Raw genomic sequence first — 115343 nt, 5'->3', positions numbered from 1 at the left:
TCGGTGGCGATGAGGTAGAAAAGACCAACTGGAAGAAATGTCCGGATTGCCAGCGGCGTATGCGTGCCAACCATCTGAATACCGAAGAAGAACTCCAGGCCTGGTTCACCCATACGATGGAGAAATTCTTCAACGAAAACGGCAAGGAGATGATCGGATGGGATGAAATCATCGAAGGCGGACTTTCCGAAACTTCTACCGTGATGTGGTGGAGAAGCTGGTCGAAAGATGCGTCGAAAGAGGCTACAGCCCACGGCAATAAGGTCATCTATACACCGAACGCGCCTTTCTATCTGGATTACCAGCAGGATAAGAAGAGCGTCATCAATATCTATGACTACAATCCGGAACTGGAAGGTATGACCGACGCCCAGAAAGACTTGATTATGGGGGTACAGGGAAATATCTGGTGCGAATGGATTCCGTCGCAGGACAGAATGCTCTACATGGCGGCTCCGCGCATGCTGGCTATCGCAGAACTGGGATGGAGCAACCCGGCCCAGAAGGACTGGAACGGCTTCACAGAACGGATGGCTGCCCATTTCGACCGCTTGAATACGATGGGCATCAACTACCGGATTCCCGACCTGGAAGGCTTCTATGAGACCAATACGTTTATCGGTGAGGGTAAAGTGACCGTGGAATGTCTGGACAAGAGCGCTTCCATCTATTATACCACCGATGGCAGCATCCCGACTCAGGCATCTGCCAAATACGAAGGCCCGATACCTGTTACGGAAACCACAGACTTCACGTTCCGTACTTTCCGTCCGAACGGTAAGAAGGGTGACATCGTCAAGACACGTTTCATCAAGAGTGAGTATGCTCCTGCTACGGATGTGAAGCCGGAAAAGAAAGGCCTGAAGGTTGCCTGGTACGATTATAAGGGCGATAAGTGCAGCGAAATTACCCAGGCACCGTTGAAAGGGGAGTACGAGAGTGCTTCTGTCACGATTCCGGAAGGTGTGAGCGGTAACATCGGTCTGGAGATAACCGGATATATCCAGGCTCCGAAAGACGGTATCTATACCTTTGCCTTGCTTTCGGATGATGGTAGTTATCTGATGATTGACGAGGAGATGGTGGTTGATAACGACGGTCCTCATTCTCCACGCGAGCTGGTGGGGCAGAAGGCTTTGAAAGCCGGATACCATCCTGTAGTTGTCCGTTATTTTGACCATAACGGTGGAACTTTGAGCTTGAAGGTATTGGGCGCAGACGGGAAGGAACTTCCTGTAGAAGGACTTTTTGCCCATTGATTCGGACGGTAAATCCGGATTGAAAAATGAAAGCCCTGGCATCGTCAACCGTACGGTGCCAGGGCTTTGTCATGGCAGGTCTGCCTCATTCCCTGGCATCAGGCACGGAAGCCGATGCGTGGGAAAGAAGGTGTGAGTTTGGCCTCCCGGAGGCTCAGGAAACGCCGTTCGGCATCCTCTACATCGCTGAGCTCGATTGTACTGAAGAGTTCCCGGTCGGGAGCGGAAGAAGAGGGGAGGGACATCACCCGTCTGGCCATGCTTTTGATCAGGCCCTGTTCGATGAGGTTGTGTACCCATCGGCCGTTTCCGAAATGTCCGTCGCGTTGGACAGAAGCCTTTTCAATCACGGCCTTCAGATGCTCGTCGGCTTCCTCTGTCAGCGCGAAGTTTCGGGCTTTCAGGGTCCGGTGCGCTATCTCCAGCAATTCGTCGGAAGAATAATCGTCGAAATGGAATTGCAGGGGGAACCGGTCCTTCAGTCCGGGGTTCGTCTGGAGCAGGGCCTTCATCTTGTCTTCATATCCGGCCAGGATGATAATCATATCCGGATTCGGCTCAGAAAGTACCGTAAGCAGGGCATGGATGACTTCTTTGCCGTAATCGTTCGATTCCTTTTCATGCGATACCAAGGTATAGGCTTCGTCGATGAACAGGACCCCTCCTCGGGCTTCCTCCAGCACGCCTTTCATGCACTTCTCCGTCTGGCCGATGTATTCGCCTATCAGGTCGGTCCGGCAGGTAATTACGGTATGGCCTTTGGAGAGCAGTCCCATGTGGTGATACATCTGTCCCACCAGTCGGGCTACCGTGGTCTTTCCGGTACCTGGATTTCCCAGGAACAGCATGTGGTGACGACTTTCGCCCTGTCGTTCGAGGCATAACTCTTTCCTCTCCTTGAGGAAGAGAGCCATCATCCGGGCTTCCTCCATGTCCTCTTTCAGACGTCGGAGTCCCACCATCTGCTGGAGTTGCTGTTCGGCGCTTTGTTCAGACGGATCGTTCCATTCGGAGTGGCAGGCTTCGTCGGACTGTCCTTCGAGGCGGGCAATCAGTTCCTGAATCCCGTCTGTCTGTACGTGGAACGTCTGCTCGTCGGTAAACAGGGCGTCCATCAGTGTACATTGCAGGCGCAGCTCTTTCACCGCCTTTTCCGTTCCCTGGAAAAGGAAGGTGACGCCCCGGAAGTGTCCGCACGAAAGCACAGAGGCAAACAGGGACAGCAGGTTTACGGTCCGGTCATTGTAAGGCAATTCCGCTATCCTTACCACGACCACCTTGCTCTGGCCGATTTCCGCGCTCAGGTGTTCCCATTGGATAGCGCCCGATACCAGGTGTTCTAAAGGGAGGACATAGCGTGCTTCGGGCTGGTTGTCGCAGAAGTGTTTGGGGAGCAGGACGGAGGCGAAAGCCTTGCCTTTCGTGTCCTCGCAGACGACGAGCCAGTGAGGGCAGGGAGCCTTCTTTCCGTCATGCGACCGGAGTTTCCGGATGACGTCCTCGATAAAGTCTGTCTGGAAGGGGAGCTGACCGATTTTCGGCCACCATTCGCTCAGGCATAGCTTCTCTGCGAAGTAGCGTTTGTCCGGGTCTTTTTCAAGACGCTGCAACGGCATTTTCTTCCATTCCTCGAACTCGAAGACCAGAAATCCGGAGGCAAACCAGAGCGGACTTCCGTTGCGGTAGACAAATACATGATAGTCGCCCATTTTCCATTCCCTTTCGGAGCAGACATTCAGACGGATTTTCGGATTTTTTTTCTGGGATGAGGGCTGACACACATCCGAGCCCATCAGCCGGTAATCGGCCGAGTAAATGCGGACAGACACTTCGGTGGTATCTGCCGGAAGTTCAGGAAACAAGATTTCCACGGCCAACAGGTTGTCGGCATATTCAGGTGCGTTGAGGCTGTCGCCTTCGGTACGCATAACACGTAAAATGGGAGTATTCATAAAAACAACAAATGATTAAAATGAGATGGAAAACGATAAAAAATAATTCCGGAGCAGAAGTGCCCGGAATAAACAGAGTACCTCCGCTTCCCCGTTGAAGTGGAGGTCAGTGTACTGGCATGTCAAAGAGCACAACAAACACTGCTATCTCCCGATAGCAATAAAAAACGCATGTCCTTACAAGGAAGGAAGCCTCCGCAAGACCGGAGGGGTTACATGATTCTTTGTTTGTTTCGCTTCTTTGACCATCATTTGTTGTCTAACTTTTCTAGATAGAATTCGATTTTTGAGTCGTGGCAAATGTAAGTATAATTTTTGGTTATTCCTCGGTTTCCCGGAAAAATATTTTTGCAGGGGGATGTAGGCGACATTTCGGAATGGGCCTTGAAGCGTGACTGGTAGGGGAAAAAACTTCTTTTTATTAACAGATTTCCACACCTTAGCCCTACCTGTTTTGGGGTAATACTTGGACGGGGGGATCTTTGCAGTATAAAATTTCTACGATGAGATTTAAAATTTCCCTAGCCAGGTTAAAAAATCTAATTTTGACGTAGAACTATAAACACACAACAGCTAACCTTAAAACTAACTGTAAAGTTCAAAAGTGTATTCGCGGTGTATGCAGGTATTGTTTATTTGGCTCATTTTTTGCGGTCAAATGTACGAACCGTCTAAGCGCAAATCAGGCTGTAACTACCGTAAAACGGTGAATTACAGCCTGATATAAAAATAATATTTTTAAGAGATTATTCCTCTATTGCAGCCTGCGCCACTTTCAGATAGAATTGAAAATCAGAATCTTATGAAACTTTAGCAAGTGATTTGTAAGTTTGTGATTATCATTCCTGGCAATAGTACATAAAAAGTAGTCTTATTCCTCTATCGCAGCTTGAGCCTCTTTAATTCATATCTGAATATCAGTAGCTTCCCTTTGCTTTGTAAGTAGTTTGTAAGTTTCAGGACTCTTCCTTTTTATGGATTACTTGAAAAAGGTAAGCTGCAAAATGGTTTTAATCATTGAATTATCTGCATGGGTACTACAGATGAAATAATTAATGTCTTATTCCTTTCTCCTTTCTTTTAATAGTTCAATTATTATATCCTTATCCTTCAGGTTTGAATCAAGACGTAAAATCTGTGAGTTCAGACTCTCTATCTGTTCCTTCAGAAGTTTGATTGTTTCCCTCAGGTTCTCTGTTTCTTTCTTTTCGCTGGATAACTGTACGGCCAGTTCTGCATCACCTATCAGATTATTTGCATTTCCATCCAATGAAACGGCTGCAAGGTGTGCCGATATATGATGTTGTTTCGGACAGAAAAGGGAAAAGAAATTGAAGTTCAATGCTTCGCTGACTTTAATAAGCCTGCTCGTTTCCATTGTTTCCCTTTCCAGTATGCGGTTTATGTGCTGCTGCGGTACACCTATTTTACGTCCAAGCTCAGATTTGCTCAATCCAAGCTCGTTGCGTCTTTTGTCGATAGCCTGACCTACATGCACGTGTTTTATGTCATTATCCATGCGATTCCTTCAATAAATACATCTTAAACAATAAATCATCAAACAAATATTTGGTTATATAAACCATTTTATGTTACTTTGTGGTGTAACCTATTCATTTGGTGAATACAAAGTTAAACATTAAATATTAAACATCCAACAATTATGTCTGAAAACTTAGAAAAAATCCGTCCGGCACTTGTTGCCCTTGAAGTAGGTGAATCCGTCTCATTCCCCATTTCACGTTTGAAAAGCGTCCGTACACAGGCCTCAGAGCTTGGTGCTATCTACAACCGTCAGTTCAAGACCAGGACTGACAGGGAAAACCATACCATTACGGTCAAACGAACAGTATAGAAACCAAATCAGGTTTATATGAAGATATTACAGTTTCTGGACCATCTTATACCATACGAAACATTCCTGAATGACCTCTCCTCCAGAATTGTCAGGCAATTGAAAGCCGACAAGGATGATCCTGAATTCATCAGCCAGAGGAAGGCATACGAGCTGTTTGGCCGCAGGAATGTAGAAAGATGGAAACGTCAGGGAAAGGTGGTTTCCTATAAAAGACCCGGTAAGGTGGAATACCGCACGGCAGACCTCAGGCTCCTGCAGCGTACCACCCAGGACTATTTTGATGAAAGTCAGTCGAAACAGACTGAAAGACCAGTCAAAAAAGACAAATGATAAACATATTATGGCTAATATTTTAATAGTGGTAAACTATATATGTTTAATTTAGCCGTGATACTCTATGAAATATAAAGAAAACAATTATAGTAGGTACAGAAATGTGCGTCAGTAACCTTTGTTCGCCAGCTTATAGTTTAAAATAAAGTCGGACAGGTATTTGTATCGCACATTCATAATGATTTTATAATAATGAAAGAAATCAGACCAGCGTGCGATCCAAACGGTGTCTATTCAGTCAAGCGCACCTGTGCTGAACTCGGTATCAGCAACAAGACACTCAAAAAATACAGAGATAACGGATATATCCAACCGCTTAATCCTAATAATGTCAGCCGTCCGAAATACTCCGGCCAGTCAATAATCGATTGTTGGAACCTGCTCAGTACGTTATGATAAGCGAAACAACCATACGGAAAGTAAGGGAACTTGCCATAGAAGACGTACTCAGTCCTTATGTCAGACTGTCCAGAAAAGGTTCAACACTGATGGGACTTTGTCCTTTTCATACAGAGAAGACCGGTTCCTTTGCCGTTACCCCAGGCAAGAATCTCTTCCACTGTTTCAGCTGTAACCGTGGTGGTGATTCCATTACGTTTATAATGGAAAAGGAAAACCTTTCCTTCAGTGCCGCCGTGGAATTTATTGCCAGGAACCATAATATTCCGGTAGAATACGTCAGTGAAGAGCGCAGTGAGGAACAGATGGCTGAAGCCAGGCACCGGGAGTCACTTCTGACAGTTCTCGATACAGTACAGTCTTTCTTCCTGCAGAATTTAAGAGCAACAGACAAGGAAGAGAGCCTTGATGCCAGGGCCTACGCATACAGTCGGTGGCATGAGGAGTTCTGTGCCTTTGCCGGAATAGGCTATGCACCGAAGGATGGCCAGGCCTTTATGGATTTCTGCAGAAGCAAGGCTCTGAACGAAGAACTGCTGTACGAACTCGGTATGTTCAAGCGTGGCGAGGACGGAAACACATACGCCATGTTCCGACAGCGTATCATGATTCCCGTGAGAAACAGATGGGGACGCATCATTGCCTATACAGCCAGATACATCGGAGACAACAGGAAAGCTCCCAAGTATATCAACTCGGCAACAAGCATGATTTACTCCAAGGGAGAAACAGTATTCGGTATTGACCGTGCCGCCAGACTGCGTGATGCCGACTATTATATCATTGTAGAAGGTGCTCCTGATGTCCTGAGAATGCAGTCGATTGGATACGACAATACAGTAGCGTCACTTGGAACAGCCTGGAGTGACAACCAATTCGAGCAGCTGAAGAAGTATGTATCCTCACTCTGTTTCATTCCAGATTCAGATATTGCGGAAGGCAAGCCATACGGGCCTGGATTTGAGGCGGTGATGACCAACGGGGCTGCAGCCATAAGAAAAGGATTCCATGTAACAGTCAGGGAACTTCCTTTTGCAGAAATACCATCCGAGGCAGAAGGAGAAGTACAATATGCCAAGAATGATGCCGACAGCTATATCCGCAGCAGGGAGGATTATACTTCACTTCCGGAAAAGCATTTTATCATCTGGCTGGCACAGAAACGTTTTCTGGTGGCCGGTTCTATGGTAGAGGAAAGAAAATGTGTTGCGGAAATAGCAGACCTGCTGCGCTATATAAAAGACCAGCTGGTGTACGACCAGTGCATAGAACAGCTTTCCAGACTGCACGGGAAGGTAAAACTATGGCGTGATGCCGTTACCCAGGCACGTGGTGAAGCCAGGAGAAGGAACGACAAACCTGCGGCCATGAACGAGATGCAGCGTGAAGCTGAACTGCTGCGCCAGTTCGGTCTGTTCGTCAGGGAAAACTGTTACTACTCCATCGGTGAAGATGATGATGAACCGTCAAGAATCTCCAACTTCATCATGGAACCGCTATTCCATATCGAGGATGAGATAAACGGAACCAGAATCTTCCGTATGAGAAATATGTACAATGTATGCAGGGTCATAGAACTGAAGGAGTCAGAACTCTGCTCACTGAGCAACTTTCAGCAGAAGGTCGGCTCACTGGGCAATTATGTATGGCTGGCCAAGATAGACAAGCTCAACCGTGTAAAGGAATACCTGTACTCAAAGACCGATACGGCAGAACGTATCAGAAAGTTCGGTTGGAATGCGGCTGAAGGATTCTTCGCTTTCGGTAACGGAATATTTTTTGCAGGCACATTCAATGCCGTTGATGATTTGGGTATTGTCCGTGGAATCAACGGCAAGGCCTTCTATATACCGGCCACTTCAAAAATCTATCTCAACAATCCGGAGATATTCCAGTTTGAAAGACTCATGGTACATGAGAACCGTAACGGGATAAAACTGTACGATTACGTAAAAAGACTGATGGAAGTATTCGGTGAGAATGCAAGCGTAGCCTTCTGTTACCTGCTTGCCACCCTCTTCCGTGACATCATATTCAGACGTACCCGCCACTTTCCCATCCTGAACCTTTTCGGTGAGAAAGGAACCGGTAAGACAACCCTGGCTACTTCCCTCCAGTCCTTTTTTCTGCACGGAGTAGATCCGCCAAACCTTGGAGTAACCTCTGTACCGGCCATGAACGACCGTGTGTCACAGGCCGTCAATACTCTTGCCGTGCTTGATGAATACAAGAACGACCTCGACATACGCAAGATAGCCTATCTGAAAGGGCTCTGGGGCGGTGGCGGCCAGACCAAGAAGAATACGAATACAGACGGGATGGCAGCACAGACCATTGTCACAACAGGTGTAGCCCTTTGCGGCCAGGACAAGCCGACACAGGATATGGCACTCTATACCCGTGTCATCTTCCTTGCCTTTTCAAAGACATCATTCAACCAGAATGAGAAAAGAGCCTATGAAGACCTTGTATCAGTCTGCAACATGGGACTTACCCACCTCACCCTGGAGATACTGGGATACCGGGAACTGTTTGAGAAGAACTTTCCGGAAATATATTCCATTACCAAGCGTGAGCTAGCTGCGAAACTGGAGAATGAAACCATCCATGACCGTATATTCGGAAACTGGGTTATTCCATTGGCCACCTTCAGAACGCTGGAGACAGTAATTGACGTGCCTTTCAGCTATGCAGAATTGTTTGATACGGCAGTCAGGGGAATACGCAATCAGAATGAGCTGGCTCAGGAAAGTTCGGAAATAGCGGACTTCTGGAGTATGCTTCAGGGATTCCAGACTTCAGGGAAATGTATTGAGAAGGCACATTACCGTATAAGGTATATGAAATCCTTCCGCCCATTGTCTGTAAAAGAAGATATAGAATTTAAGGAGGCACGTCCGATTCTCTATCTGAACACAGCAGCCGTAGCATCACTGTTCAACAGCCGGAATGCAGGTTCCACCTCCAACCGCTCGAACTGGTCCACCATCATGTCGTACCTGAAATCCCATGCTTCATATCTGGGACTGAAACAGGACAGATTCACCATACTTCTGCCAAGCGGACTTCCTGACTATATCATCGACATTGTGAATGGAGAGCAGGTTAAGAAGGTAAAGGTAAACCGACCAAAGGCATTGTGCTTTGATTATCTCCAGCTGAAAGAGACTTTCGGACTGGATCTTGAAACTGAGGTTGTAGCAGAAAACCAGGAGGAAATACCTGTTGAGCAACAACATCCAGTCAAACAGGAGGAATTACATTTTGGCTGATTATTATGTTGTATCAAGAGAGCTATTATATTAATATACTGATTAACAAGTTATGTTATGTGTCTAAAAATATGCTTTTTAATTCATTATTATAGTGAAATTTCCGTATCTTTGTATTTATATGTACGACCTGATATGGAATTAGGTGTTTTTTGTAAAACAGATAATATGATAGAAACTATAACTGTAAAAAATTTCAAGTCAATAACAGATATGACATTATCTTTAGGTAATGTCAACGTTTTTATTGGTGCTAACGGTTCCGGTAAATCAAATATTCTTGAAGCTATAGCAATGGTTGCAGCTGAGCGTTCTGCCCAAATAGAGGTAAATTCCATGATACAGAAAGGTATCAGAATAGCAAAACCGGACTTAATGATAAGTTCATTTTATGGCCAGCCATCCAACAACACCATTAATGTAAATATATCTGGAACTGAAGGAGAACGTATAAAATATGCAGTTACCAATTTAACTCCAGAGGATATTTATTCTACTTGGAATGCTCCTTGGTCAACTGGAGCCAGGCGTGGAAATATTAAGGAAGCTGTAAAAAAAACAGATAAGTTAAAGGAATATTTGTCCAAGTATCTTATTTATTCACTGTCTATCAACGCACTTCGTGGATTGACTTCAGACAGCTTGCAATATCCTCTTGGTTTGAATGGAGAAGGCCTTGATGTGCTTCTTAACAACATACCCAAAGAAGAAATCATGCAGATAAAAGAATCTGCTAAAGACTATATATCCTGGATTGAAGATATATTCTTTGACAATGAAGAAATATACAAGATGCAGGGATATAAATTGGGAAGAAGTAAATCCAATCTCTATTTCAGGGATAAGTTTATGCAGAAAAAGAACAATCTGTTTTCTGCGGAGAATGCCAATGAAGGTGCGTTGGAATTATTGTTTTATCTTACACTCTTTATCAGCAGGAAGACCCCGGACTTCTTTGCCATTGACAACATTGAAAATGGGTTGAATCCCCGTTTGTGCAGGTTTCTCATGAAGAAAATCTGTGAATTGGCTGTCAAGAATGGTAAGCAGGTACTTATAACAACGCATAATCCGGCCATATTGGATGGCTTGAATCTTAATGACGGCAGTCAGCGATTATACGTTGTGACCCGTAACGATGAGGGAAAAACGCAGGCTAAACGTATCCAGACAAAAGAACAGACAGGTGAACAGCGCATGATGCTTTCAGAAATGTGGATGAAAGGACTTATTGGCGGTGTACCTTATAATTTCTGATGATATGAGATTGGGTATTATAGCAGAAGGAAAAGCTGACATAGCTGTAATAAAGGCAGTTCTGAAAGCTTTGAAGGGTATTGATGGTAGTGATGTCGTTCAATTGCGTCCCAGTGAACAGTTTGACGAGACTGATTTGAATGAAATGAATTTCAGTAACTGGAATCTGGTTTTGAAATCATGTGAGGACATTAGCTTGCTCCAGTCTTTTTTTGATATATTGGCAGATGATGCTTTGCTTGTTGTTCAGATAGATACTGCAGAACGAGGTGAAGCTGGGTATGATATAAATGAACCATTACGTACAAAAGATACAGATTGGAAAGAATATTGTGATTATCTGTATAAAGCAGTAGAATATAAAATCTCGAATATTGTTCCGGAGGCTTATCGAGACAAGGTTGCATATGCAATAGCCATTGAAGAGACAGATGCATGGCTTATACCTCTATTTGACAATTCCTGCAAGGAAACAGCACAATACGCAAATCCAAAGGAACGTCTACATTATCTGATCAGCAGGATTGACGGTAAAAAAAGAACCAGATACATCAACACTGACAAAAAGAATCTGGACTATGATAATATATCAAAAGATATGAGAAAAGGACTTAAGACATGCCGTCAAAAAAGCCGGAGTCTTGATTTGTTCTGTTTGGACTTGGAGAACAAATGCAATATATAATATTATGCCAATAAAAGATAGATTTTCTCTCTTTTGTTGGCATATAAATTTTATAAGATTCTCATGGCGGTGAATGGGAAGATGTAAGTTTTGGAAAGCATGTTAAATCTCAACTATAGCAGGAATTTCGGATAAACAGTAATATTGTAAAGCTGAAATTTATAATTAATTTCTTGCGATTTTTGTTGTTAAATTTCTGATTATCAGAATATTTTCGTATATTAGTATAGCAAAAAAGATTATAAACAAAGGTATAACAAATAAATCCTATGATTATGGCAAGAACATTTACTATTACCTGTTATGGTAAGACTAAGGAATATCCAGAGAGCCAGCGTAAGAAAATGATTAAGGAGTTTGAGACGGCTATGCTTTGCTGTGATGGCAGTGAGGCTGAACGTTACAGGAATATATATGGTGACCTGGTTGCCGGTGAGAAGGAGTGTATGGACACAGAACGTCCATTGAGTCCTGAGCTTGAAGCAATGATTGAGCGAATGTTTACTACTCAAAAGTAATATTTCACCATTGCAGATTTCTATGTTGCATACCTATTCCTGATACGCCCAATCTTCTGAAGCAGTTTAATTCTCAACTTTTCCGGAAAAGTAATCTCCACCTTATCACCAAGAGCCAGGATTTCATCTACCAGTTCGTCAGTCACAAGAAGTGTGTAATCAAATGAAGTGAAAGTCCCCATATCATTCCTTTCCACCTGAGAATGGTGGAAAGGATGCTTTCTCAGATAATCGGCAAATGGACCATAAGCCCGTAGTGTAACCTCTTCCGGCTGCTGTCCGGTCGGAGCCACAACGCCAATGGAGTCCGAAAGACGATTGGCAAGCGAAAATCTGCAGTCAGTCTGAAACCTGTTTCCGCTGAGATAAATTCTTGTCAGTGTATCAAGAGGAACAGCACAGAACTCTGATCCGTTCCTATACCCAAGCAGATACCAGCGATTATTAAACAGCTTCAAACCTTCCGGTTGGAAACGGCCTTCCACTTCATTGCCCTTGTCATTGGTGTAGAATATGTACAGCTCATGTCCATCGCTGATACACTCAGATATATCAGGAAGGTATTCAATACCGCCAGACATGTCAGGCAGTACGACACGATGGAACAGACACGGACTGCTTTTCAGGGCCACATCGATGATACGGATGTTGAAGAGCCAGTTGCGGCAACTGTCACCGAGTATTTCATCCAGATTCTGGATGTAGTATGTATAGTCCTTTCTGTTACATGCAATGACTATATCAAAATTTTCCTCAATCATTTTCCGGTGATGATGGAATGTGCGCAGACTCAACGGCTTTCCATTGTACAGGAAATGGTGCTTCCAAATATCACAAAGCCTTTCAAAAGTGACCTTTCTTTCCTGATAGACTGTATGCAACAGCCAAATGTATCGGTTGTAGATATTGTTCATAAAATTACCTCTTGCAACTTGTTTAACTATCTAAATATAAGCATTATAAATGAGATATGCAAGAAATTTGCATATCTGTTTTGTACAATATTTTCACTATAATCCGGGCAGGTTTCAGTACAGATTGATTATATCAATACATCTTTTCCTTGCTTCCTTGCAGGTATAGAATGTTCCTCCATAAGTCTTGCCTTCATAATAGGCAATCACGCCACATGAATGCTCCAGCATGAAGTCATTGCGTCTTAAAAGACATCCTTTGAAATAGTGTTCACTCAATATGATAACTTGGTCAGCCTGGGAAATTATTTTCTGATAATGTTCCTTTTCCATGGATGGCCACCTGCAGCTCTGTTTTCTGAAGGGAACAACTGCAATGAGCCGTATATCCGGATACCTTCCCTTCAGTGACAATACAGTTTCAGCTGCCATCAGGTCGAATCCCATGGCCATGCCTGAGTAGAAGCAGGTAATGCCTGACCTGCATGCAAGCGACACGGCTTCAACGAGGCGTGCCCTTATTTCATCCTGCCTTTCTACGGGAACAGTTCTGTGTCCCGTGAAAGCCAGTGATTTTGATTTTTCTGATAATATTCTGTCCATAGTTCTATACTTTATAATGAGTCCTTGCAAGGAAGATACCTTCAATGACATTCGCTCCGAAACTCTCCAACTGATTCGCATACATACCGAAACTTATTCCACGTGTTATCACATCATCGAAGACTATGACCGTCTTGTCCTTAAACCACTCTTCATCAAACTCGATGATGCTTATCTTTCTGATTTCCTTTTCAGCCTTGCGGTTCTCATGAACTGCGAGCCTTTCTCCGCATACCCTTACATGGTCATATCCGTTTATAGCTCCTGTGAGTTCACATACCCTTCTGCAGAAGTCCATGTACCGGATTTCATTCTTTCTTACCGATGATGCCGGAACCGGAATGAATACCAATTGTGAGCATCCGCTGCCGTGTTCCTCAATCATCCTTGCTGCCGTCATCTGTGCCACCGCTTCATGAGACCTTCCATCCTTGAAGTCATAAACCAACTGTCTGTCGGCGATTTCCTTCTCGCCCACATTCTGAATACGTTTGGGAAAATACTTGCAGAACCATGTCTGTGGCTTTTCCAACTGCTTTCTGATGCTTTCGTCCATCTGTACCATACGCTCTGATTTTTCCCTTCTGTCTGCAAGTTTTTCAGCTTGCCCGAAGGATATTTTTTGCAGTTCTCAGAAGCGCAGGCATTCAATAAGGCAAACTTCAAGGAAAGCTGAAAATACGCTCAACCCCGTTTGAGGAAGATTTTCAGCCCTGTGTTTGACGTTTGCAATGCCGGAGATACCTTTGCAAAAAAATATCTGAAGAGGCATGTTGAACAAACCTGTGGCTGTAATGGTACATTAGGATAACTATGTATCCCTTTCACATCAGATGTTTTCAGATAATAAAATGCACACGTTTCAATGGTGACAGTGTTGACAGAGAGTATCTGTCAGTGTATCAGATACTTCACATAGAAATCATGCGTTGACAAACGTTGACAAGTGTAGCCACAATTTTCAGTCCGCTAAAAATCCATAGCCAAACGTTGACACACTATAATACTCTATTCTTTATAAGAAAAATCAGAAAGAATATAATATACTGTATTACAGGAACTTCCCAGATAGACTTTATAACGGATTTTCATTGGATTTGCTGTCAACGCTGTCAACCATCAAATATATGCCTTCCTGATTTCCGTAAAACAGATTCGTTATCAACCGCCTTAATCCAGCCATATTGAATTTACAAGTAACACATAATCCATACAAATCTCACAATCTCCAGAATAATCCCATATTTGATGTATTGACAGCTAATAATCAGTTGTTTACATTTGCGGTATCCCATAAACGAAAAGATTAACCAGCATGAGAAATAATGAAAGTTGTTCCGGAAAAGACATATTCAGTAAAGGAGGCAGCACGCTATTTGGGTGTCCACCGCTGTACCATCTATTCCTATATCCGCTACCAGAAAAAGCCGCTGGCTTTCCTGAAGATACCTGATAAGGCAAAAAGAGTATTCAGAGGAGCTGACCTGATAGCCTACAAGGAATCCGGTCTGCCAAAACGTGGCCGCAAGCGTAAGAATACACTTTAAAATAAGTTCATTTCTATTTTTATAAGAACCAAAACATTAGTAGTAATTTTAATTTTTTCTTAGTAATAGTTTGGTTGTTGAAGAATCATTTTCTATGTTTACAATAGTATAAATAAACGTAAGAACGAAAATAAATTAATTATGGAAATGAAATTAAAACATTTGGAATTTATTCAAGGTATTATTACAAGAATGGCTAATAATTCTTTTATGTTAAAAGGATGGGCAGTAACACTTGTTGCTGGTATTTTTGCTTTATCAAGTAAAGATTCTGATCAGTTGTATTCAATCATTTCAATAATTCCAGTTATTGCTTTTTGGGGATTAGATTCTTATTATTTACTGCAAGAAAGACTATATCGATCCCTATATAATAAAGTTAAAGATATAGAGGAGAACTCGATAGATTTCTCTTTGAAAACAAGTTATGATAAATTCCCTTTCAAGGAAAACAGATATTCACGTTGCTTGTTTTCAAAAACAGAGTTATGGTTTTATTTACCATTATTTCTTGTTTGTCTAACAGTAATAATATTTGTTAATATTGATAATATTCAAATTTGTTCCTAAAATATAATAAATTCATAAGATATGCCTGGTGTTACTAAACGTATATTTGAGCATGATGTAAGAGATATTATTTCTATGTGGAATGATGAGATAAAGACGTTAATGCCATTACTACCACAAGAATATACAAAGAAAGATATAATTAATTTATTAAGGAAATATTATCCATATGAATGGATTTCTGTTGAGTCTAAGTATACTTACTACCATACTAAGGATAAATATATAATGAAATTTTGTGGAAAAGCTCGTTTTAAAATGCTCAAACCTGAACTTTTGATTTGTAAAGTACCAATGTATAAAAAAATATCATCTGAATATTATCTGGAATATCATAAAAATAATTTTTCAGAAGATAAATGTGAAGAATCAAAAACAAAGCTATGGAACCAAAGGCAACCTAAAATAGAACATATTAATAAGAAAATTGAAAAAGCTTTATATAAAACTCAGCAAGTAACACCTACATTTATTGATCAATTGATTGGACTATATGAACGTAAAAATACAAGCCAAAAAGATAGAGTCTATATCCTTTTAGAATTAAAAAAATATTATTGCAAAAAGGTGATACAATTTTTCTTTAAACTTAATGATACGGAACTTAATAAACAGTTAAGATTTGAAGCTTTTTATTATTTGCAGGAGTTTAATTTTAACCCTCGTCTAAGAAAGCAGAAATATATGTTAGTACATACAAATAATAAAGTAAGAAAAAATTATCTGAAAAATGTATATTCTAATGAGAAATATATAATAAAGCTGAATCCGAATGAATTAGAATATAGAATTGAGAATTCAAAGGAGCAGAAGATAAAGTCTTATGATTATTTTATTTCCCATAGCAGTAAAGATAGTAAAGAAGTTCAAGAGCTTATCAGGAAAGAAAACAATCTGAAAAAAAATATTTTTTGTGATTGGATAAATGATATTGATTATTTAAAACGACATTTATTATGTAATGCTACACTTAGAGTTTTGGAAGAAAGGATGAAACAATCAAAAGCCTTAATTTTTGTACAATCAGAAAACTCACTTAGTTCTGTTTGGTGTAAATACGAATTGAATTTCTTTTTTGAACTCCATAAACCAATTTTTATTATAGAGAAAGACTCCATAATAAATAAAGATTTTGAACTTAAAGCTATGAATGATTATTGGTTTATAGACTCTGATTATAAAGAATCGACATTAATTTTTGCATCAAAGATTTACAATTGATATTTAAAGTATTTGATATGGTAAATAACCTATCAACAGCTTTTCATTAACTATTAATAGCCTATAAGGAATTCAGTCTTACCAAACGTGGCCGCAAGCATAAAAAACACCGTTAGTTCAGTCTGTCCCATGGAATTGTATCCAAAAGATTACATTTGACATTCATAGCTGCAAGTTCAAGAGCCAGCAGCCTTGCCTTTAGACTGACATCCTCCATGTCAGCCACGGCCTGAAGGAACTCCGATGGCTCCATTGCTCCTGACTGAATCATCCATTCCCTTGCACATTGTTCAGGAACAGCGGCACTGACAAAAGAGAATATTTCTTTTGCTATGCAGCCAGCTGTACCATCACCGGCTTCAATGGTAAAGCAGAACGTTACACCGCTCGAAGTCTTCCTCTTGAAATTGAGAAACCGGATTCCATCCATGTCTTCCATAGAAACGCTCCACCCATGCCGGGCAGAGATATTAAAAATATTACGACAATTTTCCATTTACAATCGTACCACGGAACGGATTGATGATATTGATCCATCCTTTGTGCATCTTCTTTTTCCAGTAGTATATCATCGGAATGTTCACCGAGTAATCATTGCTGACCAGTGTTTCCGACTGCTGGAACGATTCGTTCTCAAAGTTGAAACGGTCCTCACCAACCTTGTAGTTGTAATACTTGGCAATACCGTCCAGTCCCTGATGCACCAGCATGGTACCCACCACCGAACATACCGCATACAGAAGACGGTTGGCCGGAAATCCCAGCCAGCTGAATCCGAAACTCATGCCATGGAATACAAAACAAAGCCCTACAAGTGTCAGACCGGCCAGTACCGGATAGATGACCATTGTCCTTACATTGAACTTCAGGGACTTTTCTGCTTTTGTACCGATACAGACAATACAGATGCATATCAGTTCGGCCACCTTGCATCCCGATACGGAATTGAATACCCTGAACCGTGCCAGCAGGTCGAGTACGAACTGAGTAACCCTGTTGTCAGCCGTAACAGGCAGGTTCATGATGATTTCAATAATCAGAAATATATAGATGCAGCTCCTGAAGTAGTTGTACATCTGCTGCTGTTCCCTTGTCTCCTCAAATGCCATACGCCGTAAGATTTATATTGTCAGAAAGGAATCTTTATACCCAACAGCAGACCGTTGCGGAAGGTATCCCCATGCAGGAAGTTCACATTGTTCTTCTGTATGACAGAGAACTCCAGTCCGCTGCGGAACACATAGCTGTATTCAAATCCGGCCTCCAGTCCGAAGAAGAACTTCTTCTGTACCGCACCGAACTGAGGCCCCAGACGAAGGCGCATCATGCCGTTCTTGTACCGTGCCAGACGGTGCTTGTAAACCATACCGCCATCCCAGAAATATCCTTTCCAGAAATTGTGACATACCGGCTTCTGCCAGTGATTCCCGACCTCACCATATACTTCGACCGCATTTCCGTATGAAAGCGGATACTCATAACCCAAAGTGGCATTCACTGTACTTGCAAAAAGGAATCCGGCATTTACTGAAACCTTTCCGGTTTGTGCCGATACACCGATGGATGCAACCGAGCAAAACAGAATGAACAGAATCTTCTTCATGGCCTATCTTTTTATGGAATGATCAATATAATAGTAGGGGTAGTAGTCGGCACCGTCCAAAATATCCGAGTCGAAGCCGTCCGCATTGAGAATGTCCTCATACTCGATGGTGAGTACCACCACACGTCCGCTTATCTGGTTCTCGGAAATCTCCAGACGGAGCACCTTCTCTTCAGGGAAAGTCAGCTTCGGAAGTACAAGCACGTTCCTGTAATCCTTCCTGAACTTACGGGTGTTGTTCATGGAGAATACCGGAGTAAGCTCTATGGTCTGTGAATTGGTTGCCTTTGTCTCCTTTTTGTCAGTAAGTTTTACCCTTATCTCCTCAATGTCGTATGCAATCCTAGTCTTGTTCTTCAGCGTATAGTCCAGAAAGAAATAGTCACCGATGGAATAGATGTTGTTGATGCATGCCCTGATTCCGTTTTTGTCGGATACAATCTGGTTGAACTTTCTTCTGCTTCCATAGACAGCCCAGGCATATCGTGCAATCTCGGCCATCGGCATGGAAACCTCCGGATTGATATAGGACTGCGTCTCATTGTAGGATACATTGTAGATGGTAGAAGCACAATCCGGTGATTCGGTATAGAGAATGTCATACTGGGCAATATGACGCTCACCGATAATGGTGAGTGTACCCAGCAGTTCATTTTCGCTGTAACCTTCAGACGATATGGAATCATTCTCCAGATAAGGCTTGATGCGGACGATATTGTCTGTACACTGGTTGCCTATAATTTTAGTAGTGGAAATATCCACCATTTTGATGTTCTCCGGCATTACAATGTGCGTGGTCACTTCCCGGTTGATGTATATCTTCTCGTTGGCCGACAGATGTACGGCTATGCCTGTGATAAGGCATATTATCAGAATAATTCTGGTTTTCATATTGAAATATTAAAATATTACTATAATTTTCTTTGCTGTATTCAGATATATTATCTCGCATCCTCCGAGTTTATCAGGTAAACAATGGTATTGTACTTGATTTTCGCCTTGTTCTTTCTGATATTGGAAGATATTGCAGAGGTAGCAGAGTTGTACATGTTCTGCAGCGACTGGAGTGCAATGGCCTCCGTAGAAATACCTGTACCGTAACCGTCACTGGATTCAAAACTGATATTCTGCTGTACCGTATTGGAACCAGCATCCTTCATGAAATCCCTGAAAGCCGATTCAGGAACATAGAAGCCTTCCATACCGTCATTGTCAAAAACAGAAAGCTTAACCTTGATGAACCTGTCGCCGATAAGGATACTGGTTATGGAAGCCCTGACACGCTGCTGTCCGAAACCTGTTACCGTACCATAGAGGTAAGTACCCTTTTTCAGCTTTGTGCCGCTTACCGTCACATCGTCCAGAAGCTTGAACCGCAGACGTGTGCCTTCATGCGCCTTTGTAGTCTGGTCAATCATGGCACGTATCAGCTTGTTCTTGGCAAATTCATCCGGAGCAGTAACCGTATTGAATCTGTCGGCATTGGTGTCATCAGACTTGATTACCAGACTCGGACGGTTGCGTTCCCTTTCCTCCTGACGTACTCTGGCTATGGAATCAGCCCTGTGCTTTCTTTCCGCTTCCTCTGCTTCCGGGTCTTTAATACCCAGTCCGCTTTCAATGGCCTTCTGCCGTTCATAGCTCCTTCGCTGAATCTCTTCAAGGTCACGTGCAAACTCATCCTGTGAAGAATATCCCATACCTCCGTAACCCGTTTCACTGTTTCCCGAAGGACCGTTCCCGTAAGCATATGCATTGATATGCTTTCTTGATTCGGCAAGGGAACGCTCCAGTTCTTCAAGTTCCCTCTGCTGTCGCTGTCTTTCAGCTTCGGCTGCATCCAGACGGTTCAGCTCTTCCTCGCTGTAGCCGTGTTCCAGTTCCTCCTTCTTCTGCTCTTCCTCCCCGATACCGCTTACGGCTGTGAAGGCATCCTCGTCACCGAAACGTCTGGACATCTCATACATCTTGTCTCCGGCTTCCTCGGCATTGGCCTGGGGAAGCTCCATGTTGATACGGTCTGTAGCTACCGTTCCGGCAGTCTCCTCACCACCGGAGAAGGTCTGCATCACAAAGTATACCAGTGCGCACAGCGGAACGAATATGACCAGCGGAAAGATATACTTGGGCTGTTTGAAATTAATCTTAATCATGGGTTATCATTGTTTTTAATGGATTTGACTATATTTTCCAGCTGCCGGTATTTGAGGATGATCCGCAAGGAATCCTCACGGCTCTTTACAGGTATGGCAATCATGGAGTCCAGTTCATGACGCAGTAACTGTCCCTTCACCGTCATGTCCGTCAATACACTGCGGTGAATGTCCTTGTTTGCCTGGATGGTACGGAATCCCTGAAACACCGGTTCCATTGCGGCTATCGAACTGACATCCGGCTCACTCTGTTTCCCGTTGCCGGAATCTATGGCTACGGTACTTACAAGTAGCAGAAGCAGCGTTCCCGCTACACCTGCGAATGTCGTTTTCGGATGTTTAGCCGCACATCTGTTGGCCAGTCTGATTCTTGCGGCCAGACGGTATCTTGTTCCGATGACACCCAGTTTGGGCTGCAACCACGACCTGACAAGCAGATGCGTTTTCAGACGGCTTTCCTGTATCTTTTTTCTGAATGATTTCATAATATCTGTATATCAATAGTCCAAATCCTTGTTTTCAAGAGTCCTCCAGCCGGTAATGAGCAGACCGTGGGGATTGTTCCTTGTCCTCGGTACGGACTCGATGTAACCTGTTGTCACCATCGAGCGTCTGATGTCCCTGGTCCTGCGCTTGATAAGTTGCGTACCGTAATAGGTAAACTTCCGTTCATGTTCGTCAAACTGAATGGAGTCGCACATGATGGTGCAGACAGCCGAAGAGGAAATGATGTCCGAGTAGAAACCGTTCTCGTCCATGGCCTGTTTCTGTTTCAGTGCAGTTCCGTCAGCCATATACATTGCTTTCCCTACCGTCCATTTGATATAGTCGTTGTCGGGCGGCAGGTTGAAGAAATACTGGTGGAACAGCTGTATGTGCGCCTTGGCCTCCATGGTGAAGTTGGCTTCTAGCCGTGCACGCTCGGCAAGAAACGGAATGTCTCCGTCAAGTACATAAATCTGCTGCCTTTCCTTATTGACTAGGGAAATGCAGCACCAGACTGTAAAGGCACAGATGAAGGTGCAGCCTCCGATTACCGCAAATACCGTCATCATGGCCAGTCGGGTTTTCTGTGCAAGTGATTCGATAAGCATATAATGAAAGATTTTAAGTTATTTGACCAATGACCTGACAGTTGAACCTGTTCCTTTCATGGCAGAACCTGCCATACTTCCGGCCATACCACCTGCAGCCGAAGTGATGCCCATTGCAGCCGAACCTGCCACGGAACCCGTACCAGAACTTACACCTCCCGGAATCAGCCATGAAGCCACTTCAGGAACGAAGCGTATGATATAGGCACCCACGAGCATACCCATGGCATACATACAGTTGGAACCTATTCCCTGCAGTCCCAGTGCGCCAATCTGTTCCCATGAGTTGACCGAGCCGTGCAGCAGATGGTCGTATGCCACCAGATCCTGCTGGAGGTTATAAAGAAGGATGAAGTCTATATAATAGATGCACATATAGGTAACGAATCCCCATAACGAGAGGGAAAGGAACTTGGACATCCACTGGCTCCAGGCCGAGTTCCATGGCGGTGCCAGCGAGAGAGCAAACATGATCGGACAGAATATCATCATGATGGCCATGAAAATCCTCTGTGCCACGAGCATCCCGTAATACGACATCTGGAAAATCAGTTCCCCGACAAAGCGTATTACATCGTTTATCCATTCACTGACCTTCGTCTCAGCCGCCACGGCAGCCCTCTGGGCGTAGTTGTTGATGGTCGAGCCCAGATTTTCCACATTATATATCAGCTTGTCCCACCATGCAGCATCCTGACCGATTTCGGCCACCTGCTTTGCTGTAGCAATGGAGTCCTGCACGGTTCTCAGCCTGTCGAGATATTCACTCTGTTTTTGTGCCACCTTCAGCTCGAAGGCCGCCACTTCCTTGTTCTTTGCCTTGGCCATAGCCCATGTAGCTGACTCCAGACTCTTTCCCGGAACCTGCAGAGCCGAGCATATCCATGAAGAGGATGAAATACACAGGGAAATGCCGATGATGCGCAACAGCTTCATGACATCCATACCACGCCTTCCGAGCATCATCATCCAGCATTCGTATGAACCGACACACAGGGCCAGGCACAGACCGAGAGCCTTTGCCATTGAAACGGCATCACCGAGAACGGCCACATTGGGAAATGTCTCCATGGCCGTCAGCAGCTTTTCCAGACTTTCGTCAATGGCCGGAAGTCCTATTGTCAGCGGAATAAACAGTAAATTCATGATTGACTATATTATTTGTTTAATATTATTACCTGAATTGTTATCAATTATAGAGAATGTCTAATAGTGTGTAGCGGCAACGGCACAAAGGTGTGCAGTCCTGTTGACCAGTTCTGCCATCCTGGATTTGGCTTCCTCGTATGCCTTCTGCCGCTTGGCGTTCTCCAGTCCATAGCCGACACCGGTTTTGTGTATATAGGCTATATCCGCACAGAGTATTTCATTCTGGCGGCTCAGCTCGTCCACCTGATAGCGGAGCTTGCCGTCACTCTTCTGCATACAGTAGAGCAGTCCGTCCGTGATACAGTCCTGCATACGGTTGAACTCGTCCTTGTAAGTGGCATACATCAGGTCAACATTTCTGTCAGCCTCCCTTGCCAGTTCTTCCTTATACAGTTCCTCGATATATTTGCGCTCACTCTCCACTTTCTTGATTTTCTGCCTCTGCGTCTCTTCGGCAGTTACACGTACCGGCATGATACGCTTCACATCAGACTTTGGTTCCTTGAAACGGACACGGAATCCGGAGTTGAACCAGTCCCATTTCCAGTACATTTCCGCACCTGAGTATTTCTTGTGCAGGAAAAAGTAATACCAGTCCGGAGCAAAATCCCACGGACCGTTTTCCATAGACTTCCACTGCTTCTGCTTTTCACTGTCACTTACTATGCTTTGGGCATTGGCAACAGTGACTGTACCTGAAACTGCCATACAGAACAGGCACAATAACATAATTCTAACCTGCATATCCCTGATTCCATTTATTGATTACACGCTCAGCTATCTCATTTTTCACATTGGAGTTCAGTATCTCCCAGATATAGTCCGGCTTCCATCCGCAGTCCGTGACAAGGAAACAATACAGATTAGCATTGTCTATTATGTACCTTGCCCTGTCGATGGAAGCCTTCAGTGTCATTACCAGATTCAGTTTTTCATCCATGGAGGCCTTCATCAGGTTTATACCCGAAGCGGCTACGGATGCATACAGTCTGTAGCAGTGCTGTATCTCCCTTGATATTGCCACGTTGGCATCTGCATAATACCAGGCCACGAAAGGCTTCTTTGATACATGACTGAAAGTATTACCAGTAAAGTCCTTGTATTCCGTTACCAGCTGATACAGTGAGTTGGCCGTTGAAGAAATGGCACCGGCCAGTACCAGGTACGAATAGGCATTGTTCAGCCTTGTATCCAGAGTGGTACGGACATCATTGAACTTTTCCGCACCCTTTTCAATGAGCGACTGCTCGCCATAGCTTGTGGCCACTCTTGTCAGAGCCTTGTCCTCGTCCTTCTTTATGGCCTTGTGCAGGGCTATGAGTGCTTCGATAGTCGGCAGGTCTTTGGGTATTATGAAAGCGGAAGCCTTTACAGGCAGCAACAGCATTATAATACCGGCTGATATGATACTTATATTCCTGATTCTCATGACAGACACATACATATTAAGGGTTAATAATTTGAAGCAATCAGGCCGTTCCAGTCCTGTACAAGATTCCCCACATGATTCTTCATGGTCACCACATTTGCCCATCCTTCCGGGTCTATGGCAAAGAAGAGGTCGTTTGCAGTGGCATACTGTGCCATCAGAACCATCCCTTCCACCTTGTAGCGTATCCTGTTCAGGTCAGTATAGATACTGTTGGCCAGTGTCAGCCTTTCATACCTGTCCAGCAGGTTATAGCCGTCATCCTTTTTTTCTGCAGTTGCCTGTCCCTGCAACGGATTGGGAATTCTGGCATTGTTAACGATATTGACGAAGTTGCCGACCAGCTGCTGGGTTTCCGCTACAAGGTTGCCGAGTTCGTTCAGACAGAGCAGCCTGTTTGAAAATTTGGCCCTGTTTACCGTACTGACAAGTACCGGAACATTTCGCAGAATATCCAAAGCGCACAGACCTATTTCCTTATAATAAAGACTTTCAGTCCCGAAACCGGATATGTTCTCCATACTCAGCTTATATAATTCCTTCATGGTAGCCATGCTTACCGTATAGAGTTCCACCTTCTGTTTCTTGGCAGCGATGGTATCCACACGCTGGTTGTGCTGTTCCTCGATAAGCTTCTGTGAAGCGGTATTGGCCAGGACAATCTTCAAGCAGTTGCGGTCGAATACGATTCTCCAGGCAGCATGTGCATTAATACAGACAAATGCAGAAACCATTATAACCGATATGATTCTTAATACTGTTCTTACCATAGTGACATAACTTTTTGATGTTGGTTGACTTTTCTTGCAAACTCCAGATACAGAAGTCCTCCATCCGCCTTTCGGTCTTCCTCGATACGGGTGATGGCCTCCTGCAGCGTACCGTACCGGGCAAGATAAATCTTCAGTGCCTCCTTCTCGGTACGTTCTGTAGTGTATGCCCAGTAACATTCAGGTGCTTCCTCCACACCGTACACATCCGAGTGCTGTCCCCGGCAAATCCACACCTCCTTGAAGTAGCTTCTTCCCTCATGGTTGTTCAGTGCATTGATGGTGAATATCTGCTGACGCTGTATGTCTGTGAGTCCCAGAATGGCTGCAATATCCTCATACCTGTCCTTGAACTTGGTCTGGTCAAGCAGAATCTTCACGTCCGAGTTGTTGATGATGGCCTCCTTCACAATAGGGGAATCAATCACGTCATTAAGCTCCTGTGTGACTACACCGGCAATGCCGTGGAACTTCCGGACGGTCTTATACAAATACTTTATATATTCCGCCATGGTAGGTGATGCTATTGCCTTCCATGCCTCTTCGATGATAAGAGCCTTCCGTCCCTTCTTGATACGCATCTTCTGCAGGAACACGTCCATGATAATCAGTACCACAATCGGGAAAAGCACCGGATCATCCTTTATCTTGTCAATCTCGAACACAATGAAACGCTCGTCAAACAGGTTAATGTCCAGGTCGGAGTTCAGCGTCATCTCCAGCTCGCCGCCACGGTAGAACTGTTTCAGAATGGCCGCAAAGTCATGTATATTGAAACTGATTTTCTCCAGCTGTGTAATCTGCGGAATGCGCTCCAGGGCAAACTCATAATAGGAATTGAACGATAGTTCCTGAACCTTCAGCCTGCGCTTCTGTTCCTCCATGTGGTCAATCTGCCTGTCTATTTTAATCAGCATGGAATTGTTATAAAGTTCCCTTTTATATTTTTCGATAATGGCAAGTGCACGTTCCTTTTCCGATTCTGTGGCCGCTTCATCATTGATCAGGGCGGTCAGTGAACGGCACTGTCGTATCAGCTTCAGACGGCGTACTTCTGAAGGCAGCAGCAGTGCACGATTTTCCGGCTTTTCCTGCGCCTCTTCCGCATTTATCTGCCTGTCGATGTCCTCCATGCTGTGCGTGTACTGTTCGTAGTCATCCTCCATCTTGGCGGCAACCAAGAGTTTCTGTCTCAAAGCCTCACGCTCACTGTCACTGAACCTTTCAAACGGATTGAAATATGCCTCATAGTATTCTACGATGGTCTGATTTATCAGCATGTCTTCAATCTTGGAAGGAAATGCGTTACCCTTGAATATCAGGAATATCAGCGATTTAAGGAAGTTCTTCTTCTCACCGAAATTGAGTTCATATTCTTCCTTAGTAACCTTGAACGGATTCATGGAGATGGGCTTCTCCTTCGAGTAGGCTATGTATGTACCCTTGTAATATCCGCATATACCTTCGTAGGAATCACCCGTATCCACCATGACCACATCCGTATTCTGTTCCAAGAGCTGACGTACCACACTGTTCATGTGGAAGGACTTGCCGGAACCTGAAGGACCGATACAGAAGAAGTTGGCATTGTCTGTCATTTTCTTCTTGCCTTCCTTGCCGGTAATGTCAATACAGACAGGCAGTCCCTGACGGTCGGTGTAGTATGTAGTCAGCGGTGTATCTTCGGATTCCTTCAGATGCTCCTTGAAGAAAAAGCAAAGTGCAGCATCCGAAAGTGTCAGGAACAGGTCATAGTCCGGGTTGAAAGCATAGCCATTACCGGGAAAACTGTCCATGAAAAGCTCCAGCTGGTTGTAGGCCGTCCTTGACGGCATGATGCCGCACTCGTACAGCTTTGTCTCCAGAAAGGAGGTTACCGGAGTAACCTTGTCAGGCGGACAGCTCACCAGAATGTTGAAGTTGCAGTACACAAGCATGGTACTGTCAACGGCCAGCCTGTCCAGCACTTCCTCAATGTCAGCCCTGGCAATACGGTTGCTCGGGTCCGGCATGGAACCGTGACGCTTCGCTTTGGCCTGAAGCTTACGCAGCAGCTTCCTCTGTCCCGGTATCTGAATGACCTGGTTGAACACCACACAGTCCGAGTAGGGGACGCCGGTAAGGAAAGAAAGCAGGTCTGTAGCAATTCCGTATCCGTTGATGTTCATCTGCGTGTACGGCTTTACCATGGAAGGCAGGTTTATCTCGTCAATATCGACCAGCGGATAGGAACGGATGATACGGTCACCAGTCCTGAGATATTCGTCCGAAGCCTTGAAGTTGGTCATTGAGAACGGTCCATGCCGGAACTGGAATGCCATGAAACGGTGACAGTACTCGCTGACTTCCTCCTTGCCGAGCTTCCTGTGCCGGATATGCTTTTCGGTCAGAATATCATCCGTCTTTGATACCTTGGAATGGAAATCGAGCCATCTCTTCGGGTCATACTGGATGAACTGGCTTCTCTGAGCCTCCTGAGTGAGGATAAGAAAAGTCCTTATCTCTGTGAACTCCCTTCCCTCGAAGTATCTGAAATAGCTTCTTGTCAGGAACTCCGCATCTCCCGGCACGTCATGGTGGTATGCCTGTCTGCACAGAATATCCTGCTTCTGCAGTGCATATCCCTCACCGATGGTCTGAAGGATATTGGATAGCACGTCATGAAACAGCATGTACTGCTGCGCATCCGTACAAAGCTGCTGGACCGGATTGGTTATCTCAAAGATAACGGACGGCTCGCCTCTGGCCGAGAACAGCACGACATTGCCGTCCGTCTCCTCCAGCTGCGCATAGAGTCCGTCAAAAATTCTTTTCCTTTTGTGTGCCATACTGTATAAAGTGATTTACTGTTCTTTTCTCAGGCTTCTGTAGATATAGATACCTCTTGCCCTTTTTTTGTTGTGGAGTCCACCACGCTGCTTGATGTAGATGGTTATCAGTCCCACCAGTGCCATGACCATCATGGCTATGAATCCTGCAATCTTTCCCAAGGCGATTGAGAAACCGATGAAGCCTACGAATGATACGCCTATGGCTGCCGCTGCCAGAGTGAGGAAACGGCCGCGTATGCCCATAAACTCCAGCGGCTTCTGCAATCCCTTGAACACAGGGTAACCTTCCTGATTCATTGTCATGTCGGGAAAGGATTACTGGAAGAACAGCGGAAGAGCTTCCGAAAGTGCGATGAATGCGATACAGCCTCCGATGGTAAGCATGATGGTCTTCTTCACGTCCTGGTCTCCGTTTTGCATCTTGAAATAGACGTTGAAGGCACCGACCAGAACGATAACGGCAGCAATAGCCTTCATCAGGTTCGATACCGGAGTCTGATAGGAACTGACTTCCTGAGTGGCCTTGGTAAAACCTGCTGCTCCCTTGCTTCCTGCCATTACATTTGATGTGGAAATAACGAGTGCAATGGCCGCCATCACACACTTCTGTCCAAAACTTGAACCGATGAAACGCTCCGTAAGATTCCGGGCACTTTTCTTTATTATCTGCATTTCTGAATAATATTAAATGATTTCATCGCCAAAGAAACAGATGTCACTAAAGGAACGGTATATATATCAGGCATTCTCACAGCTGAAGATAACGGCACCGAGGTCACTGGTACCGGTCTCTGCCAGCCGGTTTATTTCCTGAATGATATTCTCAACCAGAATGCCGTCAGTCATGATGGCCTCCCGGTAAACGTGTCTGGAAGATTCTGATTTGGATGCAGATTTCTCTGTACCGTCAGAATCAGTATTTTCATTCTCAGGTTCGGGATTCCCTGTATTATTCTCTTCCTGATTCTCTTCTTTGGATTCAGGTTCATCCCGGTTTATCCTTATCGGCCTGAAGCTTCGTGCCTCTTCCGATATGTCAATGTCCTCTTCTTTTTGGATGTCCTGCTCGGCATTCTGTGCGGCCTTTGCCCTCTGGAAATCCATGAAAATCATTGCCGCATAGTAGAATACCATTGCAACGAAGAGAAGGAATACTATCTGTCCGTACTGCATGGTTGTTGTAATATGATGTTGGAAGAAAGAGCGGAACTGTCCTGCGGAAGCGGAAGGATATGCAGTCCCAGTCTGATACCCCGGCTTTCCAGGCGTTCCCTGCGTTCCGTAGTGCCGGTATAATAAATCACGTTGTGTTCCTCACTGATGATGTATCCGTTTGACTTCATGTTTGAGCGCACCCTTACCTTCGCCCTGTTTGAAATGACACGGATACCGGTTATGGGTTCCAGTCCGAAGACGATACGCCGTCTTTCCCTCTTTACCATCTGGGTACGGATACGTGAGGAAATCCGGTGTTTCTCTTCACTGCTGCGTTTCAGTCCGAGTGCAGCGGCTATGCGTCCGACACTCATCCGTGTAATGCCGAGAGCTTTCCCTATTTCAGAGAAGGAACACTCCTGAAAGTGATTCCTGATATAGTCGGCACGTTCCATCCATTTGGATTTGGCCATTTTTACAAGTCCAAGCTCACGGGCTTTCAGCTTGACGGTTGATTCGCTAAGGTTGAGAACGGCAGCGGTATAGGCTGTGGTCTCTACCGGATACAGTTCGACAAGAGCGGCCAGCATCCTGTCAGTCCAATCAGTCTTTTTCATATTCTACAGATTATAACTGTTAAACAAAGATTTCTTTTCCCTTCTGTATTCTGCCAGACGTGGCAGGTAGGACTTGAAGAATGCCCTTACAATGGCATTCACCAGGTCAGAGCGGCACCTGCCATGTATATCGCAGTCGTCAAGTGAATCCGCAAGGTCACGGTCAAGCTTGCAGACAAGCCTTTCAGTTTTGTCCGTTCCGGAACCGTCCGATTGCAGGTATTCCATGAAGTCATCCCAGCATCCTGTATCTGGGAGGGAAACAACAGTATCCTTTTCCTGTGCTTCGTTATTATTTCCCTTTTGCTCAACCTGTGTTCCTGCGGAATCTTCCGTCAATATAAGTTCTGAATCATTGATGCCTCTTGTCAGGTCATCTATTCCCGGTATATCCTTACTCATAGTGCTATGGTTATTGAAGTTTACTGATTATTCTGGTTCTTTGTTCTGATTACCTGTACCATTTTCTGAAGGACTGGTTTCAGATTGGCCGGTATTGTCATTTGATACTTCATCAGACGGCCTAGCCTTCTTTTTCTTCTTAGGTTTGGGATTCAGATTTTCCGTCAGCTGTATGCCTTTGAGTTCTTTTTCCCTTATCGGTTCAAGTGTATCGAAGATACTCTGATAGATTTTGTCAAATACTGGTGTAACAATAGCAGCCTGCATATCCAGTGCCGCCATGGTACTGAAACGTTCCATATCCGCACGTTTGGGAATCTTCGCAGTGACATACCCGTAGTTTGAGAAAGTATCCCTTGCATTGTCCCATATAAGCAGCTCAGAACGCTTGCCGATTCTTCCGTCATTCAGATTGGGAATTATGAAGAGTCTTGCCTTCATCCTTTTACCTACAGCCTTTTTCAGACGGTCAACAAACATGAGGAAGCTGGCTGTGGACGGAACTGTTACCAGGTCATAATGGAATGGGACAACGATAATGTCAGAGTTTACAAATATTGGTACCAGTCCTTCCGCTTTCAGACTGCTCGGTGTGTCCATCAGAACAACGTCGATTTCAGGATCGTTGTGAAGCTTCTCCATAAGGGAAGTCATCATCGCCTTGTCGTTGGCTTCGTATGCCCATACCTCGTAAGGCATTTCCTGTTCGCCGTATTTTCTGATGTCAGCCTTTCGGCACTTCATAATGGAGTGCTGGAAGTCGCAGTCTATGACCACAACTCTCACACCCTTTGTCACCAGATAGTTGGCAAAGGTGACGCAAAGGGTAGTCTTTCCAACGCCTCCCTTCTGATTGGCAAATGTCACTATAACCGGAGTCTGTATCATTTCAGATATTGATTGATTTTGTGACAAATGTATTAACCAAGATTTTCAGGTAAGAAATGCACAACAGTTTTATAATATTGGTTGGATTAACCGGAATATTCAGAGAAATTTTATTAGGTTAATTGGGGTGTTTAGACTAAAAAAGTTACAGATAAATCTACTTCTATTCTACGGAGTAGTAACTTAATTAGAATAGATATGTAGATTATTATATGAGTTTGCTTTCAAAGAAATATCCTATTCAACAAATCTTTTTAAAGTTGTAATGCATTTATAACCAAAGAAAGAACTAATACATAAAAAAGAATACCTATATTTGTAGAAACAATAAATAAGATAATTATGGAAAATAAACCTTCATTCAACGGAATTGGTTCTTCTAAGAAAATCACATTACGTACAACACCAAATAAGCCAGAAATAAAAAAACAAGAAACTACCGTTTCAACACAACGTCCAACAACAACAATTCCTTCACCAAGAGGACATGCTTAATTTCTTCTAATATTATGTTTGACTATAAAGATGCTTTGTTTTTTACCTCATACTTTCAAAATCATCCTGACTTTAATTTAGTTGAGGAATTTAAGGAGTCTGATGATGAGGACGAAAAAAATATATATGTTGGTTTAGTAGAAGTTAAGAATACGATTCATCCTCTTATCATTAGAGTAGAAATACCCTTTACTTTTCCACATAGTAAATTAACATTTAGAACTAAGTCTTTAAGTGGTTATCCTCATTTAATTCATAATGGAAAAATAAAATATGGTGATTGGTTTTGTTTAAATACTCCTTTCGCTGAGAGTGTTGTTGAACAGCTTAATCAAGAAATATCGCGTCTTAAAGAATGGATAACTAGACAGATGCGTGCTGATCTTCCTGCTGTAATAGAAGATACTTCTGTTCGTAGTGCGTTAGCATTAGCTAATGCATATGAATGGGAGAATCCTGATGAAGTAAAAGAATTCAGTTCGAATGCAACTTTTACGTTTGTTGGAGATTTTGAAAAGGATGCTGATAATTTTCCCGATAAACTAGGTTTTCTGCACTGCATTAAGACTCATGATAATCGGTACTATGCGTTCAAATGTAAACAGACATTTACAAACTATAAGTTACCGTATATTATTGTCGATGAATTACCTAATCAAATTGATAAATTAGATGACTTTATCAAATTAAGAGAAAATTATGGTTGGTCGGACGATATTTGTTCTCATCTTCTTAAGTCAATTGATACAAGTAATACATGGCAAATTTCTGATCATTCAAGTTTCTTTGGCATAAATATTAGTGAAGAAGAAGCTTTACAACAAATTAATTATATACGTCAAGAACTTGCCAAACAAACATCATATGTTACAGGAACACGTAGTGAACATGGTGGGTTCATTCTTAATAGGAATAAACCTCAAAAAATAAATGTACTTCCTGTACACAAAAATTTAATTCTATCTTTTTTAGATGAAATTGAACCTTCAATTCATACTAATCATGGTGTGAAAATTGACCCAAAACGTATTATAGTTGATAATCCCACTGAAGAAGAGTATGAGCAACAGGCAATGATTGACGATTGGATTGAGTTTGGGCAATTTGAATTTAAGCCGTTTGTTTTTGGTGTAAAAGTAGATCAAAGAATATATTGGCTATTATTATATACAAATCACACTACTACAAAGTCTGAGAGTGTCAGTTATGATTTGGGAGTCAGACAGATTTCTATAAAGCGTAATAAATCTATAACACTTTGGCGTGTAAGCACACAATCAATTGACTCATCCATGTTTTTTGGCCGTGGTTGCTTGTGCGATAATTTAAAGAAAAAACGCATAGCTATTGTAGGTCTTGGGGCTATAGGCTCAATGGTTGCTGAAAGTCTTGCTCATAGCGGAGTGTCTAAAATTGGACTATGGGATAGTGATATTATTGAGCCTGGTAATATATGCCGTAGCACATACACTTTGGCGGATATAGGTGAAAGTAAAGTACAGGCAATAGAAAACAAAATTAAATCTATTAATCCTTTTATTGAGGCCAAAGAAATAAAAGCACATGGTCATTGGTTTATGCATAATGCGAATTATAGTGAGTATGTAGAAGGTTCATTTTATGATAATGTAAACTATAAGAGTCAAGAAGATTCCTTAAAGGAAATTCAAGACTTTGATATGATTATAGATTGTACAGGAAGTAATGAGATGCTACATTTCCTAAGTTATGCAGTTCCTAAAAATGAGCTTGTAAGTTTATGTATCACAAATCATGCAAATGAGCTGGTATGCACCACAAATGCTGATGGAAATGCTTTTGAATTGAGAAAAGCTTATCTGTCACGTATTGAACAGGATACAAAAAACTTTTATGTTGAAGGTAGTGGATGTTATTCCCCTACATTCTTAGCTAAATATTTTGATATTGCATCCCTTGTCAACTGTTGTATCAGGAATTTGGATAATACCATTAATGAGGGAAAAATTATGCATAGTTGTGTTCTTAGTCATTGTAAGAGTGGAATACTCATTGATTATATCCATACATACAAACTGAAAGATTACAAAATATATTTGAATATTCCGGAAGAAACTATTTTGGATGCCAAAGAAATGACTATGACAGACGGTAGTTGTTTGGGTTATGTTTTAGGGTGCTATAGCGCTGACGGTAAACAAATTATGATTACCCACATAGTAGAATATTTATCTGCTAAGGAAAAATTGAATGATGCTTACAGTACCTCTAAAGGCATTATCGACTACATAGGAGATTATGCATATTCTGATTATGAAAATGATTCATATTCATCGGATTTGTTTGACTCAATAGCTGCAAAATCAGCTGATGATGAAATCAACACAAATAATCCGTTATTGATAATAAAGAAAAAAGATGGCTCTCTATCTTTTTTACTATTTATCAATAACGAATTAGTTCCGTTTGAAGAGATGAATTAAATTCTACGTCTTCTGATATTGCGAATGTTGCCTCCGTGACATTCGCAATATTTTTTCCCACTTCCACATGGGCATGGAGAGTCTTTGGTGATAGCCATATTTCTTATCTGCTCAGTATTTACCTGATTGGAATTAATAATAGCTGAAGGAATTGGAGTTTCCTCAATAAAATTAAAGACTATTGAAGAAGATTGTAATCTGCTGATAATATTTTGATGTACATTTTTTATCATATGGACATAATCTCCGTCAAGTTCGTCTATTTCTTTTTGGTCAAGGTCTTGCATCATATGTAATACCAGTTCTTTCCAAGACTCGTCATATATTTGTAGTATACTCTGTCGTTTAAACTCACTCATAAAATATTGCAAACTTGTTTGTATTAAGTTTACATCATATTTAATCGTAAACGGATGCTGGTTATCTGAAAATGGTATTAATATTTGCTGTCGGTTAGAATTGTTTCTTCTAGCTCTTAGTGTCAGTTCCTTTGCCTTATCATATAGTGACAAAAGATGTTTCTCAATTTCATTAATCTTGATATTGTATTCAGTAATAATATCATTAATAAGTTCATCTGCATAGATTGCATCAAACAAGACCTTATTACGTTGTTTGTAAAATTTTGACCTATGAGGAGCAATAATATCATCTTTTCTTGCTTGTTTTGCTCTTTTAATCTTAAATATATTTTCTCTGTTGGTTTGTGCCAGATTAAAATAATATCTTACATTATCGTATGATAAATCATCGCTATTAATATTTGAAATAATACCATCCAATTCTTTTCTTTCTTCTGTAGAAAGATATTTTAATATATGATCTTCAAGCGAAGCAAAAAATATTGAAGAACCCGGATTCCCTTGTCTACCTGTCCTACCTTTTAATTGGAGGTCAGTTCGTATGGATGTAAAAAGATCTGTACCAATAACACAGAGACCACCATTAATAAGAGCGTCATGCGACGGTTTTATATCCGTACCTCTTCCTGCTACACTTGTTGAAAGAGTGATGGTATTTCCTATTCCAGCTTTTGAAACAGTTAATGATTCATCTTTAGTTGTCTTTGCATCAAGTCTATTAAAGTTCAACTTTCTTTGCGACAACAACTTTTCAATAGCATCAGCTCTTTTTATAGATAGACTTCCAATAAGTGTTGGCCTTCCTTTATGAACATTCTCTACCACCTTATTTAAAATGGCTTCGTCTTTTTGAATAGAAGTACGGAATATACATAGAGGATTGTCTATTCTTATTATAGGATTGTGCGTAGGGATTTGTGAACAGTCCAAATTATACATTTCCCTTAATTCATCTTTTGCAGTCATTATCGTTCCTGACATTCCTGCAATCTTATTATATAGTTTGAAGAAATTCTTTAAAGAAATAACAGCAATGCCATCAGAATCATCCTGAACTTTTACTTTTTCTTTAATTTCAATAGCCGTATGTAATCCGTGTTCCCATCTGTGAGTTTCTTTGATTCTACCAGTATATGGATCTACAATCTTTACAGCTTCATTTTGAATAACGTAGTCAACATCTTTTTCAAATACAGTATATGCCCTTAAAAGTTGGTGCAATACATTCTGAAGATAGATATTATGCATGATTTGCTTTCTCTGTTCTTCAGGAAGCAAATTATAATTCTTTAATTCATACTTTTTCCTTATCTTAAATAAATCCTTATTATTTAATCTATTGGAAATGTAAGATTCTCCTTCCGATGTAAAGGCTGCATCTTTGTTAAGAAGATCAATAGTATAATATTTTTTCGAACTGTCTTTAATAATATCCTCTATTAGAGATAAATGCTTTTTATAAATATCTTCATTATTGTAATACATTCCACCAGACACTATATGAGGAGTGTCAGCTTCATCAATAAGAATGGAATCAAGCTCATCTATAATTGCAAAATTATGACGCTCTTGTACACATTCCTTTGGATCTGTCGCCAAATGATCGAATAGATAATCGAAAACAAAGCCTGAATTAGTACCAAATGTAATATCGCATTTATAGGCATATTTTCGTCTTTCATCATAACGTCTATATTGTTCAATGCATTCAACAGTTAATCCATGAAAGGCATAAATAGGATGAGTCAGGTGATAATCCCGTTTTGATAAATAATCATTAACTGTCATCAGATGAACCCCCTGATGTGTCAAGGCATTTAAAAAAACAGGCAGTGTTGCTACAAGTGTTTTTCCCTCACCAGTAGCCATCTCAATGGCATAGCCATAATGTAATAAAATACCACCTAATAATTGTTCGTCATAATGAACCATGTTCCATTCAAAAGGAACACCACCTGCATCCCACTTATTATGGTATATAGCCTTATTCCCTTTTATTTCTACAAAATCATAATTAGAAGCAAGCCAAATGTCATATTCATTGGCCATAACAACAACTTGTCCTAATGAAAACCTTCGTGCAGTTTCTTTTACCAGAGCATAAACTTCTGGTAAGGCTTTGTTTAGAGTTTCGTTCTTATCAGAAGAATTACTAACTGTTATTTTTATTTGAATTCCTTTTTCTCTCAGTTCATCATTTGTCAAGTTCTCATATGAATGAAATATCTCATTAATATGGGAAATTTGATGTTTGAAAATTTCTATAGAATCATTCATATCGTACTAAATTTTTGTCCAAAGTACTAATGGTCATATATTGTCCTGAAATTTCACATGAAACATCAACTCTTAAGCTTCCATTGTCATCCAACCTCATTGAAAATCTTATTGGAAGATTAGGATTGTTTGTACCTTTAGCAATTCTCAATATATCTTCCTCTTTTACAAGGCTGGCATTATTTCCGTCATATTTAATGATTTTACAGGGACATTCGTGTTCCGAATGGCTGTCGAAATACATTGTTACAGTATTTGTAACAGGCAACTTACTGCCAGCTTTAATAAAAACTTCGGCATCAAGATTAACTTCATCATCAGAGTTTAATATCCCAATATTATATTTAGAGACAGGAGAACTTTTTATCTCATTCATTATCACCTGTGTATGAGTCTCGAAGATACGTTTTACCGGTCTGTTTTGTACTCGACAGATATTCTCAATTTCATTATTAAGTTCATGGAAATCAATATTGTCAAGAGCTTCGATATCGGTCATAGCAAGACGTGGTGAAGATTTTGCCATGCTAATTAGTCCAGCTAAATGATTAAATTCCTCTTGATAAGCAGATATTACAGAAGAATCATCTGTAAAAAAAACATTCTCCAAGTTACGGCTTTCAGCGTAATATGTCCAATTATATGATCCACTAACTATTATTTTATTATCAACTATGCAGAACTTATGATGCATAAACCCAATATTAGCAGATGCTATATATAAATTTCCACCACATTCTATCAGTCTGTTAAAATCAGGAGCATATTCCATGAAATTTATAGGATCATCAAGTAATATCAGACGAACTTTTACACCTCTTCTAATGCACTCTTCTAAAGTATAAAATAAATCAGCATTTGTAAACCATGCCATTGCTATATCTACGGTATTATTCGCCTTGATTAATAGTGCCTTCAGTTTGTTACATATATTTTTAAAATGTGCTTCTTGCATATCTGTATGATTTTTGTTTTATAATAGTTCTTGAAAAGCTTATTACAGAGCATCTTTATAGTAATATGCTAACAAAAGTAAAGAATTTAAATTAGTTTTTGAAGTCTTTAAGTATAAAAAGCAAAATATATTAAGCAACCATATATTTGATATTGTTTCATTGCATGATCATGATGATGTCCTTAGAAAACTTTATAACTTGATTTATATTTTAATTGAACGTTCATCATCAACATTATCATAGTTTCCTTTCTGACCTACTTCCCACTCACGTTTCTCCCCATGACTGCCACCGCCAAAATCACTCAATTTACCTTTGCTGGAGAAAAGTGCAGTAGATTTTTTACTTTGCAGGCGTTTTAGTTGATCCAATTGCTTGACAGGCTGCTTTATTGGTTTTCTTAACCGTTCAAGATTGAAGTCCTCTTCTGAAAGATTTATAATGATATGCTGCTTGAAATTTATGGCATAAGTTGCATCTTCCTCTTGACGGATGGTGAAGCCCTCTTCATGCAATCTGCTTCTGACAGAGGAAACAGTTTCATCATTGAATATTTCACGCAGACGGTTTACAGCATCAGTGTAGTAGTGTGTTCTTTCCGGAGATATATCTACCAGATCAGTCCGGGAAACCTTAAAAATCTTACAAAGCAAATCCCGTTCAGCTTCAGTAGCCGAACCGAACATCTCAACCATAGCTATACGGTTGTTACGGTCAATAGCCTCTGCCATAAAAGATTTCAACGGTCGGCTTTGGCCATCAAAATAGATGATGCCTTTCTTAATATAGGCACGCTGCTTCCTGATTTTACTGTATATTTCGCCTTGGGTAATCTTCGGATTAAGTGTCAGTAACCGGTCAATAAAGTCCTCAATCCGGTTGAACCGCTCTTCAGGTGTAGCAAAGTCCAGAAGTTCCTCTACAGCCAAAACTCTTGCACCATGAATGACGGTTTTGTTTACATGATCAACGAGCATATATCCGTAGGGTGCATCTTTCTTGCCGAAGAATACAATGTCAATGCCGAACTTCGTTTTCAGTTCCTTCTGTAGCTCCTCCCTGTTGGAACTTACGTCACGGTATTTCTTTAATATGCTTCTAAGCTGACGGCAATGAGCCCTTTCCCGATAACCGCTCTTGAAAAGACTTTCTATTTCAGAAAAAGGGATTTCTTTCTGAACCTTTCCACCATGCTTGATGAATACATTCTCATCTTTCTTATAAACCTCATAGCCCATGGAAACCATGATTGCCTTGAACTGGGCAAAGGAAGAAAATGTATATTGTTGGGCAGCATCAATATCATTTTCTGTTTTCTTTTTCCTGTCATTTCCAAGAATACGATCTATGACCTCCTGGGAACGTCTGCGCTCATGGCTGTGCTGAATCTTTCTTCCATCAGGTGCCACTCTCGAAGTGATGATATGAAGATGGGTATTCTCCGTGTCATAATGGGAGTAAACAAGCAACGGCTGACCGGATTCTCCGTATCCCATTTCCTTGAGATACTGGTGAGCAAAATCCAACAACTCATCTTCCGACATTTCGTGTCCCTTACATGATATGGCTACATGAAACTGCGGTTTACTGATTCTGCTGTTCTGTGAACTATACTTCTGGAGATAACCGACCAGCTCACTCTGGGTTGGTTTGTGAAATGTTCCGAGTGAACCGAAATTCTGAATCTCGATAAGCCGTGCAACACCTTTCGAGACTTTATGTTCATTGTAACCGACAGCATGGAAGTTCGTACTTCCCGGTAATATGGTTGCTATCATATTGAATCTTTATTTATCAAGGTTTAAGTGACTGAGTAACCGAAATACTTCAAGCTCATGAAGCTACGGTCACACAATAATAATATCTGAAATGATTGAATACCGTGTAACTAATAATTCAGATTCTGACAGCTTTCTGTGTCAGAGAATCAAGGTCTTTCTTTATTTGGTTCAATGTTTCCTGAGTTTCGAGGATAATAGGTAACAGAACTTCCTGAATATAGCCGGGTGCGAGTAATCCGGCTACAGCAAGCTCATTGGCACGTTTAACCGACTGATTAAGGTTTCCTCCCGCCCAGGAAAGTTCATTCTGATATTTCCGGTAAAACAAACCCAAATCATTCATCAGTTCGAGCTGCCTTTTGGTACCGATATTAGAATACTCTGCCAATGCAGAACGTATATAATGGCTCACAGATGAATAGGAGGCAGATTTCTCCTTAAACTGTTGTACTTCCTCCGGTGTCATTCTGACCTTGATGTATTTGGTTCTCTGATTCTTCATACTTGGATACATTGGTGGTTAAGTTTCCCAGACCATCTTTCGCCATGCGAAACAGCGGCCATCCGCTCCGATGCGCCAGCATTCGGCAAGTTACTTTTGTGAGTAAGAAACGGAGTTTTGTGGCCACAAAAGTACAACTTGCTTGGAAAACTCTGCACAGCAGAACGATGCCTTCCGGGAATGATTATTACACCCAAATTTACCGGAGAAAGCCGTTGCAAACCGAAATCAACAACACAATTCTTTGGAGGCATATTCCAGCTTACCATGAGCTGTAGCACCAGTTATATAAGAAACTCCATATAGCGTATTATTGTTATATAGAGCTTTTAAGACGTTTGAAACTAATTTACATGTATTCAGAAACAGAAGTTTCAGGTATTATTTAATCTTTGGATTATACTAATTTTGGTAATCAGAAAATAATATTTCGTATTCTTCGGTTGAATAAACCAAAGTTTCAAAAACACACAAGATGTAGTTATATGGGATAGATGGTTATTGTTCTCATAAAACCTATATCCAATATAATATGTAGTCCCGATACCATGATAGCATGGTAAAAGTAACCTGATTATCTAAGTTATTGGAATCCCAATAAAAGGGAAAATATAATCTTGTAGCTGATTCAGCTGATGAAATGGCTATCGGGAAATCTTATTTTATCTGAATTTGTATTGTAGAAACATTCAGACAGGATAACCTTGTTTTCAGAGCCTGGAGATACCTCGTTATCGTGGTGATATAACACTGATAATCAGTAAAAAATCTACTCGAATAACAAGAAAATAGTGTTGTGCAAATTTCTGTATCTCATTGATTTTTAGTATATTTATATACTTAAATAGGTTTTATATTCACTAAATATTACACGCTATGTTTGAACTGCTGTTGATTATATATCTACTGCCGGTACTTATTATAGGTATGCTGCTCCTGAAGCTGGTATTCTGGCTTTTGAGGATTGCCATACGTCTGGCTGTATGGCTGGTTAAGAAAACTTTCATCATTATATGGAAGCTTATCGTACTTGTCTTTGCTATAATTATAGGTCGTGAAATCATGACTTGGAATCAACCGGACAAATAGAAAAGAACCGCACCAATATAAGAAATGGTGCGGTTCTGATAAAGATAAGTAGAATCCTCCTTTTGTGTTAATGGCTTGTTCAGTTTTGCCGATTACATGAAACCTTTTCCCTTGCTTCTTTCATATACAACTTCCTTCTTGGAATCACAGTTCATAAGACGGAACTGAACCATACATCCGGTAGGGATATCCTTGGGTAACTGTTCAACCAGTCTGTCGATAACCTGGTCCACATTACTGAAACCAATGTCTGTTATTTCACCGATTACGTCACCTTTGAAATATGCACGGCCATAGATCATCATCTTTTTGGTTATACGGAACATCTTGTCTGCCGGTGTCTCGAAGTCACGTGCCTTACCTTGCTTGCTCTTCTTGCTACTGAAGAAAATGAAGTCAATTACTTTGGCATTTAGCTCCCAGGCAGGAGTGAAGTCTATCTTGACATAACCTCTTGTTATATTCAGTCCATGGCTGTGGTTCATACCGAAGGCAACCTCATACAGGTTGGCATCACAGTCATTTTGGGCAATTGTAGCCCATGTATGACGGAAAGTATAATAACAGTAGTAATTTTCCTTCTTCATTCCCATATCGGCACATATCTTTCTGATTCCAATATTTACATTGGCATTGAAACTGTCCGGATTGCTGTAACGTTTATGGAACTTGAAAAGATACTCGTCATTCTCGTCTGAAAGATACTTGTCAAATGTGGCTTGAATGAACGGTTCCACACGCATTTCAATATAAGCTTCGTCTTTCCGGCTGTGCTTTGTCTTAGCTCTTTTATATCCGATAATACCATCCTTGTAGTTTTCTTTTTTAAGCTCAAAAATATCTACGGTGTTTATTCCACCCAGACACAAGGATAGGAGTGCCACGTCTCTGCCCAGTTCCGGAAGAGAAGAAATCATTTTGGTTTCAGGTAGGGGACGATTGAAAAACTCCCTACATGCCTCTGCACTGATGGCTCTTTGAACTGTACTGTCAGATTTTGGAATGGATACCTTTAACCAAGGATTGTATTTGATTCGCACGATACCACGTTCTTCATCGTTCAACTCTATAAGTGCCCTTTTGAATATCTGTCTTAAACAAGTAGGGTACATTTCTTTCGCTCTGTTCGTTAACGAAAGGCTATTAATCCATCTTGTCAAAACAGAAGATGACAAGTGAGTAAACATCACTCTGGTTGTTCCCAAATATCTTTCAAGGTGGTTTACAGCCAGACGATAGTTCTTAGCATTACGTTCATGTCCTTCAGAGGCCATACGGTTAATGAATTTTGTAGCATAGTCACTAAAACATATTTCTTCATCTGAATGGATAAGAAATTCAATTAGTTCAGCAACAGAATAATTTGAGACATCCTTACGATTTATCATATCGCTATAGCGTAGGATTTCTCGTGAACAATACTCATTGACCACAATATCCTTGATTTCGCCATTCTTGGTGATTTGCTTGTCCGTAATGAGTTTATCGGTTTTAATATAGCCCATTCTTGAACGGTGGACAACACGAATGTACACTGGATAAAATCCGTCAGCTCTCTTTTTTCTTACGACTACTTTAAATGTTGCCATATCAGATTGATTTATAAGTTATTAAATGGTGTATGCGTTGGTGTATGCGCCACTGTTCAAAAGTGTATGCGTGGTGTATGCAAGTACCGTTTATTTGGCTCATTTTTTGCGGACAAATGTACGAACCGCCTAAAAACAACTTAGGCTGTAACGCCTGATAAACAGTTCGTTACAGCCTAAATCAAATATTATCCTATATAGCTTATGCTTCTTCAATTGCAGCCTGCGCCGCAGCCAGACGAGCGATAGGCACGCGGAACGGTGAGCAAGATACATAGTTCAATCCTACGCGGTGACAGAACTTCACAGATGAAGGTTCACCACCGTGTTCGCCACAGATACCGCATTTCAAATCCGGACGTACAGAGCGACCTTTTTCTACGGCCATCTGAATGAGCTGACCAACACCGTTCTGGTCGAGTACCTGGAACGGGTCTACCTTCAGAATCTTGTTTTCCAGGTAAACCGGAAGGAAGGTAGCGATATCGTCACGTGAATAACCGAAAGTCATCTGAGTCAAGTCGTTGGTACCGAATGAGAAGTATTCAGCACGTGAAGCGATGCGGTTGGCGGTCAGGGCGGCACGCGGGATTTCGATCATGGTACCTACCTTGAACGGAACTTCGATGCCTGCTTCTTCGAACACTTCCTTGGCAGTAGCGCGGATTACCTTTTCCTGAGCTTCGAATTCATACAGGATACCGATCAACGGAATCATGATTTCCGGATGCGGGTCGTAGCCTTCCTTCTTCAGTTCTACAGCTGCTCCCAGGATGGCGCGGGTCTGCATTTCGGTGATTTCCGGATAAGTGTTACCAAGACGGCAACCTCTGTGACCCAACATCGGGTTGTGTTCGCACAGGCTTTCTACACGCTGGCGGATGTATTCGATGGTTACACCCATAGCTTCTGCCATTTCCTGCTGACCTTTTGCATCGTGCGGTACGAATTCATGCAAAGGCGGGTCGAGCAGACGGATATTTACCGGACAACCGTCCATTGCCTTGAAGATACCCTTGAAGTCTGCCTTCTGGAACGGCAAGAGTTTTTGCAATGCTTTTCTACGTCCTTCTACATCCGGAGCCAGGATCATCTCGCGCATGGCTACAATCTTCTGGTTGTCGAAGAACATGTGTTCTGTACGGCAGAGACCGATACCGGTAGCACCGAACTTGCGGGCTACTTCTGCATCGTGCGGAGTATCGGCGTTGGTACGTACGGTCAGGCGGGTGTATTTGTCACACAATGCCATCAGTTTGGCGAAGTCGCCGGATACTTCGGCGGCACGTGTCGGAACTTGTCCGGCATATACTTCACCGGTACTACCGTTCAAGGAAATGTAATCGCCTTCTTTCAGGACGAGACCGTCGATTTCTACGGTACGTGCCTTGTAGTCAACGTTGATGGCACCTGCACCTGATACACAGCACTTACCCATACCACGGGCTACAACGGCTGCGTGTGAGGTCATACCGCCACGAGCTGTCAGGATACCTTCTGCACTGGTCATACCGGCCAAGTCTTCCGGAGAAGTTTCGATACGAACCAGGATGACACGACGGCCGTCGGCACGCCAGCGTCCGGCATCTTCGGCGAAGAATACAATCTGGCCACAAGCGGCACCCGGAGAAGCCGGCAGACCGCGGGTCAGCACTTTGGCTTTGCGGAGAGCTTCCTTATCGAATACGGGGTGAAGCAGTTCATCCAGCTTGTTCGGTTCGCAACGGTTGATGGCTGTCTTTTCGTCGATCAAGCCTTGTTCCAGCATTTCCATGGCAATGCGTACCATGGCGGCACCGGTACGTTTACCGTTACGGGTCTGCAGGAACCAGAGTTTACCTTCCTGAACGGTAAATTCCATATCCTGCATATCGTGGTAGTGGTTTTCCAGTTTGGTCTGCAAGGCATCGAGTTCCTTGTAGATTTCCGGCATGGCTTCTTCCATGGACGGATATTTGCTGGCACGTTCTTCTTCAGAGATACCCTGAAGAGCAGCCCAGCGCTGAGAGCCGATCTTGGTGATCTGTTGCGGGGTACGGATACCTGCCACTACGTCTTCACCTTGAGCATTGATCAGGTATTCACCGTTGAACAGGTCTTCACCGGTAGCGGCGTCGCGTGAGAAGCAGACACCGGTAGCCGAAGTCTCGCCCATGTTACCGAATACCATGGCCTGTACGTTGACGGCTGTTCCCCATTCGGCCGGTATGCCTTCCATTTTGCGGTAGAGGATGGCACGTTCGTTCATCCATGAATCGAATACGGCGCAGATGGCTCCCCACAGCTGTTCGTATACATCGTTCGGGAAGTCCTTGCCTGTCTGTGATTTGACGGCAGCCTTAAAGCGGGTTACCAGTTCTTTCAGGTCTTCTACATCCAGTTCGTTATCCAGTCTGACTCCTTTTTTCTTCTTAACGTCTTCGATGATGGCTTCGAACGGGTCGATGTCATCTTTGTTGGTCGGTTTCATGCCCAACACTACATCGCCGTACATCTGTACGAAACGGCGGTAAGAATCCCATGCGAAACGTTCGTTTCCGGTTTTCTTTGCCAGACCGGCAACCACTTCGTCGTTCAGACCCAGGTTCAGGATGGTATCCATCATACCCGGCATGGAGGCACGTGCTCCTGAGCGGACGGAAACAAGCAGCGGATTGGTCGGGTCACCGAAAGTAGATTTCATCAGGCTTTCGATGCCCTTTACGGCTTGTTCCACATCGCTTTTCAGCAGATTGACAACATTGTCTTTTCCTTTTTCGAAATATTCGTTGCAAACTTCAGTCGTAATAGTAAAACCCGGAGGAACAGGTACACCGATAAGGTTCATTTCAGCTAGATTTGCTCCTTTGCCGCCAAGAAGATTTCTCATGTCAGCTTTTCCTTCGGCATGTCCGTTGCCGAAAGTGTAGACTCTTTTTCTTTCCATTAGTTTATGAAATTAAGGTTTGATATGTGTTATGTATGTCTTTCACTTTCTTTTTGAAAGGCTATTTAAGTTTAACTGATTGCAAATCTATTTATATTTTATAGACTTTCAAAGGAATAAAACCTATTTTACAACATGTTTTTGCAATGTAGAGTTGGCAAAATGAAGTATTTTTAAAAACATGGTAGATTGTCGGAAAAAATGATTAACTTTGTCCCAAATTGGATTTATACAAAAGAGACGTGGCAAGAAAGAAAAAAGAACTTCCTTTACTGGAAAAGGTGACAATCACCGATGTGGCCGCAGAGGGTAAGGCCCTGGCCAAAGTAAACGATCTGGTAGTCTTTGTTCCTTATGTGGTTCCCGGCGATGTGGTCGACCTACAGGTGAAGCGAAAGAAAAATCATTATGCCGAAGCGGTGGCAGTGAAGATATATGAACAATCGCCGATGCGTGTTGAACCGTTCTGTCAGCATTACGGTGTGTGTGGCGGTTGCAAGTGGCAGTGTCTTTCATACGAAGACCAGATCCGGTACAAGCAGAAGCAGGTATTCGATAACCTGACGCGTATCGGAAAAGTGGAACTGCCGGAATTCAGACCGATCCTGGGGTCTGAAAAGACACGCTTCTATCGGAACAAGTTGGAATTTACATTCTCGAACAAGCGATGGCTGACGGAAGAAGAGGTGAAGGCCGATGTGCAGTACGACCAGATGAATGCGGTGGGTTTCCATATACCGGGAGCCTTCGATAAGGTACTGGCCATCGAGAAATGCTGGTTGCAGGATGATATATCGAATCAGATACGGAACGCCATCCGCGATTATGCCTATGAACATAACTATTCATTCTTCAACCTGCGTACCCAGGAAGGTCTGTTACGGAACATGATGGTCCGTACCTCGTCTACCGGCGAGCTGATGGTACTCCTCCAATGCAAGGTAACTTCCGATGCGGAGAAGCAGCAGATGCTGGAGCTGTTGCAGTTCGTAGGTGACCGTTTCCCGCAGATCACGTCGTTGCTGTATGTCATCAACAATAAATGTAACGATACGATCGGCGACTTGGAAGTGGAAGTGTTCAAGGGTAACGACCATATCTTTGAAGAAATGGAAGGGCTTCGTTTCAAGGTGGGACCGAAATCATTCTATCAGACCAATTCTGAACAGGCTTATCAATTATATAAGGTGGCCCGTGAGTTTGCCGGACTGACCGGTAACGAGCTGGTGTACGACCTGTATACCGGTACGGGAACCATCGCCAATTTCGTCTCCCGTCAGGCGAAGAAGGTGATCGGTATCGAATATGTCCCTGAAGCCATCGAGGATGCAAAAGTCAATTCCGCAATCAACGGTATCGACAATACCTTGTTTTATGCCGGCGATATGAAGGATATCCTGACTCAGGATTTCATTACAGAACATGGTCGTCCGGATGTCATCATCACGGATCCTCCACGGGCAGGTATGCACAACGATGTGATTGATGTGATTCTTTTCGCAGCTCCGAAACGTATCGTTTATGTCAGCTGTAATCCGGCTACGCAGGCACGAGACCTCCAGTTGTTGGATGGCCGTTACAAGGTGACCGCCGTACAGCCCGTAGACATGTTCCCTCATACGCATCATGTGGAAAATGTGGTGTTGCTGGAACGTCGGGACTGATGGGGAAAATGCCTGCCGCAAGATGTAGAACATTAATTTAACAAGAAAGCGTGTCAAGAAAAAACCAACAGGGTAGCGGACGTCCAAGAGCACGGGCTGCTGCCAAATATACCATATATAATGTAACAGAACCGGCGGAACTGATGGAATTCCTGATGAAGAAAATGGCCGGTATCAGCCGTACCCGCGTAAAGGCGTTGCTGACCAACCGGGTGGTTCTGGTAGACAACAATATCCAGACGCAATATAATTATCCGTTACAGGCGGGAATGAAAGTGCAGATCAGCCACGAAAAGCACAAGCATGAGTTCCGCCATCCGTTGCTGAAGATTCTGTACGAGGATGCTTATCTCATCGTGGTGGAGAAGAAGGAGGGGCTGCTTTCCGTCGCTACCGATCATCAGAAGGAACGTACCGCCCAGCACATCCTGAATGAGTACGTAAAGCGTCAACATCGGAATAACCGTATCTTTGTCGTGCATCGGTTGGACCGTGAAACATCGGGTATCATGATGTATGCAAAGGACGAACGGACACAGCATACCTTGCGCGATAACTGGCACGATATCGTATGCGACCGTCGCTATGTTTCCGTAGTCATGGGAGACATGGAGAAGGATAGTGGAACCGTAGAGTCATGGCTGACTGACCGCAAGCTGTATGTCAGCTCTTCCGATCACGATGACGGCGGTAAGTTTTCGGTGACACATTATCAGACTATCAAGCGCGCCAACGGTTATTCTTTGGTGGAATTGCAACTGGAGACGGGTCGTAAGAACCAGATCCGTGTCCACATGTCATCGTTGGGGCATCCGGTAGTAGGGGATGAGCGCTACGGATGTGAGGTGGACCCGTTGGGACGGTTGGCCTTGCATGCCTTCAAGCTCTGTTTCTATCATCCGGTCACCGGAGAACTGATGCAGTTCGAGACACTTTATCCGGCATCGTTCAAGAACCTGATGTTACGTAAATAGATTCTCCGATAAATTGCCAGCAGGTATCTCCTGACTGGCAATAATTTTATCCATACCGATGCTTTTCTCCGTGCCGAAGGAGTATTCGGGTAGATCGCTTTCTGCCCGTCTTTTAGAATGACTTTCATTTCCTTCCACTTCAGACGGATTCAGGGAAAATCAATATGGTGAAGTTGGTCTGTTCCAGTCCTTTGCCTGGAACAATCTGTTTATCTCCGGGTGTACGTAATATAAACCCTTTTTGATGTTTATTCTCTTACATGTTTTAGGAATAACATTGTTTGTCAATCTAGCAAAAATGCGCAGAACCCGTGACATTGAAGGGCGTGGCGCGAAATACTTTACAGAAAAATACAGGATTCCAGGGGCTAGTCAGTAATATTCAGTAAATTTGTAGACAGAACTTTCGTCCCATCATCTTCGGGAGGAAGAATAATTGTTGTTTAACCTTATTCTCTGATTATGAAAAACGTATTTCTGGCTACTGCGGCTATACTTTCCCTGCTTTCATGTACGGAAAAGCAGAAACAGCCTAACATCATCTTTATTCTAGCCGATGACATGGGGTATGGCGATGTGTCTTATTTCGACAACAATTCTAAGCTGAAGACGGAAAACCTTGACCGGATGGCACAGGAAGGAGTCGTGTTTACTGATGCGCATTCCAGTTCTTCGGTCAGTACCCCGACCCGTTACGGTATCCTGACAGGACGTTACAACTGGCGTTCTACCCTTAAAAACAACGTATTATATGGTTATGACAAGGCTTTGATTCCCGCAGACAGGGAAACGATGGCTTCTATGTTGCGTAAAAATGGATATACTACCGCAGGTATCGGTAAATGGCATTTGGGGTGGGATTGGGACAATATCGATGCCGGAAAGGACAAAGTGGACTTCAGTAAGCCGGTGCAAAACGGACCGACTACCCGTGGCTTCGATTATTTCTACGGCTTTTGCGGTTCCCTGGACATGGCTCCATACGTCTACATTGAGAATGATATGCCTACATCGCTTCCGGATAGGGAAACGGTGAACGAGGGGAAATACAGCTGGTGGCGCAAAGGACCTACAGGAGCCGATTTTGTACATGAAGAGGTCCTTCCGAATCTGGTTGACCGGGCTTGTAACTATATCAAGGAGAAGGCCAAGGCTGACCAGCCTTATTTCCTGTATTTGCCATTACCGGCTCCTCATACTCCGATTCTGCCGACGGAAGAATTCCGGGGTAAATCAGGTATCGGTGAATACGGTGACTTTGTACTCATGGTGGATGCCATGGTGGGCAAGGTGCTACAGGCGGTGAAGGAGTCTGGAGAAGATGGAAATACCATCGTTGTATTTACAACGGATAATGGATGTAGTCCGGCAGCGGGTATCAAGGAAATGGAAGCTCAAGGACATCGGCCGAATTCGATTTACCGTGGACATAAGGCGGATCTGTTCGATGGCGGGCACCGTATTCCGTGCATCCTGCGTTGGCCGGAAGGTACGAAACCTCACGAAGTCAGACAGACGGTATGCCTGACCGACTTCTATGCTACATTTGCGGCCATCAACGGATATAAGTTGATGGACTCTGAGGGGGAAGACAGTTATAACCTGTTACCTGCCATCGTATCTGAAACGGAGATTGACCCGATACGTGAAGCTACCGTACATCATTCCATCGACGGGCAGTTCACCATCCGTCAAGGCGATTGGAAACTATTGCTTTCTGCCAGTTCCGGTGGATGGAGCGCTCCTACACCTACCGATACGCTGGCTTTGGATTCGTTGCCTCCGATACAACTTTATAACATGAAGGACGATCCTTCTGAAACGACCAATGTAGAGGCTGAACATCCAGAGATTGTTTCTCGCCTGCGTGCCTTGATGGCCAAGTATGTCAGGGAAGGAAGAAGTACACCTGGTGCTCCCCAGAAGAACGACGGTGAATATCCGTGGAAAGAGCTGGACTGGATGAAAGAATAGAATTGACATTGATTTTCTTCATAAAAAATCCCTCAAGGCTATCAGTAAACCTTGAGGGATTTTCTTTGATTCTATGGGAATCAGTTCCTTTTTATCCGTTGTATTCGTCCATGTAGTACAGATAAGGAAGTGCATTCTGTTCGTAATCAAAGATTTCTTCCGGCTTGAAGAAGCGGTTGATTTCTACCAGTGCGTTCTCCGGAGAATCGGAAGTATGGACGATGTTTTCTTGCGGACTCATGGCGAAATCACCACGGATGGTACCGGGAGCGGCGGCACGTCCGTTTGTTACACCTGTCATGGCACGTACTACCTGTACGGCATCTACACCTTCGTAGCAGCAGGCGATGACCGGAGCTGCCATCATGGAATTCTTGATACGTTGAAAGGCAGGTATAGTGCTTAGGTGGGCATAATGTTCGTTCAGGATTTCATCGGTCAACTGTATCATCTTGATACCGGCCAAGCGAAGGCCTTTACGTTCGAAACGAGTGAGGATTTGTCCAATCAGCCCACGTTGTACGGTGCTGGGCTTTAAAAGTACGAGGGTTTTTTCACGGCTCATAGTTGTGTCTTTTTTAGTGTTTAACAAAGTTTATTTTTCTGCTTTCAAAATTACATTTTTATTTGAAGAATCCCATAAAAAACTGTCTTTTTTCGTCACTCCTTAAATTTTTCCTGGTTATCTAAACTGATTCTATATAAAGTATTCTTACCGAAAAAATGAATCGGGATGTTGATTCTTTTCTTTTCTACTCTTATATATTTGCTAGACAAAAGTAGAAATAAACCGAAAAGAGATATAAATATGTTGCGTAAAATTAGAGTGACGTTGGCCATTGTCTTTTATGTATTGGTCACGCTTCTGTTCCTGGATTTTACAGGGACGATTCATACTTGGTTTGGCTGGATGGCTAAAATCCAGTTCTTGCCGGCTGTGTTGGCTCTGAATGTGGGGGTCATAGTGGCATTGGTGGTGCTGACATTGTTGTTGGGACGAGTATATTGCTCTGTCATTTGTCCGTTAGGAGTTTTTCAGGATATCATTTCGTGGATAAGTTCTAAGCGGAAAAAGAAAAAATACCGTTTCTCTTATTCCCGTCCGCTTACCGTTTTGCGGTGGGTGGTATTACTCCTTTTTGTAATAGCTTTATTGGCAGGCTTGGTTCCACTGGCCGCTCTTATAGCTCCTTACAGTTCATACGGGCGTATCGCTTCTACCTTGTTGGCACCGGTTTATCAGTGGGGAAACAACCTGTTGGCTTTTTGGGCTGAGAGGGCGGACAGCTATGCATTCTATGAAACAGAGGTATGGATGAAGGGACTGCCTACGCTGATTGTGGCGGTGGTAACGGTGGTGGTTCTTTTTGTACTGGCTTGGAAACACGGGCGTACATATTGCAATACCATTTGTCCGGTAGGAACCGTTCTTGGATTCCTGTCCAAATATTCCCTGTTCCGTCCGGTCATTGATACCTCGAAATGTAAGAACTGCCAGTTGTGCGCCAAGAAGTGCAAGGCTGCCTGCATCAACCTGGAAAAGCATGAGATAGACTATAGCCGTTGTGTGGCTTGTATGGATTGTATCAGTACCTGTAAGCATGGGGCCTTGCATTACGAAAGCCGCTTCAAGCAGAAGGATGGAAAAAGAAACGAGGCTCCGGTACAACCGGACAATTCCCGCCGTAGCTTCCTGACTGTTGCCGCTACGGTAACGGTAGGCGCCACATTGAAGGCCCAGGAAAAGAAGGTTGACGGCGGTCTGGCTACCATTATCGATAAGCAGGTTCCGAACCGTCAGACCAAGATTCTTCCGCCGGGAGCCCAGAGTGCCAAGCATTTTGCCCAGCATTGTACCGCCTGCCAGTTGTGCGTATCGGCTTGTCCGAATCAGGTGCTTCGTCCCTCGACGGACCTGATGAAATTCATGCAGCCGGAGATGTCGTACGAACGGGGATATTGCCGTCCGGAATGTACCAAGTGTGCGGAAGTCTGTCCTACAGATGCTATCCACTTGACTTCCCTGGCCGATAAATCTTCTACTCAGATCGGACATGCCGTTTTCCTGTATGACAATTGTATAGCGGTCAAGGATAAGGTATCTTGCGGAAATTGTGAACGGCATTGCCCTACAGGAGCCATCCAGATGGTGCCCAGTGTGGAAGGAGATCCGGATTCTCCGAAGATACCGGCGGTGAACGTGGAACGCTGTATCGGTTGCGGGGCTTGCGAGAATCTGTGTCCGGCCCGTCCGTTCAGTGCCATTTATGTAGAGGGACACGAAAGACAACGTTTAATCTGATGCCGTGAACGGCTTAAAAATACTTTGATATGGAGGATAATAAAAGAATGAACCGACGGGATTTCCTGAAGATTGTAGGAATCAGTACGGCTACCGTTGGAGGTCTGTTCTACGGTTGTGACGATAAGAAGCAGACGACCGGTGCGGCGGTTGATCCCAATGCTCCGGTTCCTACCGATAAGATGACATACCGTACATCGGATAAAGGAGAAAAGATTTCATTGCTGGGATATGGCTGTATGCGTTGGCCCACATTGCCTTCGCCGGCCGGAGATGGAAATGTCATCGACCAGGATGCGGTCAATGAATTGGTGGATTATGCCATTGCACACGGGGTGACTTATTTCGATACATCTCCGGTGTATGTACAGGGATGGTCGGAAAAGACGACCGGTATCGCGCTGAAGCGTCATCCGCGCGAGAAGTTCCAGCTGGCTACCAAGTTGTCTAATTTCAGTAATTTCACCCGGGAGAATTCCATCAAGATGTACAAGCAGTCGTTCGAGGATCTGCAGGTGGATTACATCGACTATTACCTGCTGCATTCCATCGGTAATGGAGGTATCGAGACGTTCCGCAAGCGATATATCGAAAACGGGATGTTGGATTACCTGATCGAGGAGCGCAAGGCCGGACGTATCCGGAATCTGGGCTTCTCTTTCCACGGGACGAAGGAAGTGTTTGATGAAGTCTTGGGGATGCACGAGCAGGTACACTGGGACTTTGTGCAGATCCAGTTGAATTACGTGGACTGGCATCATGCTTCGGGCAATAACGTGAACGCGGATTATCTGTACGGCGAACTGGTGAAACGCAACATCAAGGCCATCATCATGGAGCCGTTGCTGGGAGGAAGACTTTCGAATGTGCCCGATCACATTGTAGCCCGTTTGAAGGAACGTCGGCCGAAAGATAGTGTGGCTTCGTGGGCATTTCGCTTTGCCGGCTCTCCGGACCATGTATTGACTGTTCTGAGCGGAATGACGTACATGGAGCATTTGCAGGATAACCTGCGTACTTATTCTCCGTTGGTCCCGTTGACGGAGGAGGATAAGGATTTCTTGGAAGAAACCGCTCAGCTGATGATGAAGTATCCTACCGTGCCTTGCAACGATTGTAAGTATTGCATGCCGTGTCCGTACGGAATCGATATACCGGCTATCCTGATTCACTATAACAAGTGTGTGAACGAAGGGAATGTGCCGAAAAGCCAGCAGGACCCGAATTACCGGGAAGCCCGCAGAGCTTTTCTGATAGGGTATGACCGGAGTGTGCCGAAATTGCGTCAGGCCAGTCATTGCATCGGTTGTGAAACATGTAACCCGCATTGTCCGCAAAGCATTGACATTCCGAAAGAGCTGCACCGTATCGACGCGTTTGTAGAACAACTGAAACAAGGTACTTTGTGATGGTTCCCGAGGAGATGATTGAACGGTTGCATACCGGGAATTATGCTTGTGTTATCCGGAACGGAAACGAAGAACGGGTGTTTTACCAAAGGGGAGTGGCCGATCTGTATGACCTGCTGAAAAACCAGCCGGACTTTCTGAACCATGCGCAGGTGGCAGACAAGGTAATCGGGAAAGGTGCCGCGGCATTGATGGCGCTGGGTAAGGTGGCCGAGGTCTATACCGACGTAATCAGCCGTCCGGCAAGAGCTCTTCTGGAGCGAGAAAGCATTCCGGTGACCTATGTTACCGAGGCACCTTATATCCTGAACCGGGCTCAGACCGGGCAATGTCCTGTAGAGACTTTGTGTAGCGAGACGGATGATTTGCAGGAAATGCTGGAGAAGATTTCCTGTTTCCTGGCTTCCCTCAAGGAACAAGGATAAGAATCGTTATCATAGAGACATGAAAACAGTCCTGTCAGACTCCCTCCTGAGAAGTACGGACAGGACTGTTTTTTTTATCTGCGTGAATGCTCAGAATTCGTAGATGTCGGAGGGCAGGGTGCGTTTCAAAGGGATAACCTGAACATCCTTACCGGCGGCAATGTTCCGTTGCTGCAAGGCGATTTCTACGGTCTTGTAGGCCAGTTCCGGATGGTTGTTGTCTTTGCTGAGGTGGCACAGGAACAGGTATTCCAGCTTCTCGGGGAAATGTTCGGAGATGAATTCCGCCATTTCCCGGTTGCTGAGGTGTCCGTTCGGGCTGGCAATCCGGGCTTTCAGGTGTTGCGGATAAGGGCCCATCATCAGCATGGTTTCATCATAATTGGCTTCCAGAATCAGGTAGTTCGCCCGGGCGATATAGTCTGCGGCTGTCGAGGTGATATGTCCGATATCGGTCAGGAACGCAAAGTTCTTTCCGTCGATGGTGATGCTATAGCCGACGTTGTCGGAACCGTCGTGCGGAACCTCGAAGCAGGTAATCCGGAAGTCCTCGAAGGTGAGGGGAGTCTCTTTCTCGATGTAGCGGATATGTGCTTCCGATAATTTCTCGGTCACGCAATAGCTGCGCCGGATACCCTCGTGGATGATACGGGTGGCATAAATGGGAATGCCGTGCTTTTCCCCCAAATGACCGACGGCCTTGATGTGGTCGGCATGGTCGTGGGTGATGAACACTGCCTTTATCCGTTCCAGCGGGAGGTCCTTCTCTTTCAGAATTTTCTTGATGGAGCGGATGCCGATGCCCGCGTCTATCAGGATGCTATATTTCTCTGTGCCTAAGTAATAGCAGTTTCCGCTGCTTCCGCTGCCTAAGCTCATAAATTGTATTTTCATGACAATTGGTTCTTTTTTGTTGGTTCCCTATTTCAAAAAGGAATGCAAATATACGGAAAAGTGCGTGTAGAGGCAAATGAGGAACCCGGTTTTTCAGATCCGGGTATTCCGGTAGTTCCATTTATCGGGCTGGAAGCTGCTAGGGAACAGGGGACTGTAAACGAAAAAAGAGCCACGAAAGGCAGGAGCCTGCATGGCCCCTGTTTCCGTGACTCTAAAATGTTATGATGGATACACAAAAAATCAATGACAGAGCATCTTGCCGTCTATCTTCGTGAATTTCTCGGCATCACTCTTGCGGATGTTGATACTTCCGTCGTTCCAGTTGGAAGGCCAGCCGCCGATGATGTGTCCCAGGAAGACAGCCTTGATTTCGTGCAGACCTTTTGCCAGGGCTACCGAGTTGTCGTTGCGGGAGAAGCGTTTCACCTCGTTGGCGTTATTGATGAGCAGTTTGCCGTCAATCCAGACTTCTTCCAAATCGGAAGAGAAGTAGTAGACACCGTCTTCCGGAATATTCACGTAACCGGTCGCTACCGCCGCATACTGGTTGACACCACGCATGGATTCGTCGGTCTTCACGTAGGAAGTCAGTTCACGGGTTTCGCTGATGACCTTGGTTTCCTTCACCGGAGCCATGGCATCCTTCAGAAGGCGGGTATTCAGGTAATATCCGTCAGTAACCTGCATGTTTAATCCCGGAGTGGTTTGTGCCACCTGCTTGGCCGGAGCCAGTTCCTGTTTGTCTACCAGGATGGTGCGTGTACGGCTCAACTTACCGGAAGGAAGCAGGGTAGCAATCTTCAGGGTAGTCGTCTTGTCGAACTGAATCGGACCGGTATACACGGTTGATTGTGCGGTCGGTTCAGTTCCGTCGAGGGTATAGACCATCGTTTCCGGACGGCTGGTCGTAAAGGTCAGCGATACATTGTCAGTAAAGGCTACCGTGTTGCAGGAACCGTTCGGCTGTTCCGGTTGCGGAATGTGATAGTTGACGTTATGGCCGTCCAGACGAACGTATGCGTTGTTGATACGGCGTTCGAAATCCTTGTAGTTCTTGTTCTTCACCTGAGTCCAGGCAATTTCAGACAAGGCCAGGGCACGTGGGAAGGTACGGTATTCGCGCAGGGCAGTATTATAAAGGTATTCGCTCCATACATTGGCCTGTACACCCTTGATGTAGTGGTCTTTCTTCATGGCTACCAGCGTATCCGGAGTCGGGTTGTAGCTGTAGGTTTTCTCCAACGTAGTATATCCGCCGATAGAAACCGGTTCCACTTTGCTGTCACCCTGGAAGTGGTCGAGGTACATACCGTTTCCACCCGGAGTCATGATTACGTCGTGATCCATGGATGCAGCGGCGATACCGCCTTCTTCACCCCGCCAGGACATGACCGTTGCACTCGGTGCCAGTCCGCCTTCCAGAATCTCGTCCCAACCGATCATCTTCTTGCCGAATTTCTCCACTACCTTTTCCATACGTTGTACGAAATAGCTCTGGAGTCTTTCTTCGGCGCTATGACCGTCTTCTGCCTGCAGGCCTTCGTCCTGAATACGTTTCTGACAAAGCGGACAATTCTTCCAGCTGGTCTTCGGACATTCGTCACCACCGATGTGGAAGTATTCGCCCGGGAACAGAGGAACCACTTCGCTGATGACGTCTTCCAGGAACTTGAACGGTTCTTCCTTACCGGCACACATTACGATGTCTTCCACTCCCCAGATGATACGCGGAGTGATGGGTTGTCCCTGGCAGGAAAGTTCCGGATAAGCCGAGATGGCAGCCAGTTCGTGACCCGGAAGTTCGATTTCAGGAACGATGGTAATGAAGCGGTCGGCAGCATATTTTACGATGTCCTTCACTTCCTCCTGGGTATAATATCCTTTGTGTTCGGTTCCTTCACCGTCGATACGGGTGGAACCTACTTCGGTCAGTTTCGGGTATTTCTTGATTTCGATGCGCCATCCCTGGTCGTCTGTCAGGTGCCAGTGCATGCGGTTCAGCTTGAAGAGTGCCATTACGTCCAGCTGTTTCTTGACATCTTCTACCGGCATGAAGTGACGGCAAGCGTCAATCATCAGTCCGCGGTAACCGAAACGCGGTTCGTCCTTGATATTGACGGCCTGTGCCTGCCAGTTGATGCCTTTTACCTTGACCGGACTTTCGATTTCGGCCGGAAGCAGCTGCATCAGACTCTGCATACCATAGAACAAGCCCTGGGCGGTCTTACCTTTGATGGTGACGCCTTTGGGGGTTACGCTCAAGGTATATCCTTCGTCGTTTGTCTTCAGTTTGGAATCAATCACCAGTTTGATGTCCCCTTTGTCGGCAACCTGGATGTTGTAGCCGGTAGCTGTCCGCATCTTGGCGGCAAAGAATTCGGCGATGGTCTTTGCTTCCGGTGCGGTTGCTCCGAAAGTAGTCTGGTCTGTCAGTTGGAAGAAACCTTTGTTTTGTGTCAAACTCTGTGGCATGGGGATGATGTTGATGCCTTCGTTGTAGGACTTGACATCTCCCGCCTGTGCATATCCGGCAGTAGCCATGAATGAAAAGGCGATTCCGGCGCACAGTGTCGTAAAGATATTTCTCATGATGTGATAAATTTAAAGTGTTTTCATTATTTTGCCCAAAAGTATGAAAAATTTTTCAAAATAGCCGAATGATTCTGAAAAAAGCAGGGGAAATGTTGTAAAAAAACAGTATATTCTGTATCTATTTTCTCCTTAATAAAAAACGAACTCACGTTTTGTTGGTTACGTGAGTTCGTTTTATGAAAATTGTCCGTTTGTTTGAGGTGAAACGAACGTTTGTTTTTTGGGGGGAATTCATACTGTCTTTAAGTCGAACTTTTCCCGATTAGACATGATTCTTTTCATATTTTTCTGTGCCCATTCGGTGAGCTGGATGATGTGTGGAATGAGTGAAAGCCCTATGTCCGTAAGCCGGTATTCTACTTTGGGCGGAACTACAGGATATGCTTTTCTGGAGATCAGTCCGTCGGCTTCCAGTGTACGGAGCGTTCCGGACAATACACGGGATGAAACATCCGGTATCTCCCTGCATAGTTCGTTGAACCGGATTACTTCGTGTTCATGGATGATGAGCAGGACGAGAAAGGCCCATTTATTTCCGAACCGGGCAATGACATTACGTATGGGGCAAAACTCTATGATGGAATTCTTTTCTTCTTTTTTCTGCATATTCGGATGTTGATTTTCTAGTGAGGATTATCTGTCAGAACTTTGTTTGCAAAGCTACCATTTTTCTTCCATTCGGACGCTATTCTGTTGTAATAATTTTTTTCTTATTTTTTATGTGATTAATGGCCTGATTTCCTGCAAAAGAGAGAAAAAGGTTAGTAGGTGATATAAATGTAACTTCTTGACAGATAGCGTTCTGATGGTTAATTTTGCAGAAACATTAAATCTTTAAAAGAATGAAACAAATAGAGAAAATCGTAGAGGCAAAGAACTGTAGTGCCGTCAACGTAGGAAAATTGAGTGAACTGGGTGAATATGTATTGGCGCTGGGACCGGATGTCAGGATTCCGGGAAAAGTATTCGGCGGTGCGGCTGTAAAGGCTACCGGGGCAGAGTTTTCTTTCCAGTCTTTTGCGCCTGGAACCGAAACGGGTTTTCTGCATACACATAAAAGCCACGAGGAACTTTATTTCTTTTTGTCCGGAAAAGGTGAGTTTCAGGTCGATGGACAGGTATTCCCGGTTTCTGAGGGCAGTGTGGTACGTGTGGCTCCCGAAGGTCTGCGTTCGGTACGCAATCATGGAATAGAACCGTTGGTGATGCTTTGTGTGCAATATGCGGGAGGAACTTTTACCGCAGACGATGCGACAGACGGCGTAATATCCGATGCGGCGGTGAAATGGTAGTATATTGGGGGCACAGGATTAGCATATGTCTGTGCTTGTTTAACAGTGATTCTACATAAGACACAAAGGTTTCCGGTAATTGTATATTTATGCCGGAAACCTTTGCCTGTATGTATAGGTTATTCATAATGCCCGTATCACCCGTATTTCACTCCGCGAATTGTCGATGCGGTTCACCTGAATCTGGGTCTTGATGCGTTCACGCAACCCTTCCACATGGCTGATGATACCTACTTTCTTTCCGCCCAGCTGATGCAACCGCTCCAAGGTATCCATGACGGTATTGAGGTAGTCCTCACTCAACGTTCCGAAGCCTTCATCGATGAAAAGCATATCGGTAGAAAGGCGGTGCTGGTTGAGGGAGGAGAGACCCAGTGCCAGCGACAGGGATACCAGGAAACTTTCGCCACCGGACAAGGTAGAGGTAGGCCGGGCACTGCCACCCTGGTAATAGTCACGCAACAGGATGGTGAGTGAACCTGCCTGACAGGCCAACTCGTAACGGTCGGTCAGTCTGCGCAGGTAGGTGTTGGCGCCGTTCAGCAGTTCTTTCAGTACAAAGCTTTGGGCGATGTTCCGGAACTTGGTGCCTTTGGCGTCGCCGAAGTGGAAACTCAGCCGTTCCCATTGGCGGTAGATTCTCTGGAGACGGTCGGCCAGTGCCTGTTCGTCCTTCAGGCGGATGCGGTTCTGGGCATCGGTAGCCAGGCGGTTTTCCAGTTGGCCGATTTCCTGATAGATGGCCGTAGACTGACTATCCAGTGCCTGTTGCTTATCGGTCAGTGTCCCGATACTTTCTTCGGCTTCTAAAGCCGGCTTATTCGCCTGATGCCGTTCCAGTTGTCCGGTAGTCTGTCGGAATGCGGCTTCGAGAGACACAGCCTTTTCACGTGCTTGTTGCTGACCGTTACGAAGCTGTTCCACTTGATAGGTGGTATAGGTCGCCAGTTCCTGGATGTATTCGCGGGTAAAATCCGGGTGTTTCTCCAGAAACTGAAGTAAGATTGTTTCTTGTTGACGGACTGATTCACGGAGCCCATCCTGTACCGTTCTCAGGCTCTGGCAATCAGAAGCAAACCGGAACCAGGCTTCATGAAGGTCGGATAGCTGCTGGGGAACAACCGGAGGGATATCTTTCCAGTTTGGGAAGGCTTTTTGTATCGATTCTCGGAACGGTTCCAGGCTCCGTTCCAACTGCGCTCCGTTGTCTACCTCTTTCTGTAGCCGGACGATGTTCTCCTGTATTTGCCGGTAGTCATCGCTTGCCTGCTGAAGGCGTTTCATCAGGGCTTCAGCATTCATTTCCCATTGTTTCTCCCAGTCGTTCCATAACATGCCGGAGCGTAGCTTCTCCAGGGCATCGCCGATGATTTGTTCCTGGCTTTTCAGGAAAGAACGTACAGCCTCTTCTTTTATCCTGCACTCGTTCAACCGGGTTTCTATCGTCTTCAGCTTTCGGTTGGCGTTGTCCAGTTGTTTCTGTATCTTGTCTTTTTCCTGCTGCTGGTTTTTCAGCTCCTGTTCCGCTCGATGGATGTCCTGCAATTTTTGTTGGATGCTGTCTCGCTCCTGGTCGAGTGCCTCGGAATGTTTTTTCAAGAAGTCAAGTTCCTGAACGGTCAGTTGGGTAAAGGAATATGCCGTACACAACTGGAGAGTCAGCCGAAGCTGTTCCTGATACCTGCTTCGGGTTTGCTCTACAACGGCCGATTTCTGGTCGTATAGTTTCTGGTATGAACGGAGGTTGGCATCGTTCTCGTGCACAGCTTTTTCGGCCAGTTCGCAAGCCTGCTTTTTCTGTTGCCAATTGTCGTATACCGGTTTGAGGGATGATTGGAAGGTTTGGTCGGAAGGTAGTACCTTAATCTCTTGTCCACAAACCGGGCAATGGTCACCGGGATGAAGTCGGCTTCGTGCTTCGCGTGCCCAATCTTCTACGGCTTCCTTTTGGCGGTTGTATAGTGTTTCGGCTTCTTCCTTCTGTTCCAAAGAACGCTGATAAGTCTGTAGCAGTTCCGGTTGGCGGTTGGCGTACGCATCCCGTTGTTTGCGGATGTCGGAAAGAGCCTCTTGTTCTTCGGTTTCCTTTTTCTTCTGTTCCAACAGGAGACTTAAAGCGTTGAAGGCCTTGGTACAGGTATCCCGTTGCTGCTCGTTCTGTTGTTGGGCGGTTTGTGTTTCGGAGGGGTGCAGGGCATCCAAGGTTGCTTGTCGGATTGTTACCTCTTGCTCTTTCAGGGATAGCAGTTCCTGCTGTTCCTTGACAAATTTGTTCCCCTTCTCGAACGTTTCCGCCTGTTGCCGTTTCTCTTGCTCGATGAATGCCAGTTCGGATGTCTTTTCCTGCCGGTTTCGGCGGGCATTCGTTGCCGCCTGCAATTGTGCCAACAATCCTTGACTGGCTTCATACATCGGTACAAACGGAGCTTCCAGTCGCAATTTTTCCTCCAATTGATGCAACTGGTTCTGAAGGTCCTGGCAGTGCATTGCCAGCCATGCGTCGCCGGAAGCCAATATTTGTCTTTGTTTCAGCAGAAGAACTTCCTGCTTTTCGGAATTCTGTTGCTGATTACGCAATGTCTCCAGCTGACGGATGCATTCCCTGGCTTCGGTACCGGTATTCCAGGCCGCGATGAAACGGTCGGTGGCCAAAAAGGTATCGGAAGAAAGAATCTCCTGCTGCTGTTTCCAGTCTGCTTCCTGATGTACGAGCGTTTGCCGTAATTCGGCTTCTTTCTTCAGCCAGTCTATCTTCCGGCGGATGCTTTCCTGTTGTTGCTTATAGGCAGCGGCGGTTGCCTGTTGCTGGCTGATACGGCTTTTCAGTGTCTCTTCCTCTTCGGGAGTCAATAGCTGGATGCCCGCCAGTTTTTGCATCTGTAGCTCGTATTGTTGCTTCTTTTCTTGTGTCAGGGTGTAAATTTTCTCTCCCAGTGTGGAATAGATTTCTGTACCTGTGAGCTTTTCCAGAATTTCGGATTTTTCTTTGGCCTGACTTTGCAGGAATTTGGTGAAATCTCCTTGGGCCAGTAAGGTTGTTCGGCAGAACTGTTCGAAAGATAGGCCGATAGCAGCGGCTTGTTCGGCCGTGATTTCTCCTTTCTGTGTGTAGGTCGTCTGTGTCTGGTGGTTGTCCCAAGTCCATTTGACGCTTTGGATGGTCGTGTTAGCTTTTTTACGGGCGCAGCTTACGTACCAACGGGCGGTGTAAGGAATTTCGTTGGTGCCGATAAAATCAAGCTCCACCCAGGCCTCGCCCGTATTGCGGCGCATCAGCTGGCGCTTGTCATTGATGGCTACACTGTCTTTGCTTTTGGAGAAAATATGGTTGGTGTCCCGGTAATTTTCGTTGGCCGACTGATACATGCGGGGGGTATCGTTATAGAGTGCCAGGCAGATGGCATCAAGGATGGTGGTCTTTCCTGCACCGGTTTCTCCGCAGATGAGAAAGATGGATTCTCCGGACAATGGCTCCTGTTCGAAGTCAATGGTAGCTTCTTCGATGGAGGTCAGGTTATGGATGGTAAGTTTCTGTAGTTTCATGGAATAAGGGATAGGTTCATGGTTACTGTTGTTCCTCGCGTACGGTATCGATGACCGTTTTCAGCAGGTGGCGGAGTTCCTCGTCCAGCGGTTCTCCGGTAGCCTCTTCGAAATAACGGTCGGCTATCTCCAGCGGCGATTGTTCTTTCAGCTCCTGAATGTTGAGAGAGGTCGCCGTTGCAGAAGAAGCGGAGGTTTCCCGTTGGGTACGGATGTAGCAGAAGCGGCAGGCTTTGTCCCTGACTGCCTGCGAGGCCTGTTCGTTACAATCCGGACTCAGGTAATCTTTCAATAACACGTTCAGTCGGATATATGCCGGATTGTCTGCCGGAAATGTCTGTAGCTCTTTCAGGGCCGTTTCGAAAGGAGCCGGTTCTTTGGGGAGCGTCACTAAGGGGAAAGGGTTATCTATCGGGATAATCTCCAGCTTGGGGGTGTCGCCGTGGCGGGATAGTTCTACACAGGTCATCGAATGAGGATAGGTCTCATCGAAATTGACCGGCAGGGGAGAACCACTGTAGCGGGCGTACTGTTTAGTGTTCCGGAGTGTCTGTGGGCAATGGATATGCCCCAAGGCCAAGTAATCATATCCTTCGCCCAAGGTCTCGATTGGCAGATAGTCCATACCTCCTATGCCGTCGTCGTGTCCGGTTATATCGGAACCTGCTACCGCCAGATGAGCCATCAATATCACCGGGACACCGGTCGTATTCCGCTTTGCGGTTTCTTCCAGTAAAGTATGGAAGAAATCCGCTTGCCTTTCATCCCGAGGAATGTCAGGATGTAAAGCCGGGAAGTTCTGCGGATAACAATGAGGCACGGCAATCACATAGCCGGTCAGCTTTCCGGATTCATCGGCCAAAGGGATGATGTGTTTTTCCCATAACACCTGGTTGTCTTTCCGATCGATGCTTCCGATGACATGCACCCGGAAATGTTTCCATAGATTGCTGTCTATTTCCAGTCGGGAACTGCTGTCGTGATTGCCGGCTGTCACTATGATCTGCATGGTGGGGCAGGCATCATGAATGGCCAGTATGGCATCGGTATACATGCGCTGGGTGCTGGCAGAAGGAGAAGAATAATGATAGACATCGCCGCTGATGAGCAATGCGTCCGGTCGGTGAGTACGTACAGCTTCGGTAAGTTGTTTCAGGAAAGCCTGTTGCTCGGCTGTACGGTCAAAATTATAGAGACTATGGCCTAAGTGCCAGTCGCTGGTATGTAGAAGTTTCATAAGAGAAAACTGGTTTAACGGGGATTTGATTCTTGCAAAGATAAAATTTTTATCCCTATCTTTGCATCCGTTCATGAAAAATTGACTTGAATGAAACCACAGATACTGGTAGGTGCTGCCACCTCAGGCAGCGGAAAGACGACATTTACCATGGGACTTCTCCGGGCTCTGAAGAAACGTGGGCTGAAGGTTCAGCCTTTCAAATGCGGACCGGATTATATTGACACGCAGTTCCATGCCGTTGCAGCCGACCGGGACTCCATCAACCTGGATTCCTGGATGGCCAGCCGTACACATATCCAGCATATCTATAACCTGTATGCCGAAAAAGCGGATGTCTGTGTAACGGAAGGTGTGATGGGGCTGTTCGACGGTTACAATCGGATGCAGGGAAGTACGGCGGAAATCGCTCAGATATTGCAGGTCCCTGTTATCCTGGTGGTGAATGCACGTTCGTCCGCCTATTCAGTAGCTCCTTTGCTCTACGGTTACAAACATTTTCGTCCGTCGGTCAAGATTGCCGGGGTCGTTTTCAATCAGGTGTCGTCTGCCGCGCATTTCGGTTACCTGAAAGACGCCTGTAAGGATGCCGGACTGGAATGTCTGGGGTATCTGCCCCAAACCGAAGGATTGCGTATGCCTTCCCGGCATTTGGGACTGACCTTAACCGCCAAACGTCAGATGGATGAGGTCATCGAACGGACTTCGCTATTGGTAGAGCAATATGTAGACATCGATAAGCTGTTAAGCTTGTGTACCCGTATCTTCCCTTGTCAATATACCCTCCCATATACCTCGGAAGTCGGTGTGGAAAGCATGCACCGACCTTCTGCCAAACTACGTATAGCCGTCGCCCGCGACGCAGCTTTCAATTTTACATACCGGGAGAATCTGGACCGTTTGTCCGAATTGGGTAAGATTACTTATTTCAGTCCCGTATATGGCAGTGACTTGCCGGAAGCTGATTTGGTGTATCTGCCCGGTGGCTATCCGGAACTTTTTGCCCGCCAGTTGCATCGGCGGAAACGGATGATGGAACAGTTGCGGGAATATGCCGAAGCCGGCGGTAAGCTGTTGGCTGAATGTGGAGGGATGATGTTCCTCTCCCGTTCATTGACGGTACGCCAGGGAGGTACTGCCTACGAAATGGCCGGGATATTCCCCATTGATTGTACCATGGTGGATGCCAAGCTACATTTGGGTTACCGCCAGACGGTTTATCAGGGACTTTCGTTGAAAGGTCATGAATTCCATTATTCTTCAGTGGTGTGCCCCGACGTAATTCCTTCTGTAGCCCGGCTACGGAATGCGAAAGGTAATGAAGTGAATACACCCTTGTACCGTTATCGGAACGTGATAGCCGGATATACCCATTGGTACTGGGGAGAAACCGATATTCTGAAACTTTGGGAATAAACAATAGTATGAAACAAGACATTCATTCAGCAGACAGTGACCGGAAGCAGCCTTTGCATCCGCTGATGCTTGCCGGCACGGGTAGTGACGTAGGGAAAAGTGTCCTGGCTACCGCTTTGTGCCGTATATTCTTACAGGACGGTTATCATCCGGCTCCTTTCAAGGCACAGAATATGGCCTTGAATTCGTATGCTACTCCCGAAGGACTGGAAATCGGTCGGGCACAGGCCGTACAGGCCGAAGCGGCAGGAATTCCTTGTCATACGGACATGAATCCGCTGCTACTGAAACCGAATTCGGACCATACTTCTCAGGTCGTTCTGAACGGAAAACCTATTGGCGACCGGGATGCGTATGATTATTTCCGGAAGGAAGGACGTGAAGTGTTGCGGCAGGAGGTACATGCGGCTTTCGACCGCTTGGAGGCGCGTTATAATCCGATTGTGATGGAAGGGGCGGGCAGTATCTCGGAAATCAATCTGAGGGAAACAGACTTGGTAAATATGCCGATGGCCCGTTATGCCGATGCTGACGTCATTCTGGTGGCTGACATTGACCGTGGAGGTGTGTTTGCCAGTGCTTACGGTTCCATCGCTTTGCAGCTTCCCGAAGATCGGAAACGAATCAAGGGAATTATCGTCAATAAATTCCGGGGAGATTTGCGGTTGTTCCAATCCGGTGTCCGGATGTTGGAATCTGTCTGTCAGGTACCGGTCTTGGGAGTTATTCCGTATTTCAAGGATATCCATATTGAAGAGGAAGATTCCGTTGCCTTGTCTCAGAAACGTCGGGAGGCAATGGAAGGAAAGATCAATGTGGCGGTAGTACTGTTGCGGCACTTGTCGAATTTTACAGACTTCAATATGTTGGAACGGGACGAACGGGTGAATCTGTTCTATACGAACAACAAGGCTGAGCTGCAGAAGGCCCATATCATTCTGTTGCCGGGTAGCAAGAGTACATTGGCCGACTTGTATGAGCTCCGACGGAATGAGGTAGCCGAGGCTATCTTACAGGCTCGTCGTAACGGAGCTACCGTCATGGGCATCTGTGGCGGATATCAGATGATGGGGCAGGAGGTACTCGACCCGGAAGGTGTGGAAGGAGGAATCCGTAAGCTGCCAGGATTGGGATTGTTGCCTGTATCTACAATGATGGAAAGAAATAAGGTCACCCGTCAGGTACGGTTTACTTTCGAAGGAGATGAAACCTGTCAAGGGTATGAGATTCACATGGGAAGGTCTGTGCGAGTAGGTGAGTCTCCGGCTCATCCGGTAGCCTTTCTTGAGGACGGAACCCGGGAAGGGTGTCTGGTAGACCGGAAATGTCTGGGAACTTATCTGCATGGAATTCTGGACAATCCGACGGTTATAGACTGGTTGCTGGAACCTTATACCAAGATGCCGTCCGGACAACTGATGGATTATGCCGCCTATAAGGAGGAACAGTATAACAAACTGGCAGAACACGTGCGTGCTCATGTGAATCTGCCGTTACTTTATCAGATATTGCAAGGAAATGATTAAAGGACACGGAGACGATATTTATGCTTATCCGCACATTTCGGCTAATTTCAGTTCGAATGTGTTCGGAGGCCTCAGCCATGAAGGGCTGAAGGAATACTTGATGGAAAAAATGGACTGCATCCGGAATTATCCGGAACCGGAGGCCTTTTCTCTGGAACAGGAATTGGCGGACAGGTATCAGACGGATGTGGAAGGGATTTGTGTAACTTCCGGAGCAACGGAAGCCATCTATCTGATTGCTCAGGCTTATCGGGAGAGCTGTTCGGCCATTCTGATGCCTACATTCAGTGAATATGCAGATGCCTGCAGGTTACATGCGCACGAAATTGTTCCTTTCTATACACTGGATAATCTTCCTTCCGGGGTACGGATGGTCTGGTTATGCAATCCGAACAATCCTACGGGAGAAATCCGTGAGGTGATGCATTTGCGTAAGTTAGTAAAGGACCATCCTCAGTGTCTGTTCATCATCGACCAGTCGTACGAGGCCTTTACGGAACAGGAGGTACTGGAAGTGACAGAAAGTCTGGAATCCTCCAACCTGTTGCTGATACATTCTTTGACCAAACGTTTTGCTGTTCCAGGACTCCGTATCGGGTATATCACCGGAAATCCTTTGCTTATACGTCACCTTCGTACGTTCCGGATGCCATGGTCCGTCAATGCGCTGGCGGTGGAAGCCGGACGTTATCTGTTACGGAATGCCCATCGCTTCCCGTTGCACTTGCATCAGTTGTTGGAAGAAAGGGAGCGTGTAGCTACGTCGTTGGTCGAAATGGGAGGACTGGAGGTATGGCCATCGGATACCCATTTCATGCTTGTCCGTATCCGAAACGGACGGGCGGCGGCTTTAAAGGCATTCTTGGTGGAACAATACGGGTTGCTGATTCGGGATGCTTCGAACTTTGAGGGGTTGGATGACAGCTATTTCCGGGTGGCTGTGCAGACACCGGAGGAAAACGATCGGTTGATAGAAGGAATTCGTACATGGATATACAGTTACTGATCGTTGTGTGGGTCCTTCCACTGCTGATAGGGAGCTTGCTGGACAAATGGCTGGGTGATCCGGTGTGGCTGCCGCATCCGGTAGTCGGTTTCGGAAAGCTGATTTCTTTTTTCGAACATCGCTGGAACAAGGGGAGACACCGTCGGTTGAAAGGGGCTATAGCATCCGTTTCCTTAGTGATCGGAACTTTTGCAATTGTCCTAGGTGTGGTTGTCGCAGCTTATCGGATATCTCCCTGGTTGTACTTGATTCTAGCCTCTGTCGGAGTCTTCTATTGCCTGGCCGGAAAGACACTTATCTGCGAGGTCCGAGACGTGTTTCGGGCGGCCGACCGTTCTTTGGAGGAGGGACGGAAGCAGGTTAGCCGCATTGTCGGTCGGGATACTGCCCAACTGACGGATCAGGAGGTACGTACTGCCGCACTGGAGACCTTGGCCGAGAATCTGAGCGATGGAGTTATAGCTCCGTTATGCTGGTATCTGATAGGTGGCCTTCCGGGTATGATGGCTTACAAGATGATCAATACCCTCGATTCAATGATTGGTTACCGGAACGAACGGTATCGCTTGTTTGGAACTTGGGCTGCCCGCATGGATGACGTGGCCAATTACCTGCCAGCCCGGCTGACGGCTCTCCTGATGGTATTGGCTTCCGGTCGGCTTGCACTCATCGGTTTTGTCTGCCGGTATGGAAAAGAATATGCCAGTCCCAACTCGGGTTATCCGGAGGCAGCTTTAGCCGGTATTCTCGATTGCCGTTTCGGTGGACCACATAATTATTTCGGTGAACTGGTCTACAAACCTTTCATCGGTATCACTCATCGGGAACTGACAAGCGCTGATATGATACGGGCTATCCGGATAAACCGAATCGCTGAATGGGAGATGATTGTGTTTATGCTGCTAGTGTTTGTCCTGTTGGCATTCTGCCGTTAATCTCTTCTGCCATCAGAATTTGAAGCTGATACTTCCATACGGCAGGCATCCGTTCCCCCAGCTGACCGAGTAGAAGTTCAGCAAGTCCTCTTCGGTCGGATTTCCAATCACATTGTACAGTCCACATCGGAAGAGTAGCAGACTTTTCTGGAATTCTCGTCTATAGCTGTAGCCGATGTCTACTCGGTAGTTTAGTGGCCTGCGTAGCTTCCGGAAATTGGAGGCATCTACCGGCTCCCAATCATCCATGTCTATGATTTTACCGGAATGGACAAGTCCACCTACTGAAAAAGTGGAGCGTGTACCTAGCTTGTAAGAAACGGCTCCATTCCATTGGTGGGGAATATCGAATACGGAGGGCAGGTTCCCCCGCTCGCTGAACTCATCGAAACGTTCCAGACTCCGGGCATACGTATATGACATTTGAAGCATCCAATGCTTCCAATGGTGCTGAAAATAAAACTTAACCCCGTAACTGTTTCCGTTGCCTACCATGATGTATTGTTGCCATCCGGTTTCGGAGTAGAAGATGTCCGGGTGTAATGCAATCAGATTCTTTCGGGTTTTATAATAAGCCGATAGTTCCAATTGCCCGTTTTTCTGGTAATGCTTCCATCCTGCTTCGTAGTGGTCCGAAGAACGGGGCTTATAGCCATTGATACTGGGCATCCTGAAATCTGTCGGTAGGGCTACGCTACCGAAACGGAGATAATGATAGAACTGTTCCATCCTGGAAAAACTCAGATAGAGCAGGTCTGATTCTGTTGGCGCATACCGCAACGAGAACCGGGGTTGTATGCTATAATATGATTTTGATTTTTTAGGCAGATAACCGACAAAGTTTACCCCGACCTGTGCGGTCAAATCATTCGTCAGGCGCAAGTGGTTGTCATAAAATAAGGCAAACTGGTTGACCGGCTCATGACGTACCGATAATTGGTCCTCACCATCGGTTAGCTCATAATCATCGTATGTATATTTCCCTCCCCATCGGGCGCTATAAAGCGCATCTGCACTGTAACTGAACTCCGCAGAAACATTGGTGGAACTGATTCCGCTCTCTATGTAGCGGTCCTCGTCATAACCTAAAGCGGCAGCATGTACCCGGTTGCTGTGTGAGGTATGGTACGCAGCAGCTGTATAGCTTAATTTCCCTTTGAAGCCGGAGTACCGTAACTGATAGCTTTCGTTCCTCCATCGGAGGAGGGAGAAGCGGTTGTCGTTGTCATCCGGTATATGGTATTCGTCCCATGCTCCGTAGGCAAATGCCTCCAAGCTTTGAGTAGGAGTAATGGTATACGTCAGTTTGGCATTGTAATCGAAAGAGGAGTGGTTCATCCGGTTTTCCTCCGAAAGTAGTTCATCGAACAGGTCGAGCCAACTTCTCCGGACAGCTACCAGGTAGGATAGCTTTTGCTTGACAATCGGCCCTTCCAATACAACCGATGCCGAAGGCATATCCAGACTGATTGTGTGTACATGCTCTTGTTTGTTTCCTTCTTTAAGCCTTACTTCTGTAATGGATGAGAGTCTGCCTTCAAATCTGGCAGGAAAATATCCTTTATGGAGAATGATGCTTTTCACTGCGTCGCCATTGAAAATAGGGAAAAGATTGTTCAAGTGTCCGGGATGATAGATGGGAACTCCATCCAGCAACAGAAGGTTTTCATCATTACTCCCACCGTTTACCTGAAAATTATCGCCTGATGGCGTTCCGGTGACTCCCGGTAAAATCCATATCTGGGAGAACAGGTCATTCCCACTGAAAGACAGGAGGCTGGCCGGAGTCAGTTCGTCCAGTTCATCGCCCTGTTTATGCGATTTAACCGTTACTTCATCCAATTCAAAAAGTAATGGCTTGAGTTTTGGAAACAATCGACAGTCCCGACTTATATAGATGGATCGCTCATAAGGTTGGTAGCCCATGTAGCTGATACTCATTTTATAGTGCCCTTCGGGAATAAGAAAGCGGAAGATACCGTTTTCATCGGAAAGTGTATATTTTTTCCCGTCAGAATTGTTTTCTAACAGGATTGCAGCTCCGTATAACCGTTCGTCGCTTCCGGATTCGGACACTGTACCACTGAGGCAGAAAGTCTCGGGACGGACTACCTGTATCAGTAACTTGTCACTGGCAAGCGAGGTTGTCCGGATACGGTAACCTTTCAGTATTTCCTCTATCAGTTCTTCTATTGTCATTTCTTGGGAATGTTCTATCCGACAGACTTTATTCAGGTCTATCTGAGAGGGATTGTAGGAGAGTGTAAGACCTTTTTCTTTTTCAATCCATCGGAACCATTGAAGCACTGTAGCTGAAGAGGCATTCACATGAATGCGCTCTTCAGCTATTGAACTCTGTTGAGGCTTGATTTGTCCATATCCTCCTGATAACAGCATACAGAGTATCAAGAATATGTTTGTCCGTTTATTCATAATACAGCCTGTAGTATTTTCCTTTTTCTACAGTGTCGCATTTGCATCCGCAGATAAATGTCAGTTCTTTTAGAATGTTGTTGATATTGTCCAGTTTCAGACGGGTTGTTATGGCATCCTGTTCGAATCCTTTGTCCAGTTCGATACGGATACCGGTATGCTTTGTAATCTCTTGTACAGCTTTTGAAAGTGGAGTCCGTGTAAAGGTCAGTACCGTCGTATTTTCACCGAACAGTTCTTCTGCATTATCAATCTGTCCGGTTTTCATAATACCGTTGGTTACTTCTACCAGCTCATTGGCTGTTAATGTTGTCTCTTGTTGCTCGGTTGTTACACGTACCACTCCATGCTTGACAAAGACTCCCGCTTTATTCTGTTCCTGTGCATCAACCAGAAAAGAGGTACCCAGCACTTCGATTGAAAGGACAGGGACAGTTATTCTAAACGGTTTCTTGTCTTTCTTTACATGGAAAAAAGCTTTACCTTCCATTGTAACTTCTCGGGCATTCCCTGATTCGTAAGTAAGTCGGGTATTGGGGTAAAGAGTTACCTCAGTACTGTCAGGAAGCAGGAGATGCGTGATACCGTTTGTTGCATTGGCATAGTGTTGTAACGCATCCTTCGTATCAGTCTTCAAACTATATAAGATTCCGATTACCGCAATAAGTGCTATTGAAGCGGCAAAAGCCAGTCTCGTATAGTTCTTTTTCCAATTGATGGATAGAACTTTCCGTGGCTTTTCTTCAAGTTTCCCTTCAATTTTATTCCAAGCCTTTTCTGCGTTGAAATCGGGTAGGGAATCAGTTCCTAAAGGAGTATCCATCCACTTTTTCAACTGCTGATATTCATCTGCGTTTGAACGAATCCATGCTTCCAGTTCCGCCTGTTCATTTGCTGACAGGTTTTCATGGGAGAAATGTTTTGCCAACAGTCCGTTTATTTCTTCATTGTCTTTCATTTATGTATATAATTTTGGATGGTTGATATGAATAGGAAAAGGTAGGTTATCAGCATTGGATGGCAAGTCGCAGCATAAGCGCGTAGAAGTCTGATGGCTTTGCTCATCTGATTTTCTACTGTCTTTTCAGAAACAGCCAGTTGCTCGGCGATTTCCTTGTATTTCATGCCTTTCAGTTTAGCCAGCAGAAAGATATTCCGGCATTTGGGAGGCAGTGTAGCAAGGGCTGCCTGGAGTTTCTTTTCGGTAGAGGATTCGTCTTCGGGCTCATCATCCGAAAGGCTGCTTGCGACTCCTGGATTCTCCTCGATTGAGACAGTATCCTCCTGTCTTTTCCTCAGGAAATTGATGCAACGGTGTTTGACCGCAACAGTCATATATGCTGCAAATTCAGAATCAGTCAGTGAATCTTTGTCTTTGTCCCAAACGTGGATGAAAAGTTCCTGTACGATGTCTTCCGCATCATCAGAGTCCGATACATATCCGTAGGCTATGCGGCATAGCCTCGGATAATGTGTCAGAAACCGTGTCTTGAATCTCTCTTTTCTTTCTTTTTCCATAGCAATCCTTGCTGTCTGTCGTTGTCTAGTTAGAATTTCAGGCTTAAGCCGGCAGTAAGGAATCCTTTGCTCCCTAAACCAACTTCTACAAAACCACCGATTCGATCATTTCCCACACTGAAACCAATCGGATTCACCTGGTAAATGAAAGATGTTGTCAAATCGGATTTGCTGAGGTTTTTACGACCTGCCTCAGTCAGTGCATCTTCTGTGTGGCGTGACAGATTGATACCTGCACTGGCAGAGCCATACATTTCAAATAATTCTTTTCGGAGATACACGAACTCAGCAGTCGGCAATACCAGGAAGTTCAGATTCTTCTCTTTGATGGAAGGTGAACTTTCACCTGTCAAAGTCAGTTTGCTGCTACTGCGGGCAAATCCTAAATCGGCTCCGACTTTAAACCGGTTGAGTGAGTAACGGTATCCTAGTCCGTATAAGAGAGTACCTTTCTGGTCAGAACGTTTTCCACCGGTTATCGCATCGGATATTCCTGTTCCCAAGATATCTACTGTGCTTAAGGTTAAACCGTCGCTGACAGAAAATCGTATCTGGTTTCGGTTGTCTGTTTGTCCTTTAGCTAAATTGATACTTGCCAATACACACAAAGATAAAACGATTAATTTTAAATTCATAATTTTTCTGATTTAAAACATTAATAATTCAATTGTTTAGGTTGCCCATTTGGGCTGTTTCATCTCTATAACGTATTGGGTATGGAAACCCCCTATGCATTGTCTAAAAGAAAAAACAAAAGAAAAGATTGTGTTTCTGAAAAAAATAAATGGAAATGTTTGTCGGTTGACTAAAAATATCCTACATTTGTGCCACTTTCAGATGCGGTAATAGCTCAGTTGGTAGAGCATTGGCTTCCCAAGCCGAAGGTCACGGGTTCGAGCCCCGCTTACCGCTCAGGTATTTCAAGCGTTTCCTTCCTGAGGAGACGCTTTCTGTTTTTATAAGTTACCAGATTTTTTCTTTGCGTCCATTTCCCGTTTTTATCCTGAATCCTAGATTCAGTTCCATGTGTTCGGCTCTCAACAGGTGGGCCTTTACATGGTATCCTATGTAAATATTGCCATTTCGGGTCAGTGCATATTTGATTCCTAAGTTCTCATAATAAGGCTTTTCGAATTCTGATGCTACGCCTCCTCGTTCCCTGAGTAAATAATATGCCAGCCCCATGTACATGGTAAGACGTCTGTAATATACTTCGTGACGAGCTACAAGTGCTACGGAATGTTTGTTATAGGTTTGGTTCTGGTAGCCTAATTTCTCGTCTTCTTCCTGTAAGGCATCTGTATATGGATAATAAGTGTAATCCAATCCGATTCCGGAAGCGTAACGGCGGCTATACCTGTACATGGCAGTGGCATGGGCTGTAACTCCTGAATATATGCGATAATCCTTGGTATGATAATTGGGCGAGTCGGGGGAAGTATGATAGCTGTTTATCAGCCATTCACCCATGGAGCTGTTTACATCCCATCCTGCAGACAAATCCATAAAAAAATAAGAGTCGAAAGGTACCTTAAATACCATTTTCTTTGTTGGTTCAGTGGGCTGAAGATAATATTTGGCACCAAGAGAAATGCCTGTAGTATTGATACCTTTGTTCGGACGGTCTACGGCACCGTTTGAGAAATGCTTCAGTTCACCTCCTAGAACCAGTTCCCATTGTGGCGTGATTCGATACCGGGCATATAATCCGAAACCGAAATAGATGGATAACGGGCTGCCAATTAACTCGTTATCTTCGTTGGTGAAACCATCATAAGGTTTGGAGCACCAACCCAAACCATTTTCGAAGGTATAGTTGAAAGAGAATCTATCAGTGCGCAACAGGTCTCTACTGAATGAAGCATATGCTCCCATCATATATCCCGTGCCAGAAATATATGGAGTATTTTCTTTTTGAAGTTTGATGCGATGGTAGTCAGCAAAGAGTAGTCCCACAGAGAGGGAAGGAAAACCGAATAACTGGTCGTATTGACAGCTGTCGGTTGCTAAGGCCCGATGACTCATCTGTAAAGAGTAGACAGAAGAATGATGTGTTCGAATCAATTCCTGGGCATATTCATCGCATGGAATCATATATCCCCAACCTCCTTTAGCCTCTATTGACCACCGCTTTGTCCAATCCTGTTTTGCTGTTTGAGCATAGGCAAAAAAAGGTTGGACAAATAAAGTGGTTAGTAGGAGTATTTTCTCAATCGTCAGTTTTTCATCCCTGTTAATCATCCTGTGTCTTCATATTATTGGAAAAGGTTATTCTTAATCGCAAAGAAAAGAATTCAGTTTACTATTTCCAAGAGAAGCATAGGAAAATTAATGAAAACAGTATAGTAAGTTGTTTATTCGTAAATAGTAATCTTATCCAGGATTCCAGCCAGATAGGCAATGGTTACTCCATAATTGGTCATGGGAATGTGCTGCTCTTTAGCGCTGTTTACTCGATTCAGTACATATTTTCTGTTGAACATACAGGCACCGCAATGAATAATCAGGTCATATCCGCTTAAATCCTGTGGAAAATCAGTGCCGGATACAATATCGATTTGTAATCCGGAACCGATCCTGGTCCGTAGCAAGCGTGGAATCTTCACTCGCCCGATGTCTTCCTTAAGTGGAGCATGTGTGCATGCTTCTGCTATCAGCACTTTCGATGACTCTGTCAACTGTTCAATGGTATTTGCTCCTTGAATGAAATAGTCGATGTCTCCTTTGTAACGGGCGAAAAGAACTGAAAAGGAGGTCAGCTTGGTAGCTTCCGGTTTCTTCTCGTATACAGTCTTGAAGACCTGTGAATCTGTGATTATCAGTTGGGGAGGATTAGCCAATGCCCGTAAAGTTTCATCCAGCTTATCGGTAGTACAACTCATGACGATACACTTTCGGTCCAGCAGTTCACGGATGGTTTGCACTTGTGGAAGAATCAGACGTCCTTTGGGGGCCTGAATGTCTTGGGGCATAACCAGCATGATTATGTCACCGCTTTTTACCAATTTCCCTAAAATGCTGGTCTGTTGACTTTCATCCGGCATCTTGTCCTGAATGCTCTGACGGATTGGCTCGATACCTTGTTTCAATCTGGCACTGACCAGCAAAGGAACTTGGCCGGTCTTCTGCTCGATTGCAAGCATTTCCGCTTCGGCGTTTTCCAGAATGTCGGATTTGTTCAGAATCCAGATGATTGGAATCTTCTTGTCCTTCAGCCGGTTGCTCCATTGGATTTCTTGCTCGATATTGCTATCCGTACATACAATCAGGGCGATGTCCGTTCGTTCTACTGCCCGTAGTGTTTGCTCGATACGCAGATTGCCCAGTTTCCCTTCATCGTCGAAACCGGCCGTGTCAATGAACACGCAGGGGCCTATTCCATGGAGTTCCATGGATTTATATACCGGATCGGTAGTTGTACCTGCTACAGAGGATACTACCGCGACTTCCTGGTTGGTCAATGCATTCAGCAGGGCGGATTTACCGCTGTTGCGTTTGCCGAAAAGCCCGATATGGAGCCTTTCGGAACGGGGGGTATCTTGTAAGCTACTCATATCTTTGGAGTTTAGAAACGGAAATCACGTTTTCCTTGCGCAATGGCAGTTAGATTTTCGAGGGCACGTCGACGGATGGCCGGATTGGGGATTTTTTCCATCTGTTCACGTATCATGCGGACACCCAGTTCACGGGTTTCGGGAGAAGCATAATCTTCCAGATATTCCTGCAATGTCATTAAGGCATTCGGAGCACAGCAGTTGGCTATCTGGCCCGTTTTTACAAGTGACATGAAGCGGTCTCCGGTGCGTCCCTCACGGTAACAAGCCGTACAGAAACTCGGGATATAGCCTAACTTCAACAACCAGGCTACTATTTCGTCCAGAGTACGAGTATCGCTTACATCGAATTGAGCGGAATTTTCTTCCGGTATCTCTGGAGTAGCATATCCGCCTACGCTGGTCTTTGAACCTCCGCTTATCTGTGAAACACCCAGCTCCAATACTTTCTCACGGGAAGCCTGGGATTCACGGGTAGAAATGATCATGCCCGTATAAGGGACTGCAATGCGGATTACAGCTACAATCTTTTGGAAGATTTCATCAGAGATGGCGTTCTGGAAATCGTGAGCGTCAATATCGTCAGCTGAACAGATACGGGGGACGCTGATGGTATGCGGACCCACTCCATAAGTTGCTTCCAAGTGTTCGGCATGCATCAGTAATCCGACGAAATCGTACCGGTAAGTGTTCAGACCGAACAATACACCGATGCCTACATCGTCAATTCCTCCCTGCATGGCACGGTCCATAGCTTCTGTATGATAGGCATAGTTGCTTTTCGGGCCTCTGGGATGGAGCTTTTCGTAATTCTCCTTGTGATAAGTTTCCTGGAACAAGATATAAGTACCGATACCCGCTTCATGCAGACGTCTGTAATTCTCTACGGTTGTAGCCGCAATATTGACGTTTACACGGCGGATGGCACCGTTTTTATGCTTGATGCTATAGATGGTCTGAATAGACTTTAAAATGTATTCGATAGGATTTCGTATCGGGTCTTCACCCGCTTCCAGCGCTAACCGTTTGTGTCCCATGTCCTGCAGGGCAATCACTTCCTGACGGATTTCTTCCTGCGACAGCTTCTTACGTGCAATGGTCTTGTTCTTTGCATGATACGGACAATAGACACAGCCGTTGACGCAATAATTGGACAGATAGAGAGGGGCAAACATGACAATGCGGTTTCCGTAGAATTTCTGTTTGATTTCCCGGGCAAGGGTGAAAATCTCTTCCAGAAGTTCCGGATCATCGCATTCCAGCAATACAGCGGCGTCACGATGGTTCAGTCCTTTGCATGCACGTGCCTTTTCTATCAGCGAACGGATGAGTTCACGATTGTTCTTGTTTGATGCTGCATATTCCAGCGTTTCTGTAATTTCTTCGTGGCTGATGAATTCTTCAGCTTGGGTGGAATCTATCTTGTACATAATACGATATACTGAATGTAAGTTTGTTTTTATAGGGGGTCGGATGTTCCCGGATAATCACCTCTACTTTTATCTATGATATATCCGATGGCTTTCATCCGTTCTTCCAGTAGTTTAAGTCCTTCGGCTGCTTCGGCACCCATGGAGGCCTTGTTGTCATACAAAGCATATTTATGCCGTTGCTGGGAAGGCGACAGGTTGGGCATGACAACATTTGCTCCCGACAGGATTCCGAGTTCACGGCCGTCTGGAACCAATGTGGCGAGTGCCGTAGTTGAAGGAATCAAGGCTTTGGGGTGCATCAACCGAAAAATAGCCAACAAAAGCAAGGTCTGTTTCAGGCTGCCTGTCGGTCGGTCTGCAAACGGAGTGTCGTGGTGGGGGAGGAAGGGACCTATCCCAATCATTTGAGGACGGAAATCACCGATAAACAGAATATCTTCTATCAGATGGTCTATGGTTTGTCCGGGAGACCCTACCATGATGCCCGTTCCCGTCTGGAAACCGATATCTTTCAAGTCATTCAGGCAACGGAGCCTGTTGGACAGGGACATTTTCTCCGGATGCAACATCCGATAATGCTGTTCGTTATGAGTTTCGTGACGAAGCAGATACCGGTTGGCTCCGGCTTCGTAAAAACGACGGTAGGTAGCTGTATCTTTCTCTCCGAGAGAAAGCGTAATCGCTACGTCCGGATAATGTTGCCGGATGGTGGTGATGATATCAATCATCTGTTCGTCGTGCGAACGGCTGTCTTCTCCTCCTTGCATGACGAAGGTGCGGAAACCTAACGCATATCCCTCCCTGCAGCAAGCCAGTATATCTTCTTTGTCGAGCCGATAACGTTCAATGGCCCGGTTACTGCAACGGATACCACAATAGTAGCAGTCATTCCGGCAACAGTTGCCGATTTCTATCAGCCCCCGGATATAGATGCTGTTACCGAAGTGCGTCTGTGCTACTTCGCAAGCTTTCTGTCGGATAAGTGACAGATGTTCATCATCACAGCAGGTTAGGAGTGTACGCAATTTATCGGGAGGCAGTGTCTGCTCCCGATAAAGGCGTTCTATCAAATCTCTCATGAGAGAATTATTTATTCTTCTTTGTACATTTCGTCACTGTTTTCGTACTTCAAGGTACGTTTCAACAGGTCTTGGTTCAACTGACGTTTTCCATTCAACGGATCATTGTAGGCGCTCGGTCCGGTTACGCAACCTCCTTCACAAGCCATCATTTCGATGAATTGTGCGTCTACCTTTCCGGTCTTGGCATAAGCGCGCAGCACACCGATGTTCTTCTTGTTGAAATCAGAGAACTGGAGCATCTTGATGCCGTCGGCTTTCGGGCCCAAGTATGCCTTGACCGCACCTGCTACACCACCGGCTTGTGCAAACCCATGTGCCTCGCACACAGATTCATAGCTTACCTTGTACGGATTTGTCTGCTCGAGTTCGATACCTAATCCCTGGAAGATCGGGTGAAGTTCTTCGAAGGTCATAACGTAGTCTACACATTCATCACGGTCGGCTTCCTTACGTTTGGCAATACACGGGCCGATGAAAACTACTTTCGCATTCGGATATTTCTCCTTGGCGATGCGGGCTGCGTAGTACATGGGCGATCCGGTAGATGAAACGTATTTCTTCATGTCAGGAATATGTTTGTTCACCAGTTCGATGTACGACGGACAGCAGGACGTTGTCATGAATTTCTGTCCTTCTGCCAGCTTCTCCAACAATTCTTTTCCTTCGTTGCTAGTGGTATGCATAGCTCCTTCGGCTACTTCAATCACATCCTTGAAACCGATCTGTTTCAGGGCACCGTAAACCTGGTCGATAGTGGCCTTGAACTGACCGAGGATAGAGGGAGCCGGAATGGCCACCACTTCTTCTCCGCGGCGGATAGCCTCCAGCACGTCGAATACCTGCGAGATTTCGAAAATGGCTCCAAACGGACATGCGTTCAGACATTTACCACAGTAAATACATTTGCTTTCATCGATGTGTTCGACGTTGTGTTCGGTCTTGCTGATAGCTTTCACCGGACAGGCTTCTTCACATGGAACCGGAATGTATACGATGGCGTGATACGGACAACTTTTATGGCAGAGACCACAGCTGATACAAGTATCATGGTCTATGTGTGCCTGGCCGGTTTTCTTATCGAAATGTACGGCGCCTTTCGGGCAATTCATGTAGCAGCTTCTGGCTACACAACCCCGGCACAAGTTACTTACTTCGTAATTTACCTGTACACAAGAAGAACATGCCTCATCAATTACGCACAGGATGTTCTGTTTGATTTTTCCTCGACGCTCCACTGCCTTACGGGCATATTCAGATAGGGGAGTCAGTTCGTCTGTCTCGTCATCCATGTCCCATCCCAACAGAGGAAGCAGTTTGTATTTGGTTACTGCACGTTCCTTGTGGATACAGCAACGTCCTACCGGTTGCGAACGGCGGGGGCTGAATTCCAATGGAATGCGGTCAATTTTTTCAATTAGTTGGTTTTCTTTCCAGAGAGCTACGAGATTTGCTAGCAGCTTGTGCCGGACAATCATTACGTTGTTAGTAAAAGCCATACTTGATCTGGTTTAATGTTAGTTATCCTTGTTGTTAGTCTGCATGTCCTTTCTGCACATGATGCAGAACACACTTAAATTCGTTACAAAATTAAAATAAAATATGGAAAATTCCAAATGGAGAGCCTGTTGCCATCCGGACAATTCATCCTTTCCGAGGAAGATTCTTTGTATAACCGGAACAGGCAGGGAAAAAAGAAGGAGTACTTCCATCGGTACTCCTTGGCTTTTTGGTATCATTTGATTTTGACAGGAATACCCGAAACCATCCAATAGACTTCCTTTGCTTTGGAGGCAATATACTGGTTCGCCCATCCCAATAAATCCGTAAATTTCCGTTGGATTCCGTTTTCGGATACTCCGCCGGCACCGATTTCATTGGTGACAAAGATAAAGGTTGCTTCTTGGGCCGTGAATGCATCGAATTCATGTTTAAGCGCTTGTAGGCTCCGTTCCACATCCGACTGGAAATCAAAAAAGAAATTGGTGGCCCATAAGGTTACACAGTCTATCAGGATGACCCGTCCCGGCAACTGGAGCTGGCTTAATTGCCGTTCTTTTTCCAGGTTGGTCCACTCCGGACCTCGTCTTTTCTGATGGATGCGAACCCGTTCGCGGAATTCGTCGTCCCAGATATGGGCGGTAGCTACATAGACCGGTTGAGGAGAAAGCTTCAATGCCATTTGCTCGGCATACGTACTTTTTCCGGAGCGTTGTCCGCCTGTAATCAGAATGATTCTGCCCATTATTCTTCCGAAGTTTCCGCTGTACGTAGAATCAGTGTCGTCGCTCCCAATGTAAAGATGTCTCCTTCTTCCAACCGCACCTGGTCTTTCGGTCCCAGAATTTCATTCATCAAGAAAGTACCGGTTATGCTGTCATTGTCCCGAAGCGTATATATAATCTTACCCTGTTTGTTGCGTTTCACGTTCAGAATGCAATGACGGCGGTCCATACTCGGGTCGTTTGTCTCAATCGCGATATCTACATCGGTTCCCTTGCTGCGACGTCCTATCAGGTTGTCTCCTTCATGCAGGGGGAATACCTGTTTGAAACCGAATACGTTTTCTATCACTACGATATTCCCGAACTTCCGGGTCCCTTCTGTCTCATCGATGATTTCGGATTTTTGGTTGGCTGCGTTCAGCTTTGATTTCCCGATGCGGATACCGAACTGCTTGTGGCAATTATCACAAAGGAAGACCAGCGATTGGCCTTCCTCGTATCTTGTCTCGTCAAACTGGATGTAGTTGTCACACTTGGGGCATCTAACTCGTTTCATGATTTTATCGTAGGGTCAGTCTTATTTGGTTGTAAAGACCCATGCATCTTTAAATTGGTTGTTAGCTTTAAATTGATTGATTTGCTTATAGGCGTCTGCAGCATCAGTGAATTGCGAAATGGCAACCCGGTACCGTCCGCTGCCGGCTATTACCTGTGCGTCCTTATAGCCCTGTTTCCGATAGACATCAGCCTGTACTTCAGCGTCTGCGGCTTCTGGGAAGCTGGCTACGATGACGTATGATTTCTTTCCTGAGACCTGTTTTTTCGGGGTGGTATTCTCAGCCTTCTTTTCAGAAGCCTTTACCGGGACATTGTCCTTTTTAATCTCTGTCCCCGATGCTTTTGCCTGTTGCTTTTCTGTTTTTTCCACCCGAGGAGCTGCTGCTATCTTTTCGGTCTTGACAGCGACAGGTTTCAAGGTGTTTACATTATTTTTCGGACGGCTTTGCCGACGAGCTTTCTTTAACGAATCTTCTGTGACGCTTGCGTAATCTGTCTGTACGTAGTTGGCCAGTGTCGTTACAATAGATTCACCGCGGATGGCATCGAACATGCTGGTCGAACCCAGTGAAGCATAGTTCGCCTCGTCGACATAGGTATTCTCTACAGGCGTGGAAAGGATAAAGAACAACAGAATTGCCGCGGCTACCGATATCGCGTGCTGTATCCAGTCGGATGACAGGATTCGCTTCCATGCGGTCTGCTTCCACACTACCAATGTCTCTTCCTTCTGCGGATGGATTTCTATGCGTGGCGATGTTTTCGGTGCAGTCGCTTCCTGTTGTATGAGTTTCGGGAGGGTTACCTTTTCCAGCCCATATAGGGATGGGGTAAAAAAGGCATCCTGACGTGGCTCAAATTCGTAAACTCCCTGAACATTGTAATACAACGTGCCGATATTTCCCAATTCTACCTGTCCCTGTTGATAGATATCCTCTTTCAGTTGCGATACGATTCTTTCTATCTTGCGGGTAGCATCCGGGAAATCGGTATTATAGGCTTGCATATACGATTGTACCAACAGCCCGTCGTTCATTACCAGTTGCGGATTGAAGCCAATGGTACGTAGAGGAGGGCAGAACTCGTTGGTCTCCGTGCAATATTGTGCCGGACGATTGTGGGCGATAAATCCTCCCAGTCCCGGAACAATGACACAATCGTTCTCAAGCAATAGTATCTCTATGTGTTTAACTAATTCAATCATATCGCAAATTTAGTGTTTTTATCCATTCTGACATATTTTTCGGGCCTAAAATTTAAGGCCTGAAATAAAAATCAGCCTGTTTGCTGGCGGAACGTGTACTTCAAAAAAGATATCCATGCTTCGTATTCTGCAGGCTGAAAAGATGGTTTTAGTTTTGTGCTTCTATCGGTTTGCACTATCTTTGCAGTACAAAAGAAATTGAAAGAATAAGACAAATGAAAATCGTTGTTGCTGTTCTACTATTGCTGTCCATGTTTGCTTCCTGTACGTCGAAAAAGGCAGGCGAAGAAGGTGCACGGCAGCACGCAACCGATACCCGTGTCCTGGAGGAGCTTCAAGGGGTTTGGTTGGACGATAATACTGAAGCGCCTCTTTTCAAGATTGAGGGTGATTCCATTTATTATGCGGGACAGAATAATGTTCCACAGCAGTTCGCTTTGTTCAACGACACCTTATTTATATATGGTGTACAAACGGTATGCTATCCTGTACGCAGACGTACGGAGCACAGCATTCATTTTGCTACTCCGCAGGGCGACCTGGTATCGTTGCATAAATCGGAAGTCGACTCGGTGTATGTGGATTCACAACAGGAAATTCATCAACCGGTCCAGGAGGTGATACAGAAAGATTCTGTGATTGAATTCAAAGGCGAGAGATACCGTGGCTATGCGTATATCAATCCTACAGGCATTAAGGTGATTCGTCCCGGAATCAGTGAGGAAGGTTTGTCGGTGGACAACGTCTTCTATGACAATGTCATCCACATCTGTGTCTATCAGGGTACTCGCCGACTTTATTCGAAAGATATCAAAAGACCGATGTTCGCCGGACTGGTTCCGGATGATTTCCTGAACAATTCAATCCTTTCGGACATGAATTTCATCGGTGTCGATGCAGACGGGTATGTATTCGAAGCGACACTCTGTATGCCGGATGGGCCTACCTGCTATAATATCCGGTTGTTTGTCGATCTCGATGGGAACCTGACATTCAAGCTTTGCCAATAATCGGCTGTAACCCATTCTGTAGTACATACTAGTCAGGGCGGAACCGAGGAATCACCTCAGTTCCGCCCTGACTACTTTTTAATAGGAGATATCCTTTAAAGTAATTGTTGCTGTCTGTCAGTTGGAAGAATTTTCTTCTCCCGACGGAGATTTCTTTTTCGGCCGGTTGTTGTTCTTCGGCTTTCCGGAATTTTTCCCCTGTGCGTTTCTTTTGTTCCCTCCTTTGCGCTGAGGGCTTCTTCCTTTTTTGCTGCTGCGCGGTTCATAGGCAGGAGCTTCTCCCAATTCTTCGGGCACCGGTATCTTGTAGATTTCTTTTCCCAGAAAATCTTCAATCTGTTTGAACCGGCTCTGTTCCGTTTCGCTTACGAAAGTGATGGCGCATCCGTCGTTGTTGGCGCGCGCTGTTCGTCCGATACGATGGACATAATCTTCACTGTCATGCGGCACATCGTAATTGATGACAAGGCGGATGTCATCGATATCGATTCCTCTGGCTACGATGTCGGTCGCTACCAGCATATTGATTCTTCCGTTCCGGAATTCATGCATGATTTCTTCCCGTTGTGACTGGTCGAGGTCTGAATGCATTTCGCCTACATTCAGTTTTATGCGTTTGAGCGCCTTGGTCACTTCTTTCACTTTCAGTTTGGAAGAGGCGAAGATGATGACACGTTCCGGCGACTGTTCCTTGAACAGGGACTGGATGATGCCTAGCTTCTGTGCTTCGTAACATACATAGGCGACTTGGATAATCTTGTCTGCAGGTCTTGAAACAGCCAACTTGACTTCTACAGGGTCTGTCAGGATGGTTTTGGCCAACTGCTGGATTTTGGCAGGCATGGTGGCCGAGAACATGATGGTCTGTCTTTCTTTCGGCAGGTATTTGACTATCTGCATGATATCGTCTGCAAATCCCATGTCCAGCATGCGGTCAGCCTCATCAAGGATGAAGAAAGATACTCTCGACAAGTCAACGTAGCCCAGGCTCAAGTGGCTGATAAGTCGTCCTGGAGTTGCGATGACTACATCGGCCCCCAACGTCAAGCCTTTTTTCTCCTGTTCGAAACGGACACCGTCATTTCCTCCGTAAACCGCTACACTGGATACCGGCATGAAGTAGGAAAATCCTTCCATCTGCTGGTCTATCTGTTGGGCCAGCTCACGGGTAGGGGACATGATGATACAGTTGATGGAATCGTCGGGATATCCACCTTTGCTTAGCTGGTTCAGTACCGGCAACAGATAGGCGGCAGTCTTTCCCGTTCCCGTTTGGGCAACTCCAATCAAATCTTTCCCTTCCAACAGGACGGGAATCGTGTGCTCCTGAACCGGTGTACACTCCTTGAAATTCATGGCATCCAATGCCTGTAGTACACTTTCTTCGAGGTTAAGTTCTGAAAAATTCATATATATAAAATATCCTTATGTTTCATTTAGAGTTTTCCTTGTTCTTCCAGGTAGGAATCCTTGAAGCCCAGGAAATAAAGTACACCGTCCAGTCCGATGGTATTGATAGACTGTTTGGCATTGGCGACAACCTTCGGTTTTGCATGGAAAGCGATACCGAGTCCCGCGACAGAAAGCATCGGCAGGTCGTTTGCGCCGTCGCCTACAGCAATCGTCTGTGCAATGTCCACTTTCTCAACCTGGGCTATCAACTGGAGCAGTTCGGCTTTTCGTTTCCCGTCTACAATGTCGCCCACGTAGCGTCCGGTCAGTTTCCCGTCCTTGATTTCCAATTGGTTGGCATAGACATAATCGATGCCGAACTTATCTTTCAAATAATTACCGAAATAGGTAAATCCACCCGACAGGATGGCAATCTTGTAGCCGTATCGTTTCAGTACGAACATCAGGCGTTCCACGCCTTCTGTTATCGGAAGATGCTCGGCGATGTCACGCATCACTCTTTCGTCCAGTCCTTTCAGCAAAGCGACGCGTTCGGTAAAACTTTCTCGGAAATCGATTTCTCCACGCATGGCCCGTTCTGTGATGGCCTTTACCTGGTCGCCGACTCCTGCACGCATGGCCAGTTCATCGATGACTTCCGTTTCAATCAGGGTAGAGTCCATATCGAAACAAATCAGGCGGCGCATACGGCGGTACATGTTGTCCTGTTGGAAGGAGAAGTCCATAGACAGGCTGGAGCTCAGGTGCATCAGGTCACGCTGCAGCTCTTCCATATCTTTCGGGGTTCCACGTACAGAAAATTCGATACATGCGCGTACATTGGCTTTCTTTTCGTCCAATGGAATACGGCCGGTCAGTCGGCGGATGCCGTCAATGTTCAGGTGCTGCTCTGCCAACAGACGGGTAGCACCGGCTATCTGTTTGGCACTCAGTTTCCGGCCCAATAGCGTCAGAATGTATCGGTTCTTTCCCTGCATGCTTACCCATTCGTCATATTCCTCGTAGGAAATGGGGTAGAAGCGGATATTGATTCCCAGGTTGGAAGCCTGGAACAGCAGGTCCTTCATGATGTTTCCCGAATCCGATTCTTTGCACTTGAACAAGATTCCGAGCGATAACGTACTGTGGATATCAGCCTGGCCGATATCCATGATATCTACTTCATATTGCGACAGGATTTCCGTAATTGATGCGGTAAGTCCCGGACGATCTACTCCATTGATGCGGATTAAGATCAGCTCTTTTTTATTCTCCATTCCTTTACGTGGTTTTCTCTAATCTGCAAATGTACGAATTTAAAGCTATTTTGACAGCATTTAGGCTTAAAAAAGCATGTTTATTTTATCTGTTACAAGTCATAAATGTGTTAAAAAACATGTTTTATGGGCAGAAGATGATGTAATATCGGCAGAAAGCACTATCTTTGCAGCAGATTTCTTAACCAGTAGTGCTGATTTTCAGCGCAAAAGTAATGTTCCGGGTTGAAATCACTGTAAAAGGACAGTCCCGGATAGTATTAACTAAAATCGTGTTACATGATTAAAAGTGTAAAATGGATTTTTGTTGTATTAGTATTCAGTTCCTTAATCTCTCTCTCCTTTCGGAATGATGAGAGTGCTTTCACAGAGGGACTCCGTGTAGGTGAAGAAGCTCCGGAGTTATTGCTCTGTAACCAGATGCAGCCGCTCGACCTGCATGCCCCGGCGGGGTCTTATACTTTGTTGAGCTTTTGGGCCAGTTATGATGCAACCTCCCGTCTGACGAATCTGTCGCTGAATCGGGTTGCCGAGCATAACTCCCGCATAAAGATGATTTCTGTTTCTTTTGACGAATACCGCTCTGCATTTAACGCTTCGGTACGTCAGGACGGGCTTTCAGAAGCATCGTGCCATTGGGAGACAGAAGGCGAGAAGTCGGAAATTTACAAGCGTTACGGCTTGAAAAGCGGTTTCAAGAACTACTTGCTCGATAGTGAAGGCAAGGTTGTTGCTTGTAATGTTACCTCCGATGAACTGACAGCTTTGTTGGAGAAGTAAGGACTTCTGCCAGATGAAGATGAAAAATTGAATACAACAAAAAGTAAGGGTTGCTTTAAACTGCTGTTTGCAGTTTGAGGCGACTTTTTTTATGCCTTTCCGGTTCTTCCGGCAATTCATTCCAGGACTTTTATCCCGCTTTCATGCCTGTTCTGAAAACGTCCGTTCGTTTATATGGAAACGTCCGTTCGTTCAAGTGAAAACTTGCTCAGGTTTCAACTAAAACGAACAGACGTTTTATTATGGTCTTTCTTATCTGTAGATGGGCCGCTTATTTCGGTGCCTTCCGGTACAGGTAGATGGCTATGAACAGGTAAAGGACGTTAGGAATCCATACGGCGATACTGGCAGGCACATTTCCATTGATAGCGAAAGTAGACGAAATGGTCTGGAACAGGATGTACGAGAAACTCAGTGCGATACCGATACCCAGGTGAAGTCCCATTCCTCCTTTCCGCTTCTGCGAAGAAAGGGATACCCCGATGACTGTCAGGATGAAAGCGGCAAAGGATGTAGCGATCCGTCGATGGTATTCCACTTCGAAGATTTTAATGTTGGCAAATCCTCGCTGTTTCTGTTTCTGGATGTAGCTGTGCAGTTGTGGGCTGGTCATGGTTTCCTGCTGTCCACGGGTTATCAGAAAATCCTGCGGTTCCATGTTGATGATAGTATCCAGTCTGTCTCCCCGGGTGATGGTTTCTTTCATGCCCTTCATTTCACGGATCATATAGTCTCTTACTGTCCACTTGTGGACTGCCGTCGTATCATACGTGATACGTCGTGCGGTCATATGCGATACCAGCTGGTGGCTCTCAAACTTATCCAACGAGAAGCGGTAGCCTGTTTTGTTGTAGTCTTCGTACCGCTCCATGTAAGCGATGACTCCCGAGTCCACCTCCAACTGAATGTTCCGGGCGTATGTATCCGATTTTTTCTTCTTATAGATACTTTCGAACCGCAAGCGGGTAACGCTGCCTGTCGGAATGACCTCGGTACTTAATACATAAGTCACCAAGGCGATGCAGGCGGCCGAGATCATGTACGGGTACATCAGACGCTTGAAACTCATACCTGTAGAGAACATGGCGATGATTTCAGAATTTTCCGCCAGTTTTGAGGTAAAGAAGATAACCGCTATGAATACGAACAGCGGACTGAACAGATTCGTATAATAGGGGATAAAGTTCAGGTAATAGTCGAAGATGATGGCCTTCAGCGGTGCCCGGTTGTTGATGAACCGGTCGATGTTCTCGTTGATGTCGAACACCACAGCAATGGAAATAATCAGTGCGATGGCAAAGAAGTATGTTCCCAGAAACTTGACGATGATGTATCGGTCAAGCCTTTTCAGCGGCTTCTTCTTCATCCATTGCGGAATATTCCATGAGCGTTTCAGCAGTCTCTTAAGCGGGTTCTCTTTCATGTGTGTATTTATAATCTCGTTGACAGACGTTTAACCATAACAGTTTTCCAACTGGAGAAGTCGCCTTCGATGATGTGTCGGCGTGCTTCCTTCACCAACCAGAGATAGAAGGCCAGGTTGTGGATGGAAGCTATCTGAAGGGCAAGCAGTTCCTGAGCGTGGAACAGGTGGCGCAGATAAGCACGGCTGTACATTGTATCTACATAAGAGGCACCGTCGGCTTCGATGGGCGAGTAGTCGTTCTCCCATTTCTTGTTGCGCATGTTCATGATGCCGTCCTTGGTGAAAAGCATACCGTTACGTCCGTTTCGTGTAGGCATGACGCAGTCGAACATGTCGACGCCCCGTTCGATTCCTTCCAAAATATTGACAGGGGTTCCTACTCCCATCAGGTAGCGCGGCTTGTCGGTAGGCAGAATTTCATTGACTACCTCAATCATTTCATACATCTTTTCGGTAGGTTCACCTACAGCCAGGCCACCGATGGCATTTCCGTCAGCACCTTTGGAAGCGATGTATTCGGCCGAACGCTTACGTAAATCCGGATAGACACATCCCTGAACGATAGGGAAGAGGGATTGGTGATAGCCGTATTTCGGTTCCGTTTCGTTGAAACGGGTGATGCAACGGTCCAGCCAACGGTGTGTCAGTTCCATGGATTTCTTGGCATAGGTGTAGTCGGATGTGCCCGGTGCGCATTCATCGAAGGCCATCATGATATCAGCTCCGATGGTACGTTCGATGTCCATGACCCGCTCCGGTGTGAACAAGTGTTTCGAACCGTCTATGTGCGAACGGAATTCCACTCCTTCTTCCTTGAGCTTCCGGATACCCGACAATGAGAAGACCTGGAAGCCTCCACTGTCGGTCAGCATGGGGCGGTCGAATCCGTTGAACTTATGCAATCCACCGGCTCCCTCTATGATGTCCAGTCCCGGACGAAGATAGAGGTGGTAGGTGTTCCCCAGGATAATCTGAGCCTTGATGTCTTCTTTCAGTTCATGCAGGTGTACTCCTTTGACACTTCCCAGTGTACCTACCGGCATGAAAATCGGTGTTTCAATCTGCCCATGGTCGGTCGTAATCAGACCGGCACGGGCATTCGACTTCGGGTCAGTATGTTGTAATTCAAATTTCATAGTTATGCTTTTGTCTTTTCTTTTTCTTCGTTTACACTGAGGTCTATCGCATCGGCCACCTTTTCATTGGTCAGTGAGAGCTGCAGCACTTCCTTGATGTCCTTTACATAATGGAAGGTCAGTCCCTGCACGTAGATAGGTTGTATCTCTTCAATGTCCTTACGGTTCTCTTCGCACAGGATAATCTCCTTGATTCCAGCACGTTTGGCCGCCAAGATCTTTTCGCGGATTCCACCGACAGGCAGAACTTTGCCTCGCAGCGTAATTTCGCCGGTCATGGCCAGATTCGGCTTCACCTTCCGCTGGGTCAATGCAGACGCAAGTGAGGTTACCATGGTGATACCCGCCGACGGTCCGTCTTTCGGAATAGCCCCTTCCGGTACGTGGATGTGGATGTTCCAGTTGTCGAATACTTCGGTAGGCAGATTCAGCAGGTGGCTGTGGGCCTTCAGGTATTCCAGTGCCAGCATGGCCGATTCTTTCATCACATCTCCCAGGTTTCCGGTCAGTGTCAGTTTTCCGCCTTTTCCTTTGCTCAGGCTGGTCTCTACAAACAGGATTTCTCCGCCTACGGCAGTCCATGCCAGACCCGTTACTACACCGGCATATTCATTGCCCTGGTATTTGTCCCGTGAATATTCGGGCGCGCCCAGATAAGCCTTGATGTCGGCCGGTTTCAGTTCGTGCTGTCCGGTGAAACGGTCGCTGGCAATTTCAAGGGCGATTTTACGCATTACCTTGCTGATTTTCTTTTCCAGTTCTCGTACACCACTTTCGCGGGTATAGTTCTCGATGATGTATTCGATGGCGGCTTTCGTGAACTTGACATGCTCCTTCTGTAAGCCGTTGGCCTGCATCTCTTTCGGAATCAGGTGCCGTTTGGCAATCTCGATCTTTTCTTCTGTGATGTAGCCGCTCACTTCAATCAGTTCCATACGGTCCAGCAATGGGGTAGGAATGGTTCCCAGGTTATTGGCAGTAGCGATGAACATCACTTTTGAAAGGTCGTAATCCATGTCTATGTAGTTGTCATGGAACGTATTGTTCTGTTCCGGGTCAAGCACTTCCAGCATGGCGGAACTCGGGTCACCCCGGTGATCGCTTCCCAATTTGTCGATTTCATCGAGGATGATTACCGGATTTGAAGTTCCTGCCTTTATCAGACTTTTGATGATACGTCCCGGCATAGCTCCGATGTAAGTCTTGCGGTGTCCGCGGATTTCTGCTTCATCGTGAACGCCTCCTAGTGACATACGGACATATTTCCGTTTCAAAGCACTGGCAATGGAACGTCCTAACGAGGTTTTTCCGACTCCCGGAGGACCGTACAGGCAGATAATCGGCGATTTGAGGTCTCCTTTCAGCTTCAAGACCGCCAAGTGTTCCAGAATACGTTCCTTTACTTTTTCCAGACCGTAGTGGTCCTTGTTCAGCACCTTCTCCGCATTTTGCAGATTGATGTCGTCTGTAGAGTAGGTCTCCCACGGCAAGGCGAGTAAGGTCTGTAAATAAATCAGTTGTACATTATAATCAGGAGATTGCGGGTTGATGCGTTCCAGCTTGTTTACCTCGCGTTCGAAGATGTCGGCAACTTCTTTTGACCAGGCTTTTTCTTTGCCTTTGTTACGTAAATCTTCTATCTCGTCGTCCTGGCTGTTGCCCAGCTCGTCCTGGATATTCTTTATCTGTTGTTGAAGGAAATATTCTTTCTGCTGACGGTCCAGCTCTTCGCGGGTACGCATCTGGATGCTTTGTTTCAGTGCGGCCAGCTGGATTTCCTTGTTCAGAATCTGAATTAGCCGATAGAGTCTGTCTTTCAGGTTGTTTATCTGTAATAAGTCAATCTTGTCTTCTACAGTGAACGGGAAGTTGGAACAGATGAAGTTTACCAGCATCTCGTTGTTCTCCAGGTTCTTGATGGCAAATGCCGCATCTGGACTCAGGTTGTCGGAGATGTCGATGAATTTGCTGCTCATCTCGCGGCAAGTATCCATCAGCGCCTTGAACTCGGTCGTTCCTTCTACCTTCATGTCTTCCTCGATGCGGGTGACCTTTCCTGAAAGGTACGGACGTAATGAGGTGATTTTATCTATATGTACTTTCGGACCGTTTGCCTGAAGGATGACGGTGGTGGAACCTCCCGGCATCTCGAATATGCGGAGTACCTTACCGATAACGGCTGTAGGGTAGAGGTCTTTCTGAACAGGGCTTTCCACTTCGCTCACCATTTGTGTAGAGATGACGATAAATGATTTGCTCTTTAACGCAGCATTCACCAGCTTTAAGGTAGCTCTGCGGCCAACGGTAACCGGCATGGCAACCGAAGGGAACATGACCATGTTGCGTAACGTCATCACCGGAAATTCATTCTCAAGCTCCTCGGGAGAAATCTCCAAAGGGGCTGTTTCAATTTCCGCCAGCATAGAGATGTCTTCATTCTCCGTATTCATCACGATTTTATCTTTTCTTACTTTCTTAATCATAATCAGTTTCCGTCTACAATTGTTAAAAGGGAGCTTTTCCCCAAAACGGCTACAAAGTTAAGCATTCCACTTTATATTCTAAAGTACATTCGCTTCAAATAGTTATTAATTATCGCAAATATTGTCTGCCGTTTCTTGATTTTTTGGTTACTTTTGTCGCATAAAAGCAAGAATACTCATGGCAAATTCCTATTTCCAGTTCAAGCAGTTCAAGATAACCCAGGACCGTTGTGCGATGAAAGTCGGTACGGACGGCGTGTTATTGGGGGCTTGGGCGCCACTAAAAAAGTCATGCAAGGTGTTGGATATCGGTACTGGGACAGGCCTGGTAGCCTTGATGTTGGCGCAACGGTGCAGCTCTGCTTGCATTGAAGCGATAGATATCGATGAGTCTGCTGTCGCACAGGCGCGGGAGAATGTGGCGGATTCACCGTGGCCGGAGCGTGTGGACGTATGTCAGATGGATGTTAAGAATGCTCCACAAACCTGGAAAGAAACGTTTGACTGTATTGTGTCAAATCCTCCTTACTTCGTCGATTCACTGAAATGTCCGGATAAGAGCCGGATGGTGGCTCGGCATACGGCGGAACTCGATTTTCCGGCATTGGCTAAATCGGCCTCTTTCCTGCTGAATGAAGAAGGCATGTTCTCAGTGGTACTCCCGGCAGATGCATATACTTCTTTTGTTTCTTCTTGTCTGCGTGAAGGCCTTCATCTGCAACGGGTTCTTTGGGTACATACCAAGCCTGACATTCCGGCAAAAAGGGTGTTGATGACCTTTGTCAAGCAGGCTGTAGACGAGACGGAGCAGGAACATCTTACCGTCGAAGTGAGCCGCCATGTGTATAGCCCTGAATATGTATCGCTTCTGAAAGATTTTTATCTGAAGCTGTAGTCAGTTTTTCTTCTTGTTGGAGAGTTGGCGGAGCAGGTTCTGGTTGAGCTGCAGGAATTGTTTGTGTCGGGCCGCAATCAGACTGGAGATTGGGCGTTGGCCGACGAAGTCTGTAAAATGCTGAAGCAGGCTGAACGGTTCCATGGTGTTCCGTGGGTTTTCCGGCGCAACAACGTTGAGTCCTCCTTGGATGATTTCCACCTTCAAGTCTTTTCCTCCCATGATGGGGTCTCCGTCAAAATGGAAGACACCTTCAGATTCCCGGTGGATAACGATGCTTTTGTCTTTCATGGTTTTTATGCGGCTGTTTTGGTCGATGGTCTTGTTGAACAGCTGAAATGACAGAGCCGGTACATCCAGTACGGTAAAAGGTTCTAGAATTGTCACATCCATCATGCCGTCTGTGAGCGAAGCCTGGGGGGCGATATAGGCGTTGTTTCCGTATTGGGAAGCATTGGCACAAGCTATCAGAAATGCTTTGTAACTTACTGTCCCTGAGGAGTTCTCAATGGTGTATGTCTCCGGCTTATAGGTCAGGCTCTCACGCAGGGTGTTCTCCAGGTAAGTAGCCAACCCGCGTTTTCCCGAATCGGCGAACTTGAGGCTGACAAAAGCATCGAATCCGACTCCGCATGTGCAGAAGAACGGATGGCTGTCAATGATGCCGTAGTCTATTTTTTTTACGAATCCTTTGTTGAGTATGTCAATGGCCTTTTTAGGGTCGAGAGGAATGTGCAGGTGACGGGCCAATCCGTTTCCGGAACCACATGGAATGATTCCCATGGATGTGTTGGTGTGTACCAGTGAACGGCCCACCTCGTTGATGGTTCCGTCGCCGCCGATAGCCACTACGATGTCAGCATGCTGACGGACCGCCTCTTCGGCTAACAGGGAAGCATGTCCGGCATATTCTGTACCTCGGACAATATATGAATAACGTTCCTTGTCGATGAGTTCATCGACAAGCTGCAGAATTATATGCTTGTTATGTGTCCCCGAGATAGGGTTTACAATGAATGTAATATGTTGTCTAGAGTTCATGTTGTATGCCTTACATAATGCCTTGCAAAAATACTATTTATTCCGTCTTATCAGATATAATTTAGCGATATTTGGCAATAAAGTTGATTTTTTTAGTTGGATTGGCGCTATGTTCCGAGAAATTGTTATCTTTGCACGTTCTTTTTAAAAATTGAAAATAAGATTTCAAAACTATAAATAAAAGCCAGCGTGCTTATCAACAATTAGAATATGGGATTATTACAAGACAGATTGAGTAAATTCAGAACACCTCAGATGTATATGGAACGGGGTGTCTATCCTTATTTTCGTGAAATAGATAGCGCCCAGAACACAGAAGTGATGATGGACGGAAAGAAGGTTCTGATGTTTGGGTCTAATTCGTATCTGGGGTTGACTTACGACAAGCGGATTATTGAGGCTGCAATTGCTGCAACCCGTAAATATGGTACAGGGTGTGCAGGTTCACGTCTGTTGAACGGAACACTGGATATCCATATTAAACTGGAAAAGGAACTGGCTGAATTTGTAGGAAAGGACGAATCTCTGTGTTTCTCTACCGGCTTTACCGTAAATGAAGGCGTCATTCCTCAGTTGGCAGGCCGTGGAGATTATATCATCTGCGATGACCGTGACCATGCTTCAATTGTAGACGGTCGTCGTCTTTCTTTTGCTACCCAGTTGAAGTATAAACACAATGATATGGAGGCTTTGGAAAAGGAACTCCAGAAATGTGAACCGGATGCGTTGAAGCTGATTGTAGTGGATAGTGTATTCTCTATGGAAGGTGATTTGGCTAATCTGCCTGAAATCGTCCGCTTGAAGAAGAAATACAACGCTACGATTTACGTTGATGAAGCTCACGGATTGGGCGTATTCGGACGTAACGGACGCGGTGTTTGTGACCATTTCGGTTTGACGGACGAAATTGACTTGATTATGGGTACATTCAGCAAATCATTGGCTTCTATCGGTGGTTTTGTCGCCGGCGATAAGGATGTCATCAACTGGTTGCGTCATAATGCCCGTTCTTATATCTTCCAGGCTAGTAACACTCCGGCAGCAACAGCTGCGGCTATTGAGGCGCTTAATATTTTGAAAACAGAGCCTGAACGTCAGGAAAATCTGTGGAAGATTACCAACTATGCATTGGCTTCATTCCGTGAGGCTGGTTTCGAAATCGGAGACACAGAAAGTCCGATTATTCCGCTTTATGTGCGTGATACTGACAAGACTTTCGAGGTGACTAAACTGGCTTTCGATGAAGGCGTGTTTATCAATCCGGTTATTCCGCCGGCATGTGCACCGCAAGATACATTGGTTCGCTTTGCGTTGATGGCTACCCATACCAAAGAACAGGTTGACTTCGCTATCGACAAGTTGAGCAAGTGTTTCAAGCAATTGGGTATCTTGAAGTAATTGCTTTATATTTCACCCGTAATACTGATGTGTACGGGGGACACAAATAAAAAGGCGTGTAAGTTGATGATAGAATGACTTACACGCCTTTGTTTTGTATACTGATAGAGAATGTTTACTGGTTGTCAAGGATGAATTTACGTACTACATGAGCTACACCGTCTTCTTCGTTTGACAGTGTGATGTAGTCGGCGCTTTCCTTTACGATATCCTGTGCGTTCGCCATGGCCACTCCCAAACCAGCAAATTGAATCATAGACAAGTCGTTGAAGCCGTCTCCGATGGCAATCATTTCATCTTTTGTCATGTTGATTTCCTTCAATAATACAGCCAAGGATTGGGCCTTGTCGATGCCTTTAGGTACCAGTTCCAGAAAATAGGCTTCAGAACGGAATACACCCATCCGGTCTTTCAGATGCTCATACATTTCCTTCTCTAAGATAGCTAAGCGGTCGGGGTCTCCTACAATCAGACATTTGGCGATAGGATGTTTGACGGCAGCCAGAAAATTGTCGACTTTTTTGATTTTCATACCATTGAGTTTCGCTTCCTTTATGAGGTATTCATCGTCTGGGGTTTCCGTCAATACGTATTCGCCGTCGTATGTCAGGATTGCAAACTGGTTTTTCTTGGCGCACTCATATAAATAAGGTAGGACTGCATGGTCTAGCAGGTTCTTGTACATCATTTCTTTGGTTTTCCAGTCGATGATTTCACCACCATTGTAGGACAGGATGTATCCTTCATACTTTTCCAGCTGAAGTTTTTCTGCCAGTGGTGCCACACCGTATGTCGGTCTGCCGGAGGCCAGAACTATTTTGATTCCTTTTTCCTGGGCTTCCGTCAATGTCTGAAGAGTATTAGGGGTGATTTCTTTCTTCGAATTGGTCAGTGTTCCGTCCAGGTCTAAAACGAGCAATTTATATTTCATAGTTTTTTTATTAAGTTCGTGGTGCAAAGATAGTATAATATTCAAAATTTTTCGTATTTTTCGTGAGATTCACTTTGTTGGTGAATGAAAATGTTGAACGCTTATAAAATGTAGATAGATGGAGTTGTTTGGAGATTTTGCATTGCGTTTGTTGGTCGCCGGACTCATGGGAGTGCTGATAGGGCTGGAGCGTGAGTATCGTGCCAAAGAGGCTGGATATCGGACTCATTTCTTGGTTGCCCTAGGAAGCTGTCTGATGATGATTGTTTCTCAATATGGCTTTACGGATGTTCTTGAAGCGGATTTGGTACGCTTGGACCCGAGTAGAATCGCGGCTCAGGTGGTCAGTGGCATCGGTTTTATCGGGGCAGGTACTATTATTCTGCAGAAGCAGGTTGTTCGTGGGCTTACCACTGCTGCCGGCATTTGGGCGACAGGTGGAATTGGACTGGCGATTGGTGCCGGTATGTATGCTATTGGCGTGACGGCTACTTTGTTGGCGCTGGTCGGTCTGGAGCTTTTGAGTCACTTTTTCAAAAGTTTGGGGATGCGCAACCTGGTTTTGGAATTCAATACAGAAAATCGTGATATCATTTCGGATGTTTCAGCTTTCTTCAATGACCGGAACTATATTGTCGTTTCATACGAAATGAAGGAGACTCCTTTGGGGGCTGGACAAATACTTTATCGGGTAAGCATGGTGATTAAAGCCAAGAAAATGAACGAGGAAGGCTTACTGCTTCTGATGATGCACAAATTTCCGGGAGTAACCGTGACAAAGATTATCTGATGTGTGCTATGGATGAGGACTATTCTTTGGGAGAAGATTGTAGGGCTTGGACCGGCTCTTTTTATCCAAAAGATGTTACTTTTTTGTCTTTCTGTGACGGAATATTCTGTTTTTTCTGCTAACTTTGCACGTCAGATTAAGTTTGATAGTCATTATGAGTAGAAATAAGATAAACTGGAGAGTTCCGAAAGGAGCTGAACTGACGGAACTGGACAAGAAGGTACTTTATTTTCAGAATAAAGGTCATTTGGTTCCGTCACGTAAACTGATCAAGACTCCAGAACAGATTGAAGGCATCCGTAAAAGCGGTATCATCAATACAGGGGTGCTGGATCTTGTCGCTCAGGAAATTCATGCCGGTATGAGTACGGCAGAAATAGACAAGTTGGTGTATGACTATACCGTCAGCCACGGAGCTATTCCGGCTCCGCTGAATTATGAAGGATTCCCCAAAAGTGTATGTACTTCCATTAATGAAGTGGTATGTCACGGCATTCCTTCAGAAGAAGAGATTCTGGAAGAAGGTGATATCATCAATGTAGATGTGTCTACTATTCTGGATGGATATTACTCGGATGCTTCTCGTATGTTCATTATCGGAAAGACAACCCCGGAAAAAGAGAAACTGGTGCGTGTAGCTAAGGAATGTCTGGAAATCGGTATGCAGGCCGCACAGCCTTTCGGCTTTGTAGGTGATATCGGTAATGCCATTGAGAAGCATGCCAAAAAGAATGGCTTCTCAGTTGTACGTGATTTGTGCGGGCATGGAGTAGGCCTTGAGTTTCATGAAGAACCGGATGTAGAGCACTTCGGACGGAAAGGTACAGGTATGCTGCTGGTTCCGGGTATGGTCTTCACTATTGAACCGATGATTAATATGGGGACATGGGAAGTCTTTATTGATGAAGAGGACGGCTGGACAGTTGTGACCGAAGATGAAAAACCTTCTGCACAATGGGAGCATACGTTCTTAATGACTGAACACGGACTCGAAATTTTGACTTACTAAAAAAGAAAATCATGGATACAATTATATTGGGTATTGAATCTTCCTGTGACGACACTTCGGCTGCTGTTATAAAGAATGGCGTATTGCTTTCAAGTGTCATAGCCAGTCAGGCGGTTCATGAGGCTTATGGAGGTGTTGTTCCGGAACTGGCTTCACGTGCCCATCAGCAGAATATTGTCCCGGTTGTTCACGAAGCTTTAAAGAGAGCCGGCGTGACGAAGGAGCAGCTGAGCGCTGTGGCATTTACTCGTGGACCAGGACTGATGGGTTCACTTCTGGTAGGAGTTTCTTTTGCCAAAGGCTTTGCGCGTGCCTTGGATATTCCGATGGTTGAAGTGAACCATTTGCAGGGCCATGTTTTGGCGCATTTTATCAAAGAGTCGGAAGACGACCATAATCAACCGAATTATCCTTTCATCTGCCTGTTGGTTTCAGGTGGAAACTCACAGATTATTCGGGTAAACGCCTATAATAATATGGAGGTCTTGGGACAAACCATCGATGATGCGGCCGGAGAAGCCATTGATAAATGTTCCAAGGTGATGGGATTAGGTTATCCGGGAGGTCCGATTATTGATAAGTTGGCCCGTCAGGGAAATCCAAAGGCATTTTCATTCAGTAAACCTCATATCCCCGGATATGATTACAGTTTCAGTGGCTTGAAAACTTCATTTTTGTATTCGTTGAGAGATTGGGTAAAGGAAGATCCGGATTTTGTAGAACACCATAAAACGGATTTGGCAGCATCTCTGGAGCATACGATTGTAGATATCCTGATGGACAAGTTGCGGAAGGTTGTAAAAGACACCGGTATTAATGAGGTGGCTGTTGCCGGAGGCGTTTCTGCCAACAACGGGCTGCGAAATGCTTTTCATGAACACGCGCAGAAATATGGATGGAAAATTTACATTCCTAAATTCGGTTATACGACCGACAATGCTGCCATGATTGCCATAACAGGCTATTTCAAGTTCCTGGATAAAGATTTTTGTTCGATAGATAAACCCGCATATTCACGGGTAACCATTAAATAACTTAATTGATAAATTTATGTCAGTAGAAACTAAAACACTCAGTAAGGAAATAAGTGAGATCTTCTGGAGAGAAGGCTTTACTTTGGCTACTGCAGAGAGCTGTACAGCTGGACATGTGGCGGCCATCATAACTGCTATCCCTGGTAGTTCCCGTTTCTATAAAGGCGGCATTGTAGCGTATGCAGATGAAGTCAAACGGAATCTGCTGCAAGTAAAAGCGGAAACGCTTGAGACTCATGGGGCTGTCAGTGAAGAAACTGTGGTGGAACTGGTGCAGGGTGCCATGGACACCTTGGGTACCGATCATGCAATTGCAACATCAGGCATTGCCGGTCCTGGAGGAGGTACTCCGGAAAAGCCAGTTGGAACCATTTGGGTTGCTGCAGGTGATAAAAAGAGAATTTTGACTGCCAAGTTGAGCGAAGATAACGGAAGAGACCTGAATATCCAGGCTGCAACCATAAAAGCACTCCAATTACTGCTTGAATTGGTTCAAAACAACGAAAATGAACAGTAAAGTGCAAATAAGTTGTGAAAAACTTGTTTATTAAAAATAAAATCGCTTACTTTGCACTCCGTTTGAGAGAACCATGAATAAAACTATAAAAACTAGATAGAAATGTCGAAAATTTGTCAAATTACCGGAAAGAAAGCCATGATTGGCAACAATGTTTCACACTCTAAGAGAAGAACAAAAAGAACTTTTGATGTGAACTTGTTTACTAAGAAATTCTACTATGTAGAACAGGATTGCTGGATTAGCCTGAATATCTGTGCTAACGGCTTGCGAGTTATTAACAAGAAAGGCCTGGACGCAGCGCTGAATGAAGCAGTTGCCAAAGGTTATTGTGATTGGAAAACTATCAAAATTATTGGTTAATTAAAAGGAGAAAAGAACTATGGCTAAGAAAGCTAAAGGTAATAGAGTACAAGTAATTCTTGAATGCACAGAAATGAAGGATAGCGGTATGCCGGGAACATCTCGTTACATTACCACTAAGAACAGAAAGAATACAACTGAAAGATTGGAACTGAAGAAGTACAATCCGATTTTGAAAAGAGTAACAGTACATAAAGAAATTAAATAATATAGACCATGGCAAAGAAAACAGTCGCAACCCTTCAGACAGGTAAAGAAGGCCGTTCTTATACTAAGGTTATCAAGATGGTTAAGTCTCCGAAAACAGGTGCTTACATCTTCGATGAACAGATGGTTCCTAACGAAAAAGTACAGGAATTCTTCAAGAAGTAATCTAGTAGATATAAGTATATGCTACACAAAAAGTTCCTTTCATGCGTGAATGAAAGGAACTTTTTTTTGTCTGTATACAAGATTAGTTATATCTTTGTGTCATAATTAGATAATAAACACAAGCGTATGGGATTTTTTAGTTTTTTCTCGAAGGAAAAGAAAGAGACCTTAGATAAAGGATTATCCAAGACGAAAGAGAGCGTCTTTGGTAAAATCGCGCGTGCTGTAGCCGGAAAATCGAAAGTCGACGATGAAGTATTGGACAATCTGGAGGAGGTCTTGATCACGTCGGATGTTGGTGTAGAAACTACGCTGAAAATCATCAAACGTATTGAGGCACGTGTGGCAAAAGATAAATATGTCAATACGCAAGAACTGAACAATATCCTACGGGAAGAAATTGCAGCCTTATTGACGGAAAACAACTCTGTAGATGCGGATGATTTCAATGTACCTGCCGATAAGACGCCTTATGTCATCATGGTAGTCGGGGTAAACGGAGTCGGAAAAACCACTACCATCGGTAAACTGGCCTATCAATTCAAAAAAGCGGGTAAATCCGTTTATTTGGGTGCTGCTGATACCTTCCGTGCCGCTGCCGTAGAACAATTGGTGATTTGGGGCGAACGTGTAGGGGTACCTGTCATTAAGCAGAAGATGGGATCAGACCCTGCATCCGTTGCTTTCGATACATTGAGTTCGGCAGTTGCCAATCATGCGGATGTCGTTATTATTGATACGGCAGGACGTCTGCATAACAAGATCGGTTTGATGAACGAGCTGACAAAAATCAAGAAAGTCATGCAGAAAGTTGTACCGGAAGCTCCACATGAAGTATTGCTGGTACTGGACGGTTCTACAGGACAGAATGCATTCGAACAGGCCAAACAGTTTACATTGGCTACGGAGGTGAATGCCATGGCCATCACCAAACTGGACGGTACTGCAAAAGGTGGGGTAGTTATCGGTATTTCTGACCAGTTCAAGATTCCTGTAAAATACATCGGACTGGGAGAAGGTATGGAAGATCTGCAGATTTTCCGCCGTCGCGAATTTGTCGATTCATTATTCGGAACAGATAATAAATGAGAAAAAATACAATTGATATCGTAACCTTGGGCTGTTCGAAGAATCTGGTTGATTCCGAGAAGCTGATGAAACAGCTGGAAGCAAACGGTTACAAGGTAACTCACGATAGCGAAAATCCTCAGGGTGAGATAGCTGTCATCAATACATGTGGCTTCATCGGCGATGCCAAGGAGGAGTCTATCAATATGATTCTGGAATTTTGCCAGGCTAAGGAAGAAGGCAAGCTCCGGAAACTGTATGTCATGGGATGTCTTTCAGAACGCTATCTGCAGGAATTGAAGGTAGAAATCCCTCAAGTAGATAAATTTTATGGAAAGTTCAACTGGAATGAACTGCTGGCCGATTTGGGTAAGACTTATCAGGCTGACCATGCCATTGAACGCCATCTGACTACTCCGAAACATTACGCATATCTGAAAATTTCTGAAGGGTGTGACCGTAAGTGCTCTTATTGTGCTATTCCTATCATAACCGGTAAGCATATATCTCGTCCGATGGAAGAAATTCTGGACGAGGTCCGTCTGCTAGTATCCGAAGGTGTCAAGGAATTCCAGGTTATTGCGCAGGAACTGACCTATTATGGTGTAGACCTGTATAAGAAGCAGATGCTTCCTGAATTGATTGAGCAGATGGCAGCTATTCCGGGTGTAGAGTGGATCCGGTTGCATTACGCATATCCGGCTCATTTCCCGAAAGAACTGTTCCGTGTGATGCGGGAACATCCGAACGTATGCCGGTACATGGACATTGCGTTGCAGCACATCAGCGATAACATGCTGCAGAAAATGCGCCGCCATGTGACGAAGGAAGAGACTTATCAGCTGATAGAGGAATTCCGTAGGGAAGTGCCCGGTATTCATCTGCGTACGACCTTGATGGTGGGACATCCAGGAGAAACGGAGGCCGATTTCGAAGAACTGAAGGAATTTGTACGGAAAGTCCGTTTTGACCGTATGGGTGCTTTTGCCTATTCGGAAGAAGAAGGGACCTATGCAGCCGAACATTACGAGGATGAAATTCCGCATGAGCTTAAACAGCAACGGTTGGATGAGTTGATGGCCATCCAGCAGGAAATCTCAGCCGAACTGAGCCACGTAAAAATCGGTCAGGAGTTCAAGGTCATGATTGACCGGAAAGAAGGAGAGTATTACATCGGACGTACTGAATTCGATTCTCCGGAGGTCGATCCGGAAGTTCTGATAAAAGAAGGGGAAAAACATCTGAGGATCGGTCACTTTTATCAGGTTCGTGTATACGATGCAGATGATTTCGACCTGTATGCGTCTTTGATTTGATTTAGTAAGTGTCGTTTTTATGAACAATAAGGAATTCGTAGGCGAATTATCACGGAGTTTAGGATATACGAACAAGGATGCCACCCAATTGGTGGCATCTCTTGTTGACATCATGACCCAGGAACTGCAAGAAGGTAATCTGATTTCAGTCGAAGGGTTCGGACGGTTTGAGGTGAGGAAACGGTTGGAACGCATCATTATCAATCCGATGACGAAACAACGCCTGCTGGTTCCTCCTAAACTGGTCCTGACATTTACCCCCGATTCTCTGTTAAAAGACTATCCGACAAACACCTCTGCCGATGAATGAAAAGTTAACCTTGCAATATCTGATAGAAGCACTTACCAAACGGCATCAGATGGACCCGAAAGATGCTGACGCGTTCGTGAAAGCGTTTTTCGAACTGATTCGTCGTGCCTTGGAACGAGATAAATACATCAAGGTGAAAGGATTGGGAACCTTCAAGCGTATCGAGACAGATTCCCGAGGAAGTGATGAGGAAGAGAGTGAGGAACGTACCGGGACGCAGGGGCGTTCGAGAATTACTTTTACTCCCGATGTGGCGATGCGGGACAGTATCAACAAACCTTTCGCGCATTTTGAAACTGTCATCCTGAATGAGCATACTCATTTCGAGGATATGGATGAAGAGGGAGAGGAGCAACTACCGGAAGAAGAAAAGACCGGAGAAGCATCCGACAGTCTTCTGGATACAGAAAAACAGGAGGGTGTCGGTACCGATGAATCTGTCGATTCCGGTGCTTTGGCTGCCGACACAGGCGAACAGGATTTGCCGGGTGAAGAATCTGTTCTTAAAGAGGAAGAGCGTTTATCCGATGAATCAATTGAACAGACCAGCCCGGATGACGCATCGCTCACTGAGCCTGAAACACCCGTTTCGGAAGAGAACCATGAAGAGAATCATTTGTCTGATGTGCAGGGAACTGAGGAAGAAAAACTTCCTGTCGTGGATAAAGAGGAATCTCAGAATGCTGATATTCCACAAATTGAATCATCCGTCGAAGCAGATGATGCATCCCAATCAGAAACCCACGAAGAGCCTGTCAGTCAGGAGGCTGAGAAGAAGGAAGTCGTTCCGGAAGTAGTGCCGGCAACAGAGCATGGTTCTCAAAGCCTGTCTGAAATCCCGTTAGACAGTTCTGATAAAAAAATACAAAAAGAAGAAAGAAGCAAGCTTCCTTGGTGCATGTATGCAACCATTTTATTGGTTGGCGTGTTAATAGGTGGAGGTATCATTTGGGCACTGCTCTCAGGAAGAAGGTATATTCCTGAAGCACTTTTACGGGAATTGATCTCAGAAAAAAAGGTGAACAATGCCATACTGCTTCCGAAAAGTACGGAAAAGAAGGAGACTCTGGACACACTTGCTGCCATGGAGACTGTTCAAGCAGATTCGGTTGGCAGGCAGAAACCGGATTCGGTTGTAAAGCAGAAACCGGTACATGTGACTCTACCGACTGTCTCTTCTGCGGCTCCGGTCGTGAAGACTCGAGCACCTGTTAAGGATGAAAAGCCACAGGCCGTAAAGCGGGAAACCTTGGCCGATACCATGGAGTATACCATTACTGGAACGATGGATACCTATACGTTGCAGAACGGTGAAAGTTTGGTGAAGGTAGCCTTGAAATATTACGGTAACAAGAAATTGTGGCCTTACATCGTCCGTCATAACCGGAAGGTTATCAAGAATCCCGACAATGTTCCTGTAGGTACAGTCCTGCAGATACCGAAATTATCTCCGAAAAACTGACGGCGGTAAAGAAATCTGTACAGAATCTGTAAATTTAGATTTCTTTAGTTCAATTAGATTTAAAAGGAGAATGGCACATGTATTTTTTAATAAAAATTAGTTGTGCCTGTTAATCGAATGCGTTAATTTTGGGGTGCTTTTAAGATAAAGTGTCCGAAAAAGCAGTATAAAGAAACAAATTGGAATATTTAAAATAGAAAAGAAATTATGGCTGAAGCTATTGACATTCGTGAATTGAACGAACGCATAGAACGTCAGAGTGCATTCGTTACTAACTTGATGACCGGCATGGACCAGGTGATTGTGGGTCAGAAACATCTTGTAGAATCATTGTTAATCGGTCTGTTGTCAGACGGACATATCCTGCTGGAAGGTGTGCCTGGTTTGGCGAAGACATTGGCCATCAAGACCTTGGCTTCTTTGATTGATGCAAAATATAGCCGTATCCAGTTTACTCCGGATTTGCTGCCTGCCGATGTGATCGGTACCATGATATACAGTCAGAAAGAAGAGAAATTCATCGCCAACAAAGGTCCTGTCTTTGCAAACTTCGTATTGGCCGATGAAATTAACCGTGCTCCGGCAAAGGTACAGAGTGCATTGCTGGAAGCCATGCAGGAACGTCAGGTGACTTTAAGTAAGGAAACTTTCCGCCTGCCCGAATCTTTCCTTGTGCTGGCTACCCAGAACCCGATTGAGCAGGAAGGTACTTATCCGCTTCCGGAAGCTCAGGTGGACCGTTTCATGCTGAAGGTAATTATCGATTACCCGAAACTGGAAGAAGAAAAGAAGATTATCCGTCAGAATATTTCTGGAGAAAAGATTGATATCCGCCCGATTCTGAAATCGGAAGATATCCTGGAAGCACGTAAAGTGGTGCGTCAGGTTTATCTGGATGAAAAGATTGAACAGTACATTGCAGATATCGTCTTTGCTACCCGTTATCCGGAACAGTACGACCTGAAAGACCTGAAGGGACTGATCGGTTTCGGAGGTTCTCCGCGTGCTTCTATCAACTTGGCTTTGGCAGCCCGTAGCTATGCGTTCATCAAGCGCCGTGGTTATGTCATTCCGGAAGATGTACGTGCTGTGGCTCACGACGTATTGCGTCACCGTATCGGACTGACTTACGAAGCTGAAGCAACGAATGTTACTTCCGAAGAAATCGTCAGCAAGATTCTGAATAAGGTTGAAGTGCCCTAAACTTACGTAAGTTCTTGATGTTCCACGCTTGTGGAATGTATGTTTCACCATCGTGAAACGTAGGTTCGGCGGAAGTGAAACTTAGGTTTCTCTGCTGCCGGACACATTAATCGTAGGGATATCCGTCAAAGGATAACCGCTTAACTATATATTCAGAAAGAACAGAATGGAAACTAGTGAACTCTTAAAGCGTGTCCGTCAGATAGAAATCAAGACGCGTGGACTTTCGAGCAATATCTTTGCCGGGCAGTATCATTCGGCCTTCAAGGGTAGGGGTATGGCTTTCTCCGAAGTGCGCGAGTATCAGTATGGTGATGACGTACGTGATATCGACTGGAATGTGACAGCCCGTTTTGACAAACCGTTCGTTAAGGTGTTTGAAGAGGAACGTGAACTGACGGTGATGTTGCTGGTGGATGTTTCCAACAGCTTGGATTTCGGTACCATCAAACAGATGAAGAAGGATATGGTGACAGAAATTGCCGCAACCATCGCTTTTTCTGCTATCCAGAACAACGATAAGATCGGTGTCATATTCTTTTCTGATAAGATCGAAAAATTCATTCCGCCGAAGAAAGGACGTAAACATATCCTGTATATCATCCGCGAACTGATTGATTTCCAACCGGAAAGTAATCGTACCAATATACAGTGTGCGATCGAGTATCTGACGAATGTTTTGAAGAAGCGTTGTACGGCATTCATGTTGAGTGATTTCATCGATGACAACGATTATCAGAATGCACTGACCATAGCCAACCGGAAGCATGATGTGGTGGCTATTCAGGTATACGACAAACGGTTGGAGGAACTCCCGGATGTCGGTCTGATGCGTGTACGCGATGCCGAAACCGGACACGAACAATGGATAGATACTTCTTCAAAGGCTTTACGGAATGCTCATCATGCCTGGTGGGTCGATCGCAAGCAGAAACTGAATGAAACGTTCACCCACAGCAATGTGGATGCGGTGTCTGTGCGTACCGACGAGGATTATGTGAAGGCATTGCTCAACTTATTTGCTAAACGAAATTGATGATGACATGAAATATACCTTATTATATTGTAATGGCAAGAAGTGGTTCCGGACAGTAGGATGTCTGCTGCTGTTTCTGTTTGCTGCAACTGGAGTGAAGGCTCAGGTTACGGTGGAAGCAACCATCGATTCGTTGCAGTTGCTTATCGGTGAGCAGACGAAAGTCCGCCTTCAGGTAAGTATGGACGCCAACCAACGTCTGCGGCTGCCGGTTGTACGCGATACATTGGTAACGGGGGTCGAAGTCGTTGATATCGCCAAACCGGATACACAATTGTTGAACGATAACAAGCGTTGGCTGATTTCTCAGGAATATACCATTACTTCGTTTGATTCGGCGTTGTATTACCTGCCTCCGTTTGAGGTGCTGGTAAACAATCAGCCTTACCGTTCGAAGGCATTGGCACTGAAGGTCTATTCCATTCCTGTAGATACGTTGCATCCAGACCAGTTCTTCGGTCCGAAGGACATCGAGGAAGTGTCGTTGACATGGGAGGATCTGGCGCCTTTGGTCTATGCGCTGATTGCGATGTTGGTATTGGGTGCTGTAGCTGTTTTCTTTGTGATACGCTACCGCAACAACAAGCCTATTATCAAGATTATCAAGATTCAGCCGAAGTTGCCGCCGCATCAGACAGCCATGCAGAAGATTGAAGCCATCAAGGCTGACAAGACCTGGCAGAAGGCTGATCCGAAACTCTATTATACAGAATTGACGGATGTCATCCGTACCTATATCAAGGATCGTTTCGGATTCAATGCCATGGAAATGACTTCTTCTGAAATCATTGAGTGTCTGCTACGTGAAAAGGATAAAGATTCCTTGAAGGACCTGAGACTTCTGTTTGAAACTGCCGATCTGGTGAAGTTTGCCAAATATGCACCGCTGATGAATATCAACGATATGAATCTGGTGAACGCGGTAGAATTCATCAATCAGACCAAGGTGGAAGAAGACCCGAACGTCAAGAAAGAACCTACCGAAATCAAGGTGGAAGAGAAACGCTCTAAACAAGGACGTATCATGTTGATTTGCAGCATTGCAGTAACAGCTGTCGGCTCATGCGTGGCGTTGTATTATGTTATTCGCCATCTTATCAACCTCTTCTTTTAACGCTTAAAAATAGAAATCATGATTTTTGCAAACATTGAATATCTGTTTTTGCTCTTGCTGCTGATACCTTACATCATCTGGTATTTTATGCGCCAGAAACGTATGGAACCCAGTATGCAGGTCTCTACCACACGTATGTACATGAACGCGCCGAAAAGCTGGAAGATTTATCTTCTTCATGCTCCTTTTCTGCTGCGTATCGTAACGTTCGTGATGATTGTATTGGTGCTGGCCCGTCCTCAGACTACAGACAACTGGCAGAATACAGAGATAGAGGGTATTGATATCATGCTGGCGGTGGATGTCTCTACCAGTATGTTGGCCGAGGACTTGAAGCCGAACCGTATCGAGGCGGCTAAGCAGGTAGCTTCCGAGTTCATCAATGGCCGTCCGAACGACAATATCGGTCTGAGTATATTTGCGGGTGAAGCATTCACTCAGTGTCCGTTGACTGTAGATCACGGCGTGCTGCTGAATCTGTTCCGTAATGTAAGTTGCGACATGGTTCAGCAAGGTATGATTGATGACGGAACTGCCTTAGGTATGGGACTGGCAAACGCTGTAAGCCGATTGAAGGATAGCAAGGCCAAATCGAAAGTGATTATCCTGCTGACTGACGGTGTCAATAACATGGGAGATATTTCTCCGCTGACAGCGGCAGAGATTGCCAAGAAATTCGGTATCCGTGTCTATACAATCGGTGTAGGAACCAATGGAACAGCACCTTATCCGATGCCTACCTATGCCGGTGTGCAGTATGTGCAGATACCGGTAGAGCTGGATGAGAAGACAATGACTCAGATTGCAGGTACTACGAACGGTAATTATTTCCGCGCAACCAGTAACTCGAAACTGAAAGAAGTCTATAAAGAAATTGATAAACTGGAGAAAACAAGGTTGAACGTGAAAGAATTCAGCAAGCGTGAGGAAGCCTTCGCACCATTTGCTTTGGTGGCTTTCTTGTGTCTGCTGCTGGAAATCCTTTTGCGGAATACTGTATTGAAGAAAATCCCTTAAAATTAGAAGTCATGTTTCGATTTGGAGAACCGCTATATTTGTATTTATTGATTGTCCTGCCCGTATTGGCAGCGTTTTATTTCTATTCCAATTATCGCCGCCGGAAGAGACTCCGGCTGTATGGCGACCCGCAACTGCTGAAAGAGCTGATGCCGGATGTATCTAAATATCGTCCGGATGTAAAGTTCTGGCTCATGCTTGCCGCATTGGGCATGATTATCTTTATGATGGCCCGTCCGCAGTTCGGTTCAAAGATGGAAACAGTGAAACGTCAGGGTATCGAGACCGTTGTGGCACTTGACATATCGAACTCTATGCTGGCCGAAGATGTTACTCCCAGCCGTCTGGACAAATCGAAGAAATTGATTTCCCGTCTGGTGGAAAAATTCAATAACGATAAGGTGGCCATGATTGTATTTGCCGGTGAAGCTTTTACGCAGCTGCCTATTACGAGCGACTATATTTCGGCAAAGATGTTTCTGGAAAGCATCACTCCTTCACTGATCTCTACGCAGGGAACAGATATTGCAGGAGCCATTGATTTGGCTATGAAGAGCTTTACTCCGAATGAAGGGGTAGGCCGTGCCATTGTGCTGATAACCGATGGTGAGAACCACGAAGGGGGAGCAATCGAGGCTGCACAGGCCGCTGCCAAGAAAGGTATCCGTGTCTTTGTACTGGGTGTAGGTTCGCCGGACGGTTCTCCGATTCCGGTAGAGGGCTCGAACGAGTTCCGTCGTGACAAGGACGGAAATGTCATCGTAACCCGTTTGAATGAACAGATGTGTCAGGAAATAGCCAAGGCAGGAGGCGGTATCTATGTCCGTGTAGATAATACGAACAATGCCGAAAAGGCGTTGAATGCCGAAATCAACAAATTGGCCAAGGCAGATGTAGAGACTCAGGTCTATACCGAATTTGATGAACAGTTCCAGGTGCTGGCTTGGTTGGCACTGTTGCTGTTGGCAGCCGAACTGATGATTCTGAATCGCAAGAATCCGTTATTCAAGAATGTGAATCTCTTTAAACAGAAATGAGTATGTTACAGAAAGGATATTTCATTTTACTGATGCTGTTGACTGTCTCGGCAGTTGCATTCGGTCAGAAGACCGACCGTGACTATCTGCGTAGCGGTAATAAGTTATATAAAGACAGTCTGTTTGTAAAGGCGGAAGTAGACTATCGGAAGGCCTTGGAAGTTAATCCGAAATCTTCTGCGGCAATGTACAACTTGGGAAATGCCTTGCTGATGCAGCAGAAGGCCCAGGAAGCGATGGAGCAATACCAGGCTGCTTCCCGGTTGGAGAAAGACAAAGCGAAGTTGGCTCAGATTTATCACAACATGGGCGTCATACTTCAGTCTTCCAAGAAGCTGCCTGAATGCATCGAGGCCTACAAGGAGTCGCTGAGAAACAATCCTCATGACAATGAAACCCGCTACAACCTGGCATTGGCTCAGAAGCAGCTGAAAGACCAGCAGCAGAACCAGAATCAGGACAAACAGCAGGAACAGAAGCAAGACCAGAAACAGGACGAACAGCAACAGAATAAAGACCAGCAGGATCAGGATAAGAAAGACCAGCAGCAGAACAATCAGCAGCAACAGCAGAACCAGAATGAAATGTCGAAGGAGAATGCCGAGCAATTGCTGAATGCAGCCATGCAGGATGAAAAGAATGTACAGGATAAGGTCAAGAAACAGATTCAGATTCAAGGTAAGAAGCTGGATAAAGACTGGTAATGAGTGTAGCAAATTAAAATAAACAACGATAGATGATGAAAAGAATAGTCTTCTTATTATGGATGGTAATCCTGTGGGGGCAGATGCTGGCGGCGGACGGTATCCGTTTCAAGGCTGATGCGCCCAATACGGTTGTCTCGGGCGACCAGTTCCGGTTGACCTTTACCATCAACACCCAGGATGTGAAGGATTTCCGTGCACCTTCCATCAGCGGATTCGACGTTCTGATGGGACCGAGCCGCTCGCAGCAAAGCAGTACACAGATTATTAACGGAAAAGTGTCCTCCAGCCGTTCTGTAACTTATACCTATATCCTGATGGCTACCAAAGAGGGTACTTTCAATATTCCTGCAGCCAGCATTGAGGTAGATGGTGAAAAGGTCTTTTCGAATGCAATCAGCATCAAGGTGCTTCCACCAGACCAGCAGGGCTCTTCCAGTAGTAATTCACAAGGGGGAAGCTCTACACGTTCCCGGGCGCAGTCGGCCGGTGGACAGATTACGGCCAATGACCTGTTCATTACAGCAACTGCCAGTAAGACAACGGTGTACGAACAGGAGGCTATCCTGTTGACATATAAGGTATATACGTTGGTAAATCTCCGTCAGTTGCGTGGAGATATGCCTGACCTGAAGAGTTTTTATACGCAGGAAATACCTTTGTCCAAACAGAAGGTCTTTTCATTGGAACACTATAAAGGGCGTAATTATAACACGACGGTGTGGAGCCAATACGTGATGTTCCCGCAACAGACCGGTAAGCTGGAAATCCCTGCCATCACTTTCGATGCGGTTATTGCCCAACAGACCGTTTCGGATGACCCGTTTGATGCCTTCTTCAATGGAGGCGGATATGTGGAAGTAAACAAGAAGATTGTTGCTCCGAAACTGACTATCGATGTCAAACAGCTTCCGTCTAAGCCGGCGGATTTCTCGGGAGGAGTAGGAACTTTCACGCTCTCTTCCAGCATCAATTCCACGAAAGTAAAGACTAACGACGCAATAACCATCAAATTGGTTATCAACGGTACCGGTAACATGAAACTTATCAGTTCGCCGGAAATCAAATTCCCGCAGGATTTTGAAGTCTACGACCCGAAAGTGGACAACCAGTTTGAACTGACGACTGCCGGATTGAGCGGTACAAAGACCATTGAATACCTGGCTATTCCGCGTCATGCCGGAAACTTTACCGTTCCTCCGGTGAAATTTACTTATTTTGACTTGAAGTCCGGTTCGTATAAGACACTGACGACCGAAGCTTATCAGCTGACGGTAGAAAAAGGGGAAGGTAATGCCGATCAGGTAATCGCAGACTTTACCAATAAGGAAAGTGTCAAGATGTTGGCCAAAGATATCCGTTTCATCAAGTTAGGTGATACAAACTTGCAACAACGGGGCGACTTCTTCTTCGGAACTACTGCCTGCTATCTGTGGTATGTGATTCCATTCCTGTTGTTCGTGGTCTTTGTCATCATTTACCGGAAACAGGCTATCGAAAACGCCAACGTAGCCAAGGTAAAGACCAAGAAAGCCAATAAGGTTGCTACGAAACGTATGAAGTTGGCAGGTAAACTGTTGGCAGAGAACAAGAAGAATGAATTCTACGATGAAGTACTGAAGGCTTTGTGGGGATACACCAGTGACAAACTGAGCATCCCGGTATCTCAGCTGTCGAAAGACAATATCGAGGCAGAATTGACCCGATACGGAGTTTCTGCTGAACTTATCCAGGAATTCCTGGATGCATTGAACCAATGTGAGTTCGCACGCTATGCTCCGGGAGATGAAAGTGAAGCCATGGACAAGGTATATACTTCTGCCATCAACGTTATCAGCAAGATGGAAAACAGCATTAAACATTAACGGATAGGAGAGGAAAACATGAGAAAATTATCAATCATATTGGTATGCTTGATCGGCTTCTTTCAGATGGTTCATGCTGCAACCAAGGCTGAAGCTGATAAGGCTTATCAGGAAAATCAGTTTGAACAGGCAATCAAACTTTACGAAGAGATTCTGGCAACAGATGGTGAGTCGGCAGATATCTATTACAATTTGGGTAATAGCTATTATAAGAACAAGGATATTGCGAAGGCTGTCCTTAACTATGAACGTGCATTGTTGTTGAATCCAGGTGATGCGGATATCCGGTTTAATCTGGATATGGCACGTGGAAAGACTACCGATCAGATAACTCCGACGCATGAGGTCTTTATCCTGACATGGGGAAAGGCCTTGGTCAATCTGATGGGTGAAAGTGCATGGGCGAGATTAGGCATTGCTTCATTTATCCTTTTCTTGATTGGAGCGGTATTCTATATCTTTGGGAACCGTGTGTTGGTCAAGAAAATCGGTTTCATCGCCGGGTTGGTCTGCCTGTTCGTGAGTATCTGTGCCAATTTCTGTGCCTCCAAACAGAAGAGTGAGCTGATAGACCGTACAGGAGCCATCATTATGGCACCTACCGTGTCTGTTAAGAGTACCCCGAATGAGAGCGGAACCGATTTGTTTGTGCTTCATGAGGGAACTAAAGTCTTTGTAGAAGACAATTCTATGAAGGAATGGAAGGAAGTACGTCTGGAAGATGGTAATAAAGGATGGGTCAAGACCGAGTCCATCGAATTGATTTGAAATACAACAGAATATGGATATACAGCAGCTGATAGCAGCCGATAAGGCATTGCTTCTGGAACTGAATGGGAGTCATTCATTGTTCTGGGACGGATTCATGTGGACAGTAACCAGTACTTCTACATGGATCCCGGCAGGCGCTGTACTGCTGTATATCATATTAAAGAACAATAAGATAGGGCATGCATGTACGATTTTGCTGATGCTCGCCTTAACCATAACTTTGGCGGATCAGATAGCATCCGGGGTCTGTAAACCGTATTTCGCGCGTTTCCGTCCGACCCGGGATCCTGAAATCATGTATCTGGTCCATACAGTCAACGCTTATAGGGGAGGGTTGTATGGATTTATATCCAGCCATGCCGCAAATACGTTTGCCGTAGCGGTTTTTATTTCACTGTTGTTCCGGTACTGGGGAGCCACAGTGATGATGTTTTTATGGGCAATTATCCCTTCTTATTCCCGTATCTATTTGGGAGTACATTATCCCGGTGATATCTTGTGCGGAGCGTTGGAAGGTTGTATTGTAGGTGCTGTCGTTTATTGTGGTTATAGGTATATAGCTAAACGGTACTTTGACCAGCCTCAATACATCTCTGACCAATATACGTCAACCGGATATACCATCAATGACATCCGTATCTTATTTATCACGCTGCTCTTGACATATCTGTATGCCATTATTGCCGGAATGATTCAGGCAAAGGCTTTATATTTCTAGTGACAGGCGTTTTTTTCTGAAAAAAATAAAGGATTTTTTTGTCCAGTCGTAATCTTTCGTTAATTTTAGAACGAGATTATGAATCAAATCTGTTAAACCATTAAAAATTGACTACTATGAACAGAACAATAACTTTTAACGAACTCCGCAAAATCAAAGACGCTTTACCTGCCGGAAGCATGCATCGCATCGCCGATGAATTGAATATAGATGTTGAAACTGTACGTAATTTCTTCGGCGGTCAGAATTTCAAGGAGGGTAAGAGTGTAGGTATTCATTTGGAACCGGGACCTGATGGCGGTCTTGTCATGCTGGATGACACAACAGTGCTTGATAAAGCAATGGCTATTCTGAAAGAACAGCAATCTTGATAGAAAAGGAATAATTTATATTGTTACGTAAGCATTCCAATTGACGGTCATCCAAATCGTTGATTGGAATGTTTTGCTTTATATTGTTTCACCTTTAAATTCTGTGTTATGGAAGATAAACTTGTTACGTTAGCTATTCTGACCTATTCGAAGGCTCAGATATTGAAGAATGTGCTCGAAGGCGAGGGAATCGAAGCATATATCCACAACGTGAATCTCATCCAACCTGTGATATCTTCCGGTGTACGTATCCGCATCAAGGAAAGTGACCTTCCGCGTGCGTTGAAGATTATCGAGAGTTCTACCTGGCTGGCCGATGACGTGGTTAAAGAACAGGTTCCGGACAACCATCACCGTGAGAAGAAAATTCTGGTTCCTGTCGATTTTTCCGGCTATTCGCAGAAGGCATGTGAATTCGCATTCAATTTCGCAGCTGAAATACATGCCGAAATTGTCCTTATGCACGTCTATTTTAGCCCGATTTACCTTCCGAACCTCCAGTACGCTATAGAAGGCTACGGATTGCCTGTAGAGCCTGATATGGGCATTAAAAACATGCTGGATGGCATCCATGAACAGCTCACCAAGTTGACCAATACATTGAAGGATGAAATTCAGTTGGGCAAATTGCCGGATGTGAAGTTTTCCTGTCTGCTTCGTGAAGGAGTTCCGGAAGAGGAGATACTACAATATGCCCGTGAGAACCGTCCGCTCATCATCATTATGGGTACCAGAGGGCAGGGAGAAAAGGATTTGGAACTGATAGGAAGCGTAACTGCCGAAGTGATAGACCGCAGTCCAGTATTCGTATATGCGATTCCTAAAAACGCGAAACTTGTTCATTTCGGAGCTATCCATAAGGTGGCATTCATCACGAATTTTGACCAGAGAGACTTAATTGCCTTTGATTCACTTATTACAACCTTCCAGAATTATAAGTTTGATATCTCATTCATTCATCTGAATTCAAACGAGCAGCGCAAGACGTGGAATGAAATCAAACTGGCTGGAATCCGGGAATATTTCAAAAAGCAATACCCGCAGCTGAATATCGATTATCACCTGATTCCAGAAGATCATTTGCTTGCCAATCTGGATTCGTATGTGAAAGACCAGCAGATTGATGTATTAGGTATCACTAACTACAAGCGCAATGTATTTGCCCGTTTATTCAATCCGAGTATAGCTCGAAGAATGGTGTTCCATTCGGATATTCCAATTTTGGTTATCAAGTAATAGAAATAAAAATCGCCTATAACAGAAATGCTATAGGCGATTTTCGTGACCGCGACAGGATTCAAACCTGTAACCGGCTGATCCGTAGTCAGCTACTCTATTCAGTTGAGCTACGCGGCCAAAACTTAATTATGTTAATCAAAAGGG

General features: G+C 44.9%; 104 protein-coding genes, 2 tRNA genes and 1 pseudogene (1 of these 107 running past the window's edge). 52 read left to right on the top strand and 55 right to left on the bottom strand.

The window, feature by feature from the left end; genetic code table 11:
- Positions 1 to 1259, top strand: partial view of a family 20 glycosylhydrolase gene (locus tag C510_RS0109570; RefSeq protein ID WP_025892290.1) — the 3' portion only. Its footprint begins 1048 nt before the window's first position; the window shows 1259 of its 2307 coding nt (coding positions 1049-2307); its start codon lies off the left edge, out of view; it ends in the stop codon at positions 1257 to 1259.
- Between the two features lie 98 nt (positions 1260 to 1357).
- Here C510_RS0109570 and C510_RS0109565 read toward each other — a convergent pair whose 3' ends face one another.
- Complete coding sequence (locus C510_RS0109565; protein WP_026320177.1) at positions 1358 to 3211, bottom strand: AAA family ATPase; 1854 nt, start codon at positions 3209 to 3211, stop codon at positions 1358 to 1360.
- Between the two features lie 1060 nt (positions 3212 to 4271).
- Positions 4272 to 4730: a helix-turn-helix domain-containing protein gene (locus C510_RS0109560; RefSeq protein ID WP_018711120.1), complete on the bottom strand. Its 459-nt coding sequence runs from the start codon at positions 4728 to 4730 to the stop codon at positions 4272 to 4274.
- Positions 4731 to 4874: 144 nt separating this feature from the next.
- Between C510_RS0109560 and C510_RS0109555 the strand changes: the two genes are divergently transcribed.
- From C510_RS0109555 to C510_RS0109530, 7 genes are all read left to right on the top strand, one after another.
- Positions 4875 to 5066 (top strand): hypothetical protein, encoded by a 192-nt coding sequence (locus C510_RS0109555; RefSeq protein WP_007843190.1) that lies wholly within the window; start codon positions 4875 to 4877, stop codon positions 5064 to 5066.
- 18 nt (positions 5067 to 5084) lie between these two features.
- Positions 5085 to 5399: a hypothetical protein gene (locus C510_RS0109550; RefSeq protein WP_008157769.1), complete on the top strand. Its 315-nt coding sequence runs from the start codon at positions 5085 to 5087 to the stop codon at positions 5397 to 5399.
- A 195-nt stretch (positions 5400 to 5594) separates the two neighbouring features.
- Positions 5595 to 5798, top strand: coding sequence for a hypothetical protein (locus C510_RS17770; RefSeq protein ID WP_025892289.1), 204 nt, complete (start codon positions 5595 to 5597; stop codon positions 5796 to 5798).
- Positions 5795 to 9073: a DNA primase gene (locus tag C510_RS0109545; RefSeq protein ID WP_026320176.1), complete on the top strand. Its 3279-nt coding sequence runs from the start codon at positions 5795 to 5797 to the stop codon at positions 9071 to 9073. Before C510_RS17770 ends, C510_RS0109545 begins: the two co-directional genes overlap by 4 nt.
- Before the next feature lie 168 nt (positions 9074 to 9241).
- On the top strand, positions 9242 to 10330 hold the full coding sequence (locus C510_RS0109540; protein WP_018711118.1) for an AAA family ATPase: 1089 nt from the start codon (positions 9242 to 9244) through the stop codon (positions 10328 to 10330).
- Between the two features lie 4 nt (positions 10331 to 10334).
- Positions 10335 to 11015 (top strand): hypothetical protein, encoded by a 681-nt coding sequence (locus C510_RS0109535; protein ID WP_025892288.1) that lies wholly within the window; start codon positions 10335 to 10337, stop codon positions 11013 to 11015.
- Between the two features lie 275 nt (positions 11016 to 11290).
- Positions 11291 to 11533 carry a hypothetical protein gene (locus tag C510_RS0109530; RefSeq protein WP_244870471.1) on the top strand — a complete coding sequence of 81 codons (243 nt, stop codon included), beginning with the start codon at positions 11291 to 11293 and terminating at the stop codon, positions 11531 to 11533.
- 20 nt (positions 11534 to 11553) lie between these two features.
- On the opposite strand, the gene C510_RS0109525 is transcribed toward C510_RS0109530, so the two are convergent.
- From C510_RS0109525 to C510_RS0109515, 3 genes are all read right to left on the bottom strand, one after another.
- Complete coding sequence (locus C510_RS0109525; protein ID WP_018711115.1) at positions 11554 to 12447, bottom strand: helix-turn-helix transcriptional regulator; 894 nt, start codon at positions 12445 to 12447, stop codon at positions 11554 to 11556.
- Positions 12448 to 12561: 114 nt separating this feature from the next.
- Positions 12562 to 13050, bottom strand: coding sequence for an SLOG family protein (locus tag C510_RS0109520; RefSeq protein WP_025892287.1), 489 nt, complete (start codon positions 13048 to 13050; stop codon positions 12562 to 12564).
- Between the two features lie 4 nt (positions 13051 to 13054).
- On the bottom strand, positions 13055 to 13615 hold the full coding sequence (locus tag C510_RS0109515; protein WP_018711113.1) for a phosphoribosyltransferase: 561 nt from the start codon (positions 13613 to 13615) through the stop codon (positions 13055 to 13057).
- Positions 13616 to 14375: 760 nt separating this feature from the next.
- On the opposite strand from C510_RS0109515, the gene C510_RS0109510 reads away from it, so the two are divergent.
- The 3 genes from C510_RS0109510 (at position 14376) to C510_RS0109500 (ending at position 16388) form a co-directional block, all read left to right on the top strand.
- Complete coding sequence (locus C510_RS0109510; protein ID WP_018711112.1) at positions 14376 to 14597, top strand: helix-turn-helix domain-containing protein; 222 nt, start codon at positions 14376 to 14378, stop codon at positions 14595 to 14597.
- Between the two features lie 141 nt (positions 14598 to 14738).
- Positions 14739 to 15167, top strand: coding sequence for a hypothetical protein (locus tag C510_RS17120; RefSeq protein WP_018711111.1), 429 nt, complete (start codon positions 14739 to 14741; stop codon positions 15165 to 15167).
- A 21-nt stretch (positions 15168 to 15188) separates the two neighbouring features.
- On the top strand, positions 15189 to 16388 hold the full coding sequence (locus C510_RS0109500) for a TIR domain-containing protein (RefSeq protein ID WP_018711110.1): 1200 nt from the start codon (positions 15189 to 15191) through the stop codon (positions 16386 to 16388).
- Between the two features lie 112 nt (positions 16389 to 16500).
- Here the strand turns inward: C510_RS0109500 and C510_RS0109495 are convergent, their stop codons facing one another.
- From C510_RS0109495 to C510_RS0109410, 18 genes and pseudogenes are all read right to left on the bottom strand, one after another.
- Positions 16501 to 16884, bottom strand: coding sequence for a hypothetical protein (locus C510_RS0109495; protein WP_025892286.1), 384 nt, complete (start codon positions 16882 to 16884; stop codon positions 16501 to 16503).
- Positions 16880 to 17497, bottom strand: a pseudogene (locus C510_RS0109490) (YWFCY domain-containing protein); the annotation flags it as partial. The pseudogene C510_RS0109490 and the gene C510_RS0109495, both read right to left, overlap by 5 nt.
- A 20-nt stretch (positions 17498 to 17517) precedes the next feature.
- Positions 17518 to 17991 carry a hypothetical protein gene (locus C510_RS0109485; RefSeq protein ID WP_018711107.1) on the bottom strand — a complete coding sequence of 158 codons (474 nt, stop codon included), beginning with the start codon at positions 17989 to 17991 and terminating at the stop codon, positions 17518 to 17520.
- Between the two features lie 3 nt (positions 17992 to 17994).
- Positions 17995 to 18882, bottom strand: coding sequence for a conjugative transposon protein TraN (gene traN, locus C510_RS0109480; protein WP_018711106.1), 888 nt, complete (start codon positions 18880 to 18882; stop codon positions 17995 to 17997).
- Between the two features lie 50 nt (positions 18883 to 18932).
- Complete coding sequence (locus C510_RS0109475) at positions 18933 to 20144, bottom strand: conjugative transposon protein TraM (RefSeq protein ID WP_018711105.1); 1212 nt, start codon at positions 20142 to 20144, stop codon at positions 18933 to 18935.
- Positions 20141 to 20629: a hypothetical protein gene (locus tag C510_RS0109470; RefSeq protein WP_018711104.1), complete on the bottom strand. Its 489-nt coding sequence runs from the start codon at positions 20627 to 20629 to the stop codon at positions 20141 to 20143. The genes C510_RS0109475 and C510_RS0109470 overlap by 4 nt, the downstream gene beginning before the upstream one ends.
- 12 nt (positions 20630 to 20641) lie before the next feature.
- The gene (gene traK, locus C510_RS0109465) at positions 20642 to 21238 is read right to left on the bottom strand and encodes a conjugative transposon protein TraK (protein ID WP_018711103.1); all 597 of its coding nucleotides are present in this window, start codon (positions 21236 to 21238) and stop codon (positions 20642 to 20644) included.
- 18 nt (positions 21239 to 21256) lie between these two features.
- Positions 21257 to 22384, bottom strand: coding sequence for a TraJ family protein (locus tag C510_RS0109460; protein WP_018711102.1), 1128 nt, complete (start codon positions 22382 to 22384; stop codon positions 21257 to 21259).
- Between the two features lie 60 nt (positions 22385 to 22444).
- Positions 22445 to 23095, bottom strand: a complete 651-nt coding sequence (locus tag C510_RS0109455) for a DUF5045 domain-containing protein (protein WP_007835264.1) — start codon at positions 23093 to 23095, stop codon at positions 22445 to 22447.
- Between the two features lie 25 nt (positions 23096 to 23120).
- A complete protein-coding gene (locus C510_RS0109450) occupies positions 23121 to 23774 on the bottom strand; it encodes a hypothetical protein (RefSeq protein ID WP_018711100.1) in 654 nt (217 codons plus the stop codon).
- Between the two features lie 65 nt (positions 23775 to 23839).
- Positions 23840 to 24586, bottom strand: coding sequence for a hypothetical protein (locus tag C510_RS0109445; RefSeq protein WP_025892283.1), 747 nt, complete (start codon positions 24584 to 24586; stop codon positions 23840 to 23842).
- Positions 24580 to 27414 (bottom strand): TraG family conjugative transposon ATPase, encoded by a 2835-nt coding sequence (locus C510_RS0109440; RefSeq protein WP_018711098.1) that lies wholly within the window; start codon positions 27412 to 27414, stop codon positions 24580 to 24582. The genes C510_RS0109445 and C510_RS0109440 overlap by 7 nt, the downstream gene beginning before the upstream one ends.
- A gap of 15 nt (positions 27415 to 27429) precedes the next feature.
- A complete protein-coding gene (locus C510_RS0109435) occupies positions 27430 to 27720 on the bottom strand; it encodes a hypothetical protein (protein WP_018711097.1) in 291 nt (96 codons plus the stop codon).
- A 12-nt stretch (positions 27721 to 27732) separates the two neighbouring features.
- Positions 27733 to 28089: a DUF4134 domain-containing protein gene (locus tag C510_RS0109430; RefSeq protein WP_005837643.1), complete on the bottom strand. Its 357-nt coding sequence runs from the start codon at positions 28087 to 28089 to the stop codon at positions 27733 to 27735.
- Between the two features lie 66 nt (positions 28090 to 28155).
- Positions 28156 to 28590, bottom strand: coding sequence for a hypothetical protein (locus tag C510_RS0109425; protein ID WP_018711096.1), 435 nt, complete (start codon positions 28588 to 28590; stop codon positions 28156 to 28158).
- Positions 28572 to 29189, bottom strand: coding sequence for a hypothetical protein (locus C510_RS0109420; RefSeq protein WP_025892282.1), 618 nt, complete (start codon positions 29187 to 29189; stop codon positions 28572 to 28574). Before C510_RS0109420 ends, C510_RS0109425 begins: the two co-directional genes overlap by 19 nt.
- Positions 29190 to 29192: 3 nt before the next feature.
- Positions 29193 to 29591, bottom strand: a complete 399-nt coding sequence (locus C510_RS0109415; RefSeq protein WP_018711094.1) for a hypothetical protein — start codon at positions 29589 to 29591, stop codon at positions 29193 to 29195.
- 27 nt (positions 29592 to 29618) lie between these two features.
- Complete coding sequence (locus C510_RS0109410; protein WP_018711093.1) at positions 29619 to 30479, bottom strand: ParA family protein; 861 nt, start codon at positions 30477 to 30479, stop codon at positions 29619 to 29621.
- A gap of 342 nt (positions 30480 to 30821) precedes the next feature.
- Between C510_RS0109410 and C510_RS17345 the strand changes: the two genes are divergently transcribed.
- Positions 30822 to 30974, top strand: a complete 153-nt coding sequence (locus C510_RS17345; RefSeq protein ID WP_153816365.1) for a hypothetical protein — start codon at positions 30822 to 30824, stop codon at positions 30972 to 30974.
- Positions 30975 to 30988: 14 nt separating this feature from the next.
- On the top strand, positions 30989 to 33436 hold the full coding sequence (locus C510_RS0109405) for a HesA/MoeB/ThiF family protein (protein WP_018711092.1): 2448 nt from the start codon (positions 30989 to 30991) through the stop codon (positions 33434 to 33436).
- On the opposite strand, the gene C510_RS16380 is transcribed toward C510_RS0109405, so the two are convergent.
- The 4 genes from C510_RS16380 to C510_RS0109385 all read right to left on the bottom strand — a co-directional run bounded on the left by C510_RS16380 (position 33433) and on the right by C510_RS0109385 (position 39314).
- Positions 33433 to 36075, bottom strand: coding sequence for a preprotein translocase subunit SecA (locus tag C510_RS16380; protein WP_018711091.1), 2643 nt, complete (start codon positions 36073 to 36075; stop codon positions 33433 to 33435). The genes C510_RS0109405 and C510_RS16380 overlap by 4 nt on opposite strands.
- A complete protein-coding gene (locus tag C510_RS0109395; RefSeq protein ID WP_018711090.1) occupies positions 36068 to 37030 on the bottom strand; it encodes a phospholipase D-like domain-containing protein in 963 nt (320 codons plus the stop codon). Before C510_RS0109395 ends, C510_RS16380 begins: the two co-directional genes overlap by 8 nt.
- Before the next feature lie 204 nt (positions 37031 to 37234).
- On the bottom strand, positions 37235 to 38809 hold the full coding sequence (locus C510_RS0109390) for a relaxase/mobilization nuclease domain-containing protein (RefSeq protein ID WP_018711089.1): 1575 nt from the start codon (positions 38807 to 38809) through the stop codon (positions 37235 to 37237).
- A gap of 118 nt (positions 38810 to 38927) precedes the next feature.
- Complete coding sequence (locus C510_RS0109385; RefSeq protein WP_025892280.1) at positions 38928 to 39314, bottom strand: plasmid mobilization protein; 387 nt, start codon at positions 39312 to 39314, stop codon at positions 38928 to 38930.
- Positions 39315 to 40190: 876 nt separating this feature from the next.
- Here C510_RS0109385 and C510_RS17875 point away from each other — a divergent pair.
- The gene (locus tag C510_RS17875) at positions 40191 to 40403 is read left to right on the top strand and encodes a hypothetical protein (RefSeq protein ID WP_018711087.1); all 213 of its coding nucleotides are present in this window, start codon (positions 40191 to 40193) and stop codon (positions 40401 to 40403) included.
- A gap of 92 nt (positions 40404 to 40495) precedes the next feature.
- On the opposite strand, the gene C510_RS0109375 is transcribed toward C510_RS17875, so the two are convergent.
- Together C510_RS0109375 and ppdK are read right to left on the bottom strand one after the other, a co-directional pair.
- Positions 40496 to 41992, bottom strand: a complete 1497-nt coding sequence (locus C510_RS0109375) for a tyrosine-type recombinase/integrase (protein ID WP_025892279.1) — start codon at positions 41990 to 41992, stop codon at positions 40496 to 40498.
- A gap of 202 nt (positions 41993 to 42194) precedes the next feature.
- Positions 42195 to 44918 (bottom strand): pyruvate, phosphate dikinase, encoded by a 2724-nt coding sequence (ppdK, locus tag C510_RS0109370; RefSeq protein ID WP_018711085.1) that lies wholly within the window; start codon positions 44916 to 44918, stop codon positions 42195 to 42197.
- 242 nt (positions 44919 to 45160) lie between these two features.
- Between ppdK and rlmD the strand changes: the two genes are divergently transcribed.
- From rlmD to C510_RS0109355, 3 genes are all read left to right on the top strand, one after another.
- On the top strand, positions 45161 to 46582 hold the full coding sequence (gene rlmD / locus C510_RS0109365; RefSeq protein ID WP_025892278.1) for a 23S rRNA (uracil(1939)-C(5))-methyltransferase RlmD: 1422 nt from the start codon (positions 45161 to 45163) through the stop codon (positions 46580 to 46582).
- Positions 46583 to 46632: 50 nt separating this feature from the next.
- On the top strand, positions 46633 to 47556 hold the full coding sequence (locus C510_RS0109360; RefSeq protein WP_018711083.1) for an RluA family pseudouridine synthase: 924 nt from the start codon (positions 46633 to 46635) through the stop codon (positions 47554 to 47556).
- A gap of 462 nt (positions 47557 to 48018) precedes the next feature.
- Positions 48019 to 49530, top strand: coding sequence for a sulfatase family protein (locus tag C510_RS0109355; protein WP_018711082.1), 1512 nt, complete (start codon positions 48019 to 48021; stop codon positions 49528 to 49530).
- A 91-nt stretch (positions 49531 to 49621) separates the two neighbouring features.
- Here the strand turns inward: C510_RS0109355 and ndk are convergent, their stop codons facing one another.
- A complete protein-coding gene (gene ndk / locus C510_RS0109350; protein ID WP_018711081.1) occupies positions 49622 to 50095 on the bottom strand; it encodes a nucleoside-diphosphate kinase in 474 nt (157 codons plus the stop codon).
- 243 nt (positions 50096 to 50338) lie between these two features.
- On the opposite strand from ndk, the gene C510_RS0109345 reads away from it, so the two are divergent.
- Genes C510_RS0109345 through C510_RS0109335 form a run of 3 tightly spaced genes read left to right on the top strand, consistent with a single transcriptional unit; the run spans position 50339 to position 53666 of the window.
- Positions 50339 to 51832: a 4Fe-4S binding protein gene (locus tag C510_RS0109345; RefSeq protein ID WP_022340171.1), complete on the top strand. Its 1494-nt coding sequence runs from the start codon at positions 50339 to 50341 to the stop codon at positions 51830 to 51832.
- Positions 51833 to 51861: 29 nt separating this feature from the next.
- Complete coding sequence (locus C510_RS0109340) at positions 51862 to 53241, top strand: aldo/keto reductase (RefSeq protein ID WP_018711079.1); 1380 nt, start codon at positions 51862 to 51864, stop codon at positions 53239 to 53241.
- Positions 53241 to 53666 (top strand): DUF1893 domain-containing protein, encoded by a 426-nt coding sequence (locus C510_RS0109335; RefSeq protein ID WP_018711078.1) that lies wholly within the window; start codon positions 53241 to 53243, stop codon positions 53664 to 53666. The genes C510_RS0109340 and C510_RS0109335 overlap by 1 nt, the downstream gene beginning before the upstream one ends.
- Positions 53667 to 53756: 90 nt before the next feature.
- Here C510_RS0109335 and C510_RS0109330 read toward each other — a convergent pair whose 3' ends face one another.
- From C510_RS0109330 to C510_RS0109315, 3 genes are all read right to left on the bottom strand, one after another.
- Positions 53757 to 54560 carry an MBL fold metallo-hydrolase gene (locus tag C510_RS0109330; RefSeq protein WP_026320174.1) on the bottom strand — a complete coding sequence of 268 codons (804 nt, stop codon included), beginning with the start codon at positions 54558 to 54560 and terminating at the stop codon, positions 53757 to 53759.
- Between the two features lie 243 nt (positions 54561 to 54803).
- Complete coding sequence (locus C510_RS0109320) at positions 54804 to 57152, bottom strand: family 20 glycosylhydrolase (RefSeq protein WP_018711075.1); 2349 nt, start codon at positions 57150 to 57152, stop codon at positions 54804 to 54806.
- Positions 57153 to 57386: 234 nt separating this feature from the next.
- Positions 57387 to 57761, bottom strand: a complete 375-nt coding sequence (locus C510_RS0109315; RefSeq protein WP_018711074.1) for a winged helix-turn-helix transcriptional regulator — start codon at positions 57759 to 57761, stop codon at positions 57387 to 57389.
- Between the two features lie 236 nt (positions 57762 to 57997).
- Between C510_RS0109315 and C510_RS0109310 the strand changes: the two genes are divergently transcribed.
- On the top strand, positions 57998 to 58447 hold the full coding sequence (locus C510_RS0109310; RefSeq protein WP_018711073.1) for a cupin domain-containing protein: 450 nt from the start codon (positions 57998 to 58000) through the stop codon (positions 58445 to 58447).
- A gap of 123 nt (positions 58448 to 58570) precedes the next feature.
- On the opposite strand, the gene C510_RS0109305 is transcribed toward C510_RS0109310, so the two are convergent.
- Together C510_RS0109305 and C510_RS0109300 are read right to left on the bottom strand one after the other, a co-directional pair.
- Positions 58571 to 61990, bottom strand: a complete 3420-nt coding sequence (locus C510_RS0109305; protein WP_018711072.1) for an AAA family ATPase — start codon at positions 61988 to 61990, stop codon at positions 58571 to 58573.
- A gap of 22 nt (positions 61991 to 62012) precedes the next feature.
- The gene (locus tag C510_RS0109300) at positions 62013 to 63227 is read right to left on the bottom strand and encodes an exonuclease SbcCD subunit D (RefSeq protein WP_018711071.1); all 1215 of its coding nucleotides are present in this window, start codon (positions 63225 to 63227) and stop codon (positions 62013 to 62015) included.
- A 90-nt stretch (positions 63228 to 63317) separates the two neighbouring features.
- Here C510_RS0109300 and C510_RS0109295 point away from each other — a divergent pair, with 90 nt between their 5' ends.
- Genes C510_RS0109295 through cbiB form a run of 4 tightly spaced genes read left to right on the top strand, consistent with a single transcriptional unit; the run spans position 63318 to position 68110 of the window.
- Complete coding sequence (locus C510_RS0109295) at positions 63318 to 64643, top strand: cobyrinic acid a,c-diamide synthase CobB (RefSeq protein ID WP_018711070.1); 1326 nt, start codon at positions 63318 to 63320, stop codon at positions 64641 to 64643.
- Between the two features lie 8 nt (positions 64644 to 64651).
- Positions 64652 to 66169, top strand: a complete 1518-nt coding sequence (locus C510_RS0109290; RefSeq protein WP_018711069.1) for a cobyric acid synthase — start codon at positions 64652 to 64654, stop codon at positions 66167 to 66169.
- Positions 66162 to 67175, top strand: a complete 1014-nt coding sequence (locus tag C510_RS0109285; RefSeq protein ID WP_018711068.1) for a threonine-phosphate decarboxylase — start codon at positions 66162 to 66164, stop codon at positions 67173 to 67175. Before C510_RS0109290 ends, C510_RS0109285 begins: the two co-directional genes overlap by 8 nt.
- Positions 67157 to 68110, top strand: coding sequence for an adenosylcobinamide-phosphate synthase CbiB (gene cbiB, locus C510_RS0109280; RefSeq protein WP_018711067.1), 954 nt, complete (start codon positions 67157 to 67159; stop codon positions 68108 to 68110). The genes C510_RS0109285 and cbiB overlap by 19 nt, the downstream gene beginning before the upstream one ends.
- A gap of 12 nt (positions 68111 to 68122) precedes the next feature.
- Here the strand turns inward: cbiB and C510_RS0109275 are convergent, their stop codons facing one another.
- The 4 genes from C510_RS0109275 to C510_RS0109260 are packed head-to-tail and all read right to left on the bottom strand — an operon-like array spanning position 68123 to position 72696.
- On the bottom strand, positions 68123 to 70543 hold the full coding sequence (locus C510_RS0109275) for a TonB-dependent receptor (RefSeq protein ID WP_018711066.1): 2421 nt from the start codon (positions 70541 to 70543) through the stop codon (positions 68123 to 68125).
- Positions 70536 to 71501: a FecR family protein gene (locus C510_RS0109270; RefSeq protein ID WP_018711065.1), complete on the bottom strand. Its 966-nt coding sequence runs from the start codon at positions 71499 to 71501 to the stop codon at positions 70536 to 70538. The genes C510_RS0109275 and C510_RS0109270 overlap by 8 nt, the downstream gene beginning before the upstream one ends.
- Entirely contained in the window at positions 71498 to 72061 is a 564-nt protein-coding gene (locus C510_RS0109265; protein ID WP_018711064.1) for an RNA polymerase sigma-70 factor, read from the bottom strand. Before C510_RS0109265 ends, C510_RS0109270 begins: the two co-directional genes overlap by 4 nt.
- 29 nt (positions 72062 to 72090) lie before the next feature.
- On the bottom strand, positions 72091 to 72696 hold the full coding sequence (locus C510_RS0109260; protein WP_025892277.1) for a hypothetical protein: 606 nt from the start codon (positions 72694 to 72696) through the stop codon (positions 72091 to 72093).
- 204 nt (positions 72697 to 72900) lie between these two features.
- Between C510_RS0109260 and C510_RS0109255 the strand changes: the two genes are divergently transcribed.
- Positions 72901 to 72973 (top strand) — tRNA-Gly (locus C510_RS0109255).
- A 51-nt stretch (positions 72974 to 73024) separates the two neighbouring features.
- Here the strand turns inward: C510_RS0109255 and C510_RS0109250 are convergent.
- The 8 genes from C510_RS0109250 to C510_RS0109210 all read right to left on the bottom strand — a co-directional run bounded on the left by C510_RS0109250 (position 73025) and on the right by C510_RS0109210 (position 82114).
- Entirely contained in the window at positions 73025 to 74155 is a 1131-nt protein-coding gene (locus C510_RS0109250; RefSeq protein ID WP_162160981.1) for an acyloxyacyl hydrolase, read from the bottom strand.
- Between the two features lie 260 nt (positions 74156 to 74415).
- On the bottom strand, positions 74416 to 75615 hold the full coding sequence (gene hydF / locus C510_RS0109245) for a [FeFe] hydrogenase H-cluster maturation GTPase HydF (RefSeq protein WP_018711061.1): 1200 nt from the start codon (positions 75613 to 75615) through the stop codon (positions 74416 to 74418).
- Positions 75616 to 75626: 11 nt separating this feature from the next.
- Positions 75627 to 77045: a [FeFe] hydrogenase H-cluster radical SAM maturase HydG gene (gene hydG, locus C510_RS0109240; protein ID WP_018711060.1), complete on the bottom strand. Its 1419-nt coding sequence runs from the start codon at positions 77043 to 77045 to the stop codon at positions 75627 to 75629.
- Between the two features lie 29 nt (positions 77046 to 77074).
- The gene (hydE, locus tag C510_RS0109235) at positions 77075 to 78127 is read right to left on the bottom strand and encodes a [FeFe] hydrogenase H-cluster radical SAM maturase HydE (RefSeq protein ID WP_018711059.1); all 1053 of its coding nucleotides are present in this window, start codon (positions 78125 to 78127) and stop codon (positions 77075 to 77077) included.
- A gap of 11 nt (positions 78128 to 78138) precedes the next feature.
- Positions 78139 to 79626 (bottom strand): 4Fe-4S dicluster domain-containing protein, encoded by a 1488-nt coding sequence (locus C510_RS0109230; RefSeq protein WP_022340195.1) that lies wholly within the window; start codon positions 79624 to 79626, stop codon positions 78139 to 78141.
- 236 nt (positions 79627 to 79862) lie between these two features.
- Positions 79863 to 80372, bottom strand: a complete 510-nt coding sequence (cobU, locus tag C510_RS0109220; protein WP_018711056.1) for a bifunctional adenosylcobinamide kinase/adenosylcobinamide-phosphate guanylyltransferase — start codon at positions 80370 to 80372, stop codon at positions 79863 to 79865.
- Positions 80372 to 80908 (bottom strand): FHA domain-containing protein, encoded by a 537-nt coding sequence (locus C510_RS0109215; protein WP_018711055.1) that lies wholly within the window; start codon positions 80906 to 80908, stop codon positions 80372 to 80374. Before C510_RS0109215 ends, cobU begins: the two co-directional genes overlap by 1 nt.
- A gap of 21 nt (positions 80909 to 80929) precedes the next feature.
- Positions 80930 to 82114 carry an HU domain-containing protein gene (locus tag C510_RS0109210; protein WP_022340198.1) on the bottom strand — a complete coding sequence of 395 codons (1185 nt, stop codon included), beginning with the start codon at positions 82112 to 82114 and terminating at the stop codon, positions 80930 to 80932.
- A gap of 215 nt (positions 82115 to 82329) precedes the next feature.
- On the opposite strand from C510_RS0109210, the gene C510_RS0109205 reads away from it, so the two are divergent.
- The gene (locus C510_RS0109205) at positions 82330 to 83124 is read left to right on the top strand and encodes a DUF4738 domain-containing protein (RefSeq protein WP_025892276.1); all 795 of its coding nucleotides are present in this window, start codon (positions 82330 to 82332) and stop codon (positions 83122 to 83124) included.
- Positions 83125 to 83241: 117 nt separating this feature from the next.
- Here the strand turns inward: C510_RS0109205 and C510_RS0109200 are convergent, their stop codons facing one another.
- Positions 83242 to 84534 (bottom strand): DEAD/DEAH box helicase, encoded by a 1293-nt coding sequence (locus C510_RS0109200; protein WP_018711052.1) that lies wholly within the window; start codon positions 84532 to 84534, stop codon positions 83242 to 83244.
- Positions 84535 to 84560: 26 nt separating this feature from the next.
- Positions 84561 to 85793 carry a phosphoserine phosphatase SerB gene (gene serB / locus C510_RS0109195; protein WP_018711051.1) on the bottom strand — a complete coding sequence of 411 codons (1233 nt, stop codon included), beginning with the start codon at positions 85791 to 85793 and terminating at the stop codon, positions 84561 to 84563.
- A 279-nt stretch (positions 85794 to 86072) separates the two neighbouring features.
- Between serB and C510_RS0109190 the strand changes: the two genes are divergently transcribed.
- Positions 86073 to 86573 (top strand): thioredoxin family protein, encoded by a 501-nt coding sequence (locus tag C510_RS0109190; protein ID WP_018711050.1) that lies wholly within the window; start codon positions 86073 to 86075, stop codon positions 86571 to 86573.
- A 271-nt stretch (positions 86574 to 86844) separates the two neighbouring features.
- Here C510_RS0109190 and C510_RS0109185 read toward each other — a convergent pair whose 3' ends face one another.
- From C510_RS0109185 to lon, 3 genes are all read right to left on the bottom strand, one after another.
- Positions 86845 to 87939 carry an LptF/LptG family permease gene (locus C510_RS0109185; protein WP_187326680.1) on the bottom strand — a complete coding sequence of 365 codons (1095 nt, stop codon included), beginning with the start codon at positions 87937 to 87939 and terminating at the stop codon, positions 86845 to 86847.
- Between the two features lie 65 nt (positions 87940 to 88004).
- Positions 88005 to 89135, bottom strand: a complete 1131-nt coding sequence (tgt, locus tag C510_RS0109180) for a tRNA guanosine(34) transglycosylase Tgt (protein ID WP_018711048.1) — start codon at positions 89133 to 89135, stop codon at positions 88005 to 88007.
- A 2-nt stretch (positions 89136 to 89137) separates the two neighbouring features.
- The gene (gene lon / locus C510_RS0109175; protein WP_018711047.1) at positions 89138 to 91618 is read right to left on the bottom strand and encodes an endopeptidase La; all 2481 of its coding nucleotides are present in this window, start codon (positions 91616 to 91618) and stop codon (positions 89138 to 89140) included.
- A 178-nt stretch (positions 91619 to 91796) separates the two neighbouring features.
- Here lon and C510_RS0109170 point away from each other — a divergent pair, with 178 nt between their 5' ends.
- Positions 91797 to 92513 carry a tRNA1(Val) (adenine(37)-N6)-methyltransferase gene (locus C510_RS0109170; RefSeq protein WP_018711046.1) on the top strand — a complete coding sequence of 239 codons (717 nt, stop codon included), beginning with the start codon at positions 91797 to 91799 and terminating at the stop codon, positions 92511 to 92513.
- Here C510_RS0109170 and C510_RS0109165 read toward each other — a convergent pair whose 3' ends face one another.
- Positions 92514 to 93554 carry a diacylglycerol/lipid kinase family protein gene (locus tag C510_RS0109165; protein WP_018711045.1) on the bottom strand — a complete coding sequence of 347 codons (1041 nt, stop codon included), beginning with the start codon at positions 93552 to 93554 and terminating at the stop codon, positions 92514 to 92516. It lies immediately after the preceding gene.
- A 210-nt stretch (positions 93555 to 93764) separates the two neighbouring features.
- Here C510_RS0109165 and spt point away from each other — a divergent pair, with 210 nt between their 5' ends.
- Positions 93765 to 94952, top strand: coding sequence for a serine palmitoyltransferase (gene spt, locus C510_RS0109160; protein ID WP_025892274.1), 1188 nt, complete (start codon positions 93765 to 93767; stop codon positions 94950 to 94952).
- 115 nt (positions 94953 to 95067) lie between these two features.
- Here spt and C510_RS0109155 read toward each other — a convergent pair whose 3' ends face one another.
- Positions 95068 to 95883 (bottom strand): Cof-type HAD-IIB family hydrolase, encoded by an 816-nt coding sequence (locus C510_RS0109155; protein WP_018711043.1) that lies wholly within the window; start codon positions 95881 to 95883, stop codon positions 95068 to 95070.
- Positions 95884 to 96001: 118 nt separating this feature from the next.
- Between C510_RS0109155 and C510_RS0109150 the strand changes: the two genes are divergently transcribed.
- The 22 genes from C510_RS0109150 to C510_RS0109045 all read left to right on the top strand — a co-directional run bounded on the left by C510_RS0109150 (position 96002) and on the right by C510_RS0109045 (position 115196).
- The gene (locus C510_RS0109150; RefSeq protein ID WP_018711042.1) at positions 96002 to 96673 is read left to right on the top strand and encodes an MgtC/SapB family protein; all 672 of its coding nucleotides are present in this window, start codon (positions 96002 to 96004) and stop codon (positions 96671 to 96673) included.
- Positions 96674 to 96827: 154 nt separating this feature from the next.
- Positions 96828 to 97682 (top strand): type I methionyl aminopeptidase, encoded by an 855-nt coding sequence (map, locus tag C510_RS0109145; RefSeq protein WP_018711041.1) that lies wholly within the window; start codon positions 96828 to 96830, stop codon positions 97680 to 97682.
- Between the two features lie 11 nt (positions 97683 to 97693).
- Positions 97694 to 98716 carry a tRNA (adenosine(37)-N6)-threonylcarbamoyltransferase complex transferase subunit TsaD gene (gene tsaD / locus C510_RS0109140; RefSeq protein ID WP_018711040.1) on the top strand — a complete coding sequence of 341 codons (1023 nt, stop codon included), beginning with the start codon at positions 97694 to 97696 and terminating at the stop codon, positions 98714 to 98716.
- A 16-nt stretch (positions 98717 to 98732) separates the two neighbouring features.
- Positions 98733 to 99233, top strand: coding sequence for a CinA family protein (locus C510_RS0109135; RefSeq protein ID WP_018711039.1), 501 nt, complete (start codon positions 98733 to 98735; stop codon positions 99231 to 99233).
- Positions 99234 to 99335: 102 nt separating this feature from the next.
- Positions 99336 to 99596: a 50S ribosomal protein L28 gene (gene rpmB / locus C510_RS0109130; RefSeq protein WP_007569552.1), complete on the top strand. Its 261-nt coding sequence runs from the start codon at positions 99336 to 99338 to the stop codon at positions 99594 to 99596.
- Positions 99597 to 99615: 19 nt separating this feature from the next.
- Positions 99616 to 99804 (top strand): 50S ribosomal protein L33, encoded by a 189-nt coding sequence (gene rpmG, locus C510_RS0109125; RefSeq protein WP_005841291.1) that lies wholly within the window; start codon positions 99616 to 99618, stop codon positions 99802 to 99804.
- A gap of 8 nt (positions 99805 to 99812) precedes the next feature.
- Positions 99813 to 99968, top strand: coding sequence for a DUF4295 domain-containing protein (locus C510_RS17115; protein WP_018711038.1), 156 nt, complete (start codon positions 99813 to 99815; stop codon positions 99966 to 99968).
- A 126-nt stretch (positions 99969 to 100094) separates the two neighbouring features.
- Positions 100095 to 101057: a signal recognition particle-docking protein FtsY gene (gene ftsY, locus C510_RS0109115; RefSeq protein WP_018711037.1), complete on the top strand. Its 963-nt coding sequence runs from the start codon at positions 100095 to 100097 to the stop codon at positions 101055 to 101057.
- Positions 101054 to 102352, top strand: a complete 1299-nt coding sequence (gene rimO / locus C510_RS0109110) for a 30S ribosomal protein S12 methylthiotransferase RimO (RefSeq protein ID WP_025892273.1) — start codon at positions 101054 to 101056, stop codon at positions 102350 to 102352. Before ftsY ends, rimO begins: the two co-directional genes overlap by 4 nt.
- 19 nt (positions 102353 to 102371) lie before the next feature.
- Positions 102372 to 102662 carry an HU family DNA-binding protein gene (locus C510_RS0109105; protein WP_018711035.1) on the top strand — a complete coding sequence of 97 codons (291 nt, stop codon included), beginning with the start codon at positions 102372 to 102374 and terminating at the stop codon, positions 102660 to 102662.
- Entirely contained in the window at positions 102655 to 104124 is a 1470-nt protein-coding gene (locus C510_RS16375) for an HU family DNA-binding protein (RefSeq protein ID WP_018711034.1), read from the top strand. Before C510_RS0109105 ends, C510_RS16375 begins: the two co-directional genes overlap by 8 nt.
- Positions 104125 to 104331: 207 nt before the next feature.
- Positions 104332 to 105327, top strand: a complete 996-nt coding sequence (locus tag C510_RS0109095) for an AAA family ATPase (protein ID WP_018711033.1) — start codon at positions 104332 to 104334, stop codon at positions 105325 to 105327.
- A gap of 166 nt (positions 105328 to 105493) precedes the next feature.
- A complete protein-coding gene (locus C510_RS0109090; RefSeq protein ID WP_018711032.1) occupies positions 105494 to 106363 on the top strand; it encodes a DUF58 domain-containing protein in 870 nt (289 codons plus the stop codon).
- A 7-nt stretch (positions 106364 to 106370) separates the two neighbouring features.
- The gene (locus C510_RS0109085) at positions 106371 to 107477 is read left to right on the top strand and encodes a BatD family protein (protein ID WP_022340214.1); all 1107 of its coding nucleotides are present in this window, start codon (positions 106371 to 106373) and stop codon (positions 107475 to 107477) included.
- Between the two features lie 18 nt (positions 107478 to 107495).
- Entirely contained in the window at positions 107496 to 108494 is a 999-nt protein-coding gene (locus tag C510_RS0109080; RefSeq protein WP_018711030.1) for a vWA domain-containing protein, read from the top strand.
- Between the two features lie 11 nt (positions 108495 to 108505).
- Positions 108506 to 109531 carry a vWA domain-containing protein gene (locus C510_RS0109075; RefSeq protein WP_018711029.1) on the top strand — a complete coding sequence of 342 codons (1026 nt, stop codon included), beginning with the start codon at positions 108506 to 108508 and terminating at the stop codon, positions 109529 to 109531.
- Between the two features lie 2 nt (positions 109532 to 109533).
- Positions 109534 to 110235 carry a tetratricopeptide repeat protein gene (locus C510_RS0109070; RefSeq protein ID WP_022340215.1) on the top strand — a complete coding sequence of 234 codons (702 nt, stop codon included), beginning with the start codon at positions 109534 to 109536 and terminating at the stop codon, positions 110233 to 110235.
- A gap of 35 nt (positions 110236 to 110270) precedes the next feature.
- Positions 110271 to 112100 (top strand): BatD family protein, encoded by a 1830-nt coding sequence (locus C510_RS0109065; RefSeq protein WP_025892272.1) that lies wholly within the window; start codon positions 110271 to 110273, stop codon positions 112098 to 112100.
- Between the two features lie 66 nt (positions 112101 to 112166).
- Entirely contained in the window at positions 112167 to 112868 is a 702-nt protein-coding gene (locus C510_RS0109060; RefSeq protein WP_425311419.1) for a tetratricopeptide repeat protein, read from the top strand.
- 13 nt (positions 112869 to 112881) lie between these two features.
- Complete coding sequence (locus tag C510_RS0109055; protein WP_018711025.1) at positions 112882 to 113589, top strand: phosphatase PAP2 family protein; 708 nt, start codon at positions 112882 to 112884, stop codon at positions 113587 to 113589.
- A gap of 116 nt (positions 113590 to 113705) precedes the next feature.
- On the top strand, positions 113706 to 113960 hold the full coding sequence (locus C510_RS0109050) for a hypothetical protein (protein ID WP_018711024.1): 255 nt from the start codon (positions 113706 to 113708) through the stop codon (positions 113958 to 113960).
- 108 nt (positions 113961 to 114068) lie between these two features.
- Positions 114069 to 115196: a universal stress protein gene (locus tag C510_RS0109045; protein WP_018711023.1), complete on the top strand. Its 1128-nt coding sequence runs from the start codon at positions 114069 to 114071 to the stop codon at positions 115194 to 115196.
- 46 nt (positions 115197 to 115242) lie between these two features.
- On the opposite strand, the gene C510_RS0109040 is transcribed toward C510_RS0109045, so the two are convergent.
- Positions 115243 to 115316: transfer RNA gene (locus C510_RS0109040), tRNA-Arg, on the bottom strand.
- Positions 115317 to 115343: the final 27 nt, after the last annotated feature.

This window comes from Phocaeicola barnesiae DSM 18169 = JCM 13652, from assembly GCF_000374585.1.
GTDB classification, from domain to species: domain Bacteria; phylum Bacteroidota; class Bacteroidia; order Bacteroidales; family Bacteroidaceae; genus Phocaeicola; species Phocaeicola barnesiae.
This window is presented reverse-complemented; position numbering and strand designations above follow the sequence as displayed.

What these genes read in the sequence shown, in the direction of transcription:
- C510_RS0109390 (WP_018711089.1), bottom strand. Translation starts at nt 38,809, where the DNA reads ATGATAGCAACCATATTACCGGGAAGTACGAACTTCCATGCTGTCGGT.
- hydE (WP_018711059.1), bottom strand. Translation starts at nt 78,127, where the DNA reads ATGAGAGATTTGATAGAACGCCTTTATCGGGAGCAGACACTGCCTCCC.
- C510_RS0109105 (WP_018711035.1), top strand. Translation starts at nt 102,372, where the DNA reads ATGAACAATAAGGAATTCGTAGGCGAATTATCACGGAGTTTAGGATAT.
- C510_RS0109250 (WP_162160981.1), bottom strand. Translation starts at nt 74,155, where the DNA reads ATGATTCCATGCGATGAATATGCCCAGGAATTGATTCGAACACATCAT.
- C510_RS0109425 (WP_018711096.1), bottom strand. Translation starts at nt 28,590, where the DNA reads ATGCAGTACGGACAGATAGTATTCCTTCTCTTCGTTGCAATGGTATTC.
- C510_RS0109440 (WP_018711098.1), bottom strand. Translation starts at nt 27,414, where the DNA reads ATGGCACACAAAAGGAAAAGAATTTTTGACGGACTCTATGCGCAGCTG.
- C510_RS0109510 (WP_018711112.1), top strand. Translation starts at nt 14,376, where the DNA reads ATGAAAGTTGTTCCGGAAAAGACATATTCAGTAAAGGAGGCAGCACGC.
- C510_RS0109170 (WP_018711046.1), top strand. Translation starts at nt 91,797, where the DNA reads ATGGCAAATTCCTATTTCCAGTTCAAGCAGTTCAAGATAACCCAGGAC.
- C510_RS0109055 (WP_018711025.1), top strand. Translation starts at nt 112,882, where the DNA reads ATGGATATACAGCAGCTGATAGCAGCCGATAAGGCATTGCTTCTGGAA.
- ndk (WP_018711081.1), bottom strand. Translation starts at nt 50,095, where the DNA reads ATGAGCCGTGAAAAAACCCTCGTACTTTTAAAGCCCAGCACCGTACAA.
- C510_RS0109045 (WP_018711023.1), top strand. Translation starts at nt 114,069, where the DNA reads ATGGAAGATAAACTTGTTACGTTAGCTATTCTGACCTATTCGAAGGCT.
- spt (WP_025892274.1), top strand. Translation starts at nt 93,765, where the DNA reads ATGGGATTATTACAAGACAGATTGAGTAAATTCAGAACACCTCAGATG.
- C510_RS0109420 (WP_025892282.1), bottom strand. Translation starts at nt 29,189, where the DNA reads ATGAAAAAGACTGATTGGACTGACAGGATGCTGGCCGCTCTTGTCGAA.
- C510_RS0109065 (WP_025892272.1), top strand. Translation starts at nt 110,271, where the DNA reads ATGAAAAGAATAGTCTTCTTATTATGGATGGTAATCCTGTGGGGGCAG.
- C510_RS0109530 (WP_244870471.1), top strand. Translation starts at nt 11,291, where the DNA reads ATGGCAAGAACATTTACTATTACCTGTTATGGTAAGACTAAGGAATAT.
- C510_RS0109270 (WP_018711065.1), bottom strand. Translation starts at nt 71,501, where the DNA reads ATGAAAGACAATGAAGAAATAAACGGACTGTTGGCAAAACATTTCTCC.
- C510_RS0109450 (WP_018711100.1), bottom strand. Translation starts at nt 23,774, where the DNA reads ATGCTGTTGCTGCCTGTAAAGGCTTCCGCTTTCATAATACCCAAAGAC.
- ppdK (WP_018711085.1), bottom strand. Translation starts at nt 44,918, where the DNA reads ATGGAAAGAAAAAGAGTCTACACTTTCGGCAACGGACATGCCGAAGGA.
- C510_RS0109210 (WP_022340198.1), bottom strand. Translation starts at nt 82,114, where the DNA reads ATGATTGAATTAGTTAAACACATAGAGATACTATTGCTTGAGAACGAT.
- C510_RS0109330 (WP_026320174.1), bottom strand. Translation starts at nt 54,560, where the DNA reads ATGAAAATACAATTTATGAGCTTAGGCAGCGGAAGCAGCGGAAACTGC.
- C510_RS0109405 (WP_018711092.1), top strand. Translation starts at nt 30,989, where the DNA reads ATGTTTGACTATAAAGATGCTTTGTTTTTTACCTCATACTTTCAAAAT.
- C510_RS0109085 (WP_022340214.1), top strand. Translation starts at nt 106,371, where the DNA reads ATGAAATATACCTTATTATATTGTAATGGCAAGAAGTGGTTCCGGACA.
- C510_RS0109060 (WP_425311419.1), top strand. Translation starts at nt 112,167, where the DNA reads ATGGTTCATGCTGCAACCAAGGCTGAAGCTGATAAGGCTTATCAGGAA.
- map (WP_018711041.1), top strand. Translation starts at nt 96,828, where the DNA reads ATGAGTAGAAATAAGATAAACTGGAGAGTTCCGAAAGGAGCTGAACTG.
- C510_RS0109525 (WP_018711115.1), bottom strand. Translation starts at nt 12,447, where the DNA reads ATGAACAATATCTACAACCGATACATTTGGCTGTTGCATACAGTCTAT.
- C510_RS0109230 (WP_022340195.1), bottom strand. Translation starts at nt 79,626, where the DNA reads ATGGCTTTTACTAACAACGTAATGATTGTCCGGCACAAGCTGCTAGCA.
- lon (WP_018711047.1), bottom strand. Translation starts at nt 91,618, where the DNA reads ATGATTAAGAAAGTAAGAAAAGATAAAATCGTGATGAATACGGAGAAT.
- tsaD (WP_018711040.1), top strand. Translation starts at nt 97,694, where the DNA reads ATGGATACAATTATATTGGGTATTGAATCTTCCTGTGACGACACTTCG.
- C510_RS0109320 (WP_018711075.1), bottom strand. Translation starts at nt 57,152, where the DNA reads ATGAGAAATATCTTTACGACACTGTGCGCCGGAATCGCCTTTTCATTC.
- C510_RS0109540 (WP_018711118.1), top strand. Translation starts at nt 9,242, where the DNA reads ATGATAGAAACTATAACTGTAAAAAATTTCAAGTCAATAACAGATATG.
- C510_RS0109300 (WP_018711071.1), bottom strand. Translation starts at nt 63,227, where the DNA reads ATGAAACTTCTACATACCAGCGACTGGCACTTAGGCCATAGTCTCTAT.
- C510_RS0109205 (WP_025892276.1), top strand. Translation starts at nt 82,330, where the DNA reads ATGAAAATCGTTGTTGCTGTTCTACTATTGCTGTCCATGTTTGCTTCC.
- C510_RS0109485 (WP_018711107.1), bottom strand. Translation starts at nt 17,991, where the DNA reads ATGAAGAAGATTCTGTTCATTCTGTTTTGCTCGGTTGCATCCATCGGT.
- C510_RS0109275 (WP_018711066.1), bottom strand. Translation starts at nt 70,543, where the DNA reads ATGAATAAACGGACAAACATATTCTTGATACTCTGTATGCTGTTATCA.
- C510_RS0109415 (WP_018711094.1), bottom strand. Translation starts at nt 29,591, where the DNA reads ATGAGTAAGGATATACCGGGAATAGATGACCTGACAAGAGGCATCAAT.
- hydG (WP_018711060.1), bottom strand. Translation starts at nt 77,045, where the DNA reads ATGTACAAGATAGATTCCACCCAAGCTGAAGAATTCATCAGCCACGAA.
- C510_RS0109455 (WP_007835264.1), bottom strand. Translation starts at nt 23,095, where the DNA reads ATGGCAGTTTCAGGTACAGTCACTGTTGCCAATGCCCAAAGCATAGTA.
- C510_RS16375 (WP_018711034.1), top strand. Translation starts at nt 102,655, where the DNA reads ATGAATGAAAAGTTAACCTTGCAATATCTGATAGAAGCACTTACCAAA.
- C510_RS16380 (WP_018711091.1), bottom strand. Translation starts at nt 36,075, where the DNA reads ATGAATGATTCTATAGAAATTTTCAAACATCAAATTTCCCATATTAAT.
- C510_RS0109520 (WP_025892287.1), bottom strand. Translation starts at nt 13,050, where the DNA reads ATGGACAGAATATTATCAGAAAAATCAAAATCACTGGCTTTCACGGGA.
- C510_RS0109340 (WP_018711079.1), top strand. Translation starts at nt 51,862, where the DNA reads ATGGAGGATAATAAAAGAATGAACCGACGGGATTTCCTGAAGATTGTA.
- C510_RS17120 (WP_018711111.1), top strand. Translation starts at nt 14,739, where the DNA reads ATGGAAATGAAATTAAAACATTTGGAATTTATTCAAGGTATTATTACA.
- C510_RS0109545 (WP_026320176.1), top strand. Translation starts at nt 5,795, where the DNA reads ATGATAAGCGAAACAACCATACGGAAAGTAAGGGAACTTGCCATAGAA.
- C510_RS0109310 (WP_018711073.1), top strand. Translation starts at nt 57,998, where the DNA reads ATGAAACAAATAGAGAAAATCGTAGAGGCAAAGAACTGTAGTGCCGTC.
- C510_RS0109555 (WP_007843190.1), top strand. Translation starts at nt 4,875, where the DNA reads ATGTCTGAAAACTTAGAAAAAATCCGTCCGGCACTTGTTGCCCTTGAA.
- C510_RS0109135 (WP_018711039.1), top strand. Translation starts at nt 98,733, where the DNA reads ATGTCAGTAGAAACTAAAACACTCAGTAAGGAAATAAGTGAGATCTTC.
- C510_RS0109150 (WP_018711042.1), top strand. Translation starts at nt 96,002, where the DNA reads ATGGAGTTGTTTGGAGATTTTGCATTGCGTTTGTTGGTCGCCGGACTC.
- C510_RS0109560 (WP_018711120.1), bottom strand. Translation starts at nt 4,730, where the DNA reads ATGGATAATGACATAAAACACGTGCATGTAGGTCAGGCTATCGACAAA.
- C510_RS0109095 (WP_018711033.1), top strand. Translation starts at nt 104,332, where the DNA reads ATGGCTGAAGCTATTGACATTCGTGAATTGAACGAACGCATAGAACGT.
- C510_RS0109050 (WP_018711024.1), top strand. Translation starts at nt 113,706, where the DNA reads ATGAACAGAACAATAACTTTTAACGAACTCCGCAAAATCAAAGACGCT.
- C510_RS0109315 (WP_018711074.1), bottom strand. Translation starts at nt 57,761, where the DNA reads ATGCAGAAAAAAGAAGAAAAGAATTCCATCATAGAGTTTTGCCCCATA.
- C510_RS0109335 (WP_018711078.1), top strand. Translation starts at nt 53,241, where the DNA reads ATGGTTCCCGAGGAGATGATTGAACGGTTGCATACCGGGAATTATGCT.
- C510_RS0109070 (WP_022340215.1), top strand. Translation starts at nt 109,534, where the DNA reads ATGTTACAGAAAGGATATTTCATTTTACTGATGCTGTTGACTGTCTCG.
- C510_RS0109355 (WP_018711082.1), top strand. Translation starts at nt 48,019, where the DNA reads ATGAAAAACGTATTTCTGGCTACTGCGGCTATACTTTCCCTGCTTTCA.
- C510_RS0109185 (WP_187326680.1), bottom strand. Translation starts at nt 87,939, where the DNA reads ATGAAGAAGAAGCCGCTGAAAAGGCTTGACCGATACATCATCGTCAAG.
- C510_RS0109460 (WP_018711102.1), bottom strand. Translation starts at nt 22,384, where the DNA reads ATGAATTTACTGTTTATTCCGCTGACAATAGGACTTCCGGCCATTGAC.
- C510_RS0109495 (WP_025892286.1), bottom strand. Translation starts at nt 16,884, where the DNA reads ATGGAAAATTGTCGTAATATTTTTAATATCTCTGCCCGGCATGGGTGG.
- C510_RS17770 (WP_025892289.1), top strand. Translation starts at nt 5,595, where the DNA reads ATGAAAGAAATCAGACCAGCGTGCGATCCAAACGGTGTCTATTCAGTC.
- C510_RS0109470 (WP_018711104.1), bottom strand. Translation starts at nt 20,629, where the DNA reads ATGAAATCATTCAGAAAAAAGATACAGGAAAGCCGTCTGAAAACGCAT.
- C510_RS0109295 (WP_018711070.1), top strand. Translation starts at nt 63,318, where the DNA reads ATGAAACCACAGATACTGGTAGGTGCTGCCACCTCAGGCAGCGGAAAG.
- C510_RS17115 (WP_018711038.1), top strand. Translation starts at nt 99,813, where the DNA reads ATGGCAAAGAAAACAGTCGCAACCCTTCAGACAGGTAAAGAAGGCCGT.
- C510_RS0109375 (WP_025892279.1), bottom strand. Translation starts at nt 41,992, where the DNA reads ATGGCAACATTTAAAGTAGTCGTAAGAAAAAAGAGAGCTGACGGATTT.
- cobU (WP_018711056.1), bottom strand. Translation starts at nt 80,372, where the DNA reads ATGGGCAGAATCATTCTGATTACAGGCGGACAACGCTCCGGAAAAAGT.
- C510_RS0109075 (WP_018711029.1), top strand. Translation starts at nt 108,506, where the DNA reads ATGTTTCGATTTGGAGAACCGCTATATTTGTATTTATTGATTGTCCTG.
- C510_RS0109550 (WP_008157769.1), top strand. Translation starts at nt 5,085, where the DNA reads ATGAAGATATTACAGTTTCTGGACCATCTTATACCATACGAAACATTC.
- C510_RS0109515 (WP_018711113.1), bottom strand. Translation starts at nt 13,615, where the DNA reads ATGGTACAGATGGACGAAAGCATCAGAAAGCAGTTGGAAAAGCCACAG.
- C510_RS17345 (WP_153816365.1), top strand. Translation starts at nt 30,822, where the DNA reads ATGGAAAATAAACCTTCATTCAACGGAATTGGTTCTTCTAAGAAAATC.
- C510_RS0109435 (WP_018711097.1), bottom strand. Translation starts at nt 27,720, where the DNA reads ATGACAATGAATCAGGAAGGTTACCCTGTGTTCAAGGGATTGCAGAAG.
- hydF (WP_018711061.1), bottom strand. Translation starts at nt 75,615, where the DNA reads ATGAGTAGCTTACAAGATACCCCCCGTTCCGAAAGGCTCCATATCGGG.
- C510_RS0109265 (WP_018711064.1), bottom strand. Translation starts at nt 72,061, where the DNA reads ATGGAAAAAGAAAGAAAAGAGAGATTCAAGACACGGTTTCTGACACAT.
- C510_RS0109285 (WP_018711068.1), top strand. Translation starts at nt 66,162, where the DNA reads ATGATTAAAGGACACGGAGACGATATTTATGCTTATCCGCACATTTCG.
- C510_RS0109445 (WP_025892283.1), bottom strand. Translation starts at nt 24,586, where the DNA reads ATGGTAAGAACAGTATTAAGAATCATATCGGTTATAATGGTTTCTGCA.
- C510_RS17875 (WP_018711087.1), top strand. Translation starts at nt 40,191, where the DNA reads ATGTTTGAACTGCTGTTGATTATATATCTACTGCCGGTACTTATTATA.
- C510_RS0109200 (WP_018711052.1), bottom strand. Translation starts at nt 84,534, where the DNA reads ATGAATTTTTCAGAACTTAACCTCGAAGAAAGTGTACTACAGGCATTG.
- C510_RS0109260 (WP_025892277.1), bottom strand. Translation starts at nt 72,696, where the DNA reads ATGAATTTAAAATTAATCGTTTTATCTTTGTGTGTATTGGCAAGTATC.
- C510_RS0109305 (WP_018711072.1), bottom strand. Translation starts at nt 61,990, where the DNA reads ATGAAACTACAGAAACTTACCATCCATAACCTGACCTCCATCGAAGAA.
- C510_RS0109565 (WP_026320177.1), bottom strand. Translation starts at nt 3,211, where the DNA reads ATGAATACTCCCATTTTACGTGTTATGCGTACCGAAGGCGACAGCCTC.
- ftsY (WP_018711037.1), top strand. Translation starts at nt 100,095, where the DNA reads ATGGGATTTTTTAGTTTTTTCTCGAAGGAAAAGAAAGAGACCTTAGAT.
- C510_RS0109430 (WP_005837643.1), bottom strand. Translation starts at nt 28,089, where the DNA reads ATGCAGATAATAAAGAAAAGTGCCCGGAATCTTACGGAGCGTTTCATC.
- tgt (WP_018711048.1), bottom strand. Translation starts at nt 89,135, where the DNA reads ATGAAATTTGAATTACAACATACTGACCCGAAGTCGAATGCCCGTGCC.
- C510_RS0109395 (WP_018711090.1), bottom strand. Translation starts at nt 37,030, where the DNA reads ATGCAAGAAGCACATTTTAAAAATATATGTAACAAACTGAAGGCACTA.
- C510_RS0109535 (WP_025892288.1), top strand. Translation starts at nt 10,335, where the DNA reads ATGAGATTGGGTATTATAGCAGAAGGAAAAGCTGACATAGCTGTAATA.
- C510_RS0109475 (WP_018711105.1), bottom strand. Translation starts at nt 20,144, where the DNA reads ATGATTAAGATTAATTTCAAACAGCCCAAGTATATCTTTCCGCTGGTC.
- serB (WP_018711051.1), bottom strand. Translation starts at nt 85,793, where the DNA reads ATGGAGAATAAAAAAGAGCTGATCTTAATCCGCATCAATGGAGTAGAT.
- C510_RS0109290 (WP_018711069.1), top strand. Translation starts at nt 64,652, where the DNA reads ATGAAACAAGACATTCATTCAGCAGACAGTGACCGGAAGCAGCCTTTG.
- traK (WP_018711103.1), bottom strand. Translation starts at nt 21,238, where the DNA reads ATGCTTATCGAATCACTTGCACAGAAAACCCGACTGGCCATGATGACG.
- C510_RS0109410 (WP_018711093.1), bottom strand. Translation starts at nt 30,479, where the DNA reads ATGATACAGACTCCGGTTATAGTGACATTTGCCAATCAGAAGGGAGGC.
- cbiB (WP_018711067.1), top strand. Translation starts at nt 67,157, where the DNA reads ATGGATATACAGTTACTGATCGTTGTGTGGGTCCTTCCACTGCTGATA.
- C510_RS0109190 (WP_018711050.1), top strand. Translation starts at nt 86,073, where the DNA reads ATGATTAAAAGTGTAAAATGGATTTTTGTTGTATTAGTATTCAGTTCC.
- C510_RS0109155 (WP_018711043.1), bottom strand. Translation starts at nt 95,883, where the DNA reads ATGAAATATAAATTGCTCGTTTTAGACCTGGACGGAACACTGACCAAT.
- C510_RS0109080 (WP_018711030.1), top strand. Translation starts at nt 107,496, where the DNA reads ATGATTTTTGCAAACATTGAATATCTGTTTTTGCTCTTGCTGCTGATA.
- rpmG (WP_005841291.1), top strand. Translation starts at nt 99,616, where the DNA reads ATGGCTAAGAAAGCTAAAGGTAATAGAGTACAAGTAATTCTTGAATGC.
- C510_RS0109215 (WP_018711055.1), bottom strand. Translation starts at nt 80,908, where the DNA reads ATGAAACGAGTTAGATGCCCCAAGTGTGACAACTACATCCAGTTTGAC.
- C510_RS0109090 (WP_018711032.1), top strand. Translation starts at nt 105,494, where the DNA reads ATGGAAACTAGTGAACTCTTAAAGCGTGTCCGTCAGATAGAAATCAAG.
- C510_RS0109165 (WP_018711045.1), bottom strand. Translation starts at nt 93,554, where the DNA reads ATGAACTCTAGACAACATATTACATTCATTGTAAACCCTATCTCGGGG.
- traN (WP_018711106.1), bottom strand. Translation starts at nt 18,882, where the DNA reads ATGAAAACCAGAATTATTCTGATAATATGCCTTATCACAGGCATAGCC.
- C510_RS0109345 (WP_022340171.1), top strand. Translation starts at nt 50,339, where the DNA reads ATGTTGCGTAAAATTAGAGTGACGTTGGCCATTGTCTTTTATGTATTG.
- rpmB (WP_007569552.1), top strand. Translation starts at nt 99,336, where the DNA reads ATGTCGAAAATTTGTCAAATTACCGGAAAGAAAGCCATGATTGGCAAC.
- rimO (WP_025892273.1), top strand. Translation starts at nt 101,054, where the DNA reads ATGAGAAAAAATACAATTGATATCGTAACCTTGGGCTGTTCGAAGAAT.
- C510_RS0109385 (WP_025892280.1), bottom strand. Translation starts at nt 39,314, where the DNA reads ATGAAGAATCAGAGAACCAAATACATCAAGGTCAGAATGACACCGGAG.
- C510_RS0109500 (WP_018711110.1), top strand. Translation starts at nt 15,189, where the DNA reads ATGCCTGGTGTTACTAAACGTATATTTGAGCATGATGTAAGAGATATT.